The sequence below is a fragment of the Cellulomonas sp. JH27-2 genome (assembly GCF_014837175.1).
GTDB lineage: Bacteria > Actinomycetota > Actinomycetes > Actinomycetales > Cellulomonadaceae > Cellulomonas.
Window position 1 is genome coordinate 678,836 of the sequence record NZ_JACYFR010000001.1, and the last position, 113,824, is coordinate 792,659.

Genomic DNA, 113,824 nt, shown 5'->3' on the forward strand with positions numbered 1-113,824 from the left:
ACGTCCCGCGTCGCGAAGCCGGTCCACGCACACGTTGCGGGCGATGGCGAAGCACCACGTCGACAGGCTCGCGCGGGCCTCGTCGTACCGGTCGCGCGACCTCCACGCCCGCTCCAGCACGTCCTGCACGGCGTCCTCCGCGTCGAACGGCGAACCCAGCATCTGGTAGCAGAACGCGCGCAGGCGGGGGCGCAACGCGTCGAGCTCGTCGGCCGTGACCACCCGGCGACCCTAGCGCCGTCGTCCGACACGGTCCGCCCCCACGGCGACACGGCGCACCCGCGTCGCGGGGCCGCGTCAGGACGGATCGTCCGCCTGTGGCCGGCGCGGACGCGTGACCAGCCCTGCGCCCGCGGGTGCGGGTGTGATCGCGTGCTCCTCGGCGGCGTGCTCGTCGACGTTGCGCCGCAGGGAGAGCCGGTAGTCGATGACCGACGCGGTCAACCAGGCACCCACCGTCGCGAGGGTCGCGAGGGTCAGCGCGTCCAGGCCGGCACGGCCGACGAGCAGCCCCGCGAAGACGATCGGCGAGATCACCATCCGCGTCATCGCGGTCATGCCGCCCGCGGTGCCGATGGCGATCGCCGCCGTCGGCGACATGTCGAACGCGACGACGGCGAAGGCCGCGAGCGCGACGCCCAGGAAGATGGCCGGGAAGATCGGACCGCCGCGGAACCCCGCGCCCATCGTGACGGCATAGCCGACCGCCTTGGCGATCAGCAGCACCAGGACCACACCGCCCGACGCCGACACGAGCGGCGCGATCGAGCTCTGGCCGGAGAAGAGGACATCCTGCGAGTCGGCGCCCAGCCCGCGCCCGACGAGCGCGAGGCCGCCCACCACCAGCCCGCCCAGGAGCAGCAGCGGGAGCCGACCGATGCGCGACTCCTGCTGCGCGACGGTGCCCGCGAAGGTGCGGACCGCGCGCGCGACGAGCGCGGCGAGCACACCGACGACGACCGCGACGAGCATGTCCCGCACCAGCACGTCGTCGTACGTCGGCAGGTCGGGGACGACCAGGCCCGCGACGTGCACGCCCGACCAGTCGCCGAGCCCCGTGACGAGGGTGTAGCCGACGGCCGATGCCGCGAGCGCGGGGAGCAGCAGCGGGATCGCCGCGGCGCCGATGCCCGCCGCCGCGCCGCCCTCGAGCAGGAAGACGCCGGCGACGATCGGGCCGCCGAAGAGCGTCGCGACGGCCGCGCCCGAACCCGCGGTCGCGAGCGCCGCCCTCCCCCGCGCGGCCATGCGGGCGCGGGCGGTCAGGGCGGTGGCGACGATGCCGCCCAGCGCGATGAGTGGTCCCTCCGGACCGAGCACCAGCCCGAAGGGCAGCGTCGCCAGGGCCGCGAGCGCGATGCTCCCCGCGTGGACCGTCGGCGTCACCCCCATCGAGACGCCGTTGATCGGCGCGTGGCCGCCGTCGCCGGGCAGTCGGCGCGCCAGGTACACCAGCAGGCCACCGAGGGTCGGCAGCCCGAGCACCAGCCACCACGGCGGCGTGTCCACGCCCAGCGCGTCGGGCAGGTCGTCCCACAGCCACGTCTCCAGCCAGTGCACGACCGTGATGAACGCGAACGCGACGGCCCCCGCGGGCAGGCCGATCAGTGCTCCGAGAATCGTGAGCCGGACCAGCTCACGGGGTGCTGTGGGCGCCGGGACGGCGTCGGGTGCGGGCATACGCCGACACTAGCGACCGCAGACCTCGTCGAGCGGGGATCGCCGGTGCGCGAGAGGGGCCCGCGCACCGGCGAGGGTCACCGCCGGTGGTGCCCGCCGTTGCCGTACGACAGCCCGAACCCGTGAGAGAAGAGCGGGTCGGCGGAGTCGTCGGGCACGTCCCCGAGCTGCGCCTCGACGGCCGCCATGGACGACGGCAGCTCGAAGGGCAGCTTCCCACCAGGCGCGCGCTTGCCGAGGATCGTGTCGAGCAGGACGTCGTCGGACACGCCGTAGTTGGCGAGCACCGCGGCGGCACGGTCGACCACGTCGGTGAGGATCAGCGGCCGGTCCAGCTTGGGCACGGCGATCGTCGGGACACCCGCCGCGGCGGCCGCGACGAAGGCCCGGTAGTCGGCCTCGGACCCCGTCCACGCCAGGCCCGTCAGGTCGTCGCCCGCACGCGGGTCGGCGAGCCGGACGATCGCGAGGTCGGCCTGCGCCAGGTCGGTCGTGACCTGCAGCCCGTGTGCGCGCGCCACGTCGGCAGAGACGCCCGACAGGTAGACCTTGCCGGCCTTCGACGCCTTGACGGGCAGCGTGCGGTGCTCGTTGGTGAGCAGGGTCAGCGACCGGGCCTGCGCCGCGTCGCCGACCTTCTGGAAGGCCGCGTTGCCGGCGATCTTCGCGGCCCTCTGCTCCGAGACGTACGGGTTCTCGAACAGGCCGAGCTCGAACTTCTGCTGGAGCACGCGGAGCGCGGACTGGTCGACGCGGGCCGTGCTGAGCGCGCCGTCCGCGACGGCGGCCAGCACGTTGGACGGCTCGTTCGACCCGCCGATCTGGTCGACACCTGCGTTGATCGCCAGCGCGAACCGCTGGACCACCGTCAGGTCCTCGACACCCCACGGCATCCCGACGCCCCAGGACCCGATGAACGACGCGGGCGGACGGGTGTCCTGGCAGACCTGCGGGCAGTCGCCCGTGATCCCGAAGTCGGAGACGATCACGCCCTTGAACCCGTACGTGCCGCGCAGCAGGTCCTGCAGCAGGAACGTCGAGAACCCGGCACCGGTCTGCTCGACGGCGTGGCCGCGGTAGACGAGGTCCTCGAGGATCGCGTAGGTCGGCATGATGCCCGCGGTCTTCGCGTCGAACGCGCCCGTGAACGGGATCAGGTGCTCGGCGAAGTTGTTGCCCGGGAAGGTCGCGTAGCGGCCGTAGTAGTAGTGGCTGTCGTACCCCTGCGCCTGGGCGCCGTAGCCCACCCAGTGCTTGGTGACGGTCGCGACGCTCGTGGGCTTCAGTCCGTGGTCGCCGTCCTGCAGGCCCTCGACGTAGGCCTCGACGTGCTTGCGTGCGTCGGCCGACGACGACCCGAACGTGCCGTTGATGCGCGTCCAGCGCGGTTCCGTCGCGATGTCCGCCTGGGGCGACAGCCCCTCCTGGATGCCGACCGCGCGGTACTCCTGGCGCACGATGTCACCCAGCTGCTCGGTGAGGCGTGGCGAGCCGGCCGCCGCCCAGCCGATCGCGTCGGGCATCGCGGTCACCCCCTGGCGCGCGACCGTCTGACCCTCGGTCGTGGAGAACCCGTTGCGCGGGTCGCTCGAGACGACCACCGGGATGCCGAGCCGCTGCTGCTCGGCCGCGGCCTGGACGGCGTTGTTCGCCGCGGCGATCTGCGCCGGCTGGGCCGACAAGCGCGTGATGAAGGTGGTCATGTGACGGTCGGCGACCAGCGTGGTGACGCCCGGGCTCGTCGTGTCGGCGAACTGGTACCCGGTCGCGGTCGTCGGGAGGGTGCCATGCACCAGCAGGCCCGCCTTCTCCTCGAGCGTCATGCGCCCGACGAGGTCCGCGGCACGCACCGACGCGGGCAGCCGCCAGTCCTCGTACCGCGTCAGTCGGCCGTTGCGGTCCAGGTCGCGGAACTGCCGGTGGTCGACCGTGATGATCGGGACGCCGCGCGTGCCGAGCACCGGCTGCTTCGACACATGGCCGCCGCCGTGGCCGTCGTGCTGCCCGCCGCCCGCTACCGCCGGCAGACCGGACAGCACGACGAGCGCACCCGTGAGCGCGCCGGCCGTCGCCAGTGCTGCCGCACGCCGTGGCCGTCGTCGGGCGCGTCCTGGCTGTGCGCGATAGATCGTGGGGGTCATCGGGTCCTCCTGTCGCCCGGCCGGACCCAGCGCCGGCCGGCGACCCTCGCGATGTCGACCCGGCCACGAGCTCGTCCCGCACCGAGGCCACCCGAGGTCGTCGTCGACCCGTGTTTTTCCGTCCGGCCTCTCCGGCCCGCGAGCCCGTCACCCTCGTCGGAGCGGCGCACCGCGGGCACCGGTCCACTCGGCACTGAGCGCGACCGGCACCGTCCACCTTCACCCGCTCGGGTGAAGCGTGCAACCCCGCGCCCGCGTCAGACCGGTCGCGACCCGCGCCGCCAGGCGAGCAGCACGTAGAGCTCGCGCTCACCGGCCTGGCCCTCGAGCACGGCACGAGCGAGCGCCGGCTCCCCCGCCTGCTCGCACGACCACAGCTCGAAGTCGACGGCCTGCGACCAGGCCTCCGGCAGGTACCCCAGCACGGTGGCACCGTCGATCACCTTGACCACGCCGTGGTCCGTGCGGGCCAGCCCGACGGCGAACGTCTGCAGCGCGTGGTCCAGGTGCCGGCCCGCCGCGGCCTCGACGAACCCGCGCACGCGGACGGGCACGTGGCCGCCCGCGGCGGGCACCAGCCGGCCGGGCAGTCGCGTCGAGGACGAGCGGTCCATGCGACGGGAATGTACTCCTGCCACCTGACCGCGCCGACCGGCAGACTCCCCTGCGTGCCCGCTGGTCCCGTCGACGGGTCGCGGGTTCCTCGTCGGCTCGCTCGTTGCAACCCGCGATCCGACGAGCAACCCGCGACTCGAGGGGTGGGAGCTCCGCCTGGTGGTGCACGGCGGAAGCCTCAGAGCGGGAGCCAGAGCGCCAGCACGTTCGGCGGCTCCCAACCGACGAGCGACGTGTGCGCCTGTCGGCACCGGTACTGCTTGCCGGCGTAGGTCACCACGTCACCGGTCGCGTAGGCATGGTTGGCGACCCAGGCGTTGCCCGACGACGTGGGCGTCGGAGTCGGCGTCGGCGTCGGGGTCGACGTGGGGGTGGCCGTCGGAGTCGGCGTCGGCGTGGGGGTCGGCGTCGGAGTGGTGGTCGGCGTCGGCGTCGTCGTCGTGCGGAACAACGCCTTGGCGTTGTCCCCGAACGTCCACCCCTTCGACCCGTCCCAGTTGATCGACCACGTCATGAGCCCCTTGGGCGCGCCGCCCAGCTGCGACCACGCCTGCGACACGAGCGCGGGCGTCATGTACCCGCCGCCGGCACCGGGCTGGGCCGGCAGGCCGGGCACCTGCTTGTCGTAGGGCACGCGGATGGTCGTGCCCTGCACCGTCAGACCGGCGTCGAGGCACTTCGTCTGCGCCACGAACCCGGCCACCGTCCCGGCGGAGTACGAGCCGCCCGCACAGTCGTACATCGACCCGTTGTAGTACTGCATGTTGAGCCACCACAGGCGGCCGTTGTCGACGTACTTCTTGATGACGGGCAGGTAGGAGCCCCAGATCGAGCCGTAGACGACCGAACCGCCGGTGACGTAGGCGGTCTCGGGGGCCATGGTCAGGCCGAAGCCCGCAGGCATCTGGGCCAGGATCCCGTCGATGATCCGGATCAGGTTGGCCTGCGAGGTCGACAGCGTGCCGATGCTGCCGGAGCCCGTCAGGCCGGCCTCGATGTCGATGTCGATGCCGTCGAAGTTGTTGGCCTTGAGGATGGGGACGATGGTCGCGACGAAGCGGTCGGCGACGGCCGACGACGACAGGTCGATGCTCGCCGCGGCGCCGCCGATCGACATCAGGACCGTCTGCCCCTGGGCCTTGGCCGCGCAGATCTGGGCCGGCGTCGGGACGTCGACGCCGGTGTCCATCCCGTCCGCCCACTTGACCGTGCCGTCGGGCAGGATCACGGGGAACGCGGCCATCAGGACGTTGTAGCCGTGCTGCGCCTGGCGGGCGTCGTCGATGGCGATGTGGCCGAGACCAGGGTGGACCGACGTGCCGTCCCAGTTCTCCCAGTAGCCCTGCAGGACCTTGCCGGCGGGTCGGGACTTGGTGGCGCAGGTGTCGGCGGCGGAGGCCGACGACGCCGCGACGGTGAGCCCCACGCCGGCGACGAGCCCAGCAGCCGCGACCGTCGACAGCGCCGCCGTGGCGAGCCGTCGGGGTCGGGATCGCCGGGATCGGTCGGCGCCGAGGGACGGGTCGGTGGGACAGGACGGACGGACCATGGGACGACCTCCGAGCGTGGGGACGATCTGGGGGTGTGCCGGCCGGTGGGGTCGGCTCGAGCACCGCGACGGCGTCGGCGCGGTGGGCCTCACCGGTGCCGGGCGGGCCTCGGACCGGTGGGGTTGCGGACGACCGTAATGTCCGAATCGTTTGAACGGAAGACTTCCTAACAAATTAACCAACCGTCGTTAGTCTGAGCCGATGGACCCCATCAGGCCGGTGCCGCTCCCCCTGACGCGGCGCGTGATCCTGGCGCAGGAGTGGTTGCGAGTGAGCTTCCTGCACTGGCGGGTGGCGCCCGACGTCGTCGCGCCGCTGCTGCCGGCCGGGACGCGGCCCGACGAGCACGACGGCTCGTCGTGGGTCGGTCTGATCGCCTTCCAGATGTCGCGGTTCGCGCTGACGCCGGGCCCGCCGCTGCCGTACATCGGCACGTTCCCGGAGATCAACGTGCGGCTCTACACCGTCGACGACGAGGGCCGGCGCGGGGTGCTGTTCCGGTCGCTGGAGGCGTCGCGGGTGCTGACCGTCCTGGGTGCGCGGGCCGTGATGAACGTGCCGTACCAGTGGGCGCGGATGTCGATCCGGCGCGACGGTGACGCGATCGAGTACGTGTCGAAGCGGTTCACCGGATCGCGGCCGTCGTCGCGCATCGTCGTCCGCCCGTCCGCCGACGTCGTGACCAACGACCCGCTCGCCGACTTCCTCAGCGCCCGGTGGGGCATGCACACGGTCCTGCGTGGCCGCACGCGCTACGTCCCGAACGACCACGAGCGCTGGCCGTTGCGTCGGGCGACGCTCGTCACGCTCGTCGACGAGCTCGTCGCGGCGGCCGGCCTGCCGGGCGTCGTCGCCCGACCGCCCGACTCCGTCCTGTACTCGTCGGGCGTCCATGCCCGCTTCTCGGGTCCCGACCCGCTGCGCTGAGCCCGGGTCCGAATCGCATCAGAGGGGTGCGAATCGGGAGGAACGCTCGTACACTCGCCGTCGAAGCGCTTCGATGTGACGGCGATGCAGCCCACGCGAGCGCATCCGGGGCAACGCCGCCCCGACGACGACGAAGGGCCTGACCCGTGACACCACGACCTCCCTGGAAGAGCCTCACCGCGGTCGCGGCGGCGCTCGTCCTGTCGGCCACCATGGCCGCACCCGCGCACGCCGCCTCCCCCGCGTCCGGCGCGAAGCGGCCCCAGACCGCCGCCCAGAAGACCGTCGCCCACATGCAGCCGGGCTGGAACCTCGGCAACACCCTCGACTCGGTGGGCGCCGACGAGACCGCGTGGGGCAACCCCCGCGTCACCCGCACGCTGTTCAAGAAGGTCGCCCAGCAGGGCTTCAAGAGCGTGCGCATCCCGTTCACGGTCGGCCAGTACGAGGGCGCCGCCCCCGACTACACGATCGCGCCCGCCACGCTCGACCGCGTCGAGCAGGTGGTCGACTGGGCGCTCGACGAGAACCTCTACGTCCTCCTCGACGTCCACCACGACTCGTGGCAGTGGGTCAACACGATGCCCACCAACCACGACGCGGTCGTCGCGCAGTTCACCGCGACGTGGGAGCAGCTGGCGCAGCGGTTCAAGCACACGTCGAAGAAGCTGCTGCTGGAGAGCATCAACGAGCCCCAGTTCGCCGGCGCGGCCGACCAGGACGCGCAGCTCGCCGCCCTCGACGAGCTCAACACCACGTTCGTCGACACCGTCCGCTCGTCGGGCGCCAAGAACGCGACCCGCGTGCTCGTCCTGCCGTCCCTGAACACGGACAACGCGCAGGCGAAGCTGGACTCGCTCGCGTCCACCATCACCAAGCTCGACGATCCCAACATCGCCGCGACCTTCCACTACTACGGCTACTGGCCCTTCAGCGTGAACATCGCGGGCGGCTACCGGTTCGACGAGACGGCCCAGAACGACCTGACCGGCGCCTTCGCGCGCGTGAAGTCGACCCTCGTCGACCAGGGCATCCCCGTCATCCTCGGCGAGTACGGCCTGCTCGGCTTCGACGCCAACACCGGCACCATCGAGCAGGGCGAGAAGCTGAAGTTCTTCGAGCTGCTGGGGTACACGGCGCGCACGTCGGGCATCACGACGATGCTCTGGGACAACGGCCAGCACCTGAACCGGACCACCTACAAGTGGAGCGACCCGGAGCTGTTCGCCGAGATCAGGTCGAGCTGGACCACCCGCTCCGGCACGGCCTCGACCGACCAGGTCTTCGTCCGCCCCGGCGCCGTCACCGCCCAGGACGTGACGCTCAACCTCAACGGACTGAAGTTCCGCGGCCTGGCCAAGGGGAACAAGACGCTCGTCAAGGGCACGGACTACACGGTGTCGGGCAGCACGCTGACCCTGTCCGCCGCGCTGCTCAAGAAGCTGTCCGGCTCGGGTGAGCTCGGGACCGCCGCGACGCTGACGGCGACGTTCTCCCGCGGCCTGCCGTGGAAGATCTCCGTCATCAACGCGACCACGCCCGTGCTGTCGTCGGCCACCGGGACCACGGACGCGTTCGCGATTCCGACGCAGTTCAACGGCGACCGGCTCGCGACGATGGAGGCGACGTACGCCGACGGCTCCTTCGCCGGGCCGCAGAGCTGGACGTCGTACAAGCAGTTCGACTCCGACTTCGTCCCCGCCGGCGACACGATCGTCCTCAAGCCCGCGTTCTTCGCGCAGGTCGAGGAGGCGCGTCCGGTCACGCTGACGTTCCACTTCTGGAGCGGCCAGCTGCTGACCTACACGGTGCAGCGCACCGGCACATCGGTCACGGGCACGGTGAGCTGACCGACCCCGCCCAGCAAGAATCAGTCGGCAGGAACCGATTCAGTCGGTTCCGGCCGACTGTTTCACGTCCGAACCGACTGGTTCATCGCACACGCAGGGAGACCGAGCGCGAGCGCGCGGAGGTCGTCGCCTTGGCCGTCGAGCCAGTCGGGGTGAAGGACGCCGACACGCTGTATCGGCCCTTCGCGAGAGCGGGCAACGTGTAGGTCATCTTCCCGGCCTTGCCGGACGTCAGCGTCGCCGTGTGGCGGCGGTGCCCGTACGTCACCACAACCTTGCCGGCCGGGTGCTTCACACCAGGCGCCGACACGATCACCGTCACACGCACCCGGTCGGACGTGCGAGCTGCGGTGCGCGAGAGCGCGACCTTCACGGTCGGCTTCGACCGGTGCGCCATCGACGAGGAAGAGGCTGAGCTGGCCGCCGCGTAGCCCGTCGCGTGCGCGGTCACGCGGACCGCGAGCCTCGAGCCCACGTCGGCGGACGTGACGACGTGGGTGGCGCTCGTCGCGCCGCTGATCGCGACGCCGTCCCGCAGCCAGCGGTACGTCACGGCCACCTTCGCCGGTGACCACGTCCCCGTCGAGGCCGTAAGACGTGACCCCACGACGGCCGTGCCCGAGACCCGGGGCGCGGACTTCACGACGAGCCTGCCGGGGGTGACTGCCGACGTCGAGGCCGACGTCGTCGAGGCCGACGTGTACCCGGGCGCGCTCGCGGTGACGCGCACCGCGAGCCGCTTCCCGAGGTCGGCAGGCGTGACGACGTACCTCGAGGCGGTGGCGCCGCTGATCGGCGAACCGTCACGGAACCAGCGGTAGCTCGTGGAGACCTTCACCGATGACCACGACACCGACGATGCCTGGAGCGTCGAGCCGACGGACGTCGTCCCGGACACCTTCGGCGCCGACGACGGCGACAAGGTCCCCGGAGCGACCACGGGTCCCGTGAGGTAGAAGTACGCCGGGACGAAGCCCTCCTTGCCCGCACGCACGAGCACGGACATCCGGGAACCGACGTCCTCGGCGGTCAAGGTGTGCCGCGCCGACTGGGGATCGTCGAGACGCTCCTCGCCGCGGTACCAGACGTAGTCGAACGTGAGGCCCGTCGTCGACCAGGCGCCGGCGGAGACGGAGACCACCGAGCCGGTGGTCCAGCGGCCGCTCGTCACCGGCGCGACGACGGCGCGGACCGTGCGCTCGGACACGACCTTCAGGGTCACGAACCGGAACGCGCCCGCCTCAGCCGCCACGGCGTCGCTCTGCGCTCCGACGGCACCGAGATCGTCCGTGAGCCAGCCCACGACGTACAGACCTGAGCTGTCCGTCACCTGAACGCGGTAGTCGATGCCTGGCCGCAGGTCCTTGATGGCGAAATTCTTGTAGTCGTCGTCGACCCGCGAGCTTCCGCGCTCGACCCACGCACCGGTTCCCTGGTCCCGCGCCCACGCGTGCACCGTCACGCCGGCCAGCGATCCGTACCACTCCGAAGGGACGCTGACCTGCCCCCAGAGGGTGGCCCGCTCCTCGGGATGCATGGTGACGTGGGCGGGCGGCGTGACGCGAAGCGCCGCGTCGCTCCCGACGAGTCCCTTGGTGCTGTCACCCGCGTAGAAGCCGCCGACGATGCCGTCGTACCGGTCGGTGAGCTCGATCGAGTAGCTCAGGTCCGGGTCGAGCCCACGGACGTCGAGCTGCAGGTCGCGCACGGTCCTGACCGCGACGACGTCACCGTCCTCGTCCCGCACCGTGGCCTCGAGGCCCCCTGTGTCGGCGGGCAGGGCCACGTCGCCGGTGAGCGCTGCCGCCTCGCGCATGACGACCACCACGCCGGACCGCGGCGCGAACGAGATTGCCTTGCTGCGCAGGCCCGTGCCGCCGTCGTCGTCGACGAGGTACCCGCCGACGAAGCCGTGACCTTTGACGGACAGCTGGTACTCGGTGTCGGGGTCCAGCCCCCCGATGGCGAACGACCCGCTGCTGCTGACGGTGCCGCAGGTCTCGTACGACCAGGTCTTGGCGCTCGCGTTCCAAGCGTGAGCCGTCACGTCGCACTGATAGCCGTCGTACTGCTCGCCCGACGGCATCGACAGCATCCCGGACATGGTCACGGCAGCAACGGGCGTCAGGCGCACCGACCCTGCGGGTGGGACGCGCTCCGCGCGATCCTCGGGCACGAGCCCAGCAGCACCCACCCCGCCGTAGCACCCTGGCGCGAGCACCTGGCTCTGGTCCGTGAGGCAGACGGTGTACTGCTCGTCGGCCTTGAGATCGACGAAGGACAAGCCCTGCGCGACGCGGGAGACCGGGTAGACGCGCGCGCCGTCGCCCGCCCGGAGAACGACGCTCAGGTCGCTCTGGCGAACCGTGACACCGGTCGGCACCGCGACGTCGACCACCAGGTGCGCCGAGAGTGCAGGGCGGATCGTGAGGTTGCCGATCGGGACGGAGACGACAGCCGCGTCGTCGGCGTCCTCGTGCAGCTCGCCCGTCGCGACATCCGTGAGATCACCGCCGACGACGGCGTGGCTCTCGTCGGCCAACGAGACGTGGAACGTCCGGTCGGCGCGGAGTCCACTGACCCGGAAGGACCCGTCGGCCCTGACGTTCGCGGTTCCGCTGCTGCCGTATGGAGCGCCCACCGTCGCGACCGCGGAGACGCGCATGGCGGTGACGTCACCCTCGTAGCCGTCGGGCAGCACGACCTTCCCGCTGATCGCGGCGGCCGCGGCGGGGTGCATCGTCATGCTCGATCCGCCGGGGACGTAGACGGCGGAGAAGCGGTCGACGAGGCCGACGGCTGAGTCCCCTGCGTAATAGCCCGGCAGGATCATGCCCTCGTACGACCCGTCCTCCAGCTCGGCGGTGTACTGCTCCGAAGGGTCAAGTCGGTTGACGACGAAGGCACCCGTGGAGTCGAGTCGCGCGACGATGCCTGTCCCGGGCGACTTGCTGAAGACCTGAACTCTCATGGCACTCAGGGTCGTGGTCACGCCCGAGGGGACGACCACGCGACCGGTCAGCGTGACCGCGGCGTTGAGTACGAGCGCTTGGCCCGCACGTGGCCTGACGGCGAGCGCCTTGGCCTGGGGTCCGAGACGACCAGCGGCGTCGACGAGGTAGCCGCCGTAGACGTCGGCATGCAACATGAAGCCAGCCTCGATGGACACCAGATAGCTCGTCTGCGCGTCGAGCCCGTCGAGCCGGTACGTCCCGTCAGCGGCGACGTCCGCCGTCGCGACTGGCGACCACGGCTCGTCGGGCGAGGCTGCGGTCACCGTGAGCTGCGGGCGATCGCCCATGTACCCGCTCGGGTACGCGACCTTCCCCGAGAGTGCGACAGACGCAGCCTGCGCAGGTGCAACGGCCAACCCCGCGACCATCAGCACGGCCACCAGCACGATGCGAACCCAGCGGCCCATGATGCTCCTGCGTCTCCCCTGTTGCAGGCGTCGAGGCGCGCCTGGCGCAGAGGATTCCACAGACTTCGCCCTGGCGGGGGCGATTCACCTACGCGATCGGATGAATCCTGCGCGAGCTCAGCGCGCCGAGCGAGACCGCGACCAGCGCCAGATGAGCGTCACGATGATGGCGCCGACGATCGAGCCGATGATGCCGCTGGCGCGGAACTTGATGCCGTCGCCCGCGATGAGGCTCACCAGGAGGCCGCCGACGAACGAGCCGACCAACCCGGCGACGATCGCCATGGTCCAGTCGATGCGCTTGCCCTCACGCCCGAGGATCAGCTGCGCCGCTGCGCCGATCAGCATGCCGAACAGGATCAGACCAAGAATGAGCATGCGCTGAGACTAGGGCACGCCGCCCCTCCCGCGAGAACGACGTTTCCGGGCGAGACAGACCCCTGCAGACGTCGGCCTCACCCGCAAAGGTCTGTCTCGGCGCGCGAGGTGCCTGGCACGATCTCGTCATGGCCGCCCTGGAGCACACCGTCGCGACGCCGCTGGGCGAGATCACGCTCGCGTGCGACGTCGAGGACGTGCGGTTCCCGGCGCCGGTCCGTCGGCCGCTGCGGACGGGTTCCGCCCAGACCTGGTCGGTGAGCGGGGTCGTCGACGTGACGCTCGTCGTCGCGCACGTGGACTCGCGGCTGGCCGACTACGGGGAGCCGCTCGACGACTTCGTCGGTGCCGTCTGGATGGTCGTGGCACACGCACCGGTCGGCCCGACGACGATCACTTCCCGACTCGCCGGGAAGGGCCGCGGCGGCATCGAGTCCGACGAAGGGCTGTGCGCTGTCACGTACGAGCGCGGCGGCGTCGCCCTGGCCATCGGGACGCACGACGACGACGTTCTGGCGCGCCGCGTCCGCGACCAGCCCCGCGTCGATGCCCTCCCACGTCAGTGGGGCCAGCTGCTCACCCCCGACAGTGGACCGCCCACCGACTTCGGCACAGGGTTCGACGGCGCCACACTGGTAATCCGGCTGCCGCCCATGCCACCCCAGGGCCGGGCTGACATCCACGTCGCGGTCGCCTGGGGTCCAGACCGCGACGACGACGCCCCGTGGCTCGCCGTCGACGGCCACTCCCCGACGAGCATCCTGACGGCCGCCCTGCGCGACGGCTGACGCCCGGCGCGCCCCCGACGTCGAGGGTTGGGCGCGAGCTCGAGGGTTGCTGGGCTCGAACTGGGTGCGAGACCTCGAAGTCGGCGAGGGGGCGACGGCGAGGTCCGGCCATTGCCCTGCGACGGCCCGCACGGGAGGATGCGGGCATGTCGACCAGCCAGCCCGTGTCGCGTCCCGCCCTGCCGCGGTGGGTCGTGCCCGCCACGCTCGTCGTCGGGATCCTGCTCGTCGGCGGCGGCGGGGTCGCGCTGTGGCGCAGTCTGCACCGCGGCTTCGGTTGGTTCGCGTACGCACCGATGTCGGAGACGGTCTACTCCCGTTCCAGCGGGCAGGGGCTCGGGATCGCGCTGCTGGTGACGGGCGCTCTGGTGCTCGGGGCGGTCGGCGGCTTCGTCGTCGGCCGCCGCACCCGCTGACAGGCTGACCGACCACACCGAGACAGACCCTTACGGGCGAGACAGACCCCTGCAGACGCCTGTCTCGCCCGCAGACGCCTATCTCGGCGGGGCACCGGAGGTCACGCGCGCCACCTGCGCGAGCGTCAGGTAGTGCTTGCGGACCGTGCCCGACGGGCGCGCGGTGATCATGGCGCGGATGCCGGTGAACAGGCGCTGGCGCTGGTCGGGGCTCGCGGCGATGTGGTTGGAGTACGTGTCCAGGACCGCCAGGTATTCGTCGGCCGTGTAGTCGATGCCGCGCACGTAGCGGTGGACGACGGGCTCGTCGAACAGCCCGCTCGCGCGGATCGCCTCGACGTCCGGCGCGACGATCGCGTCCGGGGGCTCGGGTCCGTCGCTGCCGTCGCCCAGGCCGACCTCGTCGTAGAGGCGCTGGACGTCGCGAAAGAAGGGGTCGCCGTCGTCGGGCAGGACGTGCTGGGTCGCGACGATCGCCAGCGCGCCGCGCGGGCGCAGCAGCTCCGCGGCACGCCGGAAGCCCACCGACGGGTCCACCCAGTGCCACGACGTCGCGGCCAGCACCAGGTCGAACGGGCCGACACCGCGCCAGTCCTCGAACCTCGACCCGACGATCTCGACGTCCCCGACCAGCACCCGGCGCGCGACCGCGGCGAGGTTCTGCCCCGGCTCGAGCCCGACCACCGACCATCCGCGCGCGAGCAGGCCGCGGGTCGCCTGACCCGTCCCCGGTCCGATCTCCAGGACCCGCGCGGCGTCGCCGACCGTCGTCGCGAGGTCGTCGAACAGCGCGTCCAGGTACCCCGGTCGCGCACGCTCGTACAGCTCGGCGCGCGTGTCGAAGGTCGCGGCGAGCGGGTCAGGCATCAGCCGGCGATCTGGATGAGGTTCCCGCAGGTGTCGTCGAAGACCGCCGTGGTCACCGGGCCCATGGGCGCGGGCTCCTGCGTGAAGCGCACGCCCAGGTCGACGAGGCGCTCGTACTCGGCCTGCACGTCCTCGACCGAGAACGAGGTGAACGGGATGCGGTCGGCGACCAGCGCCTCCTTGAACGGCTTGACCGCACGGTGCTCCGACGGCTCGAGCAGCAGCTCGATGCGGTCGTCGTCGGGCATCCCGACCGTCAGCCAGCGGGCGGTCGGGCCCAGCGGCACGTCCTGGCGGACGACGAAGCCGAGGATGCGCGTGTAGAAGTCGAGCGCCTTGGCCTGGTCGTCGACGAAGACGGACGTGATGGTGATGCGAAGCATGGAGTCTCCTTCGTGCGGGGGCGCGTGGTCGACGCTGGTGCCAGCATGGCAGGCATGGCCGATGCGGACGGCGCAGGCGACGTCGAGACCCTCGCCACCAACGGTCCGCAGCTGCGGAGGCAACGCAACCTCTTCCTCCCGGTGTACGGCGCGATGGCCGTCGTCTACGGCGCCGCCGCCGTCCTCGACCACGACGCGTTCATGACCGTCGCCGCGGGCCTCATAGGCCTCGGGGTCGCGTTCATCCTGCTCGCCGCCCACTACCTCGAGCCTGCGTCGATCACGCTCGTCGGGACGACTCTCGAATACCGACGTCCGCTTCGCTCGCCGCTCCGCGTCGAGCGCGCCGACGTGGTCGCGGTACGTGGCTCGATCCCGTTCCATCCGTCGTGGAGCGACAGGGTCGTCGTCGAGACGACGAACCGGACGGTGACGCTCCCCCGGTCCTCGGCGTCGCCGGCGACGCTCATCGGCAGGCTGCAGGAGTGGGCGGGCGTCGGCGAGACACCCGTGGCGGTGAACCAGCCCGACGGCCCGCCAACCGAGGCTGCGCCATGACCGACGAGCGAGCGGACGCTCGGGCGGCGGCCGGCGATGGGATGAGGGGACGCGCGACCGCAGCCCGCCCCGCCGAGGAGGTCCTCGCGTCGAACCGGCGGGGCCTGCGCAGGCAGCGTTGGTGCTCCGACGTGTACGCGGCGGCCGCGCTGGCGGCCCTGATCAACGCGGTCGTGTCTCGCGATCCCGTCATGATCGTCGGCGGCGGCGCGATGATGCTCGTCGGTGTGAGCTGGACTTTCACGACGAACATCGCGAGTCCCGCCGACGTGGTGCTGACCACGGAAGCCGTCGAGCTGCGGCGGCCACTGCGTCGATCCGTCCGTGTCCTGCGGCGCGACGTCACCGCGGTCCATGGGTCGATCGCGGCCCACCCCGACTGGAGCGACAGCGTGATCGTCGAGACGGCTGCGGGCTCGGTCCGACTGCCCCGACTCGGGTCGTCGCCCGCTCGGGTCGTCGTGCGCCTGCAGGAGTGGGCTGACGTGGATGCGCGCCCGGACGGAGTGGCGATCCACGGGGAGAGCGACCATGACGGCTAACCCCGACGAGGCTGAGGTGCTTGCGATCGGCACCCAGCTGCAGTCCATGGCGTGGTGGCTTTGCCCGATCTTCGGTGCCAATGCGCTCGTCTCGGGATTCGGCGCCCTCTCCGGACGTCTCGAGCCGATGTTCTGGGCCGTCGCGATCCCGATGGCGCTCACGTGCGGGCTTCACATCTACGCCAGCACGGGAGGCCGGCTTCCGAGGCTCGTCCTGCTGCCCGACGCGCTCGAGCTCCGACGAGCACTCTTCCCGACGCGGCGGGCGTGGCGGAAGGACGTCGTCGCGATCCGCGGGGAGTTCCCGGACCACCCCGAGTGGAGCGAGGGCATCGTCGTCGAGACGGGCAAGCGGGAGGTGAGGTTCTCCCTCTTCGACGCGCCCCGACGGGAGACGATCGCTCGCCTGCGACGGTGGGCGGAGCTGGAGGACCGACCCGAGTCCGACGACGATGCGCCGCCCCTCGCCTAGCCCATCGAGGCGGGTATTCCCTCGGTGAATACACTCAGTGTACATTCCTGCGCATGACGGTTCCGATGGCGTTGCTGGCACTGCTCGACGACGGCCCCACGCACGGGTTCGCGCTCAAGCGCAGGTACGACCGCGTGCTCGGGCACGAGCGCGAGCTCAAGTACGGGCAGGTGTACTCGACGCTCGCTCGGCTCGAGCGCGACGGGCTCGCGCGCGGCGTGGGGGTGGAGCAGGGCGAGGGCGCCGACCGCCGCGTCTACGCGATCACCGACCTCGGCGTGCAGGAGTTCGACTCGTGGCTCACCACCCCGGCGCTGCCGTCGGGCCGGCCGGGCGAGCTGTTCACGCGGGTGGTCCTCGCGCTGGTCGCGGGACGGTCGGCCGACGAGGTCCTGGCCGGTCAGCGCCGGGTGTACCTGGACCGGATGCGGGTGCTGACGGCCGCGCGGCACGACGGCGACGTCGTCGACCGGCTGGCCGGCGACCACGAGATCGCGCACCTCAAGGCCGACCTGGACTGGATCGAGATAGCGGGCGCACGCCTGGCCGACCTGCGCGCGGAGGTGACGGCGTGACCGCGGCGCTCGCGGGTCGCGGTCTGCACCACGCGTACGGCCCGACGAAGGTGCTGCACGGGGTCGACCTCGAGGTCCAGCCCGGCGAGGTCGTCGCGCTCATGGGCCCGTCCGGGTCCGGCAAGTCGACGCTGCTGCACCTGCTGGGCGGGCTGTTGCGGCCCGATGCGGGCACGGTCGAGATCGGTGGTCGCCGGATCGACGACCTGTCGGACCGTCGTCGCTCGCAGGTGCGCCTCGCGAAGCTCGGGTTCGTCTTCCAGTTCGGCGACCTGGTGCCCGAGCTGACGGTCGTCGAGAACGTCGAGCTGCCGCTGCGCCTGACGGGGACGGGCCGCCGGACGGCCCGACGCGAGGCGCTCGCTCTGCTGGAGCTGCTGGGCGTCGCCGACGAGGCCGACCGACGACTGTCGGAGGTCTCGGGTGGCCAGCAGCAGCGCGCCGCCGTCGCGCGGGCCCTGGTCCACACGCCCGATGTCGTGCTGGCCGACGAGCCCACCGGCTCGCTCGACACCATGACCGGCGAGCTGGTGCTCGAGGCGCTCGTCGGGATCTCCCGCGAGCGCGGCACCGCCGTGCTGCTCGTGACTCACGACCTGCGCGTCGCGTCCTACGCGTCGCGGGACGTGGAGCTGCGCGACGGCGTCGTCGCCCACCAGGTGGGCGTGCGATGACGGTGCTCGTCCCGCTCGGGCTGCGCCTGGCCCGGGCCGGCGGGTGGGTGCGCGCGGTCTCCGTCATCACCGGGAACGCCGTCGGCGTGCTGGTCCTGCTGCTCGCCGTCGCGCTGCCGTCCGCCGCCTATCCGGGCCACCTGCAGTACGACCCGGACCAGCGTTCGACCCTCGTCGGCGTCGTCATCGCGCTCGTCGTGCCCGTCGCGGTGCTGCTGCTGACCGTCGGACGCCTGTCGTCGGCCGTCCGCGACCGCCGCCTCGCGTCGTTGCGGGTCATCGGGCTGGGCCGGTCCCAGACGCAGACGGTCGCGGCCGTCGAAAACGCGGCGCTCGCCCTCGTCGGCGCGGTGATCGGCTGGGCCGCGTTCGTTGCGCTCGCGCCCGCCGTCGACCGCGCTGTTGCCGCTGGCCCGAAGTGGTTCGTAGCACCCCTGACCGTCCAGGTGCCGACGGCGCTCGCCACACTCATGGGCGTCGTGGTGCTGTCCGTACTGGTGTCGTTGGCGCCTGCGCGGGCGTTGCGAGCCACGGGCCGAGGCGCACGCTCCGAGTCCACGAACCGGCGGCCCAGCGTCTGGCGCCTGCTGCTGCTCGCGGTCGCCGTCGGGCTGCTCGCGGTGGCCGCCTGGGCAGATCCGAGTGCGCATCACACGCTCCAGGAGCGCGCACTCCTGGGAGGGGCGGTGGTCGGCGCGATCGCCATCGCCCTGAGCACCCCGGTCTTGGCGACCTGGTGCGCTAGTGCGATGGCGCGGTCGCGCTCGGTCTCCTCTGTGTTGGCCGGACGGGCAATCGAGGCGGAGCCTGTTGGCGCCGCTCGGCTGGTGGCTGGGATCGGTGTGGCCACCTTCCTCGTCGCGGGTGCGTCGGGCGTGCTCGTGGCCTTCGAGTCCACACCGCAGTTCAGGTACGCCGACCAGGTCCTGCATGAAGGTCCGCAGACGATCGGAGCGTGGTCTGGCCCGTTCGGCGGCGACGACGAGATCGTGAGCGCGGCGCAGGGGGCCGCACTCCGAGCCGTGCCGGGCGTGGCCGGGCTCGTCGACAGCTGGACCGCTGACGTCTGCAACGCGAAGGACGAGTGCACCTCGGCGTTCGTCGGCACGTGCACACAGCTCGAGCTGATGATGGTGGCGACGGGCTGCAGCGACGACGCAGCCGCCGTGATCCGGCCCGCAGACGCCGGCGCTCACGACCAGGCAACCGAGTTCGCACGCGGGCAGGTCGCACACGTGACGCTCAGCGGCTCCGACGACGACGATGCCGTGCACGCCGACGTCGCCCTCGGCTCGGTACCCATCATCGAGGACGTCCAGGCCACCAACGATCGCTGGGTGTACGGGCGACTCGACGCCGTCTTCATCCCCACGCACCTGATCGCTGGAGCCAGTGAGCTGCCCCATGGGGTCGACGTCGTGGCTCGCGGTGGTACCCAGGTCCAGGCCGCCGTCGAGAAGGCGGCGGGTGACGTCGGGATGTCGGTCTTCGTGTACCCGACAGACGAGGACATCAACCAAGTCATGCAGGTACGAGCGATCGTCTGGTCGCTGTCCGCGATCATCATCGGCATCGCACTCATCACGGTGGGCCTGGGCACGATCGACCGGGCGCTCGAGCGTCGTCGGGCCGTGGCACGGCAGATCGCGGTCGGCGTACCCGCGCGGGTGCTGCGCCGAGGGCAGCTGTTGCAGACCCTGCTTCCTCTCGGGATCTCGATCCTGCTGGCCACCGGCTGCGGCGCGCTGCTGATGCGGGGCTACCTCCGCTACGGCGACCTGGGCAGCTCGACGAGCGTGGGGCGGCTCACGGTCCCTCTGGTCGCGAGCCTGCTGGGCGCGGCCGTCGTCTCGCTGGCGACGATCCCCCTGATCCGCACCAAGCTGGACCCGCGCCTGCTCCGCACGGAGTGACCTCGAGCGTTCGGCGTGAGCTCGAGGGTTGTAGGGCTCGAGCTCACGCCGAAGGCTCGACCTCGGCGAACCAGCCACCGGCGGGCGCTTCCGGCTCCGGGTCAGAGGGGTAGTCGAAGGCGGGCGGAGGCGCCCAGGGCCACAGCTCGACGACGCGGTCGCGTGCCGCTGCCAGGTCGGCGGCGGCCAGCGTCACGCGCGCCTCGGGCAGGTCCAGGTCGACGGCGTGCACGACGACGACCAGGTCGCCGGGCGGCGGCGTGGGCGAGAGCCAGTACACGAACGTCGCGCACAGGTCGTCGCTCCCGCCGCTGCGCTGACGCAGGGAGTAGTCCTCGCTGGGCGGGCGCAGCCGCTCGGCGACGACCCGCCGGCCGTCGGCGAGCTCCACACCGACGAAGACCTGCTGCCGGATGAAGGCGCGCGCGGTCGGGTCGCCGTGCAGTGGCACGCGACGACGGCACTCGACCGTGAGCTCGACGCCCGTGCTGAAGACCCGGACCGGGGCGAGGGTCACCGCCGCGTCCGCCGTCGCCGCCAGCACCTGGGGATCGAGCACGGCCGGCACCTCGTTGTCCGGCGGGTGCCACCACTGACGGACCTCGTCGGACGAGTCATCACCCGTGATCACGCTCATCTCGGAGTCCATCCAGCCAGCCTGGCGGGTCACGTCGTCTCGCCGCAACGGCGCAGTGCCGCTGCTGTCCGACGGACGGTGGGGCGGGGAGACTGCGCACGGTGCGCTCACCTCCCCGCCGCACCACTAACCGCCGATGTCCGCCACGTCCGCGAGATCCTTCGCGTGGGTGACCAGCGGGTCGTCCAGGCCGACGTGCTCGACCCGCTCGGCGAGCGTCCGCAGGCGGTCGAGACCGCCGGAGCCGACGAGCGTGTAGGCGATCCCGTCGGCGTTCCAACGGAGCATGCCGTTGGCCGTGTATGCGGCCAGACGACCGTCGACGTCGGTGAGCGTCGTCAGAGCGGCACTCGACGAGGCGGCCTGCGCCGGTGACGTGGAGGCCGACTGGACGGTCAGCTGCACGCGATCGCGGTTCCACGCGGCGTCCGCAGGCCCGTACTGCACAGTCCACGTCTGCGTGCGCCGGCTTGTGGGAGGCGTAGGCAGCTCTGCAGCGGACCACGCCGCCGGGACTGATGCCGACCGGACCAAGCCGCCGCTCAGGTCGAGAGCGTCGAGCGCCGTGGCGAGCTCGGTGGCAGTCAGGCCGCTCGCCTCGACGTACCACCGGTGGTGATCGGGCTCGCTCCAGCTCAGCACCTGCTCACCGTCGGAGAGCGCGAGGGAACGTGCAGCGACACCACGCACGGTCGTGGCCTCGATGCCGGGGTCTCCCTCGTACGGGTTGTCGGCGTCGACCCACAACGAGATGCCGCGCAGCGCGGGCTGCGTCGCGTACAGCACAGCCGCGGGGACAGCAGGAAGGCAGTCCAGACGTTCCTCGCTGATCCCGACGCCGCGTATCGGCGCGAGCCCCTTCGTCGGCGGGATGACGCTGGCCAGGGCGTCCGCGTGCGGGACGGCGTCCCAGCGCGATCGATCGGTCCACCCGAACCCGTAGCCGGTGGTGCACGCATTGGTGCCTGCCTGGGCCCGGGGAGGTCCTGCTGGGGAGCCGAGCGGGAGGCTCGCCCCGCCGACGACGAGCACGGCCGCCACCGCCCCGACGGCCAGGGCGGCCCCGGCGCGACGACGACGCCGGATGGTCTGGGCGCGGCGGTGGATGGACGCGAGCGGGACGACACCGGTGTCGTCGACGACGCGCAGCTCGGCAAGAAGGTCGGTGGACATCAGAACTCCCCGTTCATTGCGGGTTCGAGCACCTGGGCGAGGGACTTGCGGGCGCGCGACAACGTGGTCGCGACCGTCCCGCGGGAGACGTTCATGGCGGCGGCGACCTCGTCCTCGGACATGTCGGCGACGTAACGGAGGGCGACGGCCGTGCGCGCTCGAGGGGAGAGCCCGGCGACCGCACGCCACAGCGCGGTGTCCGGTGGCTCAGGTGGTGCGACCAGGGCCTCGACCGAGCGGTCGCGGTGACGCTGCTCGAGCGCGGCGCGCCGCCACCCTCGGCGCACCTGGTTCAGCGCGGTCGCATAGACCCAGCCTCCGGGCGAGTCCATCCGGGACACCCGGCCCCAGTGGACGACGGCCAGGGCGAACGCTTCGGCCGCGGCCTCCTCGCCCACTCCCGGGTCGCCGGTGACCATCGTCATCGCCTGCCGCACGCGCGGGAACTCCCGCCGGTACCAGTCGTCGAAGTCGAGCCCTGGGGGCTCGCGGCTCGTTCGTCTCATACCTCGTCAAGCCTCGAGGCGCCGTCAGCGTTGACATGCTCGACGAGCGAGTCCCGACCTCATCCGCGGACGCGGCCCGTCTCGTACGCCCACATCGCCATCTCGACGCGGTTCCGGGCGCCGAGCTTGGCCATGAGGCTGGCCAGGTGGGTCTTGACGGTGGACAGGCTGATGTAGAGCTGCTCGGCGATCTCGACGTTCGTCAGGCCGCGGGCCACCTCGGCGAGGACGTCCTCCTCGCGGGCGGTCAGCGGGTCCAGCGGCTGGCGGGGCGGCCCGGCGGGGCGCGCGTCGGCGAACGCGGAGAGCAGGCGGACCGTCACGGCAGGGGCGATCAGCGCCTCGCCGTCGGCGGCGGCGTGCACGGCCTGGGTCAGCAGCTCGGGGCCGGCGTCCTTGAGCAGGAAGCCGCGGGCGCCGGCGCGCAGGGCACCGTGGACGTACTCGTCGAGGTCGAAGGTGGTGATGACGACGACGGCCAGCGGGTCGGCGACGCCGGGGCCGGCCAGCAGGCGCGTGGCCTCGAGGCCGTCCATCGTCGGCATGCGGATGTCCAGCAGGCAGACGTCGGGCCGCAGGTCGCGCGCCAGCCGCACGGCGGTGGCCCCGTCCGTGGCCTCGGCGACGACCTCGATGCCCGGCTGCGCGTCGAGGATCATCCGCAGACCCGTGCGCACGATCTCCTGGTCGTCGGCCACCAGCACCCGGATCATGCCCGCTCCCCTCGCGGCAGCACCGCGTCGACCACCCAGCCGCCGGTCGGCGACGGACCTGCGGTCAGCGTGCCACCCAGGATCGTCGCGCGTTCCGTCATCCCGACGATCCCGAAGCCCGCGCCGGCGGGTCCGCCGACGCCGTCGTCGGACACCGTGCACCGCACGTCCGCACGCCGCCCGGACAGCACGACGACGATCCGCGTCGCGCCGCGCGCGTGCCGGACGGCGTTGGTGATCGACTCCTGCGCGATCCGGTACAGCGCGCCGCCCACGGCGGTGCCGACGTCGTCCAGGTCGCCCTCGCAGCGCACGACGACGCGCCGGTCGAACCCCGCGAGCGCCGCGACGTCGGCGACGCCGCGGGCGGGAGCCAGCTCGGCGTCGTCGGTCCCGCGCAGCGCTCCCACCAGCACGCGCATCTCCGCGAGCGTCCGCGCACCCTCCGCCTCGATGACGGCCAGCGCCTCCGCCGCCGCGTCGGGCCGCACCGCGGCGACCACCCGACCGGCCTGAGCCCGCACGACCATCGCCGAGACGTGGTGCGCGACGGTGTCGTGCAGCTCGCGCGCCAGCTGCTCGCGCTCCACCGCGCGGACCTGGTCGATGCGCTGCTCGAGCGCGGTGGCGCGCAGCCGCACCGTCAGACCGATCACGAGCGGTGTGCAGGCGAACACGAACGCGAAGCCCGCCTCCGCCAGGTTCGAGTAGTCCTGGGCGATGCCGGCGCCGTACGCGACGAGGATCACTGCGGTGCCCAGCACGACCTCGCGCCCCGACCCCCACCGGTACAGCGCGTAGCCGAGCACCAGGACGAACACCATCGTGCCCAGCCCCACGGACCCCGCGCCGGCGATCGTCGAGGCGACCGTGACCGCGACGACCGCGCCGAACGTGCCCGCGACGGCCGCCAGCGGATGCGTGCGCCGCCACATCAGAGCGACCGCGAGGAGCAGGGCCAGCGCGCACGCGACGACGGGCCACACGACGTCGTCGCGCAGCGTCGTCTCCAGCACGGTGCCGACGACGACCGCGCCGGACAGCACCCAGTCACGCCACACGCGCACGGGGGCGTGGGGGGCGCGTGGCTGCGCCCACGCTCGTCGCACTGCTGCCGGGATCACGACGCCCAGCGTAGGGATCGCCGAGCCCGTGCGGATCGACCGAAAGGCCGGTCTCAGCCGGCCCGCCGGTCGTGCGCCGAGCGAGCGATCAGTCGCTTCAGGTCGCCGACCGAGATCACCTGGTCGTCCGTCGTACCCTCCGCGAGTCGCTGCTCCACCCACCGACGCAGCAGCGCGGTCACCTTGACCCCCTCGAACCGAGCCTGGGTACGCGCGGCAGCCAACGTGGATGCTGGAAGCCGGAGCGTGATCCCCACCATCGGTTCGTCGACGGTCGCGGTGTCGAGCACCGCGCCCCGCAGATCTTCCGACGTGTCGACGCCGTCGTAGTGGGCGGCCAGGCGGTCCAGGTCCTCGCTCCTCTTCACGTCACTGCCCCTTCCGGCGGAACGACCGCCGCTCGCTCGGTGTGAGATCGCGGGCAGTCACGACGTTCCAACCGCCGTCCGGCGCAGGAGCGACGACGATCGGCAGGTACCGACCGGAAGACGTCTGCGCGTACACCAGCGTCGTCCCCTCTCTCCCCCGTGCCAGCCACCGTGGGCGGGTGTAGACCGCATCCTCGACCTCTTCCGGCAGCACGCCGTGCCGGGCGATGTAGTCCTCGGATCGCTCCGTCCACGTGATCACCCACGTCTGGCCACCGTAACGCGATTCGTCACGCACGTCACCACCTCCCATCACATCTCACCGATGTCCGGGACCCACCGTCGGTGGTCATCCACATCCGGCTGACCCCGGGGTCAGCCGAATGTCCGAGAGCGAAGTGGCTGCAGAGCCGAGGTCACCAGGTGGGCACCGTCGGGACGATCAGCGAGCACCCCTCTCGTCCGTTCCACCGGAGGTTCCGATGCTGTCCTCGACCCTGTCCCGCCTCGGCCGCGGCGCCGCCCGACGACGGTGGTGGGTGATCGGCGCGTGGGTGACCCTCGCGGTCCTGGTCACCGCGGCCGCCGGGTCGTTCGGCGCCCGTCTGCAGGACCAGTTCACCGTGCCCGGACTGGACTCTCAGAAGGCCAACGACCTGATCGCCGCTGCCGGCTCGGGGCAGGACGGCGTGACCGCGCAGGTGGTGGCGACGCCGACGAGCGGGCGCCCGTTCACCGACGACGAGGCCGCGAGCGCGGCGCTCGACGAGCTGCAGGCCGACGTCGCCGCGCTGCCGCACGTGCTGGGCACCACCGACCCCGCGGGCGAGCTGGACGGCAATCCCGCGACGGCCCCAGGCGTGACCGACGCGCACGGCGTCGCCGGGTCGAGCCTCTCCCCCGACGGTCGCGTCGCGCTGGTTCGGGTCCAGTACCCGCCGCTCGAGGAGCTGTCCGCGGCCGACCTCGACGACCTCAAGGCCGTACCGCGCGACGCGGCGCTGCGGGTCGAGATGGGCGGCGACCTGTTCTTCGCGTACGAGCAGCAGCCCGCGAACGTGGGCGAGCTCGTGGGCATCGTCGCGGCGGCCGTGATCCTGCTGCTGGCGTTCGGCTCGTTCGTTGCGGCCGCGCTGCCCATCGGCATGGCGGTACTGGGGCTGGCGGTCGGGGTCGGCGCGATGGAGCTGGCCGCCAACGTGCTCGTCATCCCCAGCTACGCGCCCGTGCTGGGCGCGATGGTGGGGCTCGGCGTGGGGATCGACTACGCGCTTTTCGTCGTCACACGCCACCGCGAGTACCTGGCCCGCGGCATGAAGGTCGACGACGCCGTCGCGCGATCGCTCGCCGTCGCCGGGCGACCCGTCGTCTTCGCCGGGGGCATCGTCGTCGTCTCGATCCTGGGGCTCGCCGTCGCGCAGGTGCCGTTCATGACGATCGGCGGGGCCGCGATCGCGCTCGTCGTGCTGCTCATGGTGACGGCATCCGTGACGCTGCTGCCCGCGCTGCTGGCTGTGGCCGGACGCAGGGTCGCGGGCCGACGAGCCGTCGAGCACACCAGCCCCGGTTGGGAGCGCTGGACCCGGCACGTGGGCCGCCACCCGCGCGCGTACGCGCTGGGCGTCACGGCTCTGCTGGTCGCGCTCGCCGCTCCCGTCGTCGCGCTGCGCGTGGGCATCCCCGACGACGGCGCCCTGCCCCCCACCGCCACGCAGCGCCAGGCGTACGACCTGGTCGCGGACGGGTTCGGCCCCGGGCACAACGGCCCGATGGTCGTCGCCGTCGAGCTGAACGGGGACCCCGACGCCCTGACCTGGCTGACGGACGCCATGGCCGACGACCCCGGCCTGGCCGGGGTCGAACCCGCCATCGTGCGCGACGACCTGGGCATCGTCGTCGCCTACGCCACGACCGGCCCACAGGACGAGGCGACCGCGCAGACCGCGACCCGACTGCGCGACGACGTCATGTCGGCAGCCCTGGCCGGCACGCCCGCCGTCGCGCACCTGGGCGGCCAGGCCGCCAACTTCGCCGACGTCGGGCAGCGCGTCAACGACCGGCTGCCGTGGTTCGTCGGCGCCGTGCTGGCCATGTCGTTCGTGCTGCTCATGCTCGTGTTTCGCTCCGTGCTGGTGCCGCTCAAGGCGGTGCTGCTCAACCTGCTGAGCATCGGGGCGTCCTACGGCGTCATGGTGATGGTGTTCCAGTGGGGCTGGGGCGGGTCGCTGATCGGGCTGCAGGAGACCGTGCCGATCGTGTCCTTCATCCCCATGTTCATGTTCGCGATCCTGTTCGGGCTCTCCATGGACTACGAGGTGTTCCTGCTCTCGCGCGTGCGGGAGGAGGGCATGGACACCGAGGCCGTGGTGCGGGGCGTCGCCCGGACCGGCCGCGTCATCACGTGCGCCGCGGCGATCATGGTCTGCGTGTTCGCGTCGTTCGTCCTGGGGGCGGACGCGGCCACCAAGATGTTCGGCGTCGGGCTGGCCACCGCGATCCTGCTCGACGCGACCCTCGTACGGATGGTGCTGGTGCCCGCGACCATGACGCTGCTGGGCCGCGCCAACTGGTGGCTGCCGGGGTGGCTGGACCGCGTGCTGCCGCGCGTGGAAGTCGAGCCCGCGGCCGACGAGGTGCGCGTACCGGTCGCCGTCTGAGCGCCCGTGCGGCGAGGGCCCGACGAAGCACGAGCGGGGCCCGGGTCACCACGGCCCCGGACCCCGCTCGCTCGGATCAGATCAGCCTGCGGAGCAGCTGACCTGCGTGGACGAGCTGGGTGCGGATCCCGAGCCCGTCCAGCCGTAGGAGGTGCTCGCACCCGCGGCGAGCGCCCCGTTGTAGCCCGCGTTGGTCACCGTCAGGACGCTGCCCGACTGCGCGAACGTCCCGGACCAGCCGGTGACGGCCGCCGCGCTCGTGAGCGTCAGCGACGTCTTCCAGGACGTGAGGGCCGACGAGCCGGCCTTCACCGTCACCGACGCCTGGTACCCGCCGGGCCAGGTGCCCGTGACCGCGAGCGTCGCGGTGCAGGCGCCCGTCGAGGGCGTGGTCGTGGGCGTCGTCGTCGGCGTGGTCGGGTTGGACGACGGGCTGCTCGACGGCGTGCTCGTCGGGCTGGGCGACGCGGTCGGCGACGGGTTCGTCGTCGGCTCCGGGTTCACCCCGCCGAACGTGACCTTGAGCGTGCCGTCGGCGTTGAACGACCAGGCCAGCGCACCGGTGTACTTGCTGCACGCCGAGGCGTTGCTGCCCGACCACCAGGAGTTGTTGCCCTTGTCGGTGCCGACGATGCGGTCGTTGGCGCCGCTGTTGCAGGACACGTTGCCGCTGAACACCGACGTGCCGGCGTCGAAGCTGAAGTTCCGCTCCGCGTTCCCGACGCTCACGTTGTTCGAGATCGTCATCGAGCCCGGGTTGCTGTTGTAGGTGAACCCGTGGTGGCCGTTGTTGACGGCGTAGCTGTTCGTCACCACGTGGTTGACCTTGATGTCCTCGCCGCCGAGCTTGAACCCGTTGCGGTCACCGGCGCCGGCCTGGCCGCCGTTGCTCAGGGTGCCGTTGCCGAAGGACAGCGAGTGCTGGATCGTCACCGGGCTGATGGCCCCGGTGTCGGTCTTCGTGTACAGGTCCCAGCCGTCGTCGATGTTGTTGTGCGAGACGGTGTCGCGGAACACGTTGCCGGGACCCACGGTCAGCTTGGCCGCGAAGCCGTCGGCGTCCTCACCGTCGGAGTCCGCGTTGTCGTGCGACTCGGACGTGACGATCAGGTTGTTCGACGGCCAGTCGGCCTTCGGGGTGTCGGACGCGGCGCGGGAGATCTGCAGGCCCGAGTCGCGGTTGTAGGCCACGACGGTGCGCTCGACGATGTTGTTGCTGCCGCCGATCGAGATGCCGTTGTCACCGGCGTGATGGACCGTGATGCCGTAGATCCGCCAGTAGTCGGCGTTGAGCGAGAGGCCGCGCGCGGCCGGGTCCTCGCTCTGCGCGGAGAAGTCGAGCACCGGCTTCTCGCCCGGGTACGCCGAGAGCAACGTCCGGTCGCTCGACAGGCCGTCGGCCGTGATCAGGATGGTCGACGAGAGGTTGTACGTGCCGCCGCGCAGGAAGATCTCCCCGCCCGGGGTGACCCGGCTGATCGCGGACGCCAGCGTGGTGGGTGCGGACAGCGTGCCCGCCGCGCTCGCCGTGCCCGTCGGGGCGACGTAGATCGTGCCCGACGAGGGCTGCGGCGTGGTGGTCGGGCTCGTCGTCGGTGTCGTCGTCGGGCTGGTGGTCGGCGAGGTCGTCGGCGACGTCGTCGTCGATCCCGCGTAGGTCTGCAGCTCCGCGACCTGGGGCGTACCGCTGGCCGAGGTGATGCTCAGGGTGACCTTCTTCAACGAGGTCGACGAGAACGAGACGGCCCCCGCGCCGCTGCCGGACTTCAGGACGGCACCGGTGTCACCGTTGAGGATCTGCCACGAGCCGATGCGACCGGTGGCCCCCGGGGACTCGACGATCACCACGGAGGAGATCGTCTGCGCCGACGACCACTTCACCGAGATCGTGCCGGTGCTGCCGCTCGGCGACCAGTAGGTCGACGTGTTCCCGTCGACGACGTTGCCGTAGCTCGTGCCGGTGGCCTTGCTCGAGCCGTCGGCGCCGGCGCCGATGCTGAGGTTGGTGCCCGTCGGCGTGGTGGTCGGGCTGCTGGTCGGGTTGGTGGTCGGCGACGTCGTCGGCGTCGTCGGGTTGGTGGTCGGCGTCGTCGGGCTCGTCGTCGGCGTCGACGGCGAGCAGGACCCGTCGGAGACCTTCAGGCCCTTGCCGACGCCTGCGGTCGACGCGAGCAGGTTCGGCACGCAGCTCGCCGCGTCCAACGTGTAGGCGTAGGGCACGGAGATCGACGTCGTCGACGTGACGTTCGGCCCGGCCGGGTTGTTCTCCGAGTCCTTGGCGGTCCACGTGACGTTGTCGAAGATGTTCCCGGCCACCTGCCACGTGCCGGCCAGGTCGGTGTAGAACGTGCCCAGCGGGTCCTGGGAGTCCTGGAAGTAGTTGTTCTCCACCTTGGCCTTGCCGCCGTTGCGGGGGTTGATCCCCGACTTGGCCAGGCGCAGGTAGTGGTTGTCGTACATGTGGGCCGTGCCCGCGCGCAGCAGCGGCGTGCGGGAGTCGATGTCCTGGTACAGGTTGTGGTGGAACGTGACGAAGCCGTTGTCCGAGTCGCTGTCGCTGGACCCGATGAGGCCGCCGCGACCGGAGTTCTTGAGGACGCTGTAGGACAGCGTCACGTACTTCGTGCTCGCCTTCATGTCGAACAGGGCGTCGTAGCCCTCGTCCTCGCCGCCCGACGCCTCGAGGGCCACGTGGTCGACCCAGACGTTGTGGACGTTCGTCTCCATGCCGATCGCGTCGCCGCCGTTGGAGGTGGGCGAGCCCGACTTCTTGACGTTCTTGACGTTGACGTTCTGGATGATGATGTTGCTGGACTCGCGGATGTGGATGCCGACCTGGTCGAAGACCGCGGTGCCGACGCCGAGCAGCGTGACGTTGCTGATCTGCTTGAGCTCGATCACCCCGTCCGCCGTGTTGCAGCTCGAGCCCGACACCTTCTTGGTGTTGTCGACGGTGATCGTGCCCGTCACCTGGATGATGATCGGCGTGCTGGAGCTGGCCCGGTTGCACAGGGCGGTGTGGATAGCCGTGCCCGTGCTCGCCTGGACCACCGCGCCGCCGGACCCGCCGGAGGTCCCGCCGTTCTGGGATGCGTAGCCGTTCGCGACGTTCGTGGCCGCCTGGGCCGTCGTCGTCGCCACGGCCGTCAGGCCGATCGCTGTTGCCAGGGCCACCGTGGACCCGACCGCGGTCAGTCGCGCTGCGACTGCTCGTCTCATCACTTGCCTCACCTTCGTCACTGAATGCGGGGTGTGACTGCGCGCGCACGCAGCGGCGGACCGTCCGCCGGTTGAGGGTGTGTGGCATTGCCGTCGCAGCGGGCCCGCAGGGGTGCGGGCCGCCGACGTGGCGCTCGTGCGCGCACCGGCCTCGAGGCGGAGGGACCGACTCTCGGTAACCGGTTTCCCGATCGTAGGATGACGCTTACCGGGATGCAACGGACAACGCGGGCCTAAAGGTTTAGCAGGTACCGCGCCCGGCTCCGTCCGTCCGCGATCAGACGCTCGTGGTCCGCCTCCCGTCGCCCGTCTCGCCGCCCGACGCGACGTGGCGTCGTCTCGGCGCGCGGGGGTCGCTCATCGCCGCGATACTCACCACCGTGACCTCACCCGCACCCGCCTCTGTCCAGCGCCTCGGCGACGAGCCCCTGCGCTCGGCGGTGATCGTCAACCCCAACCGCGTCGACGGCACCGACCAGCTCCGCGCCGACATCACCGAGCGCCTGGCCGGAGCCGGCTGGCCCGAGCCGCTGTGGCTCGAGACGACGGCCGACGACCCGGGCCGCGGCCAGGCCGAGCAGGCGGTCGCAGAAGGCGTCGACGTGGTGTTCGTCTGCGGCGGCGACGGGACGGTCCGCTCGGCCATCGAGGGCCTCGCGGGAACCGACGCGGCCCTCGCGGTCCTGCCCGGCGGGACGGGCAACCTTCTCGCCGGCAACCTCGAGCTCCCGACCGACGCGATGGACGGCGTCGACGTCGCGCTCGCCCGGGGCCGCCGCGCCGTCGACGTGGGCGACGTGGACGGGCAGTCGTTCGCCGTCATGGCCGGGATGGGGCTCGACGCGGCGATGATGGACGACGCCCCGACGGCGATCAAGAACGCGCTCGGCCCCGTCGCCTACGTCTTCTCCGCGCTGCGGCACGCGTTCGACAAGGAGATGCACGTCGAGGTCGTCGTCGACGGCGCACCGCCGCTGCGTCGGCACGTGCGCACGGTGCTCGTCGGGAACGTCGGCCGGCTCCAGGGTGGGCTCGACGTGCTGCCCGACGCGGAGCCGGACAGCGGCCAGCTCGACGTCGCCATCGTCGCGCCACGCAACCTCGGCCACTGGCTGCAGATCCTGGGCGCCGTGATCCGCCGCCGCAAGCGCCTGCCCCGCCTCGAGTATCTGCGCGGCTCGCACATCGTGGTCCGTGCCGACACCGAGCACCCCCGCCAGCTCGACGGCGACGTCATCGAGCCCGGCCGCGTCCTCGAGGTCACCGTGCGGCCGTCGGCTCTGTGGGTCTGCGTGCCGCAGCCCGACACGCCCGAGAAGGCCTGAACCTCAGGCCGGGCGCTCCCACACCAGCGACCAGCGCCAGTACAGGTGCCGGCGGAACCGTGCGCCCGGCAGCTCGTCGGCGACGATCGCGCGCATGCTCCCGTAGGTCTCCGGGGGCGGCCACACCGTCGGCGCCGAGTGCTCCCAGTAGCCCCGTCGGCGCGTCTGCACGGCGTTCACCGTCGCGGCGGCCAGCTCGCGCGGCGCGTCGCGCAGCCCGTCGATCCGGGCGAGCCCGACGACGACCAGGCGTCCGCCCGGGCGCACGAGCTCCGCGAACCGTCGCAGGCCCACGCGGGCGTCGACGTGGTGGAGCGTCGCGACGGACGCGACCACGTCGGCGCTGTCGAGCGGGTACGTGAGCGCGTCGCCGAGGACGTAGTCGACTCCGCCACCAGCGGCGCGGGCCAGGTCGATGGACGGCTGGTCGAGGTCGATGCCGACGACGCGGTCGACGTGCTCGGCCAGCTCGCGGGCCAGGACGCCCTCGCCGCACCCGATGTCCAGCGCGCTCGTCGCGCCGCGCGGGACCGCGTCCAGGACGAGCCGGTGGTAGTGCGTGTTGTGGTTCCATCGCTGGGGCACGCCTGAACCCTCCCAGATCGGGCCCACGCCTGTCGTCGTGTCGGACCCAGGTGGCATCATGCCCAGGTGAGCGACCTCGGACCGACGACGCCGTCCGACCCGGCGTACGAGCGCTTCGCGCGCCTGGTCCAGTCCTACCTGGGTGTCCCGGTCGCGCTCGTGAGCTTCGTCGGGCCGGACGGGCAGCGCCTGCCGGGCGCCCGCGGCCTGCCCGAGCCGTGGCAGTCGCGGCGTGGCACGCCCCTGTCGCACTCGTTCTGCCAGCACGTCGTCGCGCAGGACCGACCCCTGGTGGTCAGCGACGCGCGCGAGGTCGACTTCCTGCGCGACAACCTCGCGATCACCGACCTCGACGTCATCGCCTACGCGGGGTACCCGCTGCGTGACCTCGACGGGCACGCGGTGGGCTCGCTGTGCGCGATCGACGACAAGCCGCGGGCCTGGAGCGCCGAGCAGCTGGCGGTCCTGGAGGACCTGGCGCTGGCCTGCGGGTCGGAGGTGCGGCTGCGGGAGGCGGCCGCCCTCGCGCGGTCCGCCCTCCAGACGGCCGACCGCCGCTCCACGCACGTCCAGGTCCTGCTCGAGCTGTCCGAGGCGTTCACCCGGACCCAGACGCCCGACGACGTCCTCGACGCGATGCAGCGCACGGCGCGCGACGTCGCCGGTGCCGCCCGGTCCTCGGTCGCCATCGTGCACGCGGAGCGAGGGACGCTCTCCTGGATCCGGCACGCCGAGGTTCCCGGCTCGCCCGACGCGATCTGGGATGACGAGCCGCTGACACGCATGGAGTCCCCGGCCGTCAGCGTCGTCGTGTCGGGAAGGCCCCTGTTCTTCGAGGACGCCGAGGCGATGAGCGTCGCCTTCCCCAGCGTCACGGGCGTGGGCGGTCCCGGTGCCGCCGTGTTCCTGCCGCTCCTGACCTCGACCGCCGTGCTCGGCGGGGTCCTGCTGCGGTGGCACGAGCCGCTCACCATCGACGACGACCTGCGTGACCTGCTGCTCACCCTCGCGACCGACGCGTCCACGGCGTTCGAGCGCGCCCAGCTGCTCGCCCGCCGCGCCGACGTGGCGCACACGCTGCAGTCCGCGATGCTCTCGGATCTGCCGGCACCGGCCGGCGTCACGCTCGACGCGGTCTATCTCCCGGCCGACGTGAGCGAGCAGGTGGGCGGCGACTGGTACGACGCCATGGAGCTCGCCGACGGCGGGTTCGCGGTGGTCGTCGGAGACGTCACCGGCCACGACATGGTGGCCGCGACCCACATGGGGCAGCTGCGCTCGATGCTCCGCACCCTGCTCTGGGAGCACGACAAGCCGCCGTCGCTGATCCTCGAGCTGCTCGACCAGGTGGACGTCGGCACCGGTCTGGACGCGACCGGCACGGCCCTCCTGGCCCGGCTCGAACCACCGACGGAGTCCGGTGTCCGTCGCCTGACCTGGGCGTCGGCGGGCCACCCCCCGGCGTTCGTGCACCGTGCGGGCGGCGGGACCACCTTGCTCGACGCCCGCCCCGACCTGGCACTGGGGTTCATCCCCGACCGCGAGCGGCACGACCACTCGGTGCTGCTGTCCCCCGGCGACACCGTGGTGATGTACACCGACGGGCTCCTGGAGCGTCGGGACACGTCCATGGCGACGAGCATCGCGAACGCCGCGGCACAGGTGGGCTCGCTGACGGACCTGAGCGCGCAGGCCGTCGTCGACGCGCTCGGCAGCACGGGCGAGCGGCGCGACGACGTCGTCGTCCTGACGTTGCGGATCGACGACTGACGGCACGCGGTCGAATCGGCCGACCCTCGCGCGTCATCCGGACGAGGAGGCACAGTGGGTGTCTCGGAGGAGGCGACGATGGCGCGATACCTGGTGCTGCTGCACGAGGACGAGACGGCATGGGCGGCCGCGTCGCCCGACGAGCGGGCGCAGGCATACGCCGACCACGATGCCTTCGCGGCCGCGTGCGCGCGCGACGGGCACGAGATCGTCGGCGGCCTCGAGCTGCAGCGTGCCGCGACGTCGCTGCTGGTCCGCCGCGTCGACGGAGCGACCGTGGTGAGCGACGGGCCGTACGCGGAGACGGTGGAACAGCTCGGCGGGTACTACGTCGTGTCGACGTCCGACGTGCGGGGTCTCGCGTCCCTCGTGGGGACGCTGCTGAGCACCGGGACGGCCGAGCTGCGGCCGGCGGTGGACGACTGATGCGGTTCGTCGTGCTGGGGTACGACGAGGTCGACGAGAGGCCCGCGACGTCCACCGCACCGCCCGAGGAGCCCGCGCCGGGGGCCGGCGCACGGGCGTCGTCAGCGCTCTGGGCCGCCCTCTCGCCGTCGTCCGCCGCGACGACCGTGCGCGACGGGGTGCTGACGCCCGGTGCGTGGCCGGGCACGGACCCGCGCCTGTCGTCAGTGTGCGTGCTGGACGCGCGTGACCTCGACGCCGTCGTCGACCTGGTGCGCGGGCTGCCGGGCGTCGTGGAGATCCGGCCCGCGGAGGCGCGATGACGGACGTCGACGCCGCCCTGGCGCTCGCCTGGCGGACCAGCTGGAGCCGCCTCGTCGGCCTGCTGATCGGTCAGTACCAGCGCCCTGACCTGGCCGAGGACGCCGTCGGCGACGCGTTCGAGTCCGCCGCCCGGCACTGGCCGTCGTCGGGCGTCCCCACCAATCCCGGCGCGTGGCTGCTGACCGCGGCCCGCCGCCGTGTCCTGGACCGGCTGCGCACGGAGGCGGTCCACCGTCGCAAGGAGCCGCTCATGGTGGTCGACGACGAGATGCGCGCGGCTGCGGCCGCCGCGGACTCGCTCGACGACGGTGCGCACGTCGCCGACGAGCAGCTGCGGCTGATCTTCTCCTGCGCCCACCCCGCGCTGGCCGTCGACGACCGCGTCGCGCTGACCCTGCGCTTCGTCGTCGGCCTCACGACCGCGGAGATCGCTCGGCTGATGCTCGTCCAGGACACCGCCATGGCGGCCCGGCTGACGCGCGCCAAGAAGCGGCTCGCCTCGTCAGGCATCCCGTTCGCCGTGCCGCCGGCGGAGCAGCTGGACTCGCGGCTCGACGTGGTCGCACCCGTGCTGTACCTGATGTTCACCTCCGCCTACCAGCCCGGCGCGGGTCCGGTGACGCTGCGCGTCGACCTGGGCGACGAGGCGATCCGGCTGGTCCGGCAGCTCGACCTGCTGCTGCCGGCGCGGGCCGTGCTGCGTCCGCTGCTGGCGCTGATGCTCCTGCAGCACTCGCGCCGCGACGCCCGTCTGACCCCGGACGGCGAGCTGATCCTGCTCCCGGACCAGGACCGCACCCTGTGGCACGCCCAGGAGATCGCCGAGGCCCTGACCCTGCTGAGCCCCCCTCCCTCACCCGGCCGCCCCGCCGCCGAACCGTCCTCCGCCAGCGCGCTCTCCGCTCGACTCGCGGGTTCCTCGCCGGGTCGCGCGTCGCAGCCCGCGGTCCGACGAGAAACCCGCGACCCGTCGGACGGCACCGGCGACCCGGCCGTGTCCGCACTCGCGCAGGAGTACCGGCTGCAGGCGCTGATAGCGGCCGAGCACGCCACCGCGGCGACGGCTGCGGCGACCGACTGGACGGCCATCTGCCGGCTCTACGAGGAGCTGGAGGCGGTGACCGGCTCGCCCGTCGTGCGCCTGGCGCGGGCGGTGGCGACCGCCGAGGACGCGGGTCCGCAGGCAGGTCTCGACCTGCTCGTCGGGCTGGACGACGCACTGCCGCGCCACCACCGCCTGCCCGCCGTCCGCGCGGAGCTGCTCACCCGCGCCGGCGACCCGGCCGCGGCGGCGGCCGAGTACCACCGGGCCCTGGCACTGGTCACCAACGACGCCGAACGCACCCACCTGACCACCCGCCTGGCCTCCCTCACCCCCTGACCTGCCACTCGCCGCCGCCCATCCCGCGCCACCTCGCCCAGCACCGGCTCGCCGCGGTCCTCGACTCGCGGGTTCCATGTCGAATCGCGGGTTGTAACCCGCGACCCGACGAACAGCCCGCGACTCGTCTACCGACGCTCGAGCCGACCACAGCCCCCACGAGCGCCACACCTCGTCCACAGTCGAGCGCGAGCGCCCCAGGCGGCCGCACAACGGTGATGTGCTCGGCCCATGCCACGCAGACCTGGTGCACGCGCCGAGATCGTCCCGGCGACTCTCCCGACCGTCTGGCTCGCCCGCGACTGGCCGCCGACGACGGTCGCCGCACGTGTGCGCTCGGGCACCTGGGAACGAGCCGGTCGCGGGGTGTTGCTCGACGCGTCGACGACGGCCGACCCCTACGAACGGCGCCGCGACTTGGCACTCGCGCGCGCGATCGGCGTGCACACCGCCGCGTCGTCGGACCGCTGGTTCTCACATCAGACCGCCGCCCTGCTGTGGGGGCTGCCGCTGTGGACGGCGCCGCGGGCGACCCATCTCCTCTCACCGCATCGCGCCGGCGGTGGCCGACCTGCCTCGTTACGCATCCACACCGGACCGATGAGCGACGACGAGCTGACCTGCGTCAACGGTCTGCCGGTCACCTCACTCGCCCGCACGGTCGCCGACTGTCTCGCCACGCTGCCGCCGTTGGAAGGACTTGTCGTGGCTGACGCTGCGCTGCATCGCAAGGTTCCGGCCGACGACGTGCTACGAGCCATCCAGCTCCGCGGTCGCACCAACGGCTACATCCGGGCTGCTGCGCTGCTCTCGCTAGCCGACGACGGCGCCGAGTCGCCCGGCGAGTCGGCGACCCGGTACCAGCTGCTCCGGGCGGGGCTCCCGGTCCCGACCACGCAGATCCCCGTCAGCACCCGGGTAGGGACCGTCTGGGGAGATCTCGGCTGGGACGGGTGGCGCGTTCTCCTCGAGTACGACGGCCGCGACAAGTACGTCACGCGGGAGGACCTGGTGGCGGAGAAGCGTCGGCACGACGCTGTTGTCGAGACCGGTCGCCGGGTGCTGCGAGTCACGCACCAGGACATGGGCTCGGCGGTGGCCCGAGTCGTGCCGCTGCTCCCCGCCACCGTGACCAGGAACCTCCGCCGACGGCCGGAGTTGGCGGCGTGACGCACGAGTCGCGGGTTCCTCGTCGATACGCGGGTTCAAACGCGCGAGTCGACGAGGAACCCGCGAGTCGACGAAGGCGCGACCGGCGTGGCACGTGGTCAGGTGGTGAGGAGGAGGGCCAGGAGGGTGAGGTTCAGGGCGACGACGAGCGTCACCACCACGACCAGCGTGGCGTGCAGGCGCGGGCCGGTGCGCGCGTCGCCCATCACCGACCGCGAGCGCGTCAGCGCCACCAGCGGGATCACCGCGAACGGGATGCCGAACGACAGCACCACCTGGCTGACGACGAGCGTCCACGTGGGGTCGGCGCCGAGCGCCAGCAGCACGACGGCGGGGATCAGCGTCACCACGCGGCGCACGACGAGCGGCACCTGGCGGTGCAGCAGCCCGGCCATGATCGTCGCCCCGGCGTACGCGCCGACGGACGTCGACGCCAGCCCCGACGCCAGCAGCCCGACCGCGAACGCGACGCCGACGACCGGCCCGAGGGCCGATGTGATCGCGGCGTGCGCACCCTCGATCGAGTCGGTGCCGGGCACGCCGCGCAGGCCGGACGCCGCGAGCAGCAGCAGGCCGATGTTCACCAGCCCCGCGACGACCAGCGCGATGCCGACGTCCCACCGCGTCGCACGCAGCAGCCGGCGCAGCGACGGCTCGTCAGGCGCCCGGCCGTGCCGGTCACGCGCGAGCGCCGAGTGCACGTAGATGGCGTGCGGCATCACGGTCGCCCCCAGCATCGACGCCGCGAGCAGCACGGAGTCGGCGCCGTCGAACCGCGGCACCAGCCCGGACAGGACCCCCCGGGCGGACGGCGGCGCCACCAGCAGTCCCGCGAGGAACCCGATCGTGATGACCGCCAGCATCCCGACGACGACCGCCTCGAACCGCCGCTGCCCGTACCGGTTCTGCGTCGTCAGCAGCACCAACGACACGGCCCCGACGATGAGGCCGCCGACGGGCAGCGGCACCCCGAACAGCAGCTGCAGCGCGATCGCACCGCCCACCACCTCGGCGATGTCGGTGGCCGCGGCCACCAGCTCGGCCTGCAGCCAGAACGCCAGCCTGGACCGACGCCCCAGCCGAGCACCCAGCACCCCGGGCAGCGACTCCCCCGTGACAAGCCCCAGCTTGGCGGACTGGTACTGCACCAGCACGGCCATCGCGTTGGCAACCACCAGCACCCACAGCAGCAGGTACCCGTAGCGCGACCCGGCGGTGAGGTTGGCGGCGACGTTGCCGGGGTCGACGTAGGCGATGGCCGCGACGAAGGCAGGGCCGAGCAGCAACGGGCCGCGCAGTCGCGCACGCCGGATCGCCGCGGTGGTCGCCATGTTCCGGATGTCCTTCAGTCAGATTTCGGTTATCCGAACTTTATATCGGCTGGACGCCAGTCAGCCCGCGGAGTCACCGTGTCGAGCATGTGGACCCTGCACGACATCGGGGACCGCGCCGATCTGCGCCCCGCGTACGTCGACGCGGTGAACGCGGTCGTGGTCGACACCTGGGGGCGCGCCGACTTCAGTCGCGAGGAGCGCGAGCTGTTCGGGCGGGACCAGCGGTACCAGCAGCGGGCGCGACTCGTCGCGCTCGACGACGACGGCTCGCCGCTCGGTCATGCGGGCCTCGAGCTCCCCCGCGCCGACAACACCCGCGTCGCCTACGTCGAGGTCGGCACGGTCCCGGCGGCTCGCGGACGCGGGATCGGGAGCGCGCTGTACGACGAGCTCGTCGCGCGTTCCCGCCGCGCTGGGCGCACCGTGCTGATGGCGTCCACCGACCACCCGAGCGAGCCGCAGGGAGCCGGCACGCTCGCGCCGCCCACGGGTGCCGGTCGGGTCTCGACGGCAGCGCCGGGAGTCCGCTTCGCGCTGCGCCGCGGCTTCCGGCTCGAACAGGTGGAGCGGCACTCGGTCCTCGACGTGCCGCTGGAGGTCGCCGACGCTGCGGGCAGGACCGCCCGTGCGCAGGCCGAAGCGGGCGACGACTACCGCGTGCACACGTGGTCCGGTGCGACACCGGCGCAGTGGCTCGACCAGATGGCCGTCCTGCACACCCGCATGAGCACCGACGTCCCGACGGCCGGCCTGGACTGGACCGAGGAACGCTGGGATGCCGAGCGCGTCCAGGACCGTGATGACGAGCACGCCCGACGAGGTGTCGGCTACCTGACCGCCGTCGTCGAGCACGTGCCGTCCGCGACCCTCGTCGGCTACACGTCGATCCTCACGGTGCCCCACACACCGCTCTACGTGCACCAGGACGACACCCTGGTGCTGCGCGAGCACCGCGGCCGCCGCCTCGGGATGCTCCTGAAGCTCGCCAACCTGGCCCGGCTCGCCGACGAGCACCCCGAGGCTCGCCGGGTCGGCACCTGGAACGCCCAGGAGAACTCGCCGATGCTGGCCATCAACGTCGAGCTCGGCTTCCGGCCGGCGGGCGGCTCGGGCGAGTGGCAGCTGACGCTGACCTGACGTCAGATCCCGATGCCGGTGGGGCGCGGCAGTGCCGACCGCCACCACGCCGACCAGCGCGAGCGCACCTGCTCGAACGTCGCGTCGTCGAGCCCGTAGGTGGACAGCACCGCGCCCACGGTGCCGTGCGGCGGGGCGCTGCCCGCGGGCACCTCCTCGATCACCATGAGCGCGGCGGTGATCCCGTGCAGGCTCAGAACCAGCAGATCAGGGTCCTTGCGGATCAGGGTCGCGCCCAGCAGGGTGCCGTCGGGACGACGAGCCTGGACGTTGCCTCCCAGTGGTACACCGCGCACCCCGTGCAGGCCGACGCGGTCCATCAGCCGGTCGCGCCGGTCCCCGGCGTCGAGCCCGAACACCGACAACGTGCGCCGTTCCTGCCCCGGCTGGACGAGCAGCGCGAAGCTCAGCTGCTCGGCCGCGGCCGTCCAGACCGCGTCGCGCTCGTCGTACAACCCGTCGTACGACCCCAGCTCGTGGCTCGAGCGCGTGACGGTGAGGTGCGTCCCGCCCGGCGCCTCCACCGACGAGCGAACGGTGACGACGTCGTGCGTCGGCCACGTCAGCGCGCGCGTCGTCCCTCGCCCTTCGACGACGTGCCCCTCGGCCACCCGCTCGACGAAGTCGCGGTGGATCTCCGCGTCGAGGTCCGCCGAGTCCCAGCGGTACCAGCGGCGGATCAGGTAGGGCTCGCGCAGGTGCTGCCACACCACGTCCGGCGCGACGGGCAGGTCCATCGCAACGATCTCGCGTCTCTCCAGCGTCATCGCTCATCACCCCTGCGTCTCACGTCGCGGCTCCTTCGACCGTACCGCGCCGGGCGCGCGGTGCATCAGGTGCCGACGGGCCGAGGCCCGGCGCGCGTGGGCCGCGGGCTTCGGGCTCAGAGGAGCGTGACGGCCTCGGGGTCGACGTCCAGGCCGACGACGTCGTCGACGGCCCACGTCCCCCCGACGGGACCGAGTGCGGTCACGACGCCGATGCCGGCGACCTCGACCCGCACCTCGGACCGGCCACGCCGCGAGGTGACACCGAGCACGCGTCCTCGTGCCACGGGGTCGGCGGAGCGGCTGACGACGAACGCACCCTCGGCCAGCGCGAGCGTGCGACCAGCGGCACCGGCGATTCGCAGCACCGCCGCCGCGGGTGCGTCGGCTGGCACGAACGCCTCGTACCCGAGGAAGCGCGCGACCTGCTCCGACGCGGGGCGTCGCCACAGCTCCGCAGGTGTCGCGACCTGCAGCAGGCGGCCCGACGAGAGGACGGCGACCCGGTCGGCGACGGCGAACGCCTCGTCCTGGTCGTGCGTGACGAACACGGCCGTGGTGCCGGTGGCGACCACGGCGGCGCGCAGGTCGACGGCCAGCCGCTCACGCAGCGACCGGTCCAGCGCGGACAGCGGCTCGTCGAGCAGCAGGACGCGCGGCGACGGCGCCAGCGCCCGGGCCAGTGCGACGCGCTGCCGCTCACCCCCGGACAGGGTGGCGACGGACCGTCGCTCGTAGCCGTCCAGCCCGACGAGCGACAGCAGCTCGGCGACGCGCGAGGCGGACCCGGACGGCAGCCCGTACGCGACGTTCCCGCCGACGTCCCGGTGCGTGAACAGCTGCCCGTCCTGGAACACGAGCCCGAACCCGCGGCGGTGCACCGGCACGCGCGCCACCGACGAGCCGTCCCAGGTCACGTCGCCCGCCGCCAGCGGCTCGAGCCCCGCGACGGCCCGCAGCAGCGACGACTTCCCACACCCCGACGGCCCCAGCAGTGCGAGCACCTCGCCGGGCGCCACGTCGAGCGTCACGTCGTCGACCGCCGCCACCCCGCCGTACCGCACGCCCACCCCCGACACCCCCAACCCCGAACCCAAACCCACAACGTCCGAGGAAGTGGTCGCTATAGCAGCCGATCGCTCGGACACTCCGCGGTATCCCAGCCCAGCGTCCGAGGAAGTGGCCGGTATAGCGACCAGTTGCTCGGACGTTGTGGGGGGATGGGGGGTGCTGGGGGTGCTCGGGGTGGGGGTCACCAGTCGCCTCCGGTGGTGGGGGTGCGCAGGCGTTCGCAGGTCGCGACGATCGCCGCGGTGAGCGCGGCGAGGATCACGGATGCGGCGAGCGCCATGCCGTAGGAGTCGGCGCCGGGGCGCCCGATGAGCTTGAAGATGAGGACCGGCAGCGTGGGGTCCGCCGGGCGCGCCAGGAACGACGTCGCGCCGAACTCGCCCAGCGACGCGGCGAACGCGAACCCGATGGCCAGGCCGGCGGAGCGCGCGGCGAGCGGCAGGTCGACGGTGCGCAGCACGCGCCCGGGCGACGCGCCGAGGGTCGAGGCCGCGGACCGCAACGACGGGTCGATCGCGCGCAGCACGGGCAGGACGGTCCGCACGACGAGCGGGACCGCGACGACGGCCTGCGCGATCGGGACCAGCACGCCGGAGGTCCGCAGGTCGACGTCGAGCCCGAACGGGTCGTGCATCGAGATCAGGAACCCGAACCCGACGGTGACCGCGGAGACTCCGAGCGGCAGCATGAAGACGGCGTCGAGCCCGGCGACGGCGCGTCGGCCGAGCGCGCGGCGCGGTCGTCGGGAGACGACGAGCGCCACCAGACCGCCGATGACGAGCGCGAGCACCGTTGCGACGAGGGCCGTCCGCAGCGAGGTCGCGAGGGCCGTCCACACCGACACCGGCACGCCCGACGACGGCGAGCCGAGCGCCGCGTAGTGGTCCAACCCCCACCCGTCCCCCACGCGCAGCGAGCGCACCACCAGGTTCACCAGGGGCAGGCACAGGAGCACGACGACGACGGCCGTCACGCCCGCCGCCGCGAGTGCGAGCCCGTGCCCGTCGCGCCGCGGCGATCCGGCCGGGCGGCGCAGGGTCAGCGGCCGGACCGCGTCGGACGCCGACGCCAACGCCAGCGCGCGCTCGCGCCGCGCCCGCGCCCGCCCGGCGAGCGTCAGCGCGAACGCCACGATGACCAGCTGCACCACCGACAGCACGGCGGCGGCCCGCAGGTCGAGGAACTGCGTGGTCTGCACCCAGATCTCGGTCTCGATGGTGCCGAACTGCAGCCCACCCAGGATGAGCACGGTGCCGAATGCGGTGGCGCAGAACAGGAAGACGAGCGAGGCCGACGACGCGATCGCGGGCACCAGCGCGGGCAGCGTGACCGTGCGGAACGCCCGCCACGGCGAGGCCCCCAGGGCGCGGGCGGCCTGCGAGGCCCGCGGGTCCAGCCGCTCCCACATCCCGCCGACCCCGCGCACGACCACCGCGTAGTCGAAGAACACGAGCGCGGCGACGATCGCCCAGAACGTCCCGTCCAGGTGCAGGAACCCGAGCGGCCCACCGGACACGAGCAGCGACCGGAAGGCCACGCCCACGACGACGGTCGGCAGCACGAACGGCACCGTCACGAGCGCCCTCACCACCGCCCGCCCGCGCCAGCGCCGCCGGTACAGCACGTAGGCGCCGGGGATCCCGAGCGTCACGGCCAGCACCGTCGCGACCGTGGCCTGCGCGAGCGTCTGCCCGACGATCCGCCACGTGCGCGGCCGGGAGAACACGTCTGCGAACCCCGACAGGTCCAGCGACCCGTCGGTCACGAACCCGCGCGCGACCAGCGCGATCACAGGCCACACGAAGAACACCCCGAGGAACACCAGCGGCAGCGCGACGGCCGCCACCCAGAACACGACCATCCCCCGACCCGTCCCGGCGCGCGCGGGCGCGGGCGCACCCCCCTGCGGCGCACTCACCGCGTCGGGACGGGTCATCAGGGTGGTCATGGGTCAGCCGATGACCGTGGCGGACCAGTCGGCGAGCCACTCGCTGCGGTGCGCGGTGATGTCGTCGGACGGGACGTCGAACGGGTGCGGCGCGAGCGGCGCCCACTTCATCCACTCGTCGGGGATCTGCACCGACGTGCTCACCGGGTTCATGTACATCGAGCCGGGGATGTCGGCCTGCACCTCGTCGGACAGCAGGAAGTCGATCAGCTCCTGTGCACCCACCGGGTTCTTGGCGCCGGCCAGCACACCCGCGTACTCCGTCTGCCGGAAGCAGGTGCCGAGCAGCGCACCGGTGGTCGCGTCACCGCCACCCTCGGGCACGGTCTCCGGGGGCGACGACGCGTACGACAGCACCAACGGCCGCGGCCCGCCGCCCCCGCCGCCGCTGAAGTCCGTGTAGTACGCGTCCGACCAGCCGTCGGCGACCTTGAGGCCGTTCTTCTTCAGTGCGGTCCAGTAGTCCTGCCAGCCGTCCTCGCCCTTCGCCCCGATCGTCGCGAGCAGGAAGGCGAACCCGGGCGAGCTCGTCACCGCGTTCGGCACCACGAGCAGGTCCTTGTAGGCGGGCTTCGTCAGGTCGTCGAGCGTCACGGGCTCGGTGAGGTTGCGCTTCTTGAACCACGCGTGGTCCACGTTGATGCACACGTCGCCGTAGTCGATCGCGGTCAGGCCGTCGCCGCCGCCGTGCTTCGCGGCGTCGGCGGCTGCGGGGGCGCTCGACGTGTAGGGCACGACGACACCCTCGTCGGTGGCCCGCGACGCGAACGTGTTGTCGATGCCGAACGTCGCGTCGCCCAGCGGCGCGTCCTTGGTCAGCACCAGCTGGTTGACGAGCGTGCCCGCGTCGCCCGGCTGCACCACCTTGACGGTGATGCCCGTCTTTTTCGTGAAGTCGTCGAGGATGCCGTCGGACAGCGCGAAGCTGTCGTGCGTGACGAGCGTGACCTCCTTCCCGGCGGTCGGGGGAGCGCTGGGGTGCGCGTCGTCGTCGCCCGACGAGCACGCGGTCAGTGCCAGCGCGGCCGCGGCCAGGCCGGCGGTGGTGATGAGAAGCTGCCGTCTCGGCATCGTGCGTGTTCCTCCAACGTCAGATGGAGGGGTCCACCGCGACCGTCGTCGGCCGTCCGCGGTTTCCCGACGACGCACCGTCGACGACCACGGAGATGAGAAGCCCGACTCCCTACGCCGGTGCAAACCGGATCAGGTTCGAGGGTCTGCGGAGGTCCGCACTCTCAGCGTCGCGACTCGCGCCCGACGCTCCCCTGTCGTTCGCCGCCATCGTACGCCCGCCGAATGCCGCGACGAACGCCGACGAACGAACCCGTGGTTGCAGCGATGGTTGCAGCGGTGGCGCCCTCCACGGGCACGTGCGCTGCATCCATCCGTGCAACCATCCGGGACCGCGCGGCCTCCGGACCAGCGTGGTCGCTCGCGCGGCGCTACCGTCGTGGGCAGAGACGTCGTCGAGGAGGAACGCATGTCGGACAAGAAGCATCAGACACTGGTGGCCAAGCTGGTCGGGACCGCCGCCGCACTCGCCGCCGCCTGGGTGGCGCAGCAGGTCATCAGCCAGGGCTGGAAGGCCAAGACGGGCCACAAGCCGCCGAAGCCCGACGACGAGGACGACCACGGCCTCACCGAGCTGGTGCTCGCCACCGCCGTGACCGGTGCCGTCGTCGCCGTCGCGCGCGTGCTGGCCACCCGCGGTGCCGCGAAGTTCACCGCGAGCAAGGACGACAAGAAGCTCGACCCGACGGACTGAGCCGACCCCCTTCCGGGGAGAGCGCGATCCGCGCGCGTCGGTGAATATCTGGCGAACCGACCACGCGCGGTGCTGCCGTCCGCCACGTTGCGTCCAGTCGACGACGCACACCGGACGCACAGGGAGCACCGATGCCGGCCCGCCACCACGCCGCGGCACGGGTCTGGGGATCCATCGCCGCGTCCGCGCTCGTCGCAGGATCGCTCGTCTCGATCGGCGCTCCCGCCCAGGGCGCTCCGGCCCAGAACGCGCTCGCAGGCAGGCAGGCCTGCTACGAGGTCCGCGCGCGGGACGCCATCGGCCGCGTGAGCGCATGGTCGAACCCTCGCTGCACCTACGTCGCCGCTGCGGCGACCTCGCACGCACTGGACGCCGAGCGCGTCGCGACCCGGGGCGGCCACAAGGTCGCGGTCCTGAGCAGCGCGCTCCCGGGTGGGAACGGGAGCGGCCGGTCCACCAGCGCGAACATTTTCATGCAGGAGTCGCGGGGCGTCCGGATCCAGGTACGGACGTGCCCGTCGTGCGGCACCTTCAACGTCCAGGTCGGGAAGAAGGTCATGACGGTCAGGACGAAGTCGTCGACCACCGGTTGGACGTACGTGACGCTGCGGTGGAAGTCACAGCCGACCTATGTCTTCTTCGACGAGGTCACGCCCTACCCCCACCCCCGTGCCACCAGCTCGTACCTCAGGTCGTGGACGCTGATCCGCAGCCAGTAGACGTCAGGGCGCCAGGCTCGGCGCCTGCGTGATGCCGAAGCCCTCGCGCAGCGCGCGCGTCGCGGCGTACCAACCACCCAGCCCGTGCACACCGGGCCCGGGCGGTGTCGACGCCGAGCACAGGTACACGCCGTCGCGACCGGTCCAGTAGGGCTCCCAGGCGGACGTCGGCCGCGCGATCATCTGCCACATCGTCGCCGCCCCCGCGGAGATGTCTCCGCCCACGTAGTTCTCGTTGTGCTCGCTCATGTGGGCGGCGGGGACGCAGCGGCTCGCGACGACGACATCGCGGAACCCGGGCGCGAAGCGCTCGATGTGCGCGGTGACGGCCTCGGTGACGTCGACGTCGGACCCCGCCGGCACGTGGGCGTACGTCCACAGCGGTCGGAGCCCGCCGACGACGCGTGTGTCGTCGACGACCGACGGGTCGCTGACCAGCATCATCGGCCGCTCGGCGTGCCGCCCCGCGGCGACCTCGGCCTCCGCGTGCACCATCTCGGCGCGCGTCCCGCCGACGTGCACGGTGCCTGCACGACCCACGTCGGGCACGGCCCACGGCACCGGGCCGGAGAGCACGAAGTCCACCTTCGCGGCCGCGTTGCCGTACCGGAAGTCCTCGAGGCGACGCCGGTGGCGGGGCGGCAGCCGGTCGCCGAGCACGCCGACGAGCGTGCGGGGCGTCGTGTCGAACAGCGTGACGTGGGCGGGCGGAAGGTCCTCGAACGTGGTGACGCGGTAGCCGGTGATCACCTCACCGCCGTGCGCCTCGAGGTCGGCGACCAGCGCGGCCGTCAGCGCACCCGAACCTCCGCGCGGGATCGGCCAACCCGCACCCGCGTGCCCGAGCGAAGCGAGCAGCAGGGCCGTTCCCGCGGCGGCCAACGAGGGCAGCGTGCTGATGGAGTGCGCTCCGACGCCCGTGAGCAGCGCCGGCGCGACGTCGTCGACGAACCGGCGGTCCCACGCTCGCGTGCCCTGCTCCAGCACCGCGGCACCGAAGGCCGCGGCGGTACCGACACCGCGCGGCAGCAGCCCGGCCGGGATCGAGCGCTTGTCACCGAGCGCCACGGCGACCGTCTGCTCGTGGTGCTCGGACAGCCGCCCGACGAGCGAGTGCCATGCGCCGCCGTCGACGCCGAGCCCCTCGACGGTCCGTTCCAGCGACCGGTAGGCGATGCCGGCCCGTCCGCCGGGCAGCGGCTGCGCGAACGACACGTCGGGCATCAGCAGCTCGACGCCGCGCGCGGCCAGGTCGAACTGCGCGAAGAACGGCGACGCCCAGGCCATGGGGTGCACGGCCGAGCAGATGTCGTGGACGATCCCGTCGGCCAGCCCCAGGTCGAGCGTGCGGGCTCCGCCGCCGATCGTCGGCTGCGCCTCCAGCACCTGAACCCGCAGCCCGGCGCGCGCGCACGTCACAGCCGCGGCCAGCCCGTTGGGACCGGACCCCACGACGACCACCTCGGCACGAGTCACGCCACCATCCAAGCATCCCGGCGGGCGGTGCACCGGAACGCGCCGCGCGCCTGTCATAGTGGCCCCGCACGACATCCTCATCAGGACCGCAGGACGCAGGGGGACGAACGACGTGGTGGCAACGAGAACCGGCGACGGTCGTGCGGCCGCCGTCGGAGACGAGCGCGACGACGCGCGCGAGAGTCGGATCGCGCGACGAGTCACGATCGGCACGATCGTCGTGCTGCTGCTCGTCGCGCTGGTCCAGCTGGAGCTCTGGCCGCTGACGGCTTTCCGTCTGTTCTCGACGGTCCGCACCGGCGACAGCTCGGGTCTGCAGCTCGTGGCGATCGCGCCGGACGGCACGGAGCAGCCGCTGCGGCTCCCCGGCGACCAGGTCTTCAGCACCACGGGTCATCAGTACCCGGACCTGCCGCACGAGTCGGCCGCCGTGCAGCGCGCGAAGGTGCGGGCGTGGTTGGTGGCGTGCGGCATCGATCCCGCCGACGTCGCCAAGGTCGAGCTCGTCCGGACCTCACGCTCGGCCGATGCGTCCGGGACGCCCCAGGTCACCGGCACGAAGGCGCTGCTGGAGGTGACCCCGTGAGCGCATCCCCGCAGGTTGCTGGGCCGCTCACCCGACCCGGCGCGACGCGACGGCTCGTCGACCGGGCGGACGCCGCACTCACGGCACCCGGGCCCTGGTACCGGCTGCTCGAGGTGCACACGCTCGTCGCGCTCGTCATCGGGCTCCGGCTCGCGGTGCGCGACTGGACGCGGATCGCCGACCGGCCCGCGGTCCTGACCCAGCACTGGACCGTCGTCGGCTGGTACCCCGGTTCGCCGCCCGCGTGGCTGCTGGTGGCGCTGCAGGTCGTCGGGCTGCTGGGCGTCGTCCTGGTGGTCGCGCGGTACCGCGGGCGGCTCGGGTTCGTCGTCGCGTGGATCGCGTACGTGACGCTGTGCGCGTGGTGGGGCTCGTCGGGCAAGGTCATGCACAACGACGTCCTGACCGTCACCGGGGCGTTCCCGCTGCTGTTCGCGCGGCCGCCGGCGCGCGGTGAGACGGGCTCGTCCGTCCGGTTCGGCTGGCCGCCGCGCGCCGCGCTGGCCGTCATGGCCTGCGTCTACCTGCTCACCGGGCTGCAGAAGCTGCGCCACTCCGGGCTGCACTGGGTGTTCAGCGACAACATGGCGTGGATCCTGCGCCAAGGCGCTGTCGACCGGGCCGGCGACCTGGCCGCCTTCGTGGCGGACCACTCCTGGCTCGCCCAAGGCCTGGCCGGCGGAGCGCTGGCGCTGGAGCTGACCGCGCCGGTCTGGCTGGCGATCCGGCAGACGCGCTGGCTCTTCGCGGTGGCCGCGCTGATCATGCACACGAGCATCTGGTGGCTGCTCGGCATCGACTACTCCGCGTGGGTGCTCACGGTCGCGGCCGTGGCGATCCCGATGAGCCTGAGTGCCGACCGCCCGCTGCTGTGGCAATCCCGTGACCGGGAGCTCGTGGAGTCCTAGTCAGCGGCGGCGCAGCGCCAGCACCGGGATCACGCGTGTGGTCTTCTCCTCGTAGGACGCGAAGCCCTCCGACCGCTCCTTGAAGCGGGCCCACGCCTCGTCGCGCGCGTCGCCGTGCAGCTGGTCGGCACGGACGTCGACGATGCCGTCGTCGGGCGTCTCGATCTGCACGTCGGGATGGGCCAGGAGGTTGTGGAACCAGGCCGGGTTGGTGTCGGCCCCGGCCTTCGACGCCGCGACCAGCCACGTGTCGTCGCCGGCCCGGATGGCGGCCACGGGCGACACACGCTCGGTGCCCGTCTTCGCGCCGCGGTGGTGCAGGAGGACGAGGCCGCGGCCGAAGCCGGCGGTCTGCACGTCGCCCCCGTTCGCGCGGAACTCGTCGATGATCGTCTGGTTCCAGTCAGCCATGGCCCCAGTCTGCGCGACGTCGACGCGACCCGCAGACCCGTTGCTAGTCGTCCTCGCGTGCTTCTTCCAGGTCCTGCGTGAGCTCGTCGACGACCAGGAGGTCGCGGCGGACCTTGCCGGTGCGGTAGCCGGCCCGGCCGACCATGTGCGCGGCGACGGGTGCGGTGAGCATCTGGAAGATCGCGACGAGGACCAGCGCCCACACGGCCCCGCCGGACCGTAGCCGCAGCGCCAGGCCGATGAGCACCAGCACCAGGCCCAGCACCTGCGGCTTCGTGCCCGCGTGCATGCGGGACAGCAGGTCGGGGAACTTGAGCACGCCGACGCCGGCCGCGAACGCCAGGAACGCGCCGCCCAGCATGCAGATCGCGGACGCGACGTCCGCCACGGTGTCCCAGCTCATCGGACCTCCCCTTCCGCGGCCCCGCCGTGCTCCTCGGTGTCGCCGGCGACGTCCGGGTGGGCTGCCTCAGGCTCGTCGTCCGCGTGCGCGAACCGTCGCTCGGCCTCCTCCTCCGCCTCGCGGCGCGCGGCGTCCTCGGCCGCGACCTCCTCGCGCGTGCGGACGCGCCCCTCGCCCTCGGGCTCGACGGACGCGAACCGCGCGACGGTCACCGACCCGACGAAGCCGACGAGCGACAGCACGACGAGCACCGGGACCACGTCGGTGCGGCGCTCGATCGCCGCGTAGAGCGCGACCGCGGCGATCATCGTCGTCACCACGATGTCCAGCGCGACGGTCCGGTCCAAGATCGACGGCCCCTTCTCCGCGCGCACGATCGCGAAGCCGACGCCGATGGTCAGCAGCACACCGCACACGGCGATCACCCAGGTCATGCGCGCACCTCCAGGCCGGCGGCGGCGAGCTCGGCGTCGGACGCGAACGCCCGCAGGACGCGCGCCTCCTGGTCAAGGACGGAGCGCCGCGCGGCCTCGATCCCGCCCGACTGCTCCACGTCCAGCACGTGCAGGTAGAGCATGCCAGTGAGACGGTGCGCCTCGACCACCAGCGACCCGGGGACCAGGGAGCACAGCTCGGCGGTCATGGTCAGGTACAGGTCCGAGTGGCTGCGCAGCTGCACGCCGATCACGGCGCCGCGCGGCGTGTGCCGGGGTCGCAGCGCCAGCAGGCTGACCTCGAAGGAGGCGCGCACGAGGTCGACGGCGAAGCGGGCGAACAGCGCGACGACGCGCAGCGGCCGCACGTGCCCGTGGAAGGCGATCGGCGTCATCCGCAGACCGGTCGTGACCGCGACACCGATCAGCACTCCGGCCAGGACGTTGCCGATCGTCAGGTCGCCCCACAGCAGCACCCAGACCACCGTCAGCCAGACGACGGTGCCCCAGGCGATCCGGTTGCGCGCACGGCGTGGGTGCAGGCTCATCCGTGGCCTCCGCCCAGGTCGATCTCGACCTCGTTGCCGCGGTCGGCGATGTCGGCGGAGTCCCCCGTGCCGCGCTCGCCGTCCGGGAGCACGGCGTCGATGTACGGGGTGCGCTCGGTCAGGGCGTGCGCGGCGCGGTCGGTGTAGGCGTACAGCGGACCGCCAGCGAAGGTCAGCACCAGGCCGACGCCGACGAGTGCCGCGGCCGGCCCGACCATCCCGAGCGGCAGGTGCGTGGAGCGCGGCTCGGCCTCCGGCGGCTGCCAGAACGCCTTGTTCCAGGCCTTCGTCAGCGCGTAGAGGGTCAGCAGCGAGGTGACCACACCCCCGACGACCAACGTGTACGACAGCGGAGTCGCTTCATGTACACCGGCCTCGAGCAGCCCCAGCTTGCCCAGGAACCCCGACAGCGGCGGGATGCCGGCCAGGTTCATCGCGGCGACGAAGAACAGCACCGCGAGCACCGGCGCCAGCCGGGCCAAGCCACCCAGACGCGTCAGCGACGTGGACCCGCCGACGCGCTCGATCAGGCCCACCACCAGGAACAACGCGGTCTGCACGGTGATGTGGTGCGCCACGTAGTAGATCGCCGCGGTCCAGCCGGCGTCGGTGGACAGCGCGATGCCGAACACCATGTACCCGATGTGGCTGACCAGCGTGAAGGACAGCAGACGCTTGATGTCGTCCTGCGCCACGGCGCCCAGGATCCCGACGACCATCGTCGCGAGGGCCAGCCACATGAGGATGTCGTCGAGCTGCCCGCCCGGGAACAGCAGGGTCTGGGTGCGGATCATCGCGTAGATGCCGACCTTGGTGAGCAACCCCGCGAACACGGCCGTGACCGGGGCGGGCGCGGTCGGATAGGAGTCCGGCAGCCAGGCGGACAGCGGGAAGATGGCGGCCTTGATCGCGAACGCGAGCAGCAGCAGCACCTGCAGCAGCACCCGCACGCCCGGGTCGATCTCCGGCAGCCGGATCGCGAGCTGCGCCAGGTTGACGGTCCCCGTAGCCGCGTAGACCAGCGCGATCGCCACCAGGAACAGCACCGACGACAGCAGCGCGACCACCACGTAGATGCTGCCCGCGCGGATCCGCTCGCCCGTCCCGCCGAGCGTGATGAGCACGAACGAGGCCGCCAGCAGGATCTCGAAGCCCACGTAGATGTTGAACAGGTCCCCGGACAGGAACGCGTTGCAGACCCCCGCCGTCAGCACCAGGAACGTCGGGTGATAGATCGAGATCGGGGCGGACTCCTCCTCGTCGTCGCGCCCCTGCGCCAGCGAGTACAGCAGGACGCAGAGGGTGACGGCCGACGAGATGGTCAGCATGAGCGCGGACAGGCGGTCAGCCACCAGGTCGATGCCGACGGGCGCCGCCCAGTCGCCGACGTCCACCACCAGCGGGCCGTCGTCGACGATCACCAGCAACGCCAGCGACGCGACCAGCACCAGCGAGAGCGCCGTGACCGACACGATCGGCTGCAGGCGCGGCCGACGGAACAGCGCGAGCGCGAGCCCCGCCGCGAACAGCGGGATCATCACGGGCAGGGGGACGATCCAGGACCAGTCGTTCATCGGCCACGCTCCTGGGCCGGCGCGCCGTGGTCGGTCTCGTCGCGCGCCGCGGCGGCGGCCTCGTCGAGCGTCTCCGCGCTCTCGCTGTCGTCGCCCAGCACGGTGGGTTCGTCACGTGCCGCCCGACGAGCGATGCGGCGGTCCTCGACATCGTCCTGGACCTCGTCGTGCCGGTGCAGCTGCCAGGACCGGTACGCCATGGCCAGCAGGAACGCGGTCATGCCGAGGGTGATGACGATCGCGGTCAGCACCATGGCCTGCGGCAGCGGGTCGGCCATCTGCCCCTCCGGCTCGAGGCCGACGATGGGTGGACGCCCCGCCGCGCCCCCCGCCACCAGGAAGAGCAGGTTGGCGCCGTTGCCGAGCAGGATGATGCCGATGAGCACACGCGACAGCGACCGCTCCAGCAGCAGGTAGACGCCGGCGGTGAACAGCACGCCGATCGTGATCACCAGCACCAGGTTGGGGGTCATGTCGATCATCGCTTCACCGCCGATCGCTCCACGTCGTCGGAGCCCGCGGCGTCGTCGATGCCGACCTCCGCGCGCCGGTCGAGCTCCGCGCCCAGCGACCGCAGGATGTCGAGCACCAGGCCGATGACCACCAGGTACACGCCCACGTCGAAGAAAACGCTGGTCACCAGGTGCAGGTCGCCGACCACGGGCAGGTGGATGTCGACGATCCAGGACTGGAGCACCGACCCGCCCAGCAGCAGGGCGAACAGCCCGACGCCCGCCGAGAGGAACAGCCCGATCCCCAGCAGCGTGCCGGGCTGGACGGGCGCGGCCTCGCCCAGCTCGTAGCGGCCACCGGCCAGGTAGCGCACGGTCAGCGCGATGCCGACGACGAGCCCCGCCGCGAACCCGCCACCAGGCGCGTTGTGCCCGCTGAACAGCAGGAACAACGAGTACACGATCATCGTCTGGAACAGCAGCCGGACGACGACCTCGAAGATGACCGACCGCCGCTGCGGCGCGAGCGTCGACCCGGCACGCAGCCACTCGCGGTCGGTGTGCAGGGCGTCGGGGCGCATGCGATCGGCCCGACGACGCAGCGCGGCCATCGGGTCCGGCCCGGACCACACGCGGCGGGTCTCCGGCGCCTCGTCGGCCCGGAAGATCTGACCACCGCGCCGCGACAGGAAGACGAGCGACGCGACGCCGGTCGCGGCCACGAGGAGCACCGAGATCTCGCCGACGGTGTCCCACGCGCGGATGTCGACGAGCGTGACGTTGACGATGTTGCGGCCGCCGCCCCAGTGCACGGCCTCCTCGGCGAAGGCCTGCGAGACGGGCGCGTGGATCCGCGCGCCGGGCGCGACCAGCGCGATGCCGGCGACCGTCAGACCCACCGCGAGCGCGACGGTCAGCCGCACCCACCGGGAGGCGGCCAGGGGTCGGTCGGAGAAGTACGGGGGAAGCCGGCGCAGGACCAGCACGAAGACGACGAGCGTGACCGTCTCGACCAGCACCTGGGTCAGCGCGAGGTCCGGCGCGCCCTGCAGCAGGAACAGGCCGGCCACCGCGTAGCCGCCGATGCCGAGCAGGATGATCGCCTTGAGCCGTCGTCGGGCACGCGCCGCCAGCACGGCCGACGCGATCGTCGCGGCCGCGAACACGACCTGCGCGGGGCTGTCGAAGGCCTTGACCTGACTGGGCCACGACGTCCGCGTGAGCGCCACGGTCCCGACCGACAGCACGAAGACCACCAGGATGATGCCGAGGTACAGCGGCAGCGAACCACGCTGCGTGATGGCGGTGACGTCGGCCGCCACGTCGTCGAGCCGGCGCATGAACCGGCGGTAGAGCTGGTCGGCCTCCGGCCCGCGGTACGCACCGGACTGCCAGCGCTCCACCCGCTCGCGCGCCAGCCACAGCAGCAGGCCACCACCCAGGATCGCCAGGGTGAGGACGAAGGTCGGCGTGAACCCCGCCCACAGCGTGAGGTGCCCGGGCTCACCCTCCGGGTAGGTGTCGGCATACGGCAGCAGCAGGTGCTCGCCGAGCTGGGGCAGCAGCGCGACGGCCAGGCCCAGCACTGCCAGGATCATGGCCGGCCAGACGAGGTTGAGCGACGGCGTCGTGATCCGCGCCGGCTCGGCGTCCGCGTCGGTCGCGAGCGTCGTCGTCGTGCCTGGGCTCGTGGCGCCGTCGACCTGCGCGGCCACCGCGTCCGGCACCAGCGCGGACTCGGGGATCACCGCGCTCTTCGTCGCGAACGCCCCCCACCACAGCCGCAGCCCGTACGCGACGGTCAGCGCGGACCCGACGGCGACGGCCACCAGCAGCACGCTGCCCGTCCAGCCCTGGTCCAGGTGGCCCAGCGCCTCGAGGCCCGCCTCCTTGGCGACGTAGCCGGCGAACGGCGGCAGGCCGATCATGCTCGCCGTCGCCAACGCGCCGGCCAGCGCGGTCAGCGGCAGCGCACGGCCCACGCCTGACAGGCGGCGCAGGTCGCGGGTGCCTGTGGCCGCGTCGACCACGCCGACGACGAGGAACAGTGCGGCCTTGAACATGGCGTGCGCGCCGAGCATCGCGAGCCCCGCCAGGGCCGTCGCGCGCGTGCCCAGCCCGACGAGCAGCGTGATGAGCCCCAGCTGGCTGACCGTGCCGAACGCGAGGACCAGCTTCAGGTCGTGCTGGCGCAGGGAGCGGTAGCCGCCGAGCAGCAACGTGCCGCAGCCCAGCACGATCACGCACCAGCGCCACGTCGCGTCGGTCGCGTAGGCGGGGGCGAACCGCGCCACCAGGTAGATGCCCGCCTTCACCATGGCGGCGGCGTGCAGGTACGCGCTGACCGGCGTGGGCGCAGCCATCGCGGCGGGGAGCCAGAAGTGGAACGGGATGAGGGCCGACTTGGTGGCCACGCCCGCGAACAGGCACAGGATCGCGGCCGTCGCGATGCCCCCGCCCGGCGGGTGCGCGACCACCTCTGACAGCCGGTAGGTGCCCGCGGCCTCGCCCAGCAGCAGCACGCCGACGAGCATCGCCAGCCCGCCCGCCGTCGTGATGACGATGGCCTGCATGGCCGCACGCCGGCTGGCCTTGCGGTCGTTGTAGTGGCCGATGAGCAGGTACGACGTGACCGTCGTCAGCTCCCAGAAGATGAACAGGAGCAGCATGTCGTCGGACGTGACGAGGCCCAGCATCGCGCCGGCGAACGCGACGAACACGGCCCCGAACCGCCCCAGCCCGTGCGCGGTCGTCGAGAAGTAGCCCGCGCAGTAGACCAGCACGAGCGCACCCACACCGCCGACGATCAGCGTCATGAACCAGCTGAGCGTGTCGAGGCGGAACGTCAGCTCGAGGCCGAGCTGTGGGATCCACGAGATCCGTTCGACGGGCCAGTCGCCCGACTGCACCCGCGACGTCCAGGTGAGCGCCCACACGGCGGCGCTCGCCGGCGCCAGCGCGAGGACGTAGAACGCCCGCCTGCCCCACCACCGCACGAGCACGGGCGCGACGAGGGCCGCGAGCACGTGGATCGTGAACAGCAGCAGCACGGGGGCCGGCTCCGTCCTGTCGGGGCGGGGTCGTCAGGTCAAGACTCTACCAACCGGTAGCAAGCCGAACCTCTGGCGCATTCCCGTGCCCGGGCGCGAGGGCCACTAGGTTGGGCGCGTGAGCGCGCTGCAGTGGGTCTGCTTCGGGTTGGTCGTCCTCGCGACGGTCGTCGGGATCGCCGTGTTCGCGCGCGGCGCGAGAGGGATCGTCCGCACGCTCCGGATCGGGCGCGCGGCGCCGGGCCGCACGTCGCCGGCCGGGCAGCGCACGGCACGTGTCGTCCGGGAGATCCTGGGCCACGGGCGGTTCCAGCACCGGCCGGTCGTCAAGGTCGCGCACTGGACGGTGATGATCTCGTTCGGGCTGCTGTTCATCGCGCTCGTCACCGGGTACGGCCAGGTGATCGACCCGCAGTTCGCGCTCCCGCTCGTCGGGCACCTGTGGCCGCTGGAGTGGGCGATCGAGGCGTTCGCGTGGCTGTCGCTCGCCGGCATCGTCGCGCTGTTCGTCCTGCGCCTGCGGCTGCAGCCGCGCGGCGAGGACGCGCGCCGGTCGCGGTTCTTCGGCTCGAACCAGGGGCAGGCGTTCTTCGTCGAGGCCACGGTGGCCGTCGTCGTGCTCGCCGTGCTGGTCATCCGCGGGCTCGAGTACGCGATGGGCGAGGGCAGCGCGCTGCACTACCCGCTGACCGCGTGGTTCGGGCGGGCCTGGTCGGGCGCGTCGTGGCTGGAGACGGCCGTGGTCGTCGTCGCGACCGTCAAGATCCTCGTCTCGATGTCCTGGTTCGTGGTCGTCGGGCTGCAGCCGACGATGGGCGTCGCGTGGCACCGCTTCCTGGCGATCGTCAACGTCTACGCGCGCCGCGAGCCCGACGGCCGCACGGCGCTGGGCCCGCTCCAGCCGCTCACCTCGCAGCACGGTCCGGTGGACGCCGACGCGTTGGAGGACCTGCCCGACGACGCCCGCCTGGGGGTCGGCGCCATCGAGGACTTCACCTGGAAGGGCCTGCTGGACTTCGCGACGTGCACCGAGTGCGGCCGCTGCCAGGACCAGTGCCCGGCGTGGGCCACCGACAAGCCCCTGTCCCCCAAGCTCGTCACGCTGGCGCTGCGCGACCACGCCGCCGCGACCGCCCCCTACCTGCGCGCGGCCGACGAGTCGCACGCGGGTCTGGACCTGCTCGGCAGCGGCGTCATCGACCCCGACGCGCTGTGGGCCTGCACCAGCTGCGGCGCGTGCGTGCAGCAGTGCCCGGTCGACATCGAGCACGTGGACGCCATCGTCGACATGCGCCGCTACCAGGTGCTGATGGAGTCGGCGTTCCCGGCCGAGCTGGGCAAGACGTTCACCAAGATGGAGCGGCAGGGCAACCCGTGGGGGCTGCCCGCCCGCCAGCGGCTCGGTTGGGCCAAGGACCTGCCGTTCGACGTCCCGGTGGTCGGCGTCGACGTCGAGTCCGCGGCCGACGTCGACTACCTGTTCTGGGTCGGGTGCGCGGGCGCGTACGAGGACCGCGCCAAGCGCACGACGAGGGCCGTCGCCGAGCTGCTGCACACGGCCGGCGTGAGCTTCGCCGTGCTGGGCGACGGCGAGAGCTGCACGGGCGACCCCGCCCGACGAGCCGGCAACGAGCTCCTGTACCTGACGCTGGCCGCCGGGAACGTGGAGGTGCTGAACGAGGTGGGTGCGCGCCGCATCGTGGTGACCTGCGCGCACTGCTTCAACACCATCTCGCGCGAGTACCCCCAGCTGGGTGGTCGGTACGAGGTGCTGCACCACACCGAGCTGCTCAACACGCTCGTCGCAGAGGGACGGCTGCGCCCGGCCCGCTCGGTCGAGGCGGACGTCACGTACCACGACCCGTGCTACCTGGGCCGGCACAACGAGATCTACACCCCGCCGCGCGAGCTGCTGGGCGCGCTGCCCGGCGTGCAGCTCGCCGAGATGCCCCGCAACCGCGAGCAGTCGTTCTGCTGCGGCGCCGGCGGCGCGCGGATGTGGATGGAGGAGTCGATCGGCACGCGCATCAGCACGACGCGCGCCGCGGAGGCGATCGGTACCGGCGCGGGCGTCGTCGCGACGGCCTGCCCGTTCTGCAGCGTGATGCTCAACGACGGAGTCACCGCTGCCTCGTCGGGTGCAGCCTCTGCCGGAACGGACGGTGGCGTGGGCGTCGGCGTCCCCGAGGTCACGGACATCGCCCTGCTGCTGCTCGACCGCGTCCGCGACGAGGTGGTCCAGTGATCGGGCGGCTCGACGAGGTCGTCGTCGACTGCCACGACCCGATGGCACTGGCAACGTTCTGGTCGCACGTGCTGGGCGGCACCCCCGAGCTCCGCGACCCGGACTGGTGTCGTCTGCAGGCGCCGGGCTCGCCGCTGATCTCCTTCCAGCGCGTCCCCGAGGCGAAGTCAGGCAAGAACCGCATGCACCTGGACGTGCTCGTCGACGACGTCGACGAGGCCACCGCCCAGGCGGAGACGCTGGGCGCGCAGAGGCTCGGCGATCGGCACGACGCCGCCCCCGGCTCCTTCCAGGTCCTGACGGACCCGGAGGGCAACGAGTGGTGCGTCGTCAGCCCGGCATCGCCCGTGTGAGTCAGTCGCCGGCTACGTGGCGCAGGAGGCGGAGCAGCTCGGCGCGCTCGGGCTCCGACAGGCGTGCTAGCCGGTCCTGGGCGCCCTCGCGGCGCTGGGTGGCGACGGCGCTCAGCAGATCGCGGCCGGTCTCGGTGAGCTCGATCAGCGTCGCCCGGCGGTCGGTCGGGTCGGGGATCCGACGCACGTGGCCGGCCGCCTCGGCCGCGTCGACCTTGGACGTCACCGAGCGGGGCGCAACGCACAGGCACTCGGCGATCTCTCCCGAGCGGCGCGGGGTGTCGAACCGGGCCAGCGTGCGCAGGAAGCGGAGCTGTCCGGGCGTCGTGCCCGCCTCGTCGAGGAATCCCGCGGTCCCCTGCCGGAACGAGCGCAGCACCTGGTGGACGAGGTCCAGGAACTCGCCCGACGCGTCCGCGGCCGCGGGCCCGTGGGCGTGGACGGGCGTCGGTTCAGGTCGCGGGTCGGTCGCACCGCCCGCTCGAGCGGCGCGGCCGAACGCGGCGTCGGGATGGCCGACGGTCTGCTGGGCGTTCACGACGACGAGGCTACCGCCGTTACCAACGGTTGTGAACCAACCACATAGTGAGTTAACCTCACGATCGGCGCCGACGCGCCCGTCCGACCTCCCGGAGGCGCCCCCATGCCCACACCCCTCGCCCGCAACGGCTCCGTCATGCGCGGCTTCATGAAGGACGACTCGGTCACCCACCGTCGTCTGAGCCGCGGCACGCTGCGCCGCATCCTGTCCTGCGCCCGCCCCTACCGTTGGCAGCTCGCGATCTTCGTCGCGCTCATCGCCGTCGAGGCCGCGGCCGGCGCCCTGACCCCGCTGCTGGTCAAGAACCTCATCGATCACGGCATCGCCACTGGCGACACCGCCGAGGTCGTCGAGCTCTCGCTGGGCATCGCTGCCCTCGCGATCGTCGGCGCGGGCCTGTCCGTCGCGGACCGCTGGGTCTCCTCGCGCATCGGCGAGGGCCTGATCTACGACCTGCGCACCGCCGTCTACGACCACGTGCAGCGCATGCCGCTCGCGTTCTTCAGCCGCGCCAAGACCGGCGCCCTCGTCCAGCGGCTCAACGGCGACGTGCTGGGCGCGCAGCAGGCGTTCACGTCCACGCTGCAGAACGTCATCAGCAACTCGCTGACCATCGTGTTCGTGCTGGCGGCCATGTTCTCGATGTCATGGCAGCTCACCGCGCTGTCGCTGGTGCTGCTGCCCGCGTTCGTGCTGCCGGCGCGCTGGTTCGGCAAGAAGATCGCCGCGATCACGCGCGAGAGCTACGAGCGCAACGCCGACGCCGCGCAGATCATGAACGAGCGGTTCAACGTGGCCGGCGCGCACCTGGTCAAGGTGTTCGCCGACCCGGCGCGCGAGTCGGCCGCGTATGCCGAGCAGGCCGCCCGCGTCCGCGACATCGGCGTCACGCGCGCGCTCTACTCGACGTGGTTCCGCGTGGGCCTGACGACGCTCGCGTCGATCGCGACGGCGATCATCTACGGCGCCGGCGGCGTGCTGGCGATCCGTGGCCAGCTCACGGTCGGTGTCGTCGTCGCGCTCGCCGCCTACCTGGGCCGGCTCTACGGCCCGCTCACCGCGATGTCGACGGTCCAGGTCGACGTCATGACGGCGCTGGTCAGCTTCGAGCGGGTGCTCGAGGTCCTGGACCTCGAGCCGACCGTGACCGACGCCCCGCACGCCCACGACCTGCGCGCGGACATTGCGACCCGCGGCGCGGACGTCGAGCTCGACGGTCTCGCGTTCCGCTACCCCGCGGCCGACGAGGTCTCGCTCGCCTCCCTCGAGTCGGTGGCGACCCTGCGCCACGACCCCGTCGCCGACACCCTGCGCGACGTCGGCTTCACCGTGCCCGCCGGGCACATGGTCGCGCTCGTCGGCCCGTCCGGCGCCGGCAAGACGACCATCTCCCAGCTGGTCACGCGCATGTACGACCCCACGCGCGGCGCGGTCCGCATCGCCGGCGCCGACCTGCGCGACGTCACGCAGGAGTCGCTGCGCGCGACCGTCGGCGTGGTCAGCCAGGAGGCGCACCTGTTCCACGACACGATCGCGGCGAACCTGCGCCTGGCCCGCCCCGAGGCGACCGACGACGACCTCGAGCGCGCGCTGCGCCAGGCCCACGTCTGGCACCTCGTCGAGTCGCTGCCCGAGGGGCTCGACACCGTGGTTGGCGACCGCGGCTACCGCCTGTCCGGCGGCGAGCGCCAGCGCCTGGCCATCGCCCGGCTGCTGCTCAAGGCCCCGGACGTCGTCGTGCTCGACGAGGCCACCGCGCACCTGGACTCCGAGTCGGAGGCCGCCGTGCAGGCCGCGCTCGACGAGGCGCTCGTCGGCCGCACGTCGCTCGTGATCGCCCACCGCCTGTCGACCGTGCGCAAGGCGGACGCGATCGTCGTCGTCGCCGACGGCCGCGTCGCCGAGACCGGCACCCATGCCGAGCTCGTGGCCGCCGACGGCCTGTACGCCGAGCTCTACCGCACCCAGTTCCGCGAGCCGGCCGCCGCCTGACGCGCCTACTGCGCCAGCTCGTCCAGATCGCTCACCGAGTCGACGGCCACGTCGTTGTCCGGCGCGACGGGCTGCAGGTCGTCGGAACCGTCGTCGACCGTGTACATGGCCTGGACCGGGTGGAGCAGGTCGTAGGGCACACCCGGTCCGTGGTCGGCCATGAGCAGCACGTAGGAGCCGCCGACGTCGAACGGCGTCGTCTCGGCCTCCTCGTACCGAACCCCTCGGTACAGGCCGCCGAGCTGCGCGACCTGGATGACGTCGCCGACCGCGACGTCGCCCTTGACGACCTCGTCGACCCGCGCGTCGGCGATGGTCACGACGACGCCCGGCACGTCCTGCGGGTCGTCGAGCCCGGCCTGGGGGTTGGTCCGCGGGTCGCCGTCGGTCGAGACCTCGGGCTTGTCGTCGACGACGGACGTGTCGAGGACGGTCACGCGCGCGACGACGTCCGCGGCGTCGACGATCTGCTGCGGGGTGTCGTAGGCGGGATAGTCGGCGTACGACGTGACGACGGGCGGCTCCGCGGAGGACCCGGCCGACGGCTGCGACGCGCACGCCGCCAGCGACGAGCCCGCTCCCAGAGCGAGCACCAGCACCGCGACCCTGATCTGCACCCTCACTTGTACTTCACCACTTCGCTGACGTCGTAGGGCTGCGGCTTGTAGATGACGGCCGGGTCTCGGTCGTACTTCATGAGCGACGCCTTGCTGGTGGACGGGTTGTCGGCCAGCTTCAGGCCGTGACCCAGCTCGTGCGTGGACGTCGACAGGATCCACTTCGTCAGGTTGGAGCCAGCACGACCCTCGATGAACTGCACGTTCACCTCGACCGTGAAGTGCTTGGACGACCCGGACCCGTACGGCGTGTACCGGCCGGCCCAGCTGTAGGTCCACCGGCCGGCGGTGTAGGTGCTCGCCGACGTCGTCGTCCGCGTGATCGACGCACCCGCCCCCGACGAGTTCCAATACCCCCGGGCCGTGTCGAGGTACCCGACCCACGTGCTGTTGACGTTCACCGGCCGCACCGTGAACGACGTGCTCGGCATGCCGCCCGAGTACTCGTCCGCCGCAGCCGGGCTCGCCGCCAGCCCGACGGCGGTGACCGCCGCCAGCACCGCGACCCCTGCGCCGCGCGCGCTCGATCGTCTCCTCACCACGCCCCCTGCTCGTCCGTCGAAACCGGGCAACTTCGCCCGAAGCGGACGCTAGCACGGTCGACCGACACGCCGGGCGCGGCCGTCCGCACGGCCTCAGAGGTCGTCGGGGCTGACCAGGAAGTCGGCCTGGTCGGCGATCTCGCCGCCGACAGCCTCGTGGACGGCGCGCGCGACGGAGTGCAGCACGCCCGCGGCTCGTCGTCGGGCGACACGGTGCTCCAGCGTGGGCCGCTCGATCTCCAGCTCGTCGACGACGACCGGCTCCCAGTGCACGCGGTACGCGACCACGCCGCCCGCCGCCCACGGCACGGAACGCAGCAGCGGCGGCACCTCGTCGGGCTCGGAGACGTCCACGGAGATGAGCCCGTCGACGCCGAGGTCCACGAGGATCCCGAAGGTCTGCGCGGCCTCCTGCGCCGCGGCCATCATCATCTCGTCGAACGCCGCCGCCTCGGCGTGGAGCCGGCGCCGCGCCTCGTCGTCGTCCACGCCGTGCAGCTCGAGCGACGACCGCAGACCAGAGCCGCCGGGCTCGCTGATCCCCGCGGGACCGCTCACCGAGTGCCGACCGGAACCCGCCATCGGACCGCCCCACGTCCCGGGTGCGGCGGACAGGCGCGCGCGCGGCACGGCCCGTTGCACGATCGCGAGCGCGTCGCCCGGCTCGACCCAGTGGTCGGTCAGGACCGTCAGGTCGATCGCACCCTCGGTGTCGGGCGCCAGGACGGTCCCCCGGCCGCCGATCCGCACGGACCCGCCCAGCCGGCGCGCGGCGTCGACGAGCCACTGCACCACGCGCATCTCCTCGCGCACGGGCAGCCCGTCGGGGAAAGCACGGTTGAGGCCGTCCCGGTCGCCACCGGGCCAGGGCCGCTCCCCGCGCTCGCGGGGGCACGCGACGTCGTAGACCTGGGTGGTCGACGACGGCAGGCCCAGCGCGACGAGGTCGTCGGGCGTGACCCCGTACGGGCCGGTGACGGTCGAGTGACGGGACAGCCGCAGCACGGGTGCGGCGGGTGCGGGCGTGACGCGGATGCCGAAGGCGGCGGTCATGGGCCGACGACCGCGCTGCGACGGCACGTCGCCGGCCGGCTCCCACCGCGCGGCGGCGAACCGGCTCGCGGCCAGCGTCTCGACCTCGTCGACCTCGACCCCGTCCGGGAGCGCGAGCAGGTGCCGGCCCCGCAGCTGCGGGTCCGAGAGGGGCAGGCGAGGAAGAGCCAACTCAGACGTCCGAGCGGTGGAAGTTCTGCCAGGAGCGGGAGGCGGTGGGGCCGCGCTGGCCCTGGTAGCGCGAGCCGTACGTGCTCGAGCCGTACGGGTTCTCCGCGGCCGACGACAGCCGGAAGAAGCACATCTGCCCGATCTTCATCCCGGGCCACAGCAGGATCGGCAGGGTCGCGACGTTCGACAGCTCGAGCGTCACGTGACCGCTGAAGCCGGGGTCGATGAAGCCGGCCGTCGAGTGCGTCAGCAGACCCAGCCGGCCGAGCGACGACTTGCCCTCGAGCCGCGCCGCGACGTCGTCGGGCAGCGTGACCTGCTCGTACGTCGAGCCCAGCACGAACTCACCGGGGTGCAGCACGAACGGCTCGCCGGGCGCGGACTCGACCAGGCGGGTCAGCTCGGGCTGGTCGGCCGCCGGGTCGATCACCGGGTACTTGTGGTTGTCGAAAAGCCGGAAGTACCGGTCCAGGCGCACGTCGATGCTCGACGGCTGGAGCATGGCGGCGTCGTACGGCTCGAGGGCCACGCGGCCCGACTCGAGCTCGGCCCTGATGTCACGGTCGGAGAGCAGCACGGGCCCACGGTAGTGCCCTTCAGCGGGGTTCGGAGTCCGCCTCGGCATCGTGGACGAGCAGCGCGAGCTGCGTGCGGTTGTCCAGACCCAGCTTGAGCAGCGCACTCGACACGTGGGCCTTGATCGTGGGCACGGACAGGTACAGCTCGCGGGCCACCTCACCGTTGGTCGCACCGCGGGCGACAGCGGCGACGACGTCCCGCTCGCGCGGCGTCAGCCGGTCCAGCGCGGCCCGCGCGCGCTCGCGCACCCCACCTGCGGTGGCCGCCGAGTCCATGAGGCGTCGGGCCACCTGCGGGGACAGCACGGGTTCGCCCGCGGCGGCCGCGACGACGGCGGCGACGATGCGCTCCGGGCGTGCGTCCTTGAGCAGGTAACCGGCCGCGCCCGCACGCAGCGCGCCCTCGATCTCGGCGCCCGTGTCGAAGGTGGTGAGGACGACGACGGCCGGCGGGTCCGGCCGCGCCCGGACGGCCCGCGTCGCGGCGATCCCGTCGACGCCCGGCATGCGCAGGTCCATCAGCACGACGTCGGCGCGGTGCGCGTCGAGGGCGGCGGCCACCGCTCCTCCGTCGGCCGCCTCTCCCACCACGGCGACGGTCCCGTCCACGGCGCCGTGGAGCATGAGCGTCAGGCCGGCGCGGACCAGCGCATCGTCGTCGACGACGAGCACCCGGATCACGCCGGCACCCGGGCGCGGAGAGTGAAACCACCGGCCGACGACCCGGCCTCCAGCGCGCCACCCACGAGCTCCACCCGCTCCCTCAACCCGGCCAGCCCGACTCCGGCCCCGACCTCGCGCTCCGCCACGGCACCCGCCCCGTCGAGATCGACCCTTCCGGACGAGACAGGCGTCCGCAAGGGTCGCTCTCGCCCGGAAGGGTCTGTCTCGGGCGAGGGCCGGTGGCGGGCCAGGGTTGCGCGGGACCGGGCGGCGGCCTCGTCGCGCACCTCGACCGTCACGACGCCGGCGTCGTGGGTGACCTGCACGCGCACGCGGGAGCCCGGGGCGTGGCGGTGCACGTTGGTCAGGCCCTCCTGGATCACGCGGTAGACGGCCAGCCCGACGGCGGTCGGCAGCGCCGTCAGCGGCGCGAGGTCGCAGGTCACGTCCATGCCGGCCACCCGCCACCGCTCGACGAGCGCAGGGACGTCGGCGGGCGTCGGTGCGGGCGCCAGGTCGTCGGGCCCGTCGCGCAGCACGCCGACGACCTGGCGCAGGTCGGCCAGCGCACCGGCGGCGGCCTCGCGGACCACACCGGCCGCCCGGGCCACCTGCTCGGGGCTCAGGTCCGTGCGGTACTCGAGCGCGCCGGCGGTCGTGGACAGCAGGGACAACCGGTGCGCGAGCGAGTCGTGCATCTCGCGTGCGATGCGCAGCCGCTCGGCCACACGTGCCTCCTCGACCCGCGCGGCCTGCTCCCGCTCCGCCGCCCGCGCGCGCTCCCGCCACAGCCGCACCGCCGCGGCCCGCGAGCGCCCGTAGGCACCCCAGCCCAGCAGCGCCGCGTGCACCGCAACGTCGCACAGCAGCCACCACCCGTACGTCAGCCCTTGCTCGCGCCACCACCCTTGGACGGCGTGGCCGACGACGCTCGCGAGCGCCACCAGCACCGACGTCCGCCACCGGAACCAGCGGGCCGCAACCAGGGTCCCGGCCGTCGCGGCGGGCGTCGCGGCCGGGCTCACCGCCGCGAGCAGGCCGAGCAGGATCCCGGACAGCACGGGCCACGTGGGCAGCATGAGCAGGACGACGAGCGCGACGACGCCCGCCGCCACGTCGAGCGCGAGCGGCACCGCGTCGGCGCCGTGAGCGGCCGGCGCCCATGCGGCGAGGCCGGTCAGGAGGGCGAGCGCCAGCCCCGCCGGCACCGCGACCGCGAGCGGCGGTCGCGCCGGGGGGCACGGGACGAAGGACGAGGTCATGCCGACGACTCTAGGAACGCCCCGACGACGTCCGCGCCCTACCGAAGGAGGGGGTCGCGGATCGCTCGTCGGACCCCACGCGCGCCGTCGTCGGGCGGGCCGTCCACCGGTCGGCTCCCCGACCTTCGTCGGGCCGCTCCCGGACGTCGGGCGTGACGCGTGCAGACGATCGGCCGTCGAGGCCGAGAGCCGACCGGCGCTGCCATGGGACACGCCCCGCCGACCGACGACGGGCGACCACCGATCGGAGCCGACCATGTCCACCCACCCCACCAGGCCCACCGGACCCGCCACCAGCGGACGCAGTCCGCGGCCCGTCCCCGTGTGGGCGGTCGCTGCGACGGCCGCCGCAGCAGCGCTCGCCGCGTGGTGCGTCGCCGTCCCCCTGGCTGGTGCCACGCTCGCGGTCCCGGGAGCCGGCGGGACCACGACGGTCGGTCCCGCGGTCGTCGCCCTGACCGCCGTCGTGGCCGTGCTGCTCGCCTGGCCGGTTCGCGCCGGCCTCGCTCGGTCGCGGCGCGGTCCGCGCGTGCGGGTATGGCGTCTGACCTGCGCGGTCGTCCTCCTCGTGTCGCTCGCCGGTCCCTTGGGGGCGACGACGACCGCGAGCACGTGTGCCCTGGTCGCGATGCACGTCGCGGTCGGCGCCGTCGTCGTCGTCGGCCTGGATCCGCGTCGGGCGGCGGTGCGGCGGGTCGGGGGCGGGAGGTGACGCGCTTCGACGTGGCGGCTATGCTCCTGTCGTGGACACCGTGGGAGCGATCCCACACCACTGATCTCCGCGCCCTCCTCGGCGCCCAGGGTCCGGCATCGCTGACGAACCCTGCCCGAGCGATCGCGCCATCCTGACAAGCACGCGAAGGGCAACACCGATGCGCTACGGGTTCTTCGACGACGACGCACGTGAGTACGTCGTCACCACCCCGCACACGCCGTACCCGTGGATCAACTACCTGGGGTCCGAGCAGTTCTTCTCGCTGATCTCGCACCAGGCGGGCGGCTACTCGTTCTACCGCGACGCCAAGATGCGCCGCCTGACGCGGTACCGCTACAACAACATCCCGGCGGACGCGGGCGGGCGCTACCTGTACGTGCACGACGAGGGCGACGTCTGGACCCCGTCCTGGCTGCCGGTCAAGGCGGACCTCGACCACTTCGAGGCCCGCCACGGACTCGGTTACAGCCGCATCACCGGCTCGCGCGGCGGCCTCAAGGTCGACACCCTCTTCTTCGTCCCGCTCGGTGAGACCGCCGAGGTCCAGCGCGTGACCGTCACGAACGAGTCGGACGCCGCCAAGACGGTCACCCTCTTCTCGTTCGTCGAGTTCTGCCTGTGGAACGCCCAGGACGACCAGACGAACTACCAGCGCAACCTGTCGATCGGCGAGGTCGAGATCGAGCAGGAGGGCCCGCACGGGTCGGCCATCTACCACCGCACCGAGTACCGCGAGCGGCGCGACCACTACGCGGTGTTCGGCGTGAACACGGCGGCCGACGGCTTCGACACCGACCGCGACACGTTCGTCGGCGCGTACAACGGGCTGGGCGAGGCCGCCGTGCCACGTGCCGGCGTCTCGGCGAACTCGGTCGCGTCGGGCTGGTACCCGATCGGCTCGCACTCGGTGAGGCTGACCCTGGAGCCGGGCGAGTCCCGCGACCTGGTCTACACGCTCGGGTACATCGAGAACCCGGACGACGAGAAGTGGGCGGACGACGACCACCAGCTCGTCAACCGTCGTCGGGCGCACGAGCTGCTGGGCCGCTTCGCGACGGCCGAGCAGGCCGACGCGGCCTTCGACGCGCTGCGTCAGCACTGGACGGGCCTCCTGTCGACGTACTCGGTGAAGTCGGACGACGAGAAGCTCGACCGCATGGTCAACGTCTGGAACCAGTACCAGTGCATGGTCACGTTCAACATGTCGCGCTCGGCCTCGTTCTTCGAGACGGGCATCGGCCGAGGCATGGGCTTCCGCGACTCCAACCAGGACCTGCTGGGCTTCGTCCACCTGATCCCGGAGCGCGCCCGCGAGCGCATCATCGACATCGCCTCGACCCAGTTCCCCGACGGCTCGGCGTACCACCAGTACCAGCCGCTGACGAAGCGCGGGAACAACGACATCGGCTCCGGCTTCAACGACGACCCGCTGTGGCTGATCGCCGGCGTCGCGGCCTACATCAAGGAGACGGGCGACTACTCGATCCTCGACGAGCCCGTGCCGTTCGACAACGAGCCCGGCTCCGAGGTCCCGCTCTTCGAGCACCTGACGCGCTCGTTCGAGTTCACGGTGGAGAACCGCGGTCCCCACGGCCTGCCGCTCATCGGGCGCGCGGACTGGAACGACTGCCTCAACCTGAACTGCTTCTCCACCACGCCGGGCGAGTCGTTCCAGACGACGGAGAACCAGGCCGGCGGCGCTGCGGAGTCGGTGTTCATCGCCGCGCAGTTCGTCCTCTACGGCGAGCAGTACGCCGAGCTGGCCGCGCGTCGGGGGCTGAACGACGTCGCGGAGCGCGCGAAGGGCCTCGTCGGCGACATGCGCAAGGCCGTGCTGGTCGACGGCTGGGACGGCAAGTGGTTCCTGCGCGCGTACGACTACTACGGCACGCCCGTCGGCACGGACGCGGACCCCGAGGGCAAGATCTGGATCGAGCCGCAGGGCTTCGCGACCATGGCCGGCATCGGCCTGGAGTCGGGCGAGGCCGAGGCCGCGCTGGACTCGGTGGGCGAGATGCTCGCCACCGACCACGGCATGGTGCTGCAGTACCCGGCGTACACCACGTACCAGGTGCAGCTCGGCGAGGTCTCCACGTACCCGCCCGGGTACAAGGAGAACGGCGGCATCTTCTGCCACAACAACCCCTGGGTCATCATCGGCGAGACGGTGCTGGGCCGCGGTGACAAGGCGTTCGACTACTACAAGCGGATCACGCCCGCCTACCGCGAGGACATCTCCGAGGTGCACCGGCTCGAGCCGTACGTGTACGCGCAGATGATCGCGGGCAAGGAGGCCGTGCGGCACGGCGAGGCCAAGAACTCCTGGCTGACCGGCACGGCAGCGTGGAACTTCGTCGCCGTCTCCCAGCACCTGCTGGGCGTGCGGCCGGGCTTCGACGGCCTGGTCGTCGACCCGCAGATCGGTCCCGACGTCCCGTCGTTCACGGTCACGCGCGTGGCCCGCGGCGCGACGTACGAGATCACCGTCACCAACTCGGGCGCGCGGGGGGCGCGCGGCTCGCTCGTCGTCGACGGGGAGCCGATCGAGGGCAACGAGGTGCCCTACGCCCCCGCGGGCTCGACCGTCCGCGTCGAGGTGAGTCTCTGACCGTGTCCACCGACGAGCTGCTGTCCCGGGAGGTCGCCGGGGCGGCATCCGTGCCCCACGGATGCCCGCCCTGCGACCAGCCGGACGTCGTGACCATCGGCAACGACCGCTGGTCCCTCGACGTCCTGCCCGGGACGGGCGCGTCGCTGGGAGCAGGTCGCATCCGCACGCCCGACGGCGTGTGGCGCGACCTGCTCCGCCCCACGCCGCAGACCGCGACGGGAAACCCGGAGCGGTGCGCCAGCTTCCTGATGCTGCCGTGGTCCAACCGGATCGACCAGGGCCGGCTGACGTTCGGCGGCCAGACGTGGCAGCTGCAGCGCACCGGCGCCGACGGCACCGCCATCCACGGGGCCACGCGGCACGCACAGTGGACGATCACGTCGCACGACCCGGACCAGGTGACCCTCGAGCTCGTCAGCTCCGAGCAGGTGGGCATCAACTTCCCCTGGCAGTTCCGGGCGGCCGTGACGTACCGGCTCGACGGGTCGGTGCTGCGCGTGACGACCGTCCTGCGCAACACGGACGTCGAGCCGTTCCCCGCCGGGTTCGGCCACCACCCGTACTTCCGTCGGGCCCTGCTGCCCGTCGGCAGCGCGGGCGACCCGCAGGCCCAGCCCATGCTGGAGATCCCCGCGGGCAGCGGCTACCCGCTGGCCCGCGGCATCGCGACCGGCTCGGCCGCGGCCATCCCGGCGCGTGCCGACTACCGCGTGGCGCGCCCGGTGGGCTCGGCGTTCGTCGACGACGTCCTGACGGGCTTCGTCGTCGAGGCATCCGGGAACGCGACCGAGGCGCGCGACGCGTCGGGCGCGGACACGGGGGCCCTGGCGACATTCGACGCGGAGGGCTGCACCGCCGCCCGCATCACGTACCCGGCGGTGGACCACCCGGACGTCGTCGTCGACCTGCGCACGGACGACGCCTACGGCCACCTGGTCGTCTACGTCCCGCGACGCCGCGGCTACTTCGCGGTCGAGCCGGTGACGCACGTCAACGGCGGCCTGGCGCTGCAGCAGGCCGGTGTCGAGGGCACCGGCGTCGTGATCCTGGAGCCCGGCCAGGAGCAGCGTGCCACCTTCACCATCTCGGTCACGACCTCCTGACGCGTCCCGCCGCCCGGACCGGGCGGGGGGTGTGTGGGCGTTTCGTGCCACGATGAGGCGTTCACGTCACCGTCCTCAGGGGGAAGTCCCGTCATGCGTGCTCGCCGTCCCATCGCCCTGGCCGCTGGCCTCGCCACCGCAACCGTCCTGGCCCTGACGGGCTGCAGCGACTCCGGTTCCGACTCCGCGTCCGAGCCGAGCAGCGCCACCTCGGCCTCGTCGGGCACCTCCACGGACACGGGCGCGGGTGCTGCCACGCCGGAGACCGAGGACACGTCCGGCGACGACCTCACCGCCGACACGTTCATCAAGACCGTCGCCGCCGCGCAGAGCGACGCCAAGGCCTACACGTTCACCATGAAGATGTCCGCGAACGGTTCCGAGGTCAGCGACGCGAAGGGCGCGGTCGTGAACACCGGAGGCAAGCCCGCGGTCGCGATGACGATGGACGTCGGCGGCCAGAATATCGACGCCCGGTACGTCGACGACGTCTGGTACATGAACCTGGGCGACGCGAGCGAGAACAAGTTCGTCAAGATCGACCCGAAGGCCGACGGCTCCGAGATGGCGCAGCAGTTCGAGCAGCTCAGCGCGCAGATGGACCCGAGCGAGAGCATCAAGGCGATCGACGGCGCGGTCACGAGCGTCACGAAGAAGGGCGACCCCGTGACGCTCGATGGCGTCGAGGCCCAGCCGTACGAGGTCGTCGTCGACACGACGAAGATCACCGGGGCCATGGGCGACACGCTCAAGGCGGCGGGTGCCTCTGTGCCCGACGAGCTGACCTACACGTACTGGGTGGGCCCGGACAACCTCATGCGCAAGATGACGTTCGACATGGCCGGCACGTCCACGGAGATGACGACGTCCGACTGGAACGGTGACGTGAAGGTCGAGGCGCCCGGCAAGGACGAGATCACCGACAAGTCGCCGTTCACCACCAGCAGCTGATCAGGTCAGGCCCAGCCCCAGCATCCGTCCCCACGGCGTCTCCTCGATCAGCCGGAAGCCCACGCGACCGTAGAAGGCGATCGCCCCGGGGTTGTTGCTGGACACCCCCAGGTGCAGCCCCGGCACGCCACGTTCGCGCAGCGCGGCGGCCAGGGTCTCGACGAGCCGTCGTCCGAGGCCCTGGCCCTGCGCCCGCGGGAGCAGGTCGATGTGCATGTGCGCCGGGAACTCGGCGAAGTACGGCTCGTCCGTCGGCCACGTCTCGTGGAAACGTGCGATCAGAACATGGTCCTGGCTGCCGTCGCCCGGGTCGTCGACCGGCGGGTACTGGGTCCGCAGGACCGGCCACCAGTACTCCTCGCGCCAGCGCTCGAACTCCGCCGAATCCGCGGTGGCGACGATGTAGCCGACCACGCCCTGCTCGTCGGCGGCGACGAACGTCGACCCCGGGTCGGCCACCGGGTACGGGCCCGCGTACAGGTGCGCCAGCAGGTCGGGGTTGCGGTACAGGTGCGACGAGTCGCCCCCCGCTTCACCGGTGAGCAGGCAGATGCGGTAGATCGCACCCAGGTCGGACGGGTGGTACGGGCGGATCGTCAGCGGCACCTTCGGACCTTCTCACACCGTCCGCGCCGACCGCGCGGACCGCGCCACGGACGGCGAGTTCACCACGACCGGGGCGCCGGGTATGCTGTCCGGGCCGACGACGGCGGGGGCCTCGCAGCTCCGGCCGGTCGATCGTGCGGGTGTAGTTCAATGGTAGAACTTCAGCTTCCCAAGCTGATGGCGCGGGTTCGATTCCCGTCACCCGCTCCCAGTCAGCACCAGTCCCCGTCACCGCCAGCGGTCACCACGGCCGTCCGCCCGAGCATGTCAGTCGCGCAGCTCGACGATGTCGGAGACGCCCATGGCGTCGATGAGGAAGCGCGTGCGCTCAGAGGCCCCCAGAAGCACCACGGGTGCGTGGGAGAACCGGTACACCAGGGACAGGAAGCGCACGACGGTCGAGTCGATGAACGTGACCGCGCCCAGGTCGATCGCCACGGGCGCATCCTCCGGCCGCACGGCCTGAGCCATCTCCAACAGCTGCTCGGTGAGGCCGGCGTCGAGCTCTCCGACCAGCACGATCGTGCCGTCCTCGAGTCGCTGCGCCGAGCCCACCGGGCCGTGCATGCCGAGCGGGGTCTGCGTCGGCGTGCCGGCCGCGTCGAACGTCGCCCACACCGTCTTGCTGGCAGGCCCCGCGTACCAGCCGACGTCCAACGAGAGCTCGCGCGCCAGGTGCAGGCCGAGGCCGCCCTCACCGATGCGGCGCTCGCCCGCATACAGGGGCGCCGCTGCCTGGTCGTGATCGGTCACCTCGAGCAGGAACGAGGCCCCCTGCCGGTGCAGCCGCACGATCGTGGGCGGCAGGCCGTGCCGCAGGGCGTTGGTGGCCAGCTCCGAGGCGATCAGCACGATCTTGCTCGGGGTGTCGGCCTTCACGGCGTCCGACGCGAAACCCTGCGCGGCCAGGTGCTCGTTCAGGTGCGTGCGCAGGCCACCGAGCTGCTCGGGCGAGCCGAGCTCCCACTCCGCGAGCGGCGTGTAGCCGACCGGGGGTCGAGACATCGGGACCGGGTCGTTCTCCGGCGGTGGGGTGATCGGCACGCACAGCTCCAGACGCATGGGGGTCGGGTAGACGATAGGGCCGCCGACGCGGTCACGCACGCGACGACGACACTCAGGCCAGCGGCACTCAGGCCAGGGTGAGGGTCAGGGTCACGTACGAGTGCGGGGGCAGGTCGACCTCGAGCCCGCGCTCGTGCTCGCGCACGCCGTCGTGCGCGGCGGGGGCCACCGCGGCCGGCTCGTCGGGCGTGTTGTGCGCGTTCAGCGCAGGAGCCGTCAGGACGCGGGCCGCGAAGCCCACGACGCGACGGCCACGCAGGTCGAGCACCAGCGTGCGGGCCCGGTCGGCGTCGAGGTTCGACAGCGAGACGAGAGCCTCGTCGTCGCGGACCGATGCCGACGCGGACACGAGCGGCAGCTCGCGACCGTCGACCTCGCGGGACCCCACATCGCGCAGGTGCACGTCGAGCGACGCCGCGTCGTGGTGGCCGCGGTTCATCTCGAACACGTGGAACGTGGGCGTGCGCACCAGCGCGCCGGAGTCGGGGTCGGTGAGCAGCACCGCCTGCAGGACGTTGACGGTCTGGGCGATGTTGGCCATCACGACGCGGCCGGCGTGCCGGTGGAACGCGTCGAAGTGGGTGGTCGCGACCAGCGCGTCGCGCAGGGTGTTCTGCTGGTACAGGAAGCCGGGGTTGGTGCCCGGCTCGACGTTCCACCACGTGCCCCACTCGTCGACGACGAGGCCGACCTTGCGGAGCGGGTCGTAGCGGTCCATGACCGTGCCGTGCCGCTGCAGCAGGTCCTCCATACGAGCAGCACGCGCGAGCGCCACGTACCACTCGTCGGCGCTGAACGAGGTGGCGTCGCCCTTGTCCGACCACGGGCCCGTCATCGTGTAGTAGTGCAGGGAGACGGCCTGGAACGGGCCCGCCGGCGCCTCGTCGGCCGCGAGGTCGTCGAACGAGCGCATGAGGGTCTCGGTCCACGCGTAGTCATCGGCGTTGGCGCCGGCCGCGATCCGGTAGACGCGGTTGTCGCCGTGGTCACGCGTGTACGTGGCGTACTGGCGGGCGAGCGACGCGAACTGCTCCACGCGCAGGTTGCCGCCGCACCCCCACGCTTCGTTGCCCAGGCCCCAGAAGGGCACCTTCCACGGCTCGTCGCGACCGTTGGCCCGACGCTCGGCGGCCATCGGCGCGTCGTCGGCGCGCGTGAGGTACTCGATCCAGTCGCTCATCTCCCGCACGCTGCCCGAGCCGATGTTCGCGCTCACATAAGCGTCGGCGCCCAGGAGCTCGCACAGGTCCATGAACTCGTGCGTCCCGAATGCGTTGTCCTCGACGACGTCGCCCCAGTGCGAATTGACCATCCGCGGTCGCTGCTCGCGCGGCCCGATGCCGTCGCGCCAGTGGTAGTCGTCGGCGAAGCACCCGCCCGGCCAGCGCAGGTTGGGGATCGCGAGCTCGCGCAGCGCGGCGACGACGTCGCTGCGCAGACCCCGCTCGTTCGGGACGTCCGAGTCCTCGCCCACCCAGAAGCCGCCGTAGATGCAGCGGCCCAGGTGCTCGGCGAAGTGGCCGTACACGTGGCGGGAGATGGTGGGGCCCGGCAGGTCCAGGTTGATCACGGCGGTCGTCGTCGGCACGTCAGTCATTCTGCCCCGTGCTCACCACGACCTGGACTCGGAGGGCACGACGTAGGCACGTTCCCTTATCGTGGCGGACGAATCGGACCACCTGCAGGGAGCACCATGCGCACGACGATCACGACCGTCCTGGCCACCGCCACGCTGCTGGCCTGCGCCGCATGCACCAGCTCCGACCCCCAGGACCCCGTGACCACGCCCGCGGCGACGCCGACGCCGACCGTCGCGACGAGCACCCCGACGCCGACGGCGTCCCCCACACCGGCCAGCACCGCCGTCACCGCCGACGGCGTCATCGACCGCACGGACAAGGACCTCGGCATCGTCTTCACCGACCTGCCCGCCGTCACCGGCCCCGCCATCGACGCCCTCAACACGTACACGCTGTTCGAGTCGGACTTCTGGAAAGCCACCACCACCAGCAAGATCCCCGCCGAGCTCGAACAGCTCACCTCGCCGAAGGTCTACGACCTCGTGAAGACCCAGGTCGACACGAACAAGAAGAACGGCTACAAGATGGCCGGCACCAATCGGATCGCGATCACGGACGTCAAGGACGTCGACAGCACGTCGGCGACGATCGTCGGGTGCCACGACTTCGACGACTGGCAGATCACGAAGAAGGACGGCTCGACGGAGGCGCCACCTGCTCACCTGTCGGTGGCCGTCACGATGAGCAGGCCACCCGAGGGCCTCTGGCAGGCGGACTCCTACGTCTGGGGGGATGCGTGCTGAGACGGGCACGAGTGATCGTCGTGGGCGCACTCGGCTGTGGGGTACTACTCGGCACTCCGGCTACGCCGGCGACGGCCGACGGCGGGAGCTGCGTCGCGGGATGCACCGACACCAGCACTCCCCCTCCCACCGACACCCACACCGACACCCACTCCGGCACGGGCTCGCTCGAGATCACGGTCAAGGGCTCGTACGTCACCGGGGGCCACGACGTGACCATCCCGGCGGGCAAGGTGTACAAGCCGCCGGTCTGCTACTACCGGTTCTTGGCTACCGGGCAGGAGTACGCCGCGGCCTGGGGACCGGGCGGGAACTACACCTACCTGGTCCACCACCTGCCACCCGAGGACCAGTTCAAGCCGTACCCCGGGTACAAAGACCACGCCGACGACGACAAGGGCGGCTGGTGGTACCCGTTCTGCGACAGCGACAACTTCACCGGCTCCGACAAGGAGTGGGAAGACACCTACACGAAGTTCTACGCCGCCCACAAGACCACCTACGTCGAGGTCGACGAGACCCCGCCCGTGGTCAACACCGTCCCGCCGCGCGTGCTGGCCGAGGTCGCCTCCGACTACGTCAAGCTCACCAACGGCGAGATCCACTGGAACCCCACCCGCAAGGGCGACGGGGCGACGTTCGTCGGGATGAAGACCTGGGTGTGGCTCACCGACACCGCCACCTCCCGGTCCGTCACCGCATCGATCCCCGGCCTGTCCGCGACCGTGACCTCCACCCTGACCGAACTGACGATCCACTCCGACGGCGCCGGCACCACCACCTGCGAGGACGGCACGGGCACACCCTGGAAGCCCGGCGCCGACTCGTCGTGCACGCTGACGTTCACGCGCTCGTCGGCCGTCAACGCGTCCTCAGCGACGAACGACGCCGAGCCGACCTGGACCCTGACGGCCTCCACCCGGTGGGCCTCGACCTGGACCTCCACCGACGGCGACGGCGGCGACTTCGACGACCAGACCATCACCACCGACACCGAGGTCCCCGTCGCCGAGATCCAGTCCGTCGTCAACGCCGCAGGTTGAGGGGCTGACAGGAACGGCGGTCATGGACCAGGCTGAGCCATGGCCCTCGACACGCCCGTCGCGCACGGCACCCCCCTGGACTCGGCGCATCGCTCCAACTTCCCGCCGATCGCCAGCTACGCGTTCCTGTCGGACTGCGAGTCCAACTGCCTGATCTCCCCCGCCGGTGCGGTGGAGTGGATGTGCGTCCCCCGGCCTGACTCGCCGAGCATCTTCGCCGCGATCTTGGACCGCGGGGCGGGTTCGTTCCGGGTGGGGCCTCATGGGATGCGGGTGCCGAGCGCCCGGCGCTACCTGCCGGGGACACTCGTCCTGGAGACGACCTGGCAGACGCCGACGGGTTGGCTCGTCGTGCGCGACGCCATGGTGATGGGCCCGTGGCACAACGAGGAGGAGCGGTCGGCGACGCATCGCCGGACACCCACCGACGACGACGCGGAGCACATCCTGCTGCGCACCGTCACGTGCGTGAGCGGGACGGTCGACCTCGAGATCTCGTGCGCACCGGCGCCCAACTACGCACGCGACGAGGCGCACTGGGAGTACGTCGGCGGTGGATACAAGGCGATCCAGGCCGTCCCCGACCCGGCCGTCGGCGGTCCCACCCTCAAGCTCACGTCCAGCTTGCGGCTCGGCATCGACGGGCGCACGGCGTCGGCCAGGACCCGGATGGTCAACGGCGACAAGGCGTACGTCGCCCTGTCCTGGTCACCGCTACCCGCGCCGTCGACGTGGGACGACGCCGCGCAGATGCTGTGGCGCACGCAGGAGTTCTGGCGCGAGTGGATCACGCAGGGCGTGTTCCCGGACCACCCGTGGCGGACGTACCTGCAGCGCAGCGCGCTGACCCTCAAGGGTCTGACGTACGCGCCGACGGGGGCGCTGCTGGCGGCCGCGACGACGAGCCTGCCCGAGACCCCCGGCGGCGAGCGCAACTGGGACTACCGCTACGCGTGGATCCGCGACTCGACGTTCGCCCTGTGGGGGCTGTACACGCTGGGCCTGGACCGGGAGGCGAACGACTTCTTCGCGTTCATCCACGACGTCTGCCGCGACAACAAGGACCTGCAGATCATGTACGGCGTGGGCGGGGAGGACACGCTCGAGGAGACCGAGCTGACCAACCTGACCGGCTACGAGGGCGCGAGCCCGGTGCGGATCGGCAACGGCGCGTACGACCAGGCGCAGCACGACGTCTGGGGTGCCGTGCTGGACTCCGTCTATCTGCACACCAAGTCGCGCGAGCAGCTCCCCGAGGCGCTGTGGCCGGTGCTCAAGCGACAGGTCGAGGAGGCCATCAAGCACTGGCACGAGCCGGACCGCGGCATCTGGGAGGTGCGCGGCGAGCCGCAGCACTTCGTGTCCAGCAAGCTCATGTGCTGGGTGGCGCTGGACCGGGGGGCGCGTCTGGCACGGATGCACGACGAGCCGGACTTCGCCGAGCAGTGGAGCAAGCTGGCCGACGAGATCCACGCGGACATCTGCGCGAACGGCGTCGACTCGCGCGGCGTGTTCGTGCAGCGCTACGGCTCCGTCGCGCTCGACGCGTCGCTGCTGCTCATCCCGCTGCTGCGCTTCCTGCCGCCCGACGACCCGCGCGTGCGCGCCACCGTCCTGGCGATCGCCGACGAGCTCACGGTGGACGGCCTCGTGCTGCGTTACAAGGTCGAGGAGACCGACGACGGCCTGGAGGGCGAGGAGGGGACGTTCACCATCTGCTCGTTCTGGCTGGTCTCCGCGCTCGTGGAGATCGGCGAGCTCGATCGCGGCCGCGCCCTGTGCGAGCGGCTGCTGTCGTTCGCGAGCACCCTCAACCTCTACGCCGAGGAGATCGAGCCGCGCTCCGGCCGGCACCTGGGCAACTTCCCGCAGGCGTTCACGCACCTGGCGCTCATCAACGCGGCCATGCACGTGATCCGCGCCGAGGAGAACCTGGGCCACGACGGCGTCCACTTCGAGCCGCCGAACCGCGGCGGGTGATCAGTCCGGGTCCTGCGTGTACGGCTGGCCCGGGCTGAACGGCCACTCCTCGAAGCGGTCCACACGCCCGTCGTCGGCGAAGTGCAGGACCCACAGGTCGCGGTACTCGCGCGGCGGGTCGTCGGTGTAGTGCACCTCGGCGCGCACGACCGCCGTCGGCCACTGCACCGCCACCAGCTCCCACGTCCACGTGAACGGCGCGGGGTCAGGCCACCACGCTCGCACCGCGGCGAGGTCCAGCGGCTCCTCGTACGGCGAGCGCCAGTACCGCACGTCGTCGGTGAACAGGCGGTCGAGGCCGTCGTCCTCGCGCCACACGCGCTCGTAGTCGGTGACCCAGGCGGTCACGACAGCGTCGGCATCCATCCTCCCGAGCGTGCTCCCGGTGCCGCGGACGCGCAACCGGTCTCAGCCCTCGCGGCGCGTGCCGCCCAGTCCCTGGCGGTCGGCGGTCAGCGAGACGTCGACGAGGTCGTCGTGCACCGAGGCCCGCACGAGCGCGTCCATCCGGTCGGCGATCGCGCGAAGCGCAGGCGCCTTGGCGTCGTCGACGTCCGCCGTCAGGTCGTCCAGGATCGCGGTGACGCGGCGGGAGACCTGCGGCTGCTCCCGGCCGTAGATGACGATCTCGAGCAGTGCCAGGTCGACGACGTCGGCCCAGGTGGGCCGCCTGATGACGACGACGCCCGATCCGGCCGCCACCGCGCGCGACCCCAGCTCCAGGGTCGCGGCCTCCCGGAGGACGTCCTCGATCTCGTCGAGCGAGCGCACAGCCGTCGTCGGATCGTTGACCGCGGGCGACAGGCCCCGCAGCGCCACGTCGACCAGCAGGCGCAGGGCGTACAGGGGGTCGTAGCGCAACGAGCGCTCGACGTCGACGACGATCGTCGACTCCAGCCCGCGCGTCGGCACCGGCCCGTGCACCTGCATGACGGGAGTCCCGCGGGAGACGGCGTCGCCCACCCGGACCAGCAGCTCGATCCGACCGCCGCTGCGTCGCGCGACCCGCATCAGGCGGCGCAGCTCGACGGCCACGACCTGACCGGTCGAGCCTCGGTGTCGCACCAGCGCGGACGGTCGGTCGTCGTCCGGCGGGACCCCGACCTCCACGCCCTCGCTGTTCTCCTCGCGCTGGCGCCACCGGTGCCCGAGCTCGGCCCGGGCCGCCCGACCGAGCCGGGCCAGCACCGCATCGACGCGTACGCGCGCACCCACGGAGTGGAGCAGCGTGATGAACGCGAGCAGGCTCGCGAGCAGCAGCGCGACGCCCACCAGCACCGTCATCTCCGGCGTCTTGGCGCGCGGACCGTCGTGGACGGTCAGCAAGGACAGGAACGAGAAGGTGGCCGTGCTGAGGAAGACGGCCAGGATCACCTGCGTGCTGCGTGCGCGCAGGAAGTAGCTGACCGTGCGCGGCGAGTACTGGCTCGAGCCGAACTGCAGCAGCAGCACGACGAACGAGAACACGAAGCCGGTGAAGGTCACCATGCCGCCGCCGACGGCGGTCAGGATCGAGCTCACCGAGTCCGCGCTGATGTCGTCGAGCGCGTCGACGTGGACGTCCGCACGCCCCGTGAGCGACGCCAGGACGATCCCGACCAGCACGCCGATCGTCGGGATCACCCAGAACGCGCGCTCCCACCACAGCCGCACCCGCAGCCCGCCGTACCGGCGCATGCCCGCCTCGCTCGTCGTCGTCGGGCCTCGCCCTCGCCGGCCCTGAGGCCCGACGGTACTGACCGCGCGGACGTGTCAGCGCCGACGACGCGCCGACGACGCGCTGATGACGCGCAGCGCGCGACCGGGTGACGTGACGCACCCGTGCGCGTGCCCGACCAGCGCGGAACCCGCCCGACAGGGCAGACTCCCCGTGTGACCGACCTGCTCTCGTCGCCTCGGCCGACCGCCGACGCGTCCGACGACGACGCGCGGGCGCACACCCACCGGCCGGACTGGGGCTGGTTGACCGACCCGGACGACGTCCCGGACGAGCGCACGCTGAGCCGCGCGCGCGACGACGCCGAGCGGCTGCTCGCCAACCACGGCGTCACCTACGGCGCGGACAAGCCCGAGGGCGCGGGCCCGTGGCGGCTGGACCCCGAGCCGGTCATGGTCGACGAGGCGGAGTGGTCTGTGCTGGACGCGGGGCTGCGCCAGCGCGCGGAGCTGCTCGACGCGGTCCTGGTGGACCTGTACGGCTCGCGGCGGCTGCTCACGGACGCGCTGCTCCCGCCGACGACCGTCGTCGGGCACCCCGGCTTCCTGCGCGCGGCGGACGGCCTGCGCATGCCCGGCGGCCGCGAGCTGGTGCTCACGGCCACGGACCTGGTGCGCGACCCGGACGGCGGCTGGCGTGCCGTCGCCGACCGCACGCAGGCACCGTCCGGCGCGGGGTATGCGATGGAGGGACGCCGGGTCGTGTCCCAGGTGCTCGCCGGCGTGTACCGGCAGGCGTCCATCCAGCGGCTCGGCCCGTTCTTCCTGGCCCTGCGCGGTGCGCTGCGCGACGTCGCCCCCGCGTACGCCGAGCAGCCGCGGATCGTGCTGCTCACCTCCGGGACGGCCAGCGAGACGATCTTCGACCAGGCGTACCTCGCCTCCATGCTGGGCCTGCCGCTGGTCGAGGGCACCGACCTGCTGGTGCGCGAGGGCCGGCTGTGGATGCGCGGCCTCGAGGGGCTCGAGGCCGTCGACGTGGTGCTGCGGCGCGTGGACGCCGACTGGTGCGACCCGCTGGAGCTGCGCACCGGATCGCGGCTGGGCGTGCCGGGGCTGGTCCGGGCCGTGCGCGGCGGGACCGTGAGCGTCGTGAACCCGCTGGGCACGTCCGTGCTGGAGAACCCCGCGCTGCTCGCCTACCTGCCCCGGCTGGCGCGCACGGTGCTGGGCCAGGACCTGGAGCTCGCGTCGGCGCCCACGTGGTGGTGCGGCGAGACCGCGTCGCTGCAGCACGTGCTGGGCCGGCTCGACGAGCTCGTCCTGCTGCCCACCGAGCGCGGCACGGGCCCCGGTGTCATCGCCGGGTGGACGCTCGACGCCGCGGCTCGCGAGGCGCTCGCCGCGCGGATCACGGCCGAGCCGTGGGCCTGGGCCGCGCAGGAGGCGACGCGGCACGGTCAGCCGGCCGGTTCCACGCAGGCCGGCATGCTGCGCACGTACGCCGTCGCGCACCGCGGCTCGTACACCGTGATGGCTGGGGGGCTGGCGCGCGTCTCGGACTCGGAGGTCGTGTCCTCGTCGTCGGGCGCCGTCGCCAAGGACGTCTGGGTGCTGTCCTCGCAGCCCGACGCGGGCGGCGACGACTCTGCGTCGCCCGTCGACCTGGCGCCCGTCGACCTCGATCTCGCGCCCGCCGGCCGCCGCAGCGGCACGGGCATCTCCGCGCGCATCGCCGAGAACCTGTGGTGGATGGGCCGCTACGCGGAGCGCTCCGAGGACCGCGCCCGCGTGCTGCGCGTCGTCGTCGACCGGTGGGACGACCACCACGGACGGCCGCGGTCCGCCGGCGGGCGGGCGCTCGCCGTGCTCGTCGCGAGCGCGGAACCGGCCGACGAGCAGACGGGGGCGAGCCTGCGTGCGCTCGTCCTCGACACCCGCACCACGACGTCGGTGGCGGCGGCGCTGCGCCGGCTCGGCACATCCGCCGCGACCGTGCGCGACCAGCTGTCGTCGGACACGTTCGCCCCGCTGGCCCGCATCGACCGGTCCCTGCGGGCCGAGCGGGCGCGTCGTCGGCCCGGCGCGGACGACGGGCTGGACCTGCGGCTCGACGACGCCGGCGCGGCGACCGCCGGGCTGCGGCCCGCGCTGGACCAGGTGCTCGAGGGTCTGCTGTCCGTCGCGGGCATCGCGGCCGAGGGTCTGGTCCGGGACGTGGGCTGGCGGTTCCTGGACGCCGGTCGCCGCATCGAGCGCGCGCAGCACGTGGTGGACCACCTGCACGCGACCCTGGTGGAGCGGCGGCCCGCGAGCGTCGAGAGCCACGTGGTGGACTCGGTGGTGCTGGCGCACGACTCGTCGATCACGTTCCGTCGCCGCTACGCGTCGGACGCAGGCGCGGCCGACGTGCTGGACCTGCTTCTGCTGGACCGCACCAACCCGCGCTCGCTCGCGTTCCAGCTGGACCGGCTCGGCGCCGAGCTGGGCACGGTGCCGGCCGCGGAGCACCTTCTGTCCGACGTCCGGGACCTGCTGGCCGAGCTCGACCCGGCGGCCGTCACCGCGGGCGAAGGCCGGCGCGACCGGCTCGGTGAGGCGCTGGAGTCGATGGCGTGGCGGCTGCGCTCCGCCGCGGACGAGATCCAGCGCGTGCACTTCGCCCGGCCCGGCCCCAGCCGCGCGCTCGAGGACCCGTGGGACGCGGCCGACGAGACGGAACGCCCATGACACGCACCTACGACCTGGTGCACCGCACCACCTACACGTACGGCGGTCCCGTCACCGACTCCTACGGCCGCACCACCATGACGCCGCGCGACCTGCCGGGGCAGGCGGTGCACACGTCCGTCGTCGAGCTGGACCCGCCGCCCTCCGACACGGCCGGCCACATCGACTTCTACGGCAACCGCACCACCTATTACAACGTCACCGAGCCCCACACCCGGCTCGTCGTCACCTCAAGGTCCACCATCGAGATCAGCCGGGTGGCCGCGACGCTCGACTCGCTGCCCGTGGTGCCGTGGGAGGACGTGGTGCGATCGGTCGACGAGGGCGACCTCGCCGCCGCCGTCTCCCCCGACGTGCTCGTCGCGCTCCGCGAGATGGTGCTGCCGTCCGTGCACGCGGTGCCGGGACCCGAGGTGCTGGAGTGGGCGGCGCCGTCGTTCACCCCGGGCCGTCCCCTGGGCGAGGTGCTCGTCGACCTGGCCCACCGGATCCGCACCGAGATCACCTACCGGTCCGGCTCCACGACCGTCAGCACGACACAGGCGCAGCTGCTCGCCCAGCGCGCGGGCGTCTGCCAGGACTTCGCGCACCTGATGATCGCCGCGCTGCGCGCCCACGGGCTGCCCGCGCGGTACGTGTCCGGGTACATCGAGACCCGCCCCCCGGCCGGGCGCGAGAAGCTGCGCGGCGCCGACGCGTCGCACGCCTGGCTCGCCGCGTGGCTTCCCGGCGCCGGTTGGGTGGACATCGACCCGACCAACGACCAGTTCGTCGACGACCGGTACGTGGTCCTCGGTTGGGGACGCGACTACCACGACGTCCCGCCGCTGCGGGGGGTCATCTTCACCGAGGGCTCGGGCTCGAAGCTGACGGTGGCGGTCGACCTGGTCCCGTCGGGCACCCCCCGCTTCGTCTGACCTGGCTCAGGGCCGCGTCGCGCGCGTTCTCAGGTCGTCGGAGGCGACGACGAAGGCGCCGGCGTCCAGCACCGTGCCGCCGACGGCCCGCCACAAGGCCGCCGTCGCCCGGGCGATCGCCGGGGACACGCGCTGGCGGGCGATGACGTGCAGCGGGGACGGGTCCTCGACGTCGAGCTCGGCCGGCTCCAACGGCTCCCACGCCACCCGGTAGGCCCAGGGACCGTGCTCGCGCCAGTCGACCGCCGCGAGCGCCGGCGGCTGCGTGCCTCGGTCGAGCCGGATCGTCACGGCGCCGTCGTACTCGTAGGTCGCGGTGAGCGCGAAGGGCTGCGGGCCGGAGCCGTAGGCGTGCGGGACGTCGGACGGCGCCAGCCGCGCACCGCTGAGCGCGGGGCGGACGAGCGCGACGGCGTCGGCGGCGGTCATCGGCTCGGCCGACCACAGGGTGAGGTCGGGGCGGGCGTCGGGGTCGGGGACCAGCGAGCGCTGCCGGTTCGCCGATGCGACCATCCCGGCGCTGCGGCGCGCGGCGGCCGTCATCCACTGCGTCGCACGGCGGTCGGCGGCCGTCGCCGCCGGGCCCGGTCGGGCCTGGAGGCCGTAGACGTCGACGGCGCCCGCGCCGGTCCCGGTCTCAGGGCCGTCGACCGCGAACGGGCCGACGAGCGCGGTGTCGTCGTCGAGCCGGAGCAGCCCGTCGACCGCGGCCGTCTCCGCGACGGCGATCCCGCGGAACCGCGCACCCGTGGGTCGGGAGGCCGCGACGGCGGCGACCGGTTCGCGTTCCCACGCCACGTGCGGGTACCAGGCCGCGGCCAGCGCGCGGACGTCGGTGCCGCGGGGGACGACGAGGACGTGGTGCCCGTCGAGCGCGGTGGGCAGGGCCCGGACCAGGGTCATGACCGGAAACTAGCGGTCGAATGCTGCCGCGAGGTTTCCGGCGTGATGCGGGCAGCCGCCACCGAAACGAATCAGTTGTCCACAGGCTTCACCCGCTGTACCCACGGGTGTGGACGACATCTGTGGACAACTCGTCAGGCGCCGACGTCGTGCAGGTGGTGGACCACGTCGTGCAGGAAGTACTGCCCGAGCGTCCGGACCGTGAAGACCGACCCGTTCGAGCGCCGGCCCGTCCGCTCCCACGCGTCGTCGGGCACCGCGTCGAACCGGTCCGCGACCACGTCGGCGGCGTCGGCGAGCTGCTCGGCGACCACGGTCGGGTCCTGCAGGTCGTAGCGCTCCGCGAGCGCGGTGGCGTCCTGGTCCCAGTTCGCGAACGGCGGGTCGTCCTGGTCGAGCATCAGCGCGAGCCGCCCGTCGAACACCCCGAAGACGTCACGCACGTGCGCGCCGTACTCGAGCGTCGACCACGTGGTGGGCGACGGGCGTCGGCGCACGTCGTCGCGGTGCAGCGCGGCGACCCAGCGCGGCGCCAGGTCGCGGACGGTCGCGCCGATCGACGTCGGGTCGACGTCGGCGGCCGCGAACCCGCACTCCGGGCAGCGCTCGCGCAGCACCCAGGTCCAGTCCTTGTCGTCGGGCTCGATGGCGGGGGCGTCGGACGTCGTCATGGCCAGAACGCTAGGGCCCGCACGGCCCCGGCGTCGACGGTGTTCCACGCCGGCCGACCTTCGCTCCCCCACTCGTCGCGCTACAGCACTCCCGCCGCCTGGAGCCGCGCGAACTCGTCGTCGGTCAGCAGCCGCGAGCGGATCAGGAACCGCACGCCCTCGGGCGCCTCGAGCGAGAACCCCGCGCCCCGTCCCGGCACCACGTCGATGGTGAGGTGCGTGTGCTTCCAGTACTCGTACTGCGCCTTCGTCATCCACACGGGCACGACGACGCCGTCGCCCAGGTCCAGGTCGCCCAGGTGCTCGTCGACGTCACCGGTCAGGAAGTCGCCCGCCGGGTAGCACATGGGCGACGAGCCGTCGCAGCAGCCCCCCGACTGGTGGATCATCAGCTCGCCGTGCTGATCGCGCAGGCTGCGCAGCATCTGCGCCGCCGCGTCGGTCACGGCGACCCGCTCCGGCACGGCACCGGCGCCGCGGCTCTCGTCGTGCGTCGACTCGTCGTGCGTCGTCTCCTCGGACCCCATCACGCTCACGTCGCACCTCCTCGTGCACTTCGAGTAGAACGCCGCGGCGGCGTTCGCGCATCACGACGTCGTCGGCCGGACCCGCCAGGTCGCGACGAATCCCGCACGTCCCGTGACGGAGGTGAACGTGAGCGACCCCCCTGCGGCCCCACGCGCGACGACCGCTGTCCCAGGACGTGCGGGATCCGCAGCACGGCCGGGGCGGCGGTCGTCGGCGCACATCGCCCCGGCCGTTCCCCCGGACTGCTGTCCGGCGCGGCTCCCTCGACCCGATCCGTCAGAAGAAGCCGAGCTTGGTGCCCGAGTAGCTGACCAGCAGGTTCTTGGTCTGCTGGTAGTGGTCGAGCATCATCTTGTGGTTCTCGCGGCCGACGCCGGAGCCCTTGTAGCCGCCGAACGCCGCCGCCGCCGGGTATGCGTGGTAGCAGTTGGTCCACACGCGGCCGGCCTCGATGTCGCGGCCGGCCCGGTAGGCGATGTTGGCCTCCCGGGACCACACGCCGGCGCCCAGTCCGTAGAGCGTGTCGTTGGCGGTGTGGATGGCGTCGGAGTAGTCGCTGAAGCTCGTGACCGCGACGACCGGTCCGAAGATCTCCTCCTGGAAGATCCGCATCGAGTTCTTGCCCTCGAAGATCGTCGGCTGCACGTAGTAGCCGTCGGCCAGGTCGCCGTCCAGGTGCGCCCGCGCACCGCCCGTCAGGACCTTGGCGCCCTCGGCGCGGCCGATGTCCAGGTAGGACAGGATCTTCTCGAGCTGGTCGTTGGACGCCTGAGCGCCGATCATCGTGTCGGTGTCGAGCGGGTTGCCCTGCTTGATGGCCTCCACGCGGGCGACGCCGTCCGCGATGAACCCGTCGTAGATCGACTCCTGGATCAGGGCGCGCGACGGGCAGGTGCAGACCTCGCCCTGGTTGAGGGCGAACATCGCGAAGCCCTCCATCGCCTTGTCGTAGAAGTCGTCCTTCTCCCGGGCGACGTCCTCGAAGAAGATGTTGGGGCTCTTGCCACCCAGCTCGAGGGTGACCGGGATGATGTTCTGGGACGCGTACTGCATGATCAGGCGGCCCGTGGTGGTCTCACCGGTGAAGGCGATCTTGCGGATGCGGGGCGACGACGCGAGCGGCTTGCCCGCCTCGGCACCGAACCCGTTCACCACGTTGACCACGCCCGGGGGAAGCAGGTCCGCGATCAGCTCCATGAGCAGCAGGATCGACGCCGGCGTCTGCTCCGCCGGCTTCAGCACCACGCAGTTGCCGGCCGCGAGCGCCGGCGCCAGCTTCCACGTGGCCATGAGGATCGGGAAGTTCCACGGGATGATCTGCCCGACCACGCCCAGCGGCTCGTGGAAGTGGTAGGCGATCGTGTCGCCGTCGATCTCCGAGATCGACCCCTCCTGCGCGCGGATCGCCCCCGCGAAGTAGCGGAAGTGGTCGATCGCGAGCGGCATGTCGGCGGCGAGCGTCTCGCGGACCGGCTTGCCGTTCTCCCACGTCTCGGCCACCGCGAGCAGCTCGAGGTTCTCCTCCATGCGGTCGGCGATCTTGTTGAGGACCAGGGCCCGCTCCGTGGCGGACGTCTTGCCCCAGCTGCGGGCCGCACCGTGGGCGGCGTCGAGCGCGCGCTCGATGTCGTCGGCATCACCGCGCGCCACCTCGCAGAACGTCTTGCCGGTGACGGGGCTGGGGTTCTCGAAGTAGCGGCCGGCGGCCGGGGCGACGTACTCGCCGCCGATCCAGTGGTCGTAGCGGTCGCGGTACGTGGCGGGGCTGCCGGGCTGTCCCGGTGCTGCGTAGACGGTCATCGCGCCTCCTGGCAGGTCAGGCGGGCGCAAGGGGGTGTGACGCCCGCAGGACGCGGCCTCGTCGCCCCGTCCTGCGCCGACGGTAGGACGCCGACCGTTGCACCAACGTTGCAGCTGCCCGACACCACGAATCGCTACGCCAACAGGTCGCGCTCGATCCGGGCCAGGTGGGCGTGCGCGCGCAGGTGCGAGGCGGACCCGGGGCGGCTCGCGTCCGCCATGGCCTCCCAGACCTGCCAGTCGTCGGCGCCCTCGTCGGACGCGGCCCACCGGGCCAGGGCCTCCACGTCGCGCGACGCGAGCACGGCGGAGCGAACGTCGTCGGCCAGGTCCGCGCGCGCCCGCTCGACGCCCGGCGCCGCCGATCGCGCCAGCAGGGGACCTGCGTAGGCGGCCAGCGCACCGGCCACGTCGCCCACCGCGAGCGCGGCGCGCACGGCGTCCGCGTCCGTCCGCAGAGGCCGGGTCAGCCGGTAGGGCCTGGACTCGCTGAGCAGCGGGCCGACGAGGCGTCGCAGACGCGAGACCTCCGCGCGGACCGTGACGCCCGACAGGTCGTGCTCGGACAGCAGGACCGCGAGCTGGTCCGCGGACAGGCCTGCGGGGTGCAGCGCGAGCAGCAGCAGGATCTCCGCGTGCCGGCCGCTCACGCGCTGCGTCGTGCCGTCGACGGTCAACGACCCGGACCGCGCACCCAGCACGCGCAGGGTCGGCTCCGGCGGGGCGGCGGGCGCGGTGCTCGTCGGGCCGGGTGCGCGCAGGGTTGCCTCGATGGCCGCGGCCGTGGCCCGGACCAGCCGCATCGCCAACGGGCTCGCCACGACGGAACCGCCCGTCACGTCCAGCACTCCCAGCACCCGGCCGCCGCCGTCGTGCAGCGGCACCGCCGTGCAGTTCCACGGCTGGACGGGCCGCGCCCAGTGCTCGTGCCCGACCACCTGCACCTCGCGGTCCGTGGCCAGCGCCGTGCCCGGTGCGTTGGTGCCCGCGCAGTCCTCGCGCCAGACCGCCCCCTCCACGAACCCCGCCGGCTCGACGCGGCGGCGGATGTTCTTGTCCCCCTCCACCCACAGCAGGCGTCCGTGCTGGTCCGTGAGCGCGGTGACCCAGTCCGGGTCCGCGTCGAGCAGCAACGATCGGACCGCGGGCAGCACGCCGGCCAGCGGGTGCTCACGCCGCAGGCCGGCCAGGTCGTTCAGGGTGACGTCCACGGGGGGCGCGGACACGTCCGGGTCCACGCCGCTGCGCCGGCTGCGACGCCAGGAGTCGACGACCAGCCGCCGCACGCTGCGCGCCGGGGCGCGGCCGGTGGTGACGAACACGTCGTGCGCGCTGCTGACGCGAGCGGGGTCGGCGGGCGCCCGGTCCGGCCGCGCGGCATCCGGACGAAGGGCCTCGCGCCGCGCGGCATCCGGACGAGGGGTCCCGCGCCGCGCGGCATCCGGGCGTGCGGCATCGACCCGTGCGCTCGTCGTCACCGACATGGGGCCTCCCGCCCGGCCGCTGTCCGACCACCGCGCGACGCCGTCGTCGTCAGGAACCGGACACAGCGAGTGTAGGTTCGCGCGTCGCTGCGCACATCCCCCACCGCATCACGCTTCCGCACGATTCCGGCGATCGGCCTCTCGCCGACGTCGCTGGCACAGACGTCGCTGGCACAGACGTCGGTGGTACAGCAACCAGCCGGGCACCCGCCGGCGTCCGCGTCCCGATTTGCTGACGTTCTGTGCGAGGATGTCACCATGCCCAAGATCATCGGCGGGTCGCTGCACGAGCACCGTGAGCAGACCCGGCAGAAGCTCTTCGCGGCGCTGTCGACCCTCATGGCCGAGCAGGGCTTCGACGCCATCACCCTCGCCGAGATCGCGCAGGCGGCCGGCGTCGGCCGCACGGCGGTGTACAACCACTTCCCGGACAAGGAAGCGCTGCTCCTGGGGTTCATCACCCACGAGACCGACCAGTACGCGGCCACCCTGCAACGCTCGCTCGACGACATCGACGACCCGGTCGAGCAGCTGCGCACCTACGTCCGCCAGCAGGCCAACCTCAAGCGCGTCTACCACGTGGCCCCCGGCCCGGAGCTGCGCTCGGTGCTGTCCCGCACGGCCCAGCAGCGGGTCCGGGAGCACGTCGTCATCGTCGAGAAGGTGCTGCGCGACATCCTGTCCGCCGGCATCGAGTCGGGCGCGTTCCCCGAGCAGGACCTCGACACGACGGTGCCCCTGGTCAACGCGTGCCTGTCGGGCCGCGGCGTGCCCGATGACGGCCCCGCTCGCGAGCGTGCGATCGCCCAGACCGAGGCGTTCGTGCTGCGCGCCGTCGGCGCGCCCGTGCTGGTCCCGGCCTGACCGGGGTGGCGGGTCAGGGCAGCGGCCGCGGGCGGTCGTCCGGTCGGGCGTCGGGTCACGGTGGCGCAGGACGGTCCGACGAAGGCCGCGGAGGCACCGGGCGCGGCGGTGCTGGTCGCGGAGGTGCTGGTCGCGGCGAGGGCAAACGAGGGACGTCGAGCCGGCGCGATGCCGGTCGAGCAGGGGCGGACCGTCCTCAGGGCGCTCGCCGTGGTCCTGTCACAGATCGCGGCACCGCCGGACGCGTGGCCAGCACGGCGCCGACCGTCGTCGAGCTGACGTTCCTGCCGGGGCTCGCGGACGTGCTGCGCGACGAGGTCGCCGAGGTGCTGCACCCGAAGCGCCCGGCCACCCTCGTGCCCGGCCGCTCCGACGCCCTGGTCCTCACGCTTCCGGGAGCCCTGTCCGAGGTTCGCCGCCTCACGACGGCCGTCGCCGCGTTCGTCGTGCTGCACTTCGACGTTCCGCGGCCCAAGTCGCTGACCAGCGGCGACCACCTGCGCCGCATCGTCGACGCGGTCTACGCCTCCCTGCGCGTGGCCGGCTCGTCCACGTTCCGCTTCGAGGCCGCGGGCAGCGACTCCACGGTCTTCGCGCGGCTGGCCTCCGAGCTCAACGCAGCCACCGGTCTCAAGCACGACGAGAAGGACGGCGAGCTCGTCGTCCGGGTCCGCCGCGGCGTCGTACGCGGAAGCGACGCCCGCACATCCGAGGCAGATCCCGGCTGGGACGTCCTGGTCCGTGTCGGCAACCGCCCGTTGTCGGCACGCCCGTGGCGCGTCGCGGACTACCCAGGTGCGGTGAACGCGACGATCGCCGCCGCGATGGTGCGGCTCGCGGGCGTGGACGCCGACGATCGCGTCGCCAACCTCATGTGCGGCTCGGGCACGCTGCTCATCGAGCGGCTGCTCGCCGGTCCAGCCGCCGTCGCGACCGGCATCGACCTCGCAACCGACGCGGTCGAGGCGTCGCGCGCCAACCTCGAGGCGGCCGCCCTCCAACGCAAGGCGACGCTCCAGACCGCCGATATCGCCGCAGCCGACGGCGCCTACGATCTGCTGCTCGCCGACCCACCCTGGGGCACCATCCACGGCAGCCACGCGACCAACGCGGATCTTCACGCGACCCTGCTCCGCGAGGCGCACCGCCTCGCGGCACCGGGCGCGAGGCTCGTCGTCCTCACGCACGAGATCAAGGTCATGGAACGCTGCCTGCGAGAGACCGACCTGTGGGCGGTCCGCTCCGAGACCCGCGTCTTCGCCAAGGGTCACCACCCGCGCATCTATCTCCTGGACCGAACCTGACTCGGGCCGTGGCGCTCCCGTCCGTGCGCTCCCACCGAGACCAGCCACTCCGTGCGCTCGAGCCGCGACGACTCGGTCCCGGCACGAGGGCCGCGGCGACCCGGCCCCGGCAGTTGCCGGATGAAGCAGACCCGGCACTCAGGCACTCACGCGACGTGGCAACCCCAGCGCTCACGTGACGAGGCGGCTCCACCGCTCACGTGTCGGGGCGGCCCGTGCGCGATCGGGTCACGACCTGCTCGGTCGGTACCTGTTGGGCGTGTGATGGTTGCAGAGGGCGTCGAGCATGCGGGCGGGCGAGCCAGCAGCGCGGCGCCAGCCGTCGTCGCTAGAGGGCCTGCCCGCGCGGTCTGCGCCGGCGCGGTTGCTGCCGGCGCGGTCGCCGTCAGCCCGGTTGCTGCCGACGCGTTCCGTAGCCGGGTTGCCGGGTCTTGCGTCGGTGAGGGTGCGTAGCCACGCGGGTGGTCTGAGCTCTGGCACGTTCTCGCGCATGCGGATCTGCCAGCCGGACGTGTCGATGGTGCGGTGGTGGTACCAGCACAGCAGGACGCCGTTGTCGGTGTGCGTGCCGTCAGGGTCGTCGTCGTGCGGGGTCACGTGGTGGACCTCGCACCAGCCCGCGGGGACGTGGCAGCCGGGGATGACGCAGCCTCCGTCGCGCAGGGTGATGGCGCGTCGTTGGTGGCCGGTGAAACAGCGTTCGGGCGACCACAGGCCGACCACCGCTCCCGCGTCGTCGAACGCGACCCGCTGGATCGCGCCTGCGCATGCGAGCTGGCGGACCGCGGCCATCGAGAGCGGCACCTGGCCGCCAAGCGTGTCGCCCGTGAACACGACTCCGGTTCCGTGCCCGGCCGCGAGATCCGATGCGCGCGTCGCGACGAGGACCGTGGGTGAGTTGCCGGCCAGGGAACGTCGGTCGGCGATCCGCCCAGCGGCCTGAAGCGCCATCGCCAGGATGTCGTGCATGAGCTGGGGTGCAGTGCGAGGGTCGGGCGCGACGTCCGCCTCCTCGTTCGTGGCCGCCGAGTCGAGGTGGTCGGACTCGTCAGGGGTGCACTCGCCGGCGGCGGTCGGGCCAGCTGTCTCTTCACCACCCGCGGCAGTCGCGAAGTCGCCAGCCGCACACTCGCCGGCCGCGTGGGCGGCCCACGCGCTCGGGTCGGGAACGGCGGGGGTGCGGGGGTTGGTGCAGGCGTCAGCGTAGGCACGCAGGGAAGCGGCGACCTCCGGCAGGAGCAGACCGCTGAGCCGCACGAGCCCGTGGTGCAGGCCCCCCAGCTTGAGCGAGCGGTGCGCGAGCTCCGTCTCGGCGGGTTCTGTACCGTCCTGGTCCAAGAACGCGGCCCACGTCGCGGCCTGGATCCGTGCCGAGTCCGCATCGACCGGCGGCACACCATCAGCGTGCTCGGCAGCGCACCCGCCGACGAGCTCCTCCTCGGCGACCTGCACCGCCGCGGCACCCGCGAACCCGCGCACCGGGTTGAGGTTGTCGACGATGCTCAACGCCGCATCGATGTTGAGCCGCCCATCACGCAGCGCATCGGCGACGTACGGGAACGTCGCCGGCAGAGCCGCACCGCTCAGTGCGGTCGACTCCTGCGTCGCCCGACCGAGACGTATCCAGCGTGAGACCGACGACTGCGCGGCACCGGTGACCCGGCGGATCAGCTCCCGCGAGGTCCGGCATCCGCGGCTGCGCGCCAGGCTGTCGGCACCGCGACCGCTGCGCTCGTCGACCTGGACCGCCAACGCGCCACGCCATACCTCGACGTGGCGCGCGAGAGCTTCGACGTCCGCGAGCCCGCTCAGCAGATCCTCGTCCGACCACGCCGCGACCTCGCCCGACAGCGACCACCCAGGCTGCGCATCAGCACCCGCCTGGTCGTCGCTGGCACGCCCTCCGAAATCGGCACCACCATCACCAGAACCCGCGCCGAGCGCGGAACGCACGAGCGCTCCTGCATCGACGATCCGGTCTCTGGCCATGGCTCGATCGTGACACCCGCCCTCGCGGCAAAACCGTACGCACGTTCGATTGTGGACAGGGATGCTCGCCCACATGACACGCGGTCACCCGGGCGCAGCCGCAGCGACGCGACGGCCCGCCGCGGAGGCCCCCGAAGCGACTTTCCGGGCGCGCGGGCAGCGGGGGCAAGGCACCCGCGTCGAAGCCTCGTCATCCGGCACGATGTCCCCGTGCCCACGAAGCCGAAGAAGCCGCCCATCGACAAGAGAGCGATCCGCGAGCGCCTCGAGTACGCACAGGCACGCGGCCTGCTCGTCAACGTCCGCCGGTGGATCCCTCGCTCCGACCGGATCGACGGCTTCGTCGTCACGATCGGCACGCACTGGGTGGTCCTCCAGAGGCTGTCCGACCGGGTCACGTTCGACGGGTGGACGCTGCTTCGGCTCAAGGACGTGCAGGCGGTGTCGATCGAGGTCGACGCCGACGCGTTCGAGATCAAGGCGCTCAAGGCTCGTGGACAGTGGCCGCCGGTCTCGCCTGACCTGGACGCGGACGACGTCGCCGACGCGATCAGGTCGGCCGCGCGCATGTCACCGCTGGTCACCGTGCACGACGAGTTCGCCCGCCCGGACGTGTGCTGGATCGGGGCGGTCCGCTCCGTCGGCTCTCGCAAGGTGCACCTCGTCGAGGTCTCGCCGCGAGCCCGGTGGGCGAAGGACAGGTCCCGGTTCGCGCTGGCCGACATCACGCGCCTGGACGTCGGCGCGGGGTACGAGGAGGCGCTCTACCTGGCCGCGGGCCCTGCGCCGGCCCGCGAGGCTGCCGGACGGACCGCCTGACTCAGGCTCGGGCGCGAACGGCGATCGCCTCCGCCTCGTGGGCGGCGATCCACTCGTCGGTGCGCTGCCACGAGTCGAACAGCCACTGCTCCTGGGCTTCGCGGTCGCGCGGGATCGCGGTGGGCGGCACGGACCAACCCTTCATCACGATCCGCTTGTCGACGGGCAGCGCGCGCCAGATGTCGTGCACGGTCACCAGGTCGTCGAGCCCGGTGTGCCCGACGAAGACGACGCCGGCTTGCGGGGCCTGCTCGAGCGCCGCCAGCATGCCGCCGGAGTGCGGGGCCATGACGTTGACCATCTGCTCGGCCTGGGCGGCGAGGTCGTCACGACCCTGTGAGCGCAGCGTCTCGATGCGGGCCAGGCGCCGGCGGGGCGTGACGTTGCCGCCTTCCGGGAAGATCAGCAGCGCGCTGTGCTCGTCAAGGTCGCGGGCCAGGCCGCCCACCGCGTCGGACTGACCGGGCGCCCCGTGCCGTCGCGCCTTGCGCGGGGTCACGAACTGCGTGGGCAGGCGGTTGAGCAGCACGTCGATGGCCGGGTCCCACTGCAGGGTGTCCTTGAGGACGATGCGGGGGCGGCGGTCGAACCAGTTGAGCAGGGCGTGGACCAGGATGAACGAGTCGCCAGGGCCGGCGTGGCGGCTCGCGACGACGATCGGGGTGCCGGTCAGGACGTTGCCCAGGTCGGCGTCGACCACGTCGATCTCGAGACGCAGCGTCCAGCGCACCTGCCAGAAGAAGAGCTGCAGCATGCGCCGCGCCAGCCGGTAGTGGGCGCGCTCGAAGGCGGGCCGCCGGATCCAGATCCCGAACCCCGAGCCGACCCACAGCCCGAACAGCGCCACCAGGCACGCGGCGTCCCAGATCACGTAGAAGCTGGCCATCCAGATGATGCGGACCAGGCGCAGCCTGCCGGGCAGGATCCAGGCCAGCAAGCCGCCGACGACGATCACGAGCATGGCCGTCGTCGGGATCAGGACCACCGCCAGCAGGACCATGGCGGGTGCGAGCACGAGCCGGCGCACCAGGCGCGGGGGCAGCCGCCAGGTCACCGCTCCTCCAGGTAGGCGGCCGTCGCAGCGTATGCGCGCTCGATCCGCGCCTTCGTCGCGTCCATGCGCTTGTAGGACCCGAGCTTCTCGTCGCCCTTCCCGGGGCCGCCGCTGGGCAGGACATGCACCGTCACACCGTCGGGCACGTCGGCCAGCTCGCGCGCGAACCGGTGCCGGCGCGCGATCTCGAAGCTCACGCGAGCCACCTCGGACGGCTTCTCCGGCGCGACCAGCGACTCCTCGATCCTGCCCACCTGCAGCACGTAGATCTGCGTCGCCCCGCGGCGCACGGCCTCGCCCAGCGGGATCGAGTTCACCATGCCGCCGTCGACGAAGTGCTCACCGTCGATCACCGTCGCGGGAAGCACGCCCGGCACGGACGACGACGCGAGCACCGCCGGGATGAGCGGCCCGGCGTCGAACCACCGCTCGGCGGCACGCTCGATGCTGGCCGCGGTCACCGCGAGCGGCAGGCGCAGCCCCTCGAACGTCGGCTCCTCGCCCAGCATCTCGACCAGCAGTGCGCGCAGCGGCGCCGGGTCGTTCAGGTGGGTGCGTGACTTGGCCAGCCGGTGCAGCTGCTTGGCCCACGAGTCGCCGTAGATGGCCGCGGCGGCCGGTGATGCCCAGGCCTCCATGAGCCGGTCGACGACGGCAGGGGTCGGGTCGTGCGCGATGGCAGCACCGTTGATCGCCCCGATGGACGTCCCGACGACGAGGTCCGGCACGATGCCCTCGTCGAACAGCGCACGCAGCATCCCCACCTGGACGGCGCCGCGCACACCGCCGCCTCCCAGCACGTACCCGACCTTCTCGTCCGCCACGGTGTCGATCGTGGCACGGGTGGCGGCCGAGTGGGTCGAGGAGCGGGTCGCGAGCCGTCAGGCGGGCTGCGACCGCGTTGCCGTGCTCGTCGTCGTGTCGTCGTCGGCCGCGCGACGGATCGCGGGCGTACCGCCGACCGCACGCTTGAGCACCGGCGCCAACGGCCGCTCGACGAGCCGGTGCACGAGCCAGGCCAGCCCGAGCATCCCGGCGATCGTCACGACCAGCACGACGTGCGGGTCCACGCCGCGGTCCGACAGCCACGTGATGACGTACCAGCCCAGGTGCTCGTGCAGCAGGTAGAAAGGGTAGGTCAGCAGGCCGGCGGTCGTCAGCCAGCGCCACCGCGCCCACCCCAACCAGCCGAGCGCCACCGCTCCCACCAGCAGGTACGACGCGGCGACGACGCCGATCACCACGATCCCCGAGCGCTGGATGTACATGTCGGTGCCGGGGTGCCACAGGTCGACGACCACCCGCCGCTGCCCCAGCGCGAAGCTCACCGCCACCAGCGCCCACAGCCCGGGGGTGCTGCCGAACCGGTGCACGAGGTACAGCGCCATGCCGCCGACGAAGAACGGGGCGTAGTCGGGCTGCAGGAGCTCGTCGAGCAGCGGCACGTCCATGCTGGTCACCAGCAGGCTCGCCACCAGCCACACCCAGCAGAACCGCAGCACCCTCGCGCGCGACGCACCCCCGCGCCACAGCACCGCGAGCGCGAACAGCACGTAGAACCAGGCCTCGACCCACAGCGTCCAGTCGACCCCCAGGATTCGCGGCGCCCCGGCGGGCACCTGCAGCAAGGTCAGGTTGACGAGGACGTCGTCAGCCCGGGGCGTCCCCGACACCTGAGGCCAGGCGACCATCGCGGCCACCAGCAGACCCAGCGCCACCCAGTACGCCGGGTAGACGCGGGCGACGCGCGACGCCGCGAACGCCCGCACGCTGCGCCCCCAGCCGCTCATGCAGATGACGAACCCGCTGATCAGGAAGAAGAGCTGGACGCCGATGGGCCCGTAGACGGCGACCGACGAGATGCGCGGGAACAGGTCGGACGGGTCCGCACCCCAGTGCTTGGTCATGTCCGACCGCGCCGTGTAGTGGTAGAAGCAGACCGCCAGCGCCGCGACGAGCCGCAGGCCGTCCAGCGCCCGCAACCGCGACCCGCGTGCGTTCGGTGCCGCCGTCGTGGGCAGGTCGCCCGCGGGCCCTGCGACCGGGTCCACGCGCGCCTCGTCGGTCGGCGCGGCGCTCTGGGTCGGCACGGTCTGGGTCATCCGCGGAAGTGTGGCAGCGCGGACGGAGGCCTCGGCATGCGGCGGGCAAGCGGTGGATGAACTCTGCGCCGCGACTGGCTGAACAGCCTCGGCGAGCCCCCCACACACAGTCCGCCCTCTCCGCGGTGAGTACCTGGTTGAGCGCGTCGTCGGGCCTGCACGGGACCGGCACCCCTCGCCGGCGGGAGAGAATGGTCCCGTGAGCGATCGTCTTCCCCGTGTCCGTGCGTCCGAGCTGGTGGGCCGCGGGTGGCTCAACACCGGGGGGCGCGACGTCACGCTCGCGGACCTGCGCGGCAAGATCGTGGTGCTCGACTTCTGGACGTTCTGCTGCATCAACTGCCTGCACGTCCTCGACGAGCTGCGCGAGCTGGAGGAGCAGCACCGCGACGTGCTCGTGATCGTCGGCGTCCACTCCCCCAAGTTCGCGCACGAGGCGGACCCCGTGGCGCTGGCTGCGGCCGTCGAGCGGTACGGGGTCGCGCACCCGGTGCTCGACGACCCCGAGCTCGTCACCTGGTCCGCGTACACCGCGCGGGCCTGGCCGACGCTCGTCGTGATCGACCCCGAGGGTTACGTCGTCGCGCAGATGGCCGGCGAGGGGCACCGGCACAACGTCGAGGTGCTGGTCAGCGAGCTGGTGGCCGAGCACGAGGCGAAGGGCACGCTGCACCGCGGCGACGGCCCGTACGTCCCGCCGGCACCGACGAGCGGCACGCTGCGCTTCCCGGCCAAGGCGATCGCGCTGCCGAACGGCAATCTGCTGGTCGCGGACGCGGGCCACCACACGCTCGCCGAGCTCGCGCCGGATGCCGAGACGCTTGTCCGCCGCATCGGCTCCGGCGAGCGCGGGCTCGTCGACGGCGGTCCCGACGACGCCCGCTTCAACGAACCCAACGGCCTGTGCCTGGTGCCCGACGAGCTTCGGACGTGGCTCGGCTACGACGTGCTCGTCGCCGACACCGTCAACCACGCGCTGCGCGGCGTCCGCCTGTCGGACGGCCACGTGACCACCGTCGCCGGCACGGGCGAGCAGTACATGGTCGGCGCGTCGGACAACGTGAGCGCTGCGGGTCCGCGCGGCCAGAAGCTGTCGTCTCCCTGGGACGTCGTGTGGTCGGCCGAGCTCGCAGCGTTCGTCGTCGCGATGGCCGGCAACCACACGCTGTGGGCGTTCGACGGCAAGCAGGGCTCGATCGATCACCTGGCCGGGACCATGAACGAGGGGCTGCTGGACGGCGCCGGCGCGGACGCCTGGTTCGCGCAGCCGTCCGGCCTCGCGGTGGCCGCCGACGGGCGCGTCTGGCTCGCCGACTCCGAGACGTCTGCGCTGCGCTGGCTGGACGCGCGGGACGTCACCGTCCACACCGCCGTCGGCGAGGGCTTGTTCGACTTCGGCCACCGCGACGGCCCGGCCGACGAGGCCCGGCTGCAGCACCCGCTCGGCGTCGCGGTCCTGCCCGATGGGTCGGTGGCGATCGCCGACACCTACAACGGCGCGGTCCGGCGGTACGCGGACGGTGAGGTCACGACGATCGCGTCGGGGCTGGCCGAGCCGAGCGGCTTCGTCGTCGTCCCCGACGGCCTCCTGGTGGTCGAGTCCGCCGCGCACCGCATCACGCGCGTCCCCCTGGCCGCGGGCGAGCGCGTCGACGGCGGCGCGCACCGCACGCAGCGCCCGGTCACCGACCTGGCGCCGGGCGAGGTCGCGCTCGACGTCGTCTTCACGCCCGCCTCCGGGCAGAAGTACGACGACCGCTACGGCCCGTCGACGCGGCTGCAGGTCTCGTCGACCCCGCCGGACCTGCTGCTCGACGGCGCCGGCGACGACGTCCCCCTCCTGCGCACGCTGCACCTGAACCCGCAGGTCAGCGAAGGTGTCCTGCACGTGACAGCGCACGCGGCGAGCTGCGACGACGACCCGTCGATCGAGTACCCGGCGTGCCACCTGAACGCCCAGGACTGGGGCGTGCCGGTGCGGGTGGTCGCGGGCGCGCCGACGAGCCTGACGCTGCCGCTGCACGGCTGAGCGCGCCCGGCTCGGCGGGCAGCGCTCAGGACGCCCCGACGACAGCCACGGCGGTCAGCGCCTCGAGCGCGGCCCGAACGGCTCCACCCTCGGCGGCGGTCGACGAGACGCCGATCTCCACCTGCCACGACCCGTGCTCGAGCGTCGTCGTCGACTGCGCCCCCTCGAGGTCGGCCGGGCTGCCACCGCGGGCGATGGCCGACGCCGTGTCGCCCCGCTTCATCAGCACCGCCCACGCCGACCCGCCGAGCGTCTCCGTCACGGCGGCGGCGAACGCGCACAATCGCGGGACCACGCCGGACTGCGCCGCGGCGATCGCCGCCGACCCGACCACGACGACGCGTTCCGCGGTCACCCCCGGATCGGCCGTCGGCGTCGCCACCTGCAGGCGGCGCGCCCGCGCACGCTTGGCCCGGTACTGCTCGACGTCCGCACGACGGAAGAGCTGGCGGGCCGACACCGGCCCGGAGACCGCCGTCGACGCGACGCCGTAGGAGATCGCCGCGCCGTGCGGCAGCGGGAACATGGCCAGCGTGCTGGACATCGTCTCGACCACCTCGGCCCGCCGACGACCGACGGTCACCAGCGCGAACTCGTCGCCGCCGATCCGCGCGGCCGTGGTCCCGGGAAGGGCGTCGGCCACGCGCCGCAGCACGTCCGCGACGGTGCGCAGCAGGTCGTCGCCGGCGTCGTGGCCCATCTGGTCGTTGACGCGCTTGAGCCCGTCCACGTCGCACATCACGATGCAGGTCTCGTCGCCCGACTCCAGCGCGCTCTCCGCGACGCTGTCCGCCACACGCCGGTTGGCCAGGCCCGTCAGCGGGTCGTCGGCGACCAGGTGGCGCACCTGGTCCTCGAGGTCCACGCGTGCGATGGCGCCGGCCGCGAGCGCCGCGAGAACCTCGGCGCGGGCCACGTCGTCGACGCTGAACAGGCCGCCGTCGCGCCTGCGGACGGCGTAGACCTGCCCCCAGACCGTCCCGTTGACGACGATCGGCGCCGCGAGCGCCGAACCCGCCCCGAGCTCGTCGAGCGTCGCGATCTCGACGGGGTCGCCGGCCTCGTGGTCGTCGGGCGTGACGGGCTCGCCGTTGATGTCGACCGCGTGCGCGACCCAGCTGGTGCGCTCGCGGATCAGGGCGCCCAGCGCCGGCCGGTCCTCGGCGCGGAACGACGACCGCACCACCCACAGGACCCGGGGGTCGGTCGGCATCGGCGTGATCTCGAGGATCCGGCACGTGTCCTGCTCGATCCGGCAGAACGCGACGCGCTGCGCGCCCAGGACGTCGACTCCCAGCCGGGTGGTCGTCGCCTGGACGTCCTCCAGCGTGCGGCACCGGTCCAGACCGTGGGCGGCGAGGGCGAGACCGCGCGCACCGACCAGCGCGGCGGCGGAACGTCGTCCCGCTCGCGCGCCCGGAGTCGCGGTACCTCGTCGTGTCACGCGCCCATCATCGTCCTTCGCGCCTCACCGCACGACCAGTTCGCCCCGCTTTTGGGACACGTCACCCGTACGCCCGCGTGTCGCCCGCGTGTCGGGGTGGGTTTCAGCCGACGGTCCTGCCGGCGTCCGAGGTCGCGCGGTGCAGGTCGCCCAGCTCACGGAACACCGCCTGGTTGAGCACGAACGCGGTCCGCGCCTCCTCGACGACCCGTGCGCGCTGCTCGTCGTCGAACGCCAGCGCGTCCAGGCGCTCGCGGTAGACGTCCTTGAACGGCTTGAGCTTGTGGATCTGCGGGAAGTCGTAGAAGGAGATGCCGTCCTGCTCGAACCCGTAGTGGCGCTGCATCATGCGCTTGATGATCTGGCCGCCCGAGAGGTCGCCGAGGTAGCGCGTGTAGGCGTGCGCGGCGTAGAGCGCGACGTCGTCCTGGCAGGCCTCGAGCCGCGCGACGTACGCGCGCGTCGCGGGCAGCACGACGAGCTGCTCGCGCCAGTCGGGACCGAGCAGGAACTGGAGGTCCGCCTCGATGGCGGGCACGCGCGTCAGCTCGTCGAACACCAGCGCGCTGTCCAGGCCGGCCGCCTTCAACCGCGCCCCCGCCTGCTCGAGCGCCGTGTAGAACGCGTGCTGCTGGACGGCGAGCGCCGCGTAGGCGGACCGGTCGAGCCGCCCGCCCATGAGCTGCTCGACGAAGCCGGAGCGTTCGGCGGTCTCGTGCTCGGCACGCGTGCCCTCGCGCAGGGCGACGGACAGCGGGACGACGGTGGCCTCGTCGGCCGGGCGGACGGCGGTGGCGGTCACGGGATCTCCTTGTGATGACGATGTGTCATGAACCCTACGTCATGAAGGTAAGGCTTGCCTACATCCGTTGCTGCATCCGCGTGCCCCGCCCGGAGGGAAGAAGGTACGTCAGCCGCCATCCGGGCCGCTGCACCACGGAAGGACGCACCATGCGCGCACGACTTCTGGCCGGCGCCGTCGCCGGCACCCTCGCCCTCGCCGGTCTCGCTGCCACGGCCGGGCCGGCCTCTGCGGCCGACGACGCCCAGCTCTCCGTCTTCCACGGCGTCCCCGGCCTCACCGTCGACGTCTACGTCAACGGCAAGCTCACGCTGGACGACTTCAAGCCGGGCAAGATGGCCGGGCCGCTCGACCTCTCCGCGGGCACGTACAAGGTCGCGATCACGGCGGCCGACGCGAAGGACGACAGCAAGCCCGCGATCGGCCCGGTGGACCTGAAGCTGGCAGCCGGCAAGAACTACACCGCCGTCGCGCACCTCGGCACCGACGGCAAGCCGACCGCCACGTTGTTCACCAACGACACGTCGACCACCAAGGCCGGCCAGGGTCGCATCACCGTCCGGCACGTCGCCAACGCCCCGGCCGTCGACGTGCTCGCCGGCAAGGACGCGGTGATCTCGGGTCTGGAGAACCCCGACGAGAAGGTGCTCGACCTGCCCGCCGGGACGGTCTCCGCGAGCGTCGTCGCCGCCGGGACGACGAAGCCCGCGCTCCTGGGCCCCGCCGACGTCAAGGTCACCGAGGGCACCAACACCATCCTGTACGCGTGGGGGGACGCGACCACTGACCCGTCGACGCTGGCGCTGGCCACGCAGATGATCACCGGCCTGCACGGCAACCCGAGCGGCGTCCAGGCCGGTGAGCTGGGGCTGGCGGCGGACCACCCCACGCCGGTCTGGCCGTTCGCGCTGGGCGCGCTCGCGCTCCTGGGTGTCGCGACGATGGCCGTCGTGCGGCGCCGCGTCACGCAGGAGGACTGAGGATGGGTCGACGGCGCGTCGCACCCGCCGTGATCGCGGGACTGCTCGCGGGACTGCTGGTCGGGCTCGTCGCGGCCTGCGCTCCCAGCAGGGCCGTCGAGCCCGACGCGCCGTCGTCGCCCCCTCACGCTGCCTCGCCCCGGCCGTCGCCGGACGTGACGAGCGCGGCGCCCGCACCCCGGGTGCCGGTCTACGACCCCACCGCACCGGCGCAGACCCCCTCCGCTGCGCCGGTGCGGCTGGTCGTACCGAGCCAGCACATCGACATGCGCGTCGTCCCAGTGGGCGTCGCCGACGACGGCTCGATGGGGCTGTCCGAGAACGCCTTCGAGGCCGGCTGGTACGAGTACGGCCCGGCGCCGGGCGACCCCGCGGGCAACGCAGTCCTGGCCGCGCACGTCGACTCGGTGCAGTCCGGCATCGGTCCCTTTGCCCGGCTGCGGGGCGTGAGTGTCGGCGCCCGTGTGGAGGTGACCGACGACGCCTCCGACGTGCACCGCTACCGCGTGGTGAGCGTGCACAAGATCCCCAAGGACGGCGCCCCGACGTCCTCGTGGTTCGACCGCGACGGCGCGCCGCGGCTGGTTCTCGTCACCTGCGGAGGCGAATGGAACGCGAAGACCCGACACTATGCAGACAACGTCGTCGTCACCGCCGAGCCGACAGGTGGGTGAGCGGTGCGCGCGCCGGTCGTCGCGCCGGGCCGCCAGGACGCGCGACGCGGACCCGAGGACGAGGAGTGCTGGGTGAGCCCGAGCGGACCTGAGCGGTCCCGCGCCGAGGCACGCCCGTCCGCGGCCGTCGACGACCGCGACGGCGACGGGGTCGACGAGCTCGGCACGCTGTTCGCGGCCGGCGACGAGCAGGCGATCCGCGAGGCCTACCGCCGCTGGTCGCCGCTCGTCCACACCATCGCGCTGCGCTCGCTGGGGACCGTGACCGACGCCGAGGAGGTCACACAGCTCGTCTTCGTCGACGCGTGGCGCAGCCGGTCGCGGTTCGACCCGTCACGCTCGCGCCTGCCGGCCTGGCTCATCGGGATCACCCGGCACGCGGTCGCCGACGCGCACGAGCGCCGCGCCCGGGACCGCCGCCTCGCCGCAGCGGCCGAGCCTCGCGCGGAGGTCGCACCCGCGGGCGACGACCGGATCGTCGACCGCGTCGTCGTGGCCGACGAGCTGTCCCGCCTCGACGACCCGCAGCGCACCATCCTGCGACTCGCGTTCTACGAAGATCTCACCCACGACCAGATCGCCACGAGGCTCGACCTGCCGCTCGGGACCGTGAAGAGTCACGTCCGGCGTAGTCTCGCCCGGCTGCGGACGCGATGGGAGGTGGACGGTGCCGTTCGATGAGCTGCACGTGAGCGACGACGTGCTGGCGCTGCTGGCGCTCGGCGAGCAGGCCGGCACCGATGCCGAGCGCGCCCACGTCGCCGGCTGCGCGCTGTGCACCGACGAGGTCGCCTCGCTCGCCGACGTCGTCGGGCTGGCCCGGGACGGCGACGCCGCGCTCGTCCCGCCGTCCGCCCAGGTGTGGGACCGCGTCGCCGCCGAGCTGGGCCTCGCGACGACGGGCGCTCCCGTCACCGAGACGGCCGCCACCCCCGAGCACACCCCGTCGCGCCTGGCAACCGACCCGGTCGTCCTCGTCCCGCGGCGGCGCCGGCCGCGATCGTGGGGCTGGATCGCCGGTGCGGCCGCGGCCGGCCTGGTGATCGGGGGAATTGGCGTCGGGTGGGCGCTGACGCGCGACGACCGCAGCGCGTCCGTCGTCGCGAGCGCGACGCTCGAGCCTCTGCCCGGCTGGGACGCCTCGGGGTCAGCAAAGGTGGAGACGCAGCGCGACGGCACGCGCGTGCTGGTCGTCGACGTCGACGAGGCCCACCTGGAGGACGGGTTCCGCGAGGTGTGGCTGCTGACTCCCGACGTGAAGGGCCTGGTCAGCATCGGGACGCTCGACGGCACGTCGGGCCGGTTCGACCTGCCGGCCGGCCTGGACCTGGACGAGTACTCCGTCGTCGACGTCTCGCAGGAGCCGTTCGACGGCAACCCGGCCCACTCGGGCGACTCGATCGTCCGCGGCGCGCTGCGCATCTGACGCGCCTGCGTCGTCGAATGGAACGCCTACGACGGCGGGGCGCCCCCGTGAGGGACGCCCCGCTTCTCGTCGTCCGGCCGACCGCTGGTGAGGCCGGCTGGTCGCCCGAAGGTCAGACCTGCTCGTTGGGCGGCACCTCACGGTGCTCGATGACCTCGCGGTGCGAGGTGTTGCTGCGCTGCGCGTTCATCACGACCGCCAGGATGAGGACCAGGACGCCGGCGCCGATGCAGATGTAGCCGATCATCGACAGGTCGACTGCGTCGACCGAGTCGCTGACGGCGAACGCCAGGATCGCGCCGATCACGATGAGGAGGATCCCACCACCGATTCCCATGCGAACTCCTTCTCGTCGGGCCGCGCGCGGGGGGTCGCACCGGCTCCCGACGAATCCTGACGCCCCGCCCGCCATCCCGCACCCCGAACGCCCCACCTCCCCCGTTCGGCCGCGCCTCGTCGGCCCGAACCTGCCATCACGCACGTCAACCGGCCGAATGGCGCCAGCGAGGGCAGGTTCGGCGCCCTCAGCGGCGACCGGCGGCGATGGCAGCCCGCAACGAGGCCACCATCTGGCTCGGGCGGTTCACGTCCCTCGCGGTGAACCGCCGCAGGTCGACGAGCCCGCTCGCCAGCATCCTGTTCTGCCGCTCGCGGTCCTCGAACAGGGCGGCCGGGGAGCTGTGGGGCTCGCGCCCGTCGATCTCGGCCAGGAGCCAACGGTCCCCACGCAACCGCCACCCGAGATCGCCCCGAGCCAGGAACCGCCCGTGCGTGTCCTTGATCGTGACCTGGAGCTCGTCGGGAGCGATCCCCCCATCGACGCAGGCCAGTCGCGCCCGCGTCTCGAGCGGCGAGTCCGACCTCCTGTCGACCAGATCCCACCACGGCTCGACCCGCCGGCACCCACGGCGTCCAACGAGTGCGGTCCGGACCCGGGCGACGCCCGGATCGTCGAGCTGCCGCGCGCGCAGTGCAGCGTCCAGGATCGAGATCGCGGTGTCACGGTCGAGGTCCGGAAGCGCCTGGACCAGGGCGGACTCGACGGTCGCTATGCGTCGCGCTCCGAGCGTCCTCGTCGCGAACCCGTCGAAGTGCCGCACCGCGATACCGGCACGCGGGCGCCGCGCTGTGCCGTCGAGGGCCACCTGAGGCTGGATACGGAGGGGAAGCCCTTTCACGCCGTGCAGGGCAAGGGCGCTGGTGCCGACGGCGACCGCCCGGACGCCGTACGCAAGCATGCCGAACCACGCGGATCGGCACCGCTGCCGGTCGAGGCCGAGGGTCACCCCCGGCATGACGTCGTACACACCCGTCGTGAGGCGCGACCACTCCCCGGTCCGTACGAGCCGCGCCCGCATTCCCCCCGTGACGCCCCACGCGTCGCACTGCGCCGCCGACACCAGCCCCTCCTGGCACGTGGCCGCGGTCAGCAGCTCGACGGGAACGGGTCCAGAGGGGCGCGACATGAGGCCATCCCAGCCGCTCCACCCGCCGAGCGGACGCCGATCACCCGATCTGTGGACAAAGCCGGACAACGCCACCGCCGACCCTGCGATCCTTGTCGCCATTCGAGCCGTTGAGGTCAGCCATGGCTGGTTCGGCGTGGGGCCGGCCATGTGCCGGCGGGTCAGGGGGTCGGTGGGTCCGACCTTGAAAGGCGGGCCAGCATCTCGTTGTAGTCGTCGAGCTCCGTGTCGCCGTCGCGGTCGACGCGCCGGTCGCGGCGGCGGGCCGCGCGCTCGTCGTCGCGGGACCATGCCACGGCCACCGCGACGGCGAGGACCAGGGTCGGGATCTCACCGATGCCCCAGGTCACGGCGCCGCCGGCCTGCTGGTCGGCGATCGCGGAGGCGCCCCACGGCCGGCCCATCAGCCCGTACCAGTCGGCCACCAGCAGCGAGTCGCTGGTCACCAGGGTCACGCCGAAGAACGCGTGGAAGCCCATGGTCGCGAACAGCAGAAGCAGCCGCTGCGCGTACGGCAGCCGACGAGGGCCCGGGTCGATCCCGATCAGCGCGTTCGCGAACAGGTACCCGACGAGCGTGAAGTGCACGACCATCGCCAGGTGCCCGACCGACGAGGACAGGGCCCAGTGGAAGATGTCGGTGTAGTAGAAGACCAGCATCGAGACGACGAAGTTCGCGGCGGCCACCACCGGGTGCGCCAGGAACGTTCCGACGCGGCTGTGCACCAGCACCAGGATCCACTCGCGCGGCCCGCGCGACTCGTCACCCCGCAGCCTCGTCGAGCGCACGGGTAGCGCCCGCAGCGCCAGGGTCACCGGCGCGGACAGCGTCAGGAAGATCGGGATCACCATGGCCAGGACCATGTGCTCGACCATGTGCGCGCTGAACAGCACGTGCCCGTAGGTGGCCGGCCCGCCGGACGTCGTCCAGAAGAACAGGACCATGCCGAACGTCCACGACGCCGTCCGTGCCCACGGCCAGGAGTCTCCGCGCGCGCGCAGACGCAGCACCCAGCGCCAGTAGACGACGATCGCGGCCACGGCCGCGAAGGCGAGCACGATGTCCCAGGTCCACTCGGTGAACCACCGGGCAGGGGTCAGCTCGGGCGGCAGTGCGTGGCCCGTGAGCTGGTAGGCGGGCGTCGGGTCCGCCGGTGGCACCTCCGCGACCGGAGGGGCCGACGAGGCGAGCGCGACGGCGACACCCGAGACGGCCCCCATGACGGTGAGCTCGACGAGCACCAGCCGCCAGAACAGCATCGTCCCGGCTCCCCGCGCGTCCGGACCGCCCGTCAGACGCGGGATGACGGCCCGGCGGTGCGCGAGACCCAGCAGCCCCAGCACGCCGAACAGCGCGACCTTGGCGAGCAGAAGGATCCCGTAGCGGGAGGTCAGGTCCGACCACGAGTCCATCCGGATGACGCCGTTCACCGTGCCCGAGATCGCGACGGCCACGAAGCACCACGCCGCGATCGTCGAGTACCGCGCGACCGACGCCGACAGGTCCGTGCCGAGGCGCCGCACCAGCAGCGCGAGCGCCGCCAGCGCACCGATCCAGAGCGCCGCACCCACCAGGTGCATGAGCATGGACGACGTGGCCAGGTCGTGGCTCGCGGCACCCGCGGCGTGACCCAGCTGGGCCTGCTCCCACAGGGCGACGAAGACGAGGACGGTGGTCCAGGCCGCGCCCGTGGGGGTCGCGACGACGAGCGACAGGGCGGTCACGACGGCCGCGATCGTCGTGATGAGCAGCAGGTTGCGGCCCAGCTCGATCTGCGTGACGAACAGACCGAGCTCCTGCCCGAACGACGCCGAGCTCAGCGGCCGGCCCGCGACGCTCGCATACTTGAGCACCAGCTTGATCACGTCGAAGACTGTCCAGATCGCCGCCGCCCACGCGGCCACGACCAGCGTCCGCGGGTAGGCGCGCCCGTCGGCCCGCGGGCCCGAGCCGCGCACCGTGGCGCCCTCGCTGGTCCGCGGCAGCACGCACACGGCCAGCACCAGCGCGCCCAGGGTCACGGACCCGGCCAGGTCGGTGAGGGTCGAGGCGACGGGCAGGCCCCACCGGACCGCCGCACCCGGGTCCTGGAGCAGCACGGGAAGCGCGGCCCCGGAGAACGCGACACCGGCGAGCGCGGCGACGACCGCACCCAGCACCAGCGCGACGACGCGCCACGGACCGACGGCATCGGCCGACGAAGCAGGAGAGGGGACCTTCGACCGCCCGCCCGACGAGCCGTGCGCGGCGGGAGCGATCGCGGACGAGCCCTTCACAGCCGGGGCCTTCGCGGTCGAGTCCGTCGCCGGCGAGCCGCCCGCCGCGGGCGCGACGCCTCCCCCGCCCTGCTCGGGGACGGGTCGGGGGTCGCGGTCGCGGCGGGCGGTCGTCATCGGACCGTCACGCCCGGCCGTCGTCGACGCCGGTCTCGCCGGAGCCATCCGTGTCGAAGCCGCTCGTGCTGCCGTCTGCCGCGCGGCGACGACCGCGCCACCAGCCCAGGAGGCCGAGCGCCACACCGATCAGCAGACCGATGCCGATGATCACCCAGGCGACGGCGCCGCCACCGGAGCCGGACGATGCAGCCGCCGAGGGGCTCGTGGTCGGGTTGGAGATCGGCATGCCGGCGGTGTCGTCGGACGACGCGTCATCGGAGGGGGCCGACTCCGACGCCTCGTCGGACGGCGCAGCCGACGATGTCGTCGCGGGCGCCGGCGCCTCGTCGCCGCTGCCCGACTTCGCGGCGAACGCGAAGTCACCGGAGACGACGTGCCCGTCGGGCGAGGTCACGCGCCACGTCACCGCATACTTCCCGGCGGGCAGGTCCTGGGCGGTGATGGCCTGGGTGACGTCGGAGTCGACGAGCTGCGGCGCGCCGCTGCTGACGACCGACCCGTCCGGGCCGGTGACCTCGATGACGGTGCCGATCGCGACGGCGGGGTCCTCGAACGTGAGCGTGACGTGGTCCGGGACGACGTCGACGGTCGAGCCGTCGGCCGGGTCGGTGCTGACGAGCTGGTCATGGGCGCTGGCCGCGGGGGCGACCAGCACGCCCAGGACCGCGGTCAGGGCGCCGACGACCAGGACGGGCAGCGTCCGCCGCCGCGCGAGCGAGCGCGCCGCCGTCGCGGGTGCGGTCGCACGGTCGTGTCGTCGGGCCATGCCCTCCAGCATCCCCCACCTCACGCCTGGCTCCGTCCGCGGCGGGACGTGACGACGGCCACGACGAGCGCGGCGACGCCGGCCAGAAGCCCGAGCCCGCCCAGCCAGCGGGCGAGCGAGTCCGGCTCGTCGTTCGAGGACGCTGCTGACGAGGGCGCGGCGTCGGAAGAAGCAGCGGCGGCCGTGGCCGTGGGCGCGGCCGCAGTCGGCGAGGCACTGACCGTCGCACCGCTCGTCGGCTCGGCCGACGGCGTGGCACCGCCCTCGGGCTCAGCGGCGGTGACGACGAACTCGGGCGCGGGGTTCTCGGGCTCCTCGGCGCCGGTGGACGGCTCGTCCCAGTCCACGACCGTGCCGTCGGAGTAGGTCTGGTGCGCGGGCAGCACCAGGTCGGTGCCCTCGGCGGGCAGCGGGCCGACCTGGATCTCGAACTCCTGGAACTGACCCGGCTGCACGGCCGAGTCCTTGTCCGCGGTGAACGTCACGTGCAGCGGGGCCTTCGTGATCGTCGCCCCCTCGACGTCGACGGACTTCGGCAGCTTGCCCTCCTCGACCTTCGCGTCCCAGCCGGGCAGCGGGCGGACCGCCGCGTAGGTGAACGGGGTGTCGGTGGGCAGGTCGACGACCACCCTCGTGGTGCTCGCGTCGGGCTTCTCCGTGGGGACGCGGAACGTCAGCACGGAGTAGCCGCCGGCGGCGGTGCTCTGCGGCGTGACGTGGACGTGGGCGGAGGCGACGCTCGCGGAGGCGACGACGAGGCCGAGGCCGACGAGGGCGGCGCCGGTGGCGCGGAACTGCCTGCGGGTGAGGAAAGACATGGGAGTCCTTGGGTTCGAGGGACGATCTGGGAGGGGTTCGACGCCACGGCACGCGCGGATGGGCAGCCGGACGCGACGGGTGTGCGTGGGCTGCCTGCGAGGTGGGTCGACCTGGCGGTCGTCGGCGCCGAGGGCCTCAGAGGGCGGTCGGGACCGGGTGCTCCCAGCTGGGTGGTCCCCGCAGCGGGACCGCACGCCGCCACACCTGGCGGCTGAAGGACTCGTGGTCGATCGCGACCGGGAGCTGGGCCCAGGCCGGGCGCGCGGGGACGGCGACGCGCTCGACGAGCGGTCGCAGCCAGGCCGCGAGCCACCACAGGGCCCGGTCGACGCCGGTGATCGCCGCGACCGCGGCGAGCGTGCCGAGCACGTGCATGACGACCATCGCCCACGCACCGAGCCCGCCGACCATCGCGCCCATGCCGCTCGGGCTGCAGCCCGCGGCCTGCAGGAACGCGACGTGGGCGGCGTGGTCCATGTGGGCGTGCGACCCGGTCGGCACCAGCGTGGCGCACCCGGAGGTCTCGAACAGGGAGAAGACGCCGTGCAGCGCGAGCTGTCCCGCTCCGAGCAGGGCGATCGAGCCGATCCAGCCCATGCGCCGCCCGGCGACGACCGCGGCGACGGCCAGCACCAACGCGCCCAGGGCGACCGTCACGAGCGTGGGCGGCAGGGTTCCCCCGCCCAGGAGGTGGGCTCCGCCCGCCAGGGCGACGACGATGCCGGCGACGACGGCCGCGCGCGCAAGTCGCAGCGCTCCCGTCGTCGGCGTGATCACGCAGACACCGTAGCCGTTTTGTCCCTTCGAGGAGAGAGCGCTTTCTGGACAAAAGCGTGGGGAACACGCACGGGCATCTGCGATGTTGATCACTGGCGGCCGGGTCGGCGCGCGGGGCGCGCCTCTGTCGGACGCCCGTGGCAGCCTCTCCCCGGCTGCCCCACCAGTCTTCTCGCCACCCGCACCACCCAGTCCCCGCCCCCCGCAGCAATCCGCCCGAGAAGGTCTGATGACGCAGCAGAGCACCACGACAGACCCGCAGGACCCGACCACGCCGGAACCCGTCGCGCACGAGCCGAGCCCGTCGGGCTTCGTCCCGCCGACGCACCGCCAGATCCTGACGATCCTCGGCGGCCTGATGATCGGCATGTTCCTGGCCGCGCTCGACCAGACCATCGTCGCGACGTCCATCCGCACGATCGGCGACGACCTCAACGGCCTGTCCCTGCAGGCTTGGGTGACCACGGCGTACCTGCTGACGGCCACCATCTCGACGCCGCTGTACGGCAAGCTGTCCGACGTCTACGGGCGCAAGCCGTTCTACATGCTCGCCATCAGCATCTTCGTGCTCGGCTCGCTGCTGTCGGGGACCGCCACGTCGATGTACGAGCTGGCCATCTACCGCGGGCTGCAGGGGCTGGGCGCCGGCGGCCTCATGTCGCTGGCGATCACCATCCTGGGCGACCTCGTCGCACCGCGGGAACGGGCCCGGTACCAGGCCTACTTCCTAGCCGTGTTCGGCACGTCGTCGGTGCTGGGTCCGGTGATCGGCGGGTTCTTCGCGGGCGCGGACACCATCCTCGGCATCGCCGGGTGGCGCTGGGTGTTCCTCATCAACGTGCCGATCGGCATCGTGGGCGTCCTCGTCATCTGGCGCGTGCTGCACCTTCCGCCCCTCCAGCGCGTCGAGCACAGGATCGACTGGCCGGGCGCGCTGGCGCTGATCCTGGCCCTCGTCCCGCTGCTCGTCGTCGCCGAGCAGGGCCGGCTGTGGGGCTGGGACTCGACCAAGGCCGTGTCGTGCTACGCGCTCGGCGTGCTCGGCGTGGTCCTGTTCCTCCTCGCTGAGCGGCGCGCCAAGGCGGACGCGATCCTGCCGCTGTACCTGTTCAAGAACCGCACGTTCTCGGTGGGGGCGGGCGCCAACACCGTGATCGGCCTCGGCATGTTCGGCGGCCTGGCGACGCTGCCGCTGTACCTGCAGATCGTCAAGGGCCAGTCGCCGACGGAGGCGGGGCTGACACTGATCCCGTTCACGGTCGGCATCATGAGCGGCTCCGTGATCGCCGGCCAGACCACGTCCCGGACCGGCCGGTACAAGATCTTCCCGGTGCTGGGCACGATGCTCATGGTCGTCGGCGCGGTCGTGTTCTCGCGGGTCAGCGCAGACACGCACCTGCCGTTCGTCTTCGGGGCGTCGATCCTGTTCGGTCTGGGCCTCGGGTTCACGATGCAGCCACTGGTGCTGGCCGTGCAGAACGCCGTGCCCGTGCGGGACATGGGCGTCGCGACGTCGTCGTCGCTGTTCTTCCGGCAGATGGGCGGCACCCTCGGCACGGCGATCTTCCTGTCCGTGCTGTTCTCGACGGTCAAGGACAACATCGCCGACGCGTTCGCGCGGCTCGCGAAGACACCCGCCTTTCAGGCCGCGCTCAACGACCCGAACGTGATGTCCGAGCCGCACAACGCGCTCGTCGGGAAGATCCTGCAGGGCAAGGCGAAGCTGGACCTCGATAACTCGTCGTTCATCGGCCATCTCGATGACCGACTGGCGCGGCCGTTCCTGGAGGGTTTCGCCCAGTCGACCGACACGGTCATGGTCCTGACCGCGATCGCCCTGGTCATCGGCGTGGTGCTGGCGTTCATGCTGCCCGAGCTGCCGCTGCGGAACGTGTCGGGCATCCAGGGTCGGATGGACGACGACCACGCGCGGTCCGCCGGGCCCCAGGGCGTCACCGCCGTGGGCGGGACCGCGACGGTCGTCGCGCAGGCCGACCAGGACGCGCGCGTCAACCCCGGTCCGGGACCGCACCCGGCCGGGCCGGACGGTTCACAGGCAGCTTCCAGCGATCGTCAGTAGGTTCGAGGACACGATCCGCGACCCCCACCGGAGGCCCTGATGCACGAGCACGGAAGCACCTGCACCAGCTGCATGGACCGACGACAGATGCTGACGCGCGTCGGCACGGCTGGGGCGGTCGTCGCGGGCGTCGCCGTCCTGGCGGCCTGCAGCGGCGGCTCCGACACCCCGACCGCCACGCAGGGCGCCGACGGCTCGTTGGCGAAGGTCAGCGACATCCCGGTGGGCGGCGCGCTGTCAGCCAGGTCGGGCAGCGACAAGATCCTGCTCGTCCAGGCCACCGCGGGGACCGTCACCGCGTACTCGGCGATCTGCACCCACCAAGGCTGCACCGTCGCGGCGGGCAAGAGCGACCTGACGTGCCCGTGCCACGGCTCGGTGTTCGACCTGACCGGCAAGCCGGTGTCGGGGCCCGCGACCGAGCCGCTGCCCGCCTTCGACGTGCACGTCGAGAACGGCGCCGTCTTCGCCGGGAAGGCCTGAGCCATGGGCACCTGGGTGTCGGGGCCGCCTGCGACGTCGGCCGTGCTGCGCGGGCTGACGTCGGCGGCCGTGCTGCTGTCCGGCGTCGTGCACCTGCAGCTCTACTTCGAGGGCTTCAAGAACACGGACGTCGCGATCCCGTTTCTCATCAACGCCGCCGCGGGGCTCGTGATCGGCGTGCTGCTGCTGATCTGGCGGCACTGGATCCCGCTGTTGCTGGCCGCCGGCTTCGGGGCCGCGACCCTGGGCGCGTTCCTGCTGTCCACCACGTCGGGCGGATTCATGGGCGTGCACGAGGAGTGGCAGGGCGTGCCGATCTGGTCGTGCGCGATCGCCGAGATCCTGGCAATCGTGCTGGCCGTCGCGGCCTGGTTCGTCGAGCGCCGTCCGGTCCCGACGACGGCATAGGCCGACTCAGCCGCCAGCCCGACTCAGCCGCGGCCACGACTCAGCCGCAGCCCGACTCAGCCGCGGCGTCAGACCGTGGCGCGTCAGCCCCAGACCAGGCCGTGCGCGGGCTCGGCCAGCACGCGCGCGACGTCGGCCAGCAGGCGCGAGCCCAGCTCACCGTCCACGAGGCGGTGGTCGAAGCTCAGGGCGAGCTGCGTGACGTGGCGGATCTTGATCTTGCCCTTGTGGACCCACGGCTGCTCGCGGATGGCGCCGAACGCCAGGATCGCGGCCTCGCCCGGGTTGAGGATCGGCGTGCCGGTGTCGATGCCGAACACTCCGACGTTCGTGATGGTGATGGTGCCGT

106 protein-coding genes, 1 tRNA gene and 1 riboswitch (2 of these 108 cut by a window edge) are annotated in these 113,824 nt (G+C 72.5%); of the genes, 46 read left to right on the plus strand and 61 right to left on the minus strand.

Features of this window, described 5'->3' with window-relative positions:
* The 5 genes from IC607_RS03335 to IC607_RS03355 all read right to left on the minus strand — a co-directional run.
* Positions 1-222: the beginning of an RNA polymerase subunit sigma-70 gene (locus IC607_RS03335; protein ID WP_191785553.1), read on the minus strand. It extends 726 nt beyond the left edge of the window; 222 of the gene's 948 nt are visible here — the first part of the coding sequence; it begins with the start codon at positions 220-222; the stop codon falls past the left edge of the window.
* A gap of 75 nt (positions 223-297) precedes the next feature.
* Positions 298-1,680 (minus strand): chloride channel protein, encoded by a 1,383-nt coding sequence (locus tag IC607_RS03340; RefSeq protein ID WP_191785554.1) that lies wholly within the window; start codon positions 1,678-1,680, stop codon positions 298-300.
* Positions 1,681-1,757: 77 nt separating this feature from the next.
* Complete coding sequence (locus tag IC607_RS03345; protein ID WP_191785555.1) at positions 1,758-3,821, minus strand: glycoside hydrolase family 3 protein; 2,064 nt, start codon at positions 3,819-3,821, stop codon at positions 1,758-1,760.
* A gap of 257 nt (positions 3,822-4,078) precedes the next feature.
* Complete coding sequence (locus IC607_RS03350; RefSeq protein WP_191785556.1) at positions 4,079-4,435, minus strand: hypothetical protein; 357 nt, start codon at positions 4,433-4,435, stop codon at positions 4,079-4,081.
* A 179-nt stretch (positions 4,436-4,614) separates the two neighbouring features.
* On the minus strand, positions 4,615-5,985 hold the full coding sequence (locus tag IC607_RS03355; RefSeq protein ID WP_225224308.1) for a carbohydrate-binding protein: 1,371 nt from the start codon (positions 5,983-5,985) through the stop codon (positions 4,615-4,617).
* Between the two features lie 202 nt (positions 5,986-6,187).
* Here IC607_RS03355 and IC607_RS03360 point away from each other — a divergent pair, with 202 nt between their 5' ends.
* Positions 6,188-6,913 (plus strand): YqjF family protein, encoded by a 726-nt coding sequence (locus IC607_RS03360; protein WP_191785557.1) that lies wholly within the window; start codon positions 6,188-6,190, stop codon positions 6,911-6,913.
* A gap of 146 nt (positions 6,914-7,059) precedes the next feature.
* Positions 7,060-8,763 (plus strand): cellulase family glycosylhydrolase, encoded by a 1,704-nt coding sequence (locus IC607_RS03365; RefSeq protein ID WP_370525979.1) that lies wholly within the window; start codon positions 7,060-7,062, stop codon positions 8,761-8,763.
* Positions 8,764-8,845: 82 nt separating this feature from the next.
* Here the strand turns inward: IC607_RS03365 and IC607_RS03370 are convergent, their stop codons facing one another.
* The gene (locus IC607_RS03370) at positions 8,846-12,184 is read right to left on the minus strand and encodes an Ig-like domain-containing protein (RefSeq protein ID WP_191785558.1); all 3,339 of its coding nucleotides are present in this window, start codon (positions 12,182-12,184) and stop codon (positions 8,846-8,848) included.
* A 117-nt stretch (positions 12,185-12,301) separates the two neighbouring features.
* Positions 12,302-12,562 (minus strand): GlsB/YeaQ/YmgE family stress response membrane protein, encoded by a 261-nt coding sequence (locus tag IC607_RS03375; RefSeq protein ID WP_191785559.1) that lies wholly within the window; start codon positions 12,560-12,562, stop codon positions 12,302-12,304.
* Positions 12,563-12,690: 128 nt separating this feature from the next.
* Between IC607_RS03375 and IC607_RS03380 the strand changes: the two genes are divergently transcribed.
* Both IC607_RS03380 and IC607_RS03385 read left to right on the plus strand, forming a co-directional pair.
* Entirely contained in the window at positions 12,691-13,350 is a 660-nt protein-coding gene (locus tag IC607_RS03380; protein WP_191785560.1) for a hypothetical protein, read from the plus strand.
* 146 nt (positions 13,351-13,496) lie between these two features.
* Complete coding sequence (locus tag IC607_RS03385; RefSeq protein WP_191785561.1) at positions 13,497-13,766, plus strand: hypothetical protein; 270 nt, start codon at positions 13,497-13,499, stop codon at positions 13,764-13,766.
* Between the two features lie 78 nt (positions 13,767-13,844).
* Here IC607_RS03385 and IC607_RS03390 read toward each other — a convergent pair whose 3' ends face one another.
* Both IC607_RS03390 and IC607_RS03395 read right to left on the minus strand, forming a co-directional pair.
* Entirely contained in the window at positions 13,845-14,633 is a 789-nt protein-coding gene (locus IC607_RS03390; protein ID WP_191785562.1) for a trans-aconitate 2-methyltransferase, read from the minus strand.
* The gene (locus tag IC607_RS03395) at positions 14,633-15,016 is read right to left on the minus strand and encodes a VOC family protein (protein WP_191785563.1); all 384 of its coding nucleotides are present in this window, start codon (positions 15,014-15,016) and stop codon (positions 14,633-14,635) included. The genes IC607_RS03390 and IC607_RS03395 overlap by 1 nt, the downstream gene beginning before the upstream one ends.
* Positions 15,017-15,070: 54 nt before the next feature.
* On the opposite strand from IC607_RS03395, the gene IC607_RS03400 reads away from it, so the two are divergent.
* Genes IC607_RS03400 through IC607_RS03425 form a run of 6 tightly spaced genes read left to right on the plus strand, consistent with a single transcriptional unit; the run spans position 15,071 to position 19,750 of the window.
* Positions 15,071-15,574, plus strand: a complete 504-nt coding sequence (locus IC607_RS03400) for a hypothetical protein (protein ID WP_191785564.1) — start codon at positions 15,071-15,073, stop codon at positions 15,572-15,574.
* A complete protein-coding gene (locus IC607_RS03405; protein WP_191785565.1) occupies positions 15,571-16,116 on the plus strand; it encodes a hypothetical protein in 546 nt (181 codons plus the stop codon). Before IC607_RS03400 ends, IC607_RS03405 begins: the two co-directional genes overlap by 4 nt.
* Positions 16,106-16,588 carry a hypothetical protein gene (locus IC607_RS03410; RefSeq protein WP_191785566.1) on the plus strand — a complete coding sequence of 161 codons (483 nt, stop codon included), beginning with the start codon at positions 16,106-16,108 and terminating at the stop codon, positions 16,586-16,588. The genes IC607_RS03405 and IC607_RS03410 overlap by 11 nt, the downstream gene beginning before the upstream one ends.
* Positions 16,589-16,641: 53 nt before the next feature.
* Entirely contained in the window at positions 16,642-17,163 is a 522-nt protein-coding gene (locus tag IC607_RS03415; RefSeq protein WP_191785567.1) for a PadR family transcriptional regulator, read from the plus strand.
* The gene (locus IC607_RS03420) at positions 17,160-17,837 is read left to right on the plus strand and encodes an ABC transporter ATP-binding protein (protein WP_191785568.1); all 678 of its coding nucleotides are present in this window, start codon (positions 17,160-17,162) and stop codon (positions 17,835-17,837) included. Before IC607_RS03415 ends, IC607_RS03420 begins: the two co-directional genes overlap by 4 nt.
* Positions 17,834-19,750 (plus strand): FtsX-like permease family protein, encoded by a 1,917-nt coding sequence (locus IC607_RS03425; RefSeq protein ID WP_191785569.1) that lies wholly within the window; start codon positions 17,834-17,836, stop codon positions 19,748-19,750. The genes IC607_RS03420 and IC607_RS03425 overlap by 4 nt, the downstream gene beginning before the upstream one ends.
* 43 nt (positions 19,751-19,793) lie before the next feature.
* Here IC607_RS03425 and IC607_RS03430 read toward each other — a convergent pair whose 3' ends face one another.
* The 7 genes from IC607_RS03430 to IC607_RS03460 all read right to left on the minus strand — a co-directional run bounded on the left by IC607_RS03430 (position 19,794) and on the right by IC607_RS03460 (position 24,569).
* Positions 19,794-20,399, minus strand: coding sequence for a hypothetical protein (locus tag IC607_RS03430; protein WP_191785570.1), 606 nt, complete (start codon positions 20,397-20,399; stop codon positions 19,794-19,796).
* Positions 20,400-20,513: 114 nt separating this feature from the next.
* Positions 20,514-21,560: a hypothetical protein gene (locus IC607_RS03435; RefSeq protein ID WP_191785571.1), complete on the minus strand. Its 1,047-nt coding sequence runs from the start codon at positions 21,558-21,560 to the stop codon at positions 20,514-20,516.
* Positions 21,560-22,066, minus strand: a complete 507-nt coding sequence (locus tag IC607_RS03440) for an RNA polymerase sigma factor (protein WP_191785572.1) — start codon at positions 22,064-22,066, stop codon at positions 21,560-21,562. The genes IC607_RS03435 and IC607_RS03440 overlap by 1 nt, the downstream gene beginning before the upstream one ends.
* A 59-nt stretch (positions 22,067-22,125) precedes the next feature.
* Positions 22,126-22,779, minus strand: coding sequence for a response regulator transcription factor (locus IC607_RS03445; RefSeq protein WP_191785573.1), 654 nt, complete (start codon positions 22,777-22,779; stop codon positions 22,126-22,128).
* Entirely contained in the window at positions 22,776-23,903 is a 1,128-nt protein-coding gene (locus tag IC607_RS03450; protein ID WP_191785574.1) for a histidine kinase, read from the minus strand. Before IC607_RS03450 ends, IC607_RS03445 begins: the two co-directional genes overlap by 4 nt.
* A gap of 53 nt (positions 23,904-23,956) precedes the next feature.
* Positions 23,957-24,271, minus strand: coding sequence for a hypothetical protein (locus IC607_RS03455; protein WP_191785575.1), 315 nt, complete (start codon positions 24,269-24,271; stop codon positions 23,957-23,959).
* A gap of 1 nt (position 24,272) precedes the next feature.
* Positions 24,273-24,569 (minus strand): BrnT family toxin, encoded by a 297-nt coding sequence (locus IC607_RS03460; RefSeq protein ID WP_191785576.1) that lies wholly within the window; start codon positions 24,567-24,569, stop codon positions 24,273-24,275.
* A gap of 184 nt (positions 24,570-24,753) precedes the next feature.
* On the opposite strand from IC607_RS03460, the gene IC607_RS03465 reads away from it, so the two are divergent.
* Entirely contained in the window at positions 24,754-26,928 is a 2,175-nt protein-coding gene (locus IC607_RS03465; RefSeq protein WP_191785577.1) for an MMPL family transporter, read from the plus strand.
* An 81-nt stretch (positions 26,929-27,009) separates the two neighbouring features.
* Here IC607_RS03465 and IC607_RS03470 read toward each other — a convergent pair whose 3' ends face one another.
* Entirely contained in the window at positions 27,010-30,147 is a 3,138-nt protein-coding gene (locus tag IC607_RS03470) for a cellulose binding domain-containing protein (RefSeq protein ID WP_225224480.1), read from the minus strand.
* Positions 30,148-30,527: 380 nt separating this feature from the next.
* Between IC607_RS03470 and IC607_RS03475 the strand changes: the two genes are divergently transcribed.
* The gene (locus IC607_RS03475; protein ID WP_370525980.1) at positions 30,528-31,472 is read left to right on the plus strand and encodes a diacylglycerol kinase family protein; all 945 of its coding nucleotides are present in this window, start codon (positions 30,528-30,530) and stop codon (positions 31,470-31,472) included.
* 3 nt (positions 31,473-31,475) lie between these two features.
* On the opposite strand, the gene IC607_RS03480 is transcribed toward IC607_RS03475, so the two are convergent.
* Entirely contained in the window at positions 31,476-32,057 is a 582-nt protein-coding gene (locus IC607_RS03480) for a class I SAM-dependent methyltransferase (RefSeq protein ID WP_370525981.1), read from the minus strand.
* 66 nt (positions 32,058-32,123) lie between these two features.
* On the opposite strand from IC607_RS03480, the gene IC607_RS17770 reads away from it, so the two are divergent.
* From IC607_RS17770 to IC607_RS03505, 5 genes are all read left to right on the plus strand, one after another.
* Complete coding sequence (locus IC607_RS17770; RefSeq protein ID WP_191785579.1) at positions 32,124-33,827, plus strand: SpoIIE family protein phosphatase; 1,704 nt, start codon at positions 32,124-32,126, stop codon at positions 33,825-33,827.
* Positions 33,828-33,905: 78 nt separating this feature from the next.
* The gene (locus IC607_RS03490) at positions 33,906-34,253 is read left to right on the plus strand and encodes a YciI family protein (RefSeq protein WP_191785580.1); all 348 of its coding nucleotides are present in this window, start codon (positions 33,906-33,908) and stop codon (positions 34,251-34,253) included.
* A complete protein-coding gene (locus IC607_RS03495; RefSeq protein ID WP_191785581.1) occupies positions 34,253-34,555 on the plus strand; it encodes a hypothetical protein in 303 nt (100 codons plus the stop codon). Before IC607_RS03490 ends, IC607_RS03495 begins: the two co-directional genes overlap by 1 nt.
* A complete protein-coding gene (locus IC607_RS03500; RefSeq protein WP_191785582.1) occupies positions 34,552-35,937 on the plus strand; it encodes an RNA polymerase sigma factor in 1,386 nt (461 codons plus the stop codon). Before IC607_RS03495 ends, IC607_RS03500 begins: the two co-directional genes overlap by 4 nt.
* 600 nt (positions 35,938-36,537) lie before the next feature.
* Entirely contained in the window at positions 36,538-37,107 is a 570-nt protein-coding gene (locus IC607_RS03505; protein WP_191785583.1) for a hypothetical protein, read from the plus strand.
* A 98-nt stretch (positions 37,108-37,205) separates the two neighbouring features.
* On the opposite strand, the gene IC607_RS03510 is transcribed toward IC607_RS03505, so the two are convergent.
* A complete protein-coding gene (locus tag IC607_RS03510) occupies positions 37,206-38,438 on the minus strand; it encodes an Nramp family divalent metal transporter (RefSeq protein WP_191785584.1) in 1,233 nt (410 codons plus the stop codon).
* 87 nt (positions 38,439-38,525) lie between these two features.
* Here IC607_RS03510 and IC607_RS03515 point away from each other — a divergent pair, with 87 nt between their 5' ends.
* Complete coding sequence (locus IC607_RS03515) at positions 38,526-39,578, plus strand: GNAT family N-acetyltransferase (RefSeq protein WP_191785585.1); 1,053 nt, start codon at positions 38,526-38,528, stop codon at positions 39,576-39,578.
* Between the two features lie 2 nt (positions 39,579-39,580).
* On the opposite strand, the gene IC607_RS03520 is transcribed toward IC607_RS03515, so the two are convergent.
* From IC607_RS03520 to IC607_RS03535, 4 genes are all read right to left on the minus strand, one after another.
* Positions 39,581-40,345, minus strand: a complete 765-nt coding sequence (locus IC607_RS03520) for a hypothetical protein (RefSeq protein ID WP_191785586.1) — start codon at positions 40,343-40,345, stop codon at positions 39,581-39,583.
* Between the two features lie 116 nt (positions 40,346-40,461).
* Positions 40,462-41,415, minus strand: a complete 954-nt coding sequence (locus tag IC607_RS03525; protein ID WP_370525982.1) for an ABC transporter ATP-binding protein — start codon at positions 41,413-41,415, stop codon at positions 40,462-40,464.
* A 182-nt stretch (positions 41,416-41,597) separates the two neighbouring features.
* Complete coding sequence (locus tag IC607_RS03530; RefSeq protein WP_370525983.1) at positions 41,598-43,364, minus strand: ABC transporter permease; 1,767 nt, start codon at positions 43,362-43,364, stop codon at positions 41,598-41,600.
* 3 nt (positions 43,365-43,367) lie between these two features.
* A complete protein-coding gene (locus IC607_RS03535) occupies positions 43,368-44,435 on the minus strand; it encodes a thiamine ABC transporter substrate binding subunit (RefSeq protein ID WP_191785588.1) in 1,068 nt (355 codons plus the stop codon).
* Positions 44,436-44,527: 92 nt separating this feature from the next.
* Positions 44,528-44,641: riboswitch (TPP riboswitch) on the minus strand.
* 203 nt (positions 44,642-44,844) lie between these two features.
* Between IC607_RS03535 and IC607_RS03540 the strand changes: the two genes are divergently transcribed.
* Both IC607_RS03540 and IC607_RS03545 read left to right on the plus strand, forming a co-directional pair.
* Positions 44,845-45,129 (plus strand): DUF4235 domain-containing protein, encoded by a 285-nt coding sequence (locus IC607_RS03540; protein WP_191785589.1) that lies wholly within the window; start codon positions 44,845-44,847, stop codon positions 45,127-45,129.
* Between the two features lie 131 nt (positions 45,130-45,260).
* Complete coding sequence (locus IC607_RS03545) at positions 45,261-45,848, plus strand: hypothetical protein (RefSeq protein ID WP_191785590.1); 588 nt, start codon at positions 45,261-45,263, stop codon at positions 45,846-45,848.
* 3 nt (positions 45,849-45,851) lie between these two features.
* On the opposite strand, the gene IC607_RS03550 is transcribed toward IC607_RS03545, so the two are convergent.
* Positions 45,852-47,381 (minus strand): NAD(P)/FAD-dependent oxidoreductase, encoded by a 1,530-nt coding sequence (locus tag IC607_RS03550; RefSeq protein WP_191785591.1) that lies wholly within the window; start codon positions 47,379-47,381, stop codon positions 45,852-45,854.
* A gap of 58 nt (positions 47,382-47,439) precedes the next feature.
* Here IC607_RS03550 and IC607_RS03555 point away from each other — a divergent pair, with 58 nt between their 5' ends.
* Entirely contained in the window at positions 47,440-47,910 is a 471-nt protein-coding gene (locus IC607_RS03555; protein ID WP_191785592.1) for a hypothetical protein, read from the plus strand.
* On the plus strand, positions 47,907-48,818 hold the full coding sequence (locus IC607_RS03560; RefSeq protein WP_191785593.1) for a hypothetical protein: 912 nt from the start codon (positions 47,907-47,909) through the stop codon (positions 48,816-48,818). The genes IC607_RS03555 and IC607_RS03560 overlap by 4 nt, the downstream gene beginning before the upstream one ends.
* On the opposite strand, the gene IC607_RS03565 is transcribed toward IC607_RS03560, so the two are convergent.
* From IC607_RS03565 to IC607_RS03595, 7 genes are read right to left on the minus strand one after another with little or no spacing between them, the layout of a single operon-like run.
* Positions 48,819-49,229 (minus strand): nitroreductase/quinone reductase family protein, encoded by a 411-nt coding sequence (locus IC607_RS03565; protein ID WP_191785594.1) that lies wholly within the window; start codon positions 49,227-49,229, stop codon positions 48,819-48,821.
* A 43-nt stretch (positions 49,230-49,272) separates the two neighbouring features.
* Positions 49,273-49,632, minus strand: a complete 360-nt coding sequence (mnhG, locus tag IC607_RS03570) for a monovalent cation/H(+) antiporter subunit G (protein WP_191785595.1) — start codon at positions 49,630-49,632, stop codon at positions 49,273-49,275.
* The gene (locus IC607_RS03575) at positions 49,629-50,066 is read right to left on the minus strand and encodes a monovalent cation/H+ antiporter complex subunit F (RefSeq protein ID WP_191785596.1); all 438 of its coding nucleotides are present in this window, start codon (positions 50,064-50,066) and stop codon (positions 49,629-49,631) included. Before IC607_RS03575 ends, mnhG begins: the two co-directional genes overlap by 4 nt.
* Positions 50,063-50,614, minus strand: coding sequence for a Na+/H+ antiporter subunit E (locus tag IC607_RS03580; protein ID WP_191785597.1), 552 nt, complete (start codon positions 50,612-50,614; stop codon positions 50,063-50,065). The genes IC607_RS03575 and IC607_RS03580 overlap by 4 nt, the downstream gene beginning before the upstream one ends.
* Positions 50,611-52,188: a Na+/H+ antiporter subunit D gene (locus tag IC607_RS03585; RefSeq protein WP_191785598.1), complete on the minus strand. Its 1,578-nt coding sequence runs from the start codon at positions 52,186-52,188 to the stop codon at positions 50,611-50,613. The genes IC607_RS03580 and IC607_RS03585 overlap by 4 nt, the downstream gene beginning before the upstream one ends.
* Positions 52,185-52,670 carry a Na(+)/H(+) antiporter subunit C gene (locus IC607_RS03590; protein WP_191785599.1) on the minus strand — a complete coding sequence of 162 codons (486 nt, stop codon included), beginning with the start codon at positions 52,668-52,670 and terminating at the stop codon, positions 52,185-52,187. Before IC607_RS03590 ends, IC607_RS03585 begins: the two co-directional genes overlap by 4 nt.
* Positions 52,667-55,690 carry a Na+/H+ antiporter subunit A gene (locus IC607_RS03595; RefSeq protein WP_191785600.1) on the minus strand — a complete coding sequence of 1,008 codons (3,024 nt, stop codon included), beginning with the start codon at positions 55,688-55,690 and terminating at the stop codon, positions 52,667-52,669. Before IC607_RS03595 ends, IC607_RS03590 begins: the two co-directional genes overlap by 4 nt.
* Before the next feature lie 118 nt (positions 55,691-55,808).
* Here IC607_RS03595 and IC607_RS03600 point away from each other — a divergent pair, with 118 nt between their 5' ends.
* Positions 55,809-57,935, plus strand: a complete 2,127-nt coding sequence (locus IC607_RS03600; RefSeq protein WP_191785601.1) for a heterodisulfide reductase-related iron-sulfur binding cluster — start codon at positions 55,809-55,811, stop codon at positions 57,933-57,935.
* A complete protein-coding gene (locus IC607_RS03605) occupies positions 57,932-58,288 on the plus strand; it encodes a VOC family protein (protein WP_191785602.1) in 357 nt (118 codons plus the stop codon). The genes IC607_RS03600 and IC607_RS03605 overlap by 4 nt, the downstream gene beginning before the upstream one ends.
* 1 nt (position 58,289) lies before the next feature.
* On the opposite strand, the gene IC607_RS03610 is transcribed toward IC607_RS03605, so the two are convergent.
* Positions 58,290-58,826, minus strand: coding sequence for a MarR family transcriptional regulator (locus tag IC607_RS03610; protein WP_191785603.1), 537 nt, complete (start codon positions 58,824-58,826; stop codon positions 58,290-58,292).
* Positions 58,827-58,931: 105 nt separating this feature from the next.
* Between IC607_RS03610 and IC607_RS03615 the strand changes: the two genes are divergently transcribed.
* Positions 58,932-60,821, plus strand: a complete 1,890-nt coding sequence (locus IC607_RS03615) for an ABC transporter ATP-binding protein (protein WP_225224309.1) — start codon at positions 58,932-58,934, stop codon at positions 60,819-60,821.
* 5 nt (positions 60,822-60,826) lie between these two features.
* Here the strand turns inward: IC607_RS03615 and IC607_RS03620 are convergent, their stop codons facing one another.
* The 6 genes from IC607_RS03620 to IC607_RS03645 form a co-directional block, all read right to left on the minus strand.
* Positions 60,827-61,444, minus strand: a complete 618-nt coding sequence (locus IC607_RS03620; protein WP_191785604.1) for a hypothetical protein — start codon at positions 61,442-61,444, stop codon at positions 60,827-60,829.
* The gene (locus IC607_RS03625) at positions 61,441-61,977 is read right to left on the minus strand and encodes a hypothetical protein (protein ID WP_225224310.1); all 537 of its coding nucleotides are present in this window, start codon (positions 61,975-61,977) and stop codon (positions 61,441-61,443) included. The genes IC607_RS03620 and IC607_RS03625 overlap by 4 nt, the downstream gene beginning before the upstream one ends.
* 96 nt (positions 61,978-62,073) lie before the next feature.
* Positions 62,074-63,204 (minus strand): hypothetical protein, encoded by a 1,131-nt coding sequence (locus IC607_RS03630; RefSeq protein ID WP_191785605.1) that lies wholly within the window; start codon positions 63,202-63,204, stop codon positions 62,074-62,076.
* Position 63,205: 1 nt separating this feature from the next.
* Positions 63,206-63,781, minus strand: a complete 576-nt coding sequence (gene dcd / locus IC607_RS03635) for a dCTP deaminase (RefSeq protein ID WP_191785606.1) — start codon at positions 63,779-63,781, stop codon at positions 63,206-63,208.
* A gap of 19 nt (positions 63,782-63,800) precedes the next feature.
* The gene (locus IC607_RS03640) at positions 63,801-64,463 is read right to left on the minus strand and encodes a response regulator transcription factor (RefSeq protein WP_191785607.1); all 663 of its coding nucleotides are present in this window, start codon (positions 64,461-64,463) and stop codon (positions 63,801-63,803) included.
* Positions 64,460-65,707, minus strand: a complete 1,248-nt coding sequence (locus IC607_RS03645; RefSeq protein ID WP_191785608.1) for a sensor histidine kinase — start codon at positions 65,705-65,707, stop codon at positions 64,460-64,462. Before IC607_RS03645 ends, IC607_RS03640 begins: the two co-directional genes overlap by 4 nt.
* Before the next feature lie 256 nt (positions 65,708-65,963).
* Here IC607_RS03645 and IC607_RS03650 point away from each other — a divergent pair, with 256 nt between their 5' ends.
* From IC607_RS03650 to IC607_RS03665, 4 genes are all read left to right on the plus strand, one after another.
* Positions 65,964-66,419, plus strand: coding sequence for a DUF6069 family protein (locus IC607_RS03650; protein WP_191785609.1), 456 nt, complete (start codon positions 65,964-65,966; stop codon positions 66,417-66,419).
* Positions 66,420-66,579: 160 nt separating this feature from the next.
* Complete coding sequence (locus IC607_RS03655) at positions 66,580-69,030, plus strand: GH36-type glycosyl hydrolase domain-containing protein (RefSeq protein ID WP_191785610.1); 2,451 nt, start codon at positions 66,580-66,582, stop codon at positions 69,028-69,030.
* Between the two features lie 2 nt (positions 69,031-69,032).
* Positions 69,033-70,136 carry an aldose 1-epimerase gene (locus IC607_RS03660; RefSeq protein WP_370525984.1) on the plus strand — a complete coding sequence of 368 codons (1,104 nt, stop codon included), beginning with the start codon at positions 69,033-69,035 and terminating at the stop codon, positions 70,134-70,136.
* Between the two features lie 93 nt (positions 70,137-70,229).
* Positions 70,230-71,087, plus strand: a complete 858-nt coding sequence (locus IC607_RS03665; protein WP_191785611.1) for a hypothetical protein — start codon at positions 70,230-70,232, stop codon at positions 71,085-71,087.
* Here the strand turns inward: IC607_RS03665 and IC607_RS03670 are convergent, their stop codons facing one another.
* The gene (locus IC607_RS03670; protein ID WP_191785612.1) at positions 71,088-71,693 is read right to left on the minus strand and encodes a GNAT family N-acetyltransferase; all 606 of its coding nucleotides are present in this window, start codon (positions 71,691-71,693) and stop codon (positions 71,088-71,090) included.
* A gap of 136 nt (positions 71,694-71,829) precedes the next feature.
* Between IC607_RS03670 and IC607_RS03675 the strand changes: the two genes are divergently transcribed.
* Positions 71,830-71,900 (plus strand) — tRNA-Gly (locus IC607_RS03675).
* Between the two features lie 60 nt (positions 71,901-71,960).
* Here the strand turns inward: IC607_RS03675 and IC607_RS03680 are convergent.
* Positions 71,961-72,698 carry an ATP-binding protein gene (locus IC607_RS03680; protein ID WP_191785613.1) on the minus strand — a complete coding sequence of 246 codons (738 nt, stop codon included), beginning with the start codon at positions 72,696-72,698 and terminating at the stop codon, positions 71,961-71,963.
* Between the two features lie 127 nt (positions 72,699-72,825).
* Positions 72,826-74,346 carry an alpha-N-arabinofuranosidase gene (locus tag IC607_RS03685; RefSeq protein WP_370525985.1) on the minus strand — a complete coding sequence of 507 codons (1,521 nt, stop codon included), beginning with the start codon at positions 74,344-74,346 and terminating at the stop codon, positions 72,826-72,828.
* A 105-nt stretch (positions 74,347-74,451) separates the two neighbouring features.
* Between IC607_RS03685 and IC607_RS03690 the strand changes: the two genes are divergently transcribed.
* The 3 genes from IC607_RS03690 to IC607_RS03700 are packed head-to-tail and all read left to right on the plus strand — an operon-like array spanning position 74,452 to position 78,104.
* Positions 74,452-75,081, plus strand: a complete 630-nt coding sequence (locus IC607_RS03690; RefSeq protein ID WP_191785615.1) for a hypothetical protein — start codon at positions 74,452-74,454, stop codon at positions 75,079-75,081.
* Positions 75,082-75,101: 20 nt separating this feature from the next.
* Positions 75,102-76,124 carry a hypothetical protein gene (locus IC607_RS03695; protein ID WP_191785616.1) on the plus strand — a complete coding sequence of 341 codons (1,023 nt, stop codon included), beginning with the start codon at positions 75,102-75,104 and terminating at the stop codon, positions 76,122-76,124.
* A 39-nt stretch (positions 76,125-76,163) separates the two neighbouring features.
* On the plus strand, positions 76,164-78,104 hold the full coding sequence (locus tag IC607_RS03700; protein ID WP_191785617.1) for a glycoside hydrolase family 15 protein: 1,941 nt from the start codon (positions 76,164-76,166) through the stop codon (positions 78,102-78,104).
* On the opposite strand, the gene IC607_RS03705 is transcribed toward IC607_RS03700, so the two are convergent.
* Both IC607_RS03705 and IC607_RS03710 read right to left on the minus strand, forming a co-directional pair.
* The gene (locus IC607_RS03705; protein ID WP_191785618.1) at positions 78,105-78,470 is read right to left on the minus strand and encodes a nuclear transport factor 2 family protein; all 366 of its coding nucleotides are present in this window, start codon (positions 78,468-78,470) and stop codon (positions 78,105-78,107) included.
* Between the two features lie 42 nt (positions 78,471-78,512).
* A complete protein-coding gene (locus tag IC607_RS03710) occupies positions 78,513-79,781 on the minus strand; it encodes a DUF2254 domain-containing protein (protein WP_191785619.1) in 1,269 nt (422 codons plus the stop codon).
* A 195-nt stretch (positions 79,782-79,976) separates the two neighbouring features.
* Between IC607_RS03710 and IC607_RS03715 the strand changes: the two genes are divergently transcribed.
* Both IC607_RS03715 and IC607_RS03720 read left to right on the plus strand, forming a co-directional pair.
* Positions 79,977-82,490 (plus strand): circularly permuted type 2 ATP-grasp protein, encoded by a 2,514-nt coding sequence (locus IC607_RS03715; RefSeq protein ID WP_191785620.1) that lies wholly within the window; start codon positions 79,977-79,979, stop codon positions 82,488-82,490.
* A complete protein-coding gene (locus IC607_RS03720) occupies positions 82,487-83,407 on the plus strand; it encodes a transglutaminase family protein (RefSeq protein WP_191785621.1) in 921 nt (306 codons plus the stop codon). Before IC607_RS03715 ends, IC607_RS03720 begins: the two co-directional genes overlap by 4 nt.
* A 6-nt stretch (positions 83,408-83,413) precedes the next feature.
* Here IC607_RS03720 and IC607_RS03725 read toward each other — a convergent pair whose 3' ends face one another.
* The 5 genes from IC607_RS03725 to IC607_RS03745 all read right to left on the minus strand — a co-directional run bounded on the left by IC607_RS03725 (position 83,414) and on the right by IC607_RS03745 (position 88,793).
* On the minus strand, positions 83,414-84,310 hold the full coding sequence (locus tag IC607_RS03725) for a hypothetical protein (protein ID WP_191785622.1): 897 nt from the start codon (positions 84,308-84,310) through the stop codon (positions 83,414-83,416).
* A gap of 134 nt (positions 84,311-84,444) precedes the next feature.
* Complete coding sequence (locus IC607_RS03730) at positions 84,445-84,981, minus strand: DinB family protein (protein WP_191785623.1); 537 nt, start codon at positions 84,979-84,981, stop codon at positions 84,445-84,447.
* 80 nt (positions 84,982-85,061) lie between these two features.
* Complete coding sequence (locus IC607_RS03735) at positions 85,062-85,406, minus strand: DUF779 domain-containing protein (protein ID WP_225224494.1); 345 nt, start codon at positions 85,404-85,406, stop codon at positions 85,062-85,064.
* Between the two features lie 379 nt (positions 85,407-85,785).
* Entirely contained in the window at positions 85,786-87,309 is a 1,524-nt protein-coding gene (adh, locus tag IC607_RS03740; RefSeq protein WP_191785624.1) for an aldehyde dehydrogenase, read from the minus strand.
* A 134-nt stretch (positions 87,310-87,443) separates the two neighbouring features.
* Positions 87,444-88,793 (minus strand): GAF domain-containing protein, encoded by a 1,350-nt coding sequence (locus IC607_RS03745; protein WP_191785625.1) that lies wholly within the window; start codon positions 88,791-88,793, stop codon positions 87,444-87,446.
* Positions 88,794-89,051: 258 nt separating this feature from the next.
* Between IC607_RS03745 and IC607_RS03750 the strand changes: the two genes are divergently transcribed.
* Both IC607_RS03750 and IC607_RS03755 read left to right on the plus strand, forming a co-directional pair.
* On the plus strand, positions 89,052-89,657 hold the full coding sequence (locus IC607_RS03750) for a TetR/AcrR family transcriptional regulator (RefSeq protein ID WP_191785626.1): 606 nt from the start codon (positions 89,052-89,054) through the stop codon (positions 89,655-89,657).
* 245 nt (positions 89,658-89,902) lie between these two features.
* Positions 89,903-90,961: a methyltransferase gene (locus IC607_RS03755; RefSeq protein WP_370525986.1), complete on the plus strand. Its 1,059-nt coding sequence runs from the start codon at positions 89,903-89,905 to the stop codon at positions 90,959-90,961.
* 228 nt (positions 90,962-91,189) lie between these two features.
* On the opposite strand, the gene IC607_RS03760 is transcribed toward IC607_RS03755, so the two are convergent.
* On the minus strand, positions 91,190-92,950 hold the full coding sequence (locus IC607_RS03760) for an HNH endonuclease signature motif containing protein (protein ID WP_191785628.1): 1,761 nt from the start codon (positions 92,948-92,950) through the stop codon (positions 91,190-91,192).
* Positions 92,951-93,160: 210 nt separating this feature from the next.
* Between IC607_RS03760 and IC607_RS03765 the strand changes: the two genes are divergently transcribed.
* On the plus strand, positions 93,161-93,769 hold the full coding sequence (locus tag IC607_RS03765; RefSeq protein ID WP_191785629.1) for a hypothetical protein: 609 nt from the start codon (positions 93,161-93,163) through the stop codon (positions 93,767-93,769).
* A gap of 1 nt (position 93,770) precedes the next feature.
* Here IC607_RS03765 and IC607_RS03770 read toward each other — a convergent pair whose 3' ends face one another.
* The 3 genes from IC607_RS03770 to IC607_RS03780 are packed head-to-tail and all read right to left on the minus strand — an operon-like array spanning position 93,771 to position 96,925.
* Positions 93,771-94,823: a 1-acyl-sn-glycerol-3-phosphate acyltransferase gene (locus IC607_RS03770; RefSeq protein WP_370525987.1), complete on the minus strand. Its 1,053-nt coding sequence runs from the start codon at positions 94,821-94,823 to the stop codon at positions 93,771-93,773.
* The gene (locus IC607_RS03775; protein ID WP_191785630.1) at positions 94,820-95,647 is read right to left on the minus strand and encodes a patatin-like phospholipase family protein; all 828 of its coding nucleotides are present in this window, start codon (positions 95,645-95,647) and stop codon (positions 94,820-94,822) included. The genes IC607_RS03770 and IC607_RS03775 overlap by 4 nt, the downstream gene beginning before the upstream one ends.
* Positions 95,648-95,704: 57 nt before the next feature.
* Complete coding sequence (locus tag IC607_RS03780; protein ID WP_191785631.1) at positions 95,705-96,925, minus strand: acyltransferase; 1,221 nt, start codon at positions 96,923-96,925, stop codon at positions 95,705-95,707.
* A 199-nt stretch (positions 96,926-97,124) separates the two neighbouring features.
* On the opposite strand from IC607_RS03780, the gene IC607_RS03785 reads away from it, so the two are divergent.
* On the plus strand, positions 97,125-98,954 hold the full coding sequence (locus tag IC607_RS03785) for an NHL domain-containing thioredoxin family protein (protein WP_191785632.1): 1,830 nt from the start codon (positions 97,125-97,127) through the stop codon (positions 98,952-98,954).
* A gap of 25 nt (positions 98,955-98,979) precedes the next feature.
* On the opposite strand, the gene IC607_RS03790 is transcribed toward IC607_RS03785, so the two are convergent.
* Both IC607_RS03790 and IC607_RS03795 read right to left on the minus strand, forming a co-directional pair.
* Entirely contained in the window at positions 98,980-100,398 is a 1,419-nt protein-coding gene (locus IC607_RS03790; protein WP_191785633.1) for a sensor domain-containing diguanylate cyclase, read from the minus strand.
* A gap of 103 nt (positions 100,399-100,501) precedes the next feature.
* On the minus strand, positions 100,502-101,200 hold the full coding sequence (locus IC607_RS03795; protein ID WP_191785634.1) for a biliverdin-producing heme oxygenase: 699 nt from the start codon (positions 101,198-101,200) through the stop codon (positions 100,502-100,504).
* Between the two features lie 149 nt (positions 101,201-101,349).
* On the opposite strand from IC607_RS03795, the gene IC607_RS03800 reads away from it, so the two are divergent.
* The 4 genes from IC607_RS03800 to IC607_RS03815 all read left to right on the plus strand — a co-directional run bounded on the left by IC607_RS03800 (position 101,350) and on the right by IC607_RS03815 (position 104,280).
* The gene (locus tag IC607_RS03800) at positions 101,350-102,180 is read left to right on the plus strand and encodes a DUF4397 domain-containing protein (RefSeq protein ID WP_191785635.1); all 831 of its coding nucleotides are present in this window, start codon (positions 101,350-101,352) and stop codon (positions 102,178-102,180) included.
* A gap of 2 nt (positions 102,181-102,182) precedes the next feature.
* Positions 102,183-102,854 carry a class F sortase gene (locus tag IC607_RS03805; RefSeq protein ID WP_191785636.1) on the plus strand — a complete coding sequence of 224 codons (672 nt, stop codon included), beginning with the start codon at positions 102,183-102,185 and terminating at the stop codon, positions 102,852-102,854.
* A gap of 72 nt (positions 102,855-102,926) precedes the next feature.
* Positions 102,927-103,535, plus strand: a complete 609-nt coding sequence (locus IC607_RS03810; RefSeq protein ID WP_191785637.1) for a sigma-70 family RNA polymerase sigma factor — start codon at positions 102,927-102,929, stop codon at positions 103,533-103,535.
* Positions 103,536-103,542: 7 nt separating this feature from the next.
* Positions 103,543-104,280 carry an anti-sigma factor gene (locus IC607_RS03815; RefSeq protein WP_370525988.1) on the plus strand — a complete coding sequence of 246 codons (738 nt, stop codon included), beginning with the start codon at positions 103,543-103,545 and terminating at the stop codon, positions 104,278-104,280.
* 112 nt (positions 104,281-104,392) lie between these two features.
* On the opposite strand, the gene IC607_RS03820 is transcribed toward IC607_RS03815, so the two are convergent.
* The 6 genes from IC607_RS03820 to IC607_RS03845 form a co-directional block, all read right to left on the minus strand.
* Positions 104,393-104,617: a DUF6458 family protein gene (locus tag IC607_RS03820; protein WP_191785639.1), complete on the minus strand. Its 225-nt coding sequence runs from the start codon at positions 104,615-104,617 to the stop codon at positions 104,393-104,395.
* Between the two features lie 187 nt (positions 104,618-104,804).
* On the minus strand, positions 104,805-105,746 hold the full coding sequence (locus IC607_RS03825) for a hypothetical protein (protein WP_225224312.1): 942 nt from the start codon (positions 105,744-105,746) through the stop codon (positions 104,805-104,807).
* Between the two features lie 161 nt (positions 105,747-105,907).
* Positions 105,908-108,139, minus strand: coding sequence for a cytochrome c oxidase assembly protein (locus IC607_RS03830; protein ID WP_191785640.1), 2,232 nt, complete (start codon positions 108,137-108,139; stop codon positions 105,908-105,910).
* A 7-nt stretch (positions 108,140-108,146) separates the two neighbouring features.
* Entirely contained in the window at positions 108,147-108,908 is a 762-nt protein-coding gene (locus tag IC607_RS03835) for a copper resistance protein CopC (protein WP_191785641.1), read from the minus strand.
* Between the two features lie 20 nt (positions 108,909-108,928).
* On the minus strand, positions 108,929-109,726 hold the full coding sequence (locus IC607_RS03840; RefSeq protein WP_191785642.1) for a YcnI family protein: 798 nt from the start codon (positions 109,724-109,726) through the stop codon (positions 108,929-108,931).
* A 136-nt stretch (positions 109,727-109,862) separates the two neighbouring features.
* Positions 109,863-110,504 (minus strand): hypothetical protein, encoded by a 642-nt coding sequence (locus IC607_RS03845; RefSeq protein WP_191785643.1) that lies wholly within the window; start codon positions 110,502-110,504, stop codon positions 109,863-109,865.
* A gap of 229 nt (positions 110,505-110,733) precedes the next feature.
* On the opposite strand from IC607_RS03845, the gene IC607_RS03850 reads away from it, so the two are divergent.
* The 3 genes from IC607_RS03850 (at position 110,734) to IC607_RS03860 (ending at position 113,475) form a co-directional block, all read left to right on the plus strand.
* Positions 110,734-112,584, plus strand: a complete 1,851-nt coding sequence (locus IC607_RS03850) for an MDR family MFS transporter (RefSeq protein ID WP_191785644.1) — start codon at positions 110,734-110,736, stop codon at positions 112,582-112,584.
* An 87-nt stretch (positions 112,585-112,671) separates the two neighbouring features.
* Positions 112,672-113,067 carry a Rieske (2Fe-2S) protein gene (locus tag IC607_RS03855; RefSeq protein WP_225224313.1) on the plus strand — a complete coding sequence of 132 codons (396 nt, stop codon included), beginning with the start codon at positions 112,672-112,674 and terminating at the stop codon, positions 113,065-113,067.
* Between the two features lie 3 nt (positions 113,068-113,070).
* A complete protein-coding gene (locus tag IC607_RS03860; protein ID WP_191785646.1) occupies positions 113,071-113,475 on the plus strand; it encodes a hypothetical protein in 405 nt (134 codons plus the stop codon).
* Positions 113,476-113,558: 83 nt separating this feature from the next.
* Here IC607_RS03860 and IC607_RS03865 read toward each other — a convergent pair whose 3' ends face one another.
* On the minus strand, positions 113,559-113,824 hold the 3' portion of the coding sequence (locus IC607_RS03865) for a dihydrolipoamide acetyltransferase family protein (RefSeq protein ID WP_191785647.1). Its footprint extends 1,261 nt past the window's final position; the window shows 266 of its 1,527 coding nt (coding positions 1,262-1,527); its start codon lies off the right edge, out of view; the stop codon is at positions 113,559-113,561.

Bases quoted from the DNA above. Each gene is read 5' to 3' on its own strand.
- IC607_RS03645 (WP_191785608.1), bottom strand. From the start codon at position 65,707: ATGACCTCGTCCTTCGTCCCGTGCCCCCCGGCGCGACCGCCGCTCGCG.
- IC607_RS03830 (WP_191785640.1), bottom strand. From the start codon at position 108,139: ATGACGACCGCCCGCCGCGACCGCGACCCCCGACCCGTCCCCGAGCAG.
- IC607_RS03860 (WP_191785646.1), top strand. From the start codon at position 113,071: ATGGGCACCTGGGTGTCGGGGCCGCCTGCGACGTCGGCCGTGCTGCGC.
- IC607_RS03390 (WP_191785562.1), bottom strand. From the start codon at position 14,633: ATGCCTGACCCGCTCGCCGCGACCTTCGACACGCGCGCCGAGCTGTAC.
- IC607_RS03745 (WP_191785625.1), bottom strand. From the start codon at position 88,793: ATGTCGGTGACGACGAGCGCACGGGTCGATGCCGCACGCCCGGATGCC.
- IC607_RS03550 (WP_191785591.1), bottom strand. From the start codon at position 47,381: ATGACAGGCGCGCGGCGCGTTCCGGTGCACCGCCCGCCGGGATGCTTG.
- adh (WP_191785624.1), bottom strand. From the start codon at position 87,309: ATGACCGTCTACGCAGCACCGGGACAGCCCGGCAGCCCCGCCACGTAC.
- IC607_RS03410 (WP_191785566.1), top strand. From the start codon at position 16,106: ATGACGGCTAACCCCGACGAGGCTGAGGTGCTTGCGATCGGCACCCAG.
- IC607_RS03730 (WP_191785623.1), bottom strand. From the start codon at position 84,981: ATGACGACGTCCGACGCCCCCGCCATCGAGCCCGACGACAAGGACTGG.
- IC607_RS03780 (WP_191785631.1), bottom strand. From the start codon at position 96,925: ATGACCCAGACCGTGCCGACCCAGAGCGCCGCGCCGACCGACGAGGCG.
- IC607_RS03370 (WP_191785558.1), bottom strand. From the start codon at position 12,184: ATGGGCCGCTGGGTTCGCATCGTGCTGGTGGCCGTGCTGATGGTCGCG.
- IC607_RS03705 (WP_191785618.1), bottom strand. From the start codon at position 78,470: ATGGATGCCGACGCTGTCGTGACCGCCTGGGTCACCGACTACGAGCGC.
- IC607_RS03500 (WP_191785582.1), top strand. From the start codon at position 34,552: ATGACGGACGTCGACGCCGCCCTGGCGCTCGCCTGGCGGACCAGCTGG.
- IC607_RS03375 (WP_191785559.1), bottom strand. From the start codon at position 12,562: ATGCTCATTCTTGGTCTGATCCTGTTCGGCATGCTGATCGGCGCAGCG.
- IC607_RS03710 (WP_191785619.1), bottom strand. From the start codon at position 79,781: ATGCGCCGGTACGGCGGGCTGCGGGTGCGGCTGTGGTGGGAGCGCGCG.
- IC607_RS03440 (WP_191785572.1), bottom strand. From the start codon at position 22,066: ATGAGACGAACGAGCCGCGAGCCCCCAGGGCTCGACTTCGACGACTGG.
- IC607_RS03530 (WP_370525983.1), bottom strand. From the start codon at position 43,364: ATGACCACCCTGATGACCCGTCCCGACGCGGTGAGTGCGCCGCAGGGG.
- IC607_RS03700 (WP_191785617.1), top strand. From the start codon at position 76,164: ATGGCCCTCGACACGCCCGTCGCGCACGGCACCCCCCTGGACTCGGCG.
- IC607_RS03520 (WP_191785586.1), bottom strand. From the start codon at position 40,345: ATGACGCTGGAGAGACGCGAGATCGTTGCGATGGACCTGCCCGTCGCG.
- IC607_RS03835 (WP_191785641.1), bottom strand. From the start codon at position 108,908: ATGGCCCGACGACACGACCGTGCGACCGCACCCGCGACGGCGGCGCGC.
- IC607_RS03545 (WP_191785590.1), top strand. From the start codon at position 45,261: ATGCCGGCCCGCCACCACGCCGCGGCACGGGTCTGGGGATCCATCGCC.
- IC607_RS03590 (WP_191785599.1), bottom strand. From the start codon at position 52,670: ATGATCGACATGACCCCCAACCTGGTGCTGGTGATCACGATCGGCGTG.
- IC607_RS03395 (WP_191785563.1), bottom strand. From the start codon at position 15,016: ATGCTTCGCATCACCATCACGTCCGTCTTCGTCGACGACCAGGCCAAG.
- IC607_RS03465 (WP_191785577.1), top strand. From the start codon at position 24,754: ATGCTGTCCTCGACCCTGTCCCGCCTCGGCCGCGGCGCCGCCCGACGA.
- IC607_RS03405 (WP_191785565.1), top strand. From the start codon at position 15,571: ATGACCGACGAGCGAGCGGACGCTCGGGCGGCGGCCGGCGATGGGATG.
- IC607_RS03855 (WP_225224313.1), top strand. From the start codon at position 112,672: ATGCTGACGCGCGTCGGCACGGCTGGGGCGGTCGTCGCGGGCGTCGCC.
- IC607_RS03825 (WP_225224312.1), bottom strand. From the start codon at position 105,746: ATGTCGCGCCCCTCTGGACCCGTTCCCGTCGAGCTGCTGACCGCGGCC.
- IC607_RS03425 (WP_191785569.1), top strand. From the start codon at position 17,834: ATGACGGTGCTCGTCCCGCTCGGGCTGCGCCTGGCCCGGGCCGGCGGG.
- IC607_RS03470 (WP_225224480.1), bottom strand. From the start codon at position 30,147: ATGAGACGAGCAGTCGCAGCGCGACTGACCGCGGTCGGGTCCACGGTG.
- IC607_RS03380 (WP_191785560.1), top strand. From the start codon at position 12,691: ATGGCCGCCCTGGAGCACACCGTCGCGACGCCGCTGGGCGAGATCACG.
- IC607_RS03680 (WP_191785613.1), bottom strand. From the start codon at position 72,698: ATGTCTCGACCCCCGGTCGGCTACACGCCGCTCGCGGAGTGGGAGCTC.
- IC607_RS03385 (WP_191785561.1), top strand. From the start codon at position 13,497: ATGTCGACCAGCCAGCCCGTGTCGCGTCCCGCCCTGCCGCGGTGGGTC.
- IC607_RS03340 (WP_191785554.1), bottom strand. From the start codon at position 1,680: ATGCCCGCACCCGACGCCGTCCCGGCGCCCACAGCACCCCGTGAGCTG.
- IC607_RS03445 (WP_191785573.1), bottom strand. From the start codon at position 22,779: ATGATCCGGGTGCTGGTGGCCGACGACCAGGAGATCGTGCGCACGGGT.
- IC607_RS03435 (WP_191785571.1), bottom strand. From the start codon at position 21,560: ATGTCCACCGACCTTCTTGCCGAGCTGCGCGTCGTCGACGACACCGGT.
- mnhG (WP_191785595.1), bottom strand. From the start codon at position 49,632: ATGAGCTGGGACACCGTGGCGGACGTCGCGTCCGCGATCTGCATGCTG.
- IC607_RS03665 (WP_191785611.1), top strand. From the start codon at position 70,230: ATGCGTGCTCGCCGTCCCATCGCCCTGGCCGCTGGCCTCGCCACCGCA.
- IC607_RS03615 (WP_225224309.1), top strand. From the start codon at position 58,932: ATGCCCACACCCCTCGCCCGCAACGGCTCCGTCATGCGCGGCTTCATG.
- IC607_RS03690 (WP_191785615.1), top strand. From the start codon at position 74,452: ATGCGCACGACGATCACGACCGTCCTGGCCACCGCCACGCTGCTGGCC.
- IC607_RS03760 (WP_191785628.1), bottom strand. From the start codon at position 92,950: ATGGCCAGAGACCGGATCGTCGATGCAGGAGCGCTCGTGCGTTCCGCG.
- IC607_RS03510 (WP_191785584.1), bottom strand. From the start codon at position 38,438: ATGGCGACCACCGCGGCGATCCGGCGTGCGCGACTGCGCGGCCCGTTG.
- IC607_RS03505 (WP_191785583.1), top strand. From the start codon at position 36,538: ATGAGCGACGACGAGCTGACCTGCGTCAACGGTCTGCCGGTCACCTCA.
- IC607_RS03495 (WP_191785581.1), top strand. From the start codon at position 34,253: ATGCGGTTCGTCGTGCTGGGGTACGACGAGGTCGACGAGAGGCCCGCG.
- IC607_RS03345 (WP_191785555.1), bottom strand. From the start codon at position 3,821: ATGACCCCCACGATCTATCGCGCACAGCCAGGACGCGCCCGACGACGG.
- IC607_RS03580 (WP_191785597.1), bottom strand. From the start codon at position 50,614: ATGAGCCTGCACCCACGCCGTGCGCGCAACCGGATCGCCTGGGGCACC.
- IC607_RS03355 (WP_225224308.1), bottom strand. From the start codon at position 5,985: ATGGTCCGTCCGTCCTGTCCCACCGACCCGTCCCTCGGCGCCGACCGA.
- IC607_RS03350 (WP_191785556.1), bottom strand. From the start codon at position 4,435: ATGGACCGCTCGTCCTCGACGCGACTGCCCGGCCGGCTGGTGCCCGCC.
- IC607_RS03400 (WP_191785564.1), top strand. From the start codon at position 15,071: ATGGCCGATGCGGACGGCGCAGGCGACGTCGAGACCCTCGCCACCAAC.
- IC607_RS03535 (WP_191785588.1), bottom strand. From the start codon at position 44,435: ATGCCGAGACGGCAGCTTCTCATCACCACCGCCGGCCTGGCCGCGGCC.
- IC607_RS03750 (WP_191785626.1), top strand. From the start codon at position 89,052: ATGCCCAAGATCATCGGCGGGTCGCTGCACGAGCACCGTGAGCAGACC.
- IC607_RS03655 (WP_191785610.1), top strand. From the start codon at position 66,580: ATGCGCTACGGGTTCTTCGACGACGACGCACGTGAGTACGTCGTCACC.
- IC607_RS03430 (WP_191785570.1), bottom strand. From the start codon at position 20,399: ATGGACTCCGAGATGAGCGTGATCACGGGTGATGACTCGTCCGACGAG.
- IC607_RS03840 (WP_191785642.1), bottom strand. From the start codon at position 109,726: ATGTCTTTCCTCACCCGCAGGCAGTTCCGCGCCACCGGCGCCGCCCTC.
- IC607_RS03725 (WP_191785622.1), bottom strand. From the start codon at position 84,310: ATGACCCTGGTCCGGGCCCTGCCCACCGCGCTCGACGGGCACCACGTC.
- IC607_RS03565 (WP_191785594.1), bottom strand. From the start codon at position 49,229: ATGGCTGACTGGAACCAGACGATCATCGACGAGTTCCGCGCGAACGGG.
- IC607_RS03585 (WP_191785598.1), bottom strand. From the start codon at position 52,188: ATGAACGACTGGTCCTGGATCGTCCCCCTGCCCGTGATGATCCCGCTG.
- IC607_RS03800 (WP_191785635.1), top strand. From the start codon at position 101,350: ATGCGCGCACGACTTCTGGCCGGCGCCGTCGCCGGCACCCTCGCCCTC.
- IC607_RS03540 (WP_191785589.1), top strand. From the start codon at position 44,845: ATGTCGGACAAGAAGCATCAGACACTGGTGGCCAAGCTGGTCGGGACC.
- IC607_RS03735 (WP_225224494.1), bottom strand. From the start codon at position 85,406: ATGCTGCGCAGCCTGCGCGATCAGCACGGCGAGCTGATGATCCACCAG.
- IC607_RS03650 (WP_191785609.1), top strand. From the start codon at position 65,964: ATGTCCACCCACCCCACCAGGCCCACCGGACCCGCCACCAGCGGACGC.
- IC607_RS03490 (WP_191785580.1), top strand. From the start codon at position 33,906: ATGGCGCGATACCTGGTGCTGCTGCACGAGGACGAGACGGCATGGGCG.
- IC607_RS03720 (WP_191785621.1), top strand. From the start codon at position 82,487: ATGACACGCACCTACGACCTGGTGCACCGCACCACCTACACGTACGGC.
- IC607_RS03850 (WP_191785644.1), top strand. From the start codon at position 110,734: ATGACGCAGCAGAGCACCACGACAGACCCGCAGGACCCGACCACGCCG.
- IC607_RS03515 (WP_191785585.1), top strand. From the start codon at position 38,526: ATGTGGACCCTGCACGACATCGGGGACCGCGCCGATCTGCGCCCCGCG.
- IC607_RS03415 (WP_191785567.1), top strand. From the start codon at position 16,642: ATGACGGTTCCGATGGCGTTGCTGGCACTGCTCGACGACGGCCCCACG.
- IC607_RS03820 (WP_191785639.1), bottom strand. From the start codon at position 104,617: ATGGGAATCGGTGGTGGGATCCTCCTCATCGTGATCGGCGCGATCCTG.
- IC607_RS03360 (WP_191785557.1), top strand. From the start codon at position 6,188: ATGGACCCCATCAGGCCGGTGCCGCTCCCCCTGACGCGGCGCGTGATC.
- IC607_RS03575 (WP_191785596.1), bottom strand. From the start codon at position 50,066: ATGACCTGGGTGATCGCCGTGTGCGGTGTGCTGCTGACCATCGGCGTC.
- IC607_RS03805 (WP_191785636.1), top strand. From the start codon at position 102,183: ATGGGTCGACGGCGCGTCGCACCCGCCGTGATCGCGGGACTGCTCGCG.